Consider the following 115,343-nt stretch of genomic DNA (forward strand, 5'->3'; position numbering starts at 1 on the left):
CCTGATGAGCGTAGCCGATACGTTTGGCGACACGCTGCCCGTAACGGCCAAAGCCGACGGTTCGGAACTAGCCGACTTCATGGCGCAGGTGCTGCCCGATTATGACCGGGAGCGCGTTCGCGACGCCGATATCCGCAAACTCGTTAGCTGGTACACTATCCTGCGCCAGCACGCGCCGGAGACGTTCGAGAAAACGGACGAAGCCCCCGTTACCGACGAAGTAGCCTCCAACGAATCAACGGCAGCCGAAGAAGACAAAGCGGCCGAGTAGCCTGCTGCCCTTCAGCCGCCCCACAACCTGTTTTTTGCCTTATGAAAATTGGCGTAGTCGTTTTCCCCGGCTCCAACTGCGACCAGGATGCAGTGGATGCGTTTGAACTCCTTGACAAAGAAGTGGTTAAGCTCTGGCACAAAGACCACGACCTGCAAGGCTGCGACCTGATCATCCTGCCCGGCGGTTTCTCCTACGGCGACTACCTCCGCACGGGGGCCGTGGCGCGTTTCTCGCCAATCATGAATGAGGTGATCGCCCACGCCAACCGGGGTGGTTACCTGATGGGCATCTGCAACGGATTCCAGATTCTGGCCGAAGCGCAACTGGTGCCTGGCGTGCTGCTGCGCAACACCAGCCAGCAATACATCTGCAAAAACGTGCATCTGAAACCCGAGTCGAAAAGCGCGCTGCTGACGGCCGGTCTCGATAGCAGCAAGGCGTATAAGATTCCCATCGCCCACGGCGATGGTCGCTACTTCGCCGATGCCGACACGCTGGCCCGCGTTCAGGACAACGATCAGGTGCTGTTCCGGTACTGCGATGCGCAGGGCAACGTGACCGATGAAGCCAACTGCAACGGTAGCCTGCTGAACATCGCCGGGGTTTGCAACGCCCAACGCAATGTCTTTGGCATGATGCCCCACCCCGAGCGCGCCGCCGACCCCGCCCTCGGCAACACCGATGGCCGCCTGATTCTGGAACAGCTCGTTTCAGCCGTATTGGCGTAAAAGGAATTTTAAGGGTTGTTTTTTGTCATCCTGACGACAGGAGGGATCCTGACGCGTCCCCGCTTGAGAGTAAGGACACGTCAAGATCCCTCCTGTCGTCAGGATGACAAAAACCCTTATATCTTAACCGTTGACCCGAATTTAGCCCGGCTATCATACGCGAGGCCGAGGCCTACGCTCGACAGCTTATCCTGATCGGCTAGAGCAGCGTTGGGAAACAGGCGCTTGAACGTGTCCTGAATAGAACGGACCTCCGTGGAGCCGCCCGTCAGAATCACCAGCTCGATCGCGTCGCTGTTTACACCCGCCTCACGCAGGCACTGCCGGGCCGACTCGGCAATTTGCGCCACTTCGTCCTGAATGGCCGTTTCAAACAACCCCCGCGTGACCGGAATCACAAAGTCCGGGTCGATGAAATCGAGGACGGCGTTATGAATGACCTCATCCGTAAGGGCAATTTTGGTCGTTTCCGTGGCCGCCAGCAGCGCGTGGCCGGTTTCATCTTCCAACACCGTCAACAGCCGCCCGAAGCGCATTTTGTCGTGCGACTGATGCAGCAACTGACGTACCTGCATGAGCTGTTTCGGCGTGTACAGGAAATTGACCTTGCTCCACTCGGCCAGATCGTGGTAGGGCTTCAGTGGCACTTCCAGCCCTTTTTCGCCGTAGGTGCTCCGGTAACCCAATTCGGGCATGATCGCCGCCAGACTCAGGTCTTTGTCGAAATCATTCCCGCCAATCCGCACCCCCGTATTGGCCAGGATATCCGACGACCGATCGGGCTTGTTGATAAACCGGTTTGACAACCGAATCACCGTAAAATCGGACGTACCCCCACCCAGATCGACCACGATCGCCAATTTTTCGCCCGTCAGCCGGGCCTCGTGGGCGAAGGCGGCCGCAATGGGTTCAAACTGAAAGTCGATGTGCGTAAAGCCGATCCGCTGGGCAATGGCCTTTAGTTCGGCTTGCGCCTGCGCATCGGCGGCCGGGTTGTTATCGACAAAGTGAACGGGGCGCCCCATGACCACGCAGCTGATCTCGTGTCCAACCTGCGCTTCAGCTTTGTCTTTTAGCTGCTTCAGAAACCCGGCGATGATGGTGCTGAAATTCATGGACGCGCCGTTGACGAGCGTACCCTGCTTCATTAGCGACGTACCCAGCACGCGCTTCAGGCTGCGCATAAATCGCCCCGCCCCTTCGGGTGAGTGCCGATCCAGAAAGCGGCGCACCGCCACCCGGCCATAAACCGCCTTATTGTCGCGCTGCTGGAAAAAGATAGCACTCGGAATCGTCACCGACCCGTTTTCCACCGGAATCAGACTGATCGCGCCGTTGCTGTCGACGGCAATGCTTGAGTTTGACGTCCCAAAATCGATTCCACAAGAGCTCGTGTCCATCCCGTTTTGCTGCAAAGAGTTATCGGGCCGGGCACCTTTGCACCCGGCCGATTTCGTCGAAAAAGGGCGCAAAGGTACGGTAAAATAGGCCCCGTTCCGTCGTTACGGTTCGGATAAACGGCTGGAACCGGCTTGTTTATCGCCGGGCGCCGTACTGAATCTGCGTGTAGCCAATCAGTTGGTCGGCACGGGCACCGGGCGGGCGGTGGTACACAAACACCTCGTAGGCGTTTTCGGTCTGCGAGAAATCGCCCTCGATCAGCGTTTCGTTGCCATCGCGCACGATACCCGACCGCGTTACTGGCGGCGCAATGCCCATGACCGAGTAGTTGTAGTTGTAAACACCCTGCTTGAGCCAGATGCGGCCCCGGTAGCCCCCGAGCGTGGGGTCGTAGGCGAGCTGGTTGCGGTCGGTTAACGCCCAGAAGTTGAAGGCCCCGTTGGCGTATACGGTGGCGTTGGGCAATTCGTCCACCAGCAGCGTGAAAACGGTTTCGATGTAATCGGCACTCGTGGCCCCATCGCCCGTTTCGCGGTGGTCGATCACAAACAGGCCGTTGAAGTCGTCGAACTGCGTGTAGGCCACCGTGCTACGGGGTCGGTCGGTTTGCACATAAGCCACTGTTTTATCGGCCAGGCGGTTGATGCGCTCGACGTAATTTGCCCGCGACAACACCGTGCGCGTATCGAAATAGCGGTATTCATTGCCGCCGGGAAAGGTGTTGCGCAGGTCGATGGCGCGGTATTCGAGCGTTTGGTCGAACGCCCGCACGTTGGTTGGGCGCAGGTCGGTCACGGTGCGGTCGTCGCGGTAATTCTGCCGGACAATTACCCGAAAATCATCCTGCGGGGACGTTACCTGACTCTGGTAGGCGCTGTATTGAATCGAGAAATCGACCTGCTGATCGCTGAACTGCTGGCTCACGTCGGTGCTGAACCGAACGCCCGCTGCCACGCCCACCCGTTGGCTATAGAGCCGAAACCGGCGGGTAAACAGCACCTCGTCAGGCCGGTTTTCGTTGAACACCACCAACACGTAATTACCGGGAAGTTTCAGCCGGGGCAGTGTGTAGCGGTAATGGTAGTAAGGAACCTTCGTGCCGATGGAAATCTGGTAATCGACAATCGGGTTGTCGTTGTACTGGTAGGTAAACTCAATGTCGTTCAGCACCGAGCGTTTCCAGTCGGTGTTGCAATGCAGAATTTTCGCCCGGAAGTTGCGGTAACTGGCCGTCAGATCGTCGAACTCGAGTTGCATCGGGGCGGCTTCCTGATCGTCGAGCTTGCCGATGGGTACGTTCAGGCTTTGCGCGGGCAACCCACCCTGCGATGCACCCATTGCGCTACCCACCTGCGGGTAGAGCAGTACCGTCGCAATTTTGGGGTCGTAAATGCGGTCTTCGGTGGCAATGGGCGTCTGCGCAATGCCTTCCCCGACGAAGCCACAGAGCGACCAGCCGACGAACAGCACAGTACAAAGAACCCAACGGGTATGGCTTGATTGTCTCATAAACTTCCCGCACGGGTTGCTTTTAGAAGAAAACGAAGAAAGTCCCAGCGGCTATATCGGCTTGTATGAACGAAAGCAAGAAGACCAACCGCTGGGTTGGTCTTCTCATGACGGTAGTCTACAACAACGGCTAGCCTTTCAGCTTACCTTCCAGCTCTTCGGCTTCGAGCATCGCCTCTTCCCATTGCTGTTGCAACGTACCCAGCTCACTCGTCAGGCGCTGGTAATCGGCCTGCCGGGTTTGCAAAGCGCCGTTGGTGCCGTAGGTTTTGGGGTCGGCCAGTTCGGTTTCGAGTTGTTTCTTTCGAGTCTCCAGCTGCCCAATTTTCGCTTCGGCCTCTTCAGCCTGCTGATTGGCTTTCTTCAGGGCCTGCTGCCACTCTTTGCGCGCATCCAAACCAATAAGGTTTTCGGAAACCTTATTGGTTTTCTCTGATTTCGCCGGAGCGGCGGCCTGTAACTCTTCGGGCGAGCGGTTGGCCATCCATTCCTCGTACTCGTCATACGTACCCGGATACTCCTTGATCTGCTCGTTTTCGATGTACCAGATCTTGTTGGCAATCTGCGACACGAAGTAGCGGTCGTGGGAAACCACCACGTAGGTGCCTTCATACTGCTCCAGGGCCTGAATCAGGATGTTTACCGACTGCATGTCGAGGTGGTTGGTCGGTTCGTCGAGCAGCAGGAAGTTGGCCTGCGAGAGCAGCACCTTTGCCAGCGCCACGCGCGACTTTTCGCCCCCCGACAGCACCTTAATCTTCTTGAACACCTCGTCGTTGGAGAACAGGAAGCAGCCCAACACGCCCCGCAGCTCACCTTCGGTCTTGTTCGGGTTAGCGTGTTTCAGTTCGTCGAGCAGGGTATCGTCGACGTTCAGCGATTCCAGCTGGTGCTGGGCGTAAAAGCTGAACGACACGTTGTGACCCAGCTGCCGACGCCCTTCGTTGACGGGTTCAGAGCCCGAAATGATCCGCAGCAGCGTCGATTTACCCCGACCGTTCGCTCCGATCAGCGCCACCTTATCACCCCGTTCAAGGCGGATGTCGGCCCGGGTCAGGATGCGTTTGTGGCCGTAGGCCTTCGTGATGTCGTCGAGGTGGAGAATATGCCGCCCCGGCTGGGTCGAGAACTGGAATTTGAAGTTCACCCGAGCCGATTCGTCGATCACGTCGTCAATGCGCTCCATACGGGCGAGTTGTTTCACCCGGCTTTGAGCCTGCTTGGCTTTGGTGGCCTGCGCCTTGAACCGCTCGATGAAGCGTTCGGTCTGGCGGATTTTAGCCTGCTGGTTCTCGAAAGCGCCTTTCTGAATCTCGTTGCGCAGGGCTTTCTCTTCCAGGTAGAACGAGTAGTTACCGGCGTAGTAGTTCAGCTTGGCGTTGGCGACTTCCACCGTCACGTCGATCACGTTGTCTAGGAATTCCCGGTCGTGCGATACCACCATAACAGCCCCCTCATAGGTCTGAATATACTTTTCGACCCATTTGATCGAAGGTAAGTCAAGGTGGTTGGTTGGTTCATCGAGCATCAGCAGCGACGGCCGTTGCAAGAGCAGTTTGGCCAGCATGACGCGCATCCGCCAGCCCCCCGAAAACGTGCGGAGCGGCCGTTGCAAGTCGTCGGTGCTGAAGCCCAGCCCTTCCAGAATTTCCTCGGCTTTCGACTGTACCGAATAGCCATCGAGTCCTTCGAATTCTTCCTGCGCCCGGCCCAGCTTATCCACCAGATCGTCGGTGTAGTTGGTCTCCATCTGATGGAGAATCTCGTCGATCTGTTTCTGAAGCGCCAGCTGCCGGGCAAAGGCCTGCATCGCCACCGACAGAATCGAGTCGTCGGTCTGGTAGGAGAGCAGATCCTGGTTCAGAAAGCCGATGGTCACGTCGCCTGCTTTGGAGATGGTGCCGCCATCGGGCTGGTACTCGCCGTCGATGATGCGCAGCAGCGTCGATTTGCCCGTACCGTTCAGCCCGATAAGGCCGATTTTCTGGTTCGGTTTGATGTGCAGCGACGCATTCTCGTAGAGGGCACGACTGCCGAGGTAGTACGATAAGTTCGTAATGGAAATCATAGTGCAAATTTACCGAATTCGCGGCAGGATGCTTGCGCATAACGTTACGAAAACACTATATTTGCAGCCGCTTAGCGTAAAAGCCTCCTTAGCTCAGCTGGTAGAGCGACGCATTCGTAATGCGTAGGTCGCAGGTTCGAATCCCGTAGGAGGCTCATCTTTTGCATCAAGGCTAATTCGCAACAGTCAAGTTTGACTGAAAAACAGCGAGTTAGCCTTTTTGCTTTATTGTACTTGATCGAAATAGATACGGGGAAATAAAGTAAAACCGTCAACCAATCCGTCAACCGCGTCAACTAGGTCTGTATATTTGGCTAAGAGCAAACCAGCCTTAGACCGTGAAAACGCCCCAATTGGCAGACGTCAAATGTCTGCTGAAGGACCCTCGCGCCACGGCGCCGACCCTGATCAGTCTTGTTTACCGCTTCAATAATGGGCGCTTTGTTTATTCGACGGGGCAGTTCGTAGAGCCCTTTCAATGGGACGCTGGGCGCCAGCGCGCTCATACCAATCAGAAGAACCGGTCCGAACGGGCTCAGTACGAAACTGTCAACGCGCATCTGGACCGCCACCGCGCCGCGCTGATCCGGATCGTCACGCGGCTGCAGCTGGCCGGTATTCCTTTCGACAACGCCATACTCAAGCTGCACCTCGACGCCGAGTTGGATAAAGCGGTCAAGTCTACGCCCGTGGTTGAAGCGCCGCCCCTGGCCGAATCGTTCAACGACTACATCGTGCGGTTCGTGGGTGAAGCTGAACGGGGCCGACGACTCAATCACAAAAGCGTACAGTATGCCCGCTACACGCTGGCCGGCTACATGAAGTTGAGCCGCATTCTGACTAAGTACGCCGAGGAGACCGGCCGGGGTATCGACTACGACGATATTACCCTCGACTGGTATCATCACTTTAAGCTCTGGCTCACTGGCCGGGGGCTGACGCTGAACTACGTCGGAACGCTGCTGAAAGACCTCAAAGTCATGCTCAAGCAGGCGCACGCCGACGGCATGCATACGAATACGGCGTATCAGCACAAGCACTTCAAAAAGCTGGTCGAGGAGGTCGACAACGTATATCTCAATGATGCCGAATTAAATACGCTTTATCACTACGATCTGTCGGCCAATCCCCGCCTCGACCGAGTGCGCGATCTGTTTCTGATCGGCTGCTATACGGGTTTACGGTTCTCAGACTTCTCCCAGTTGCGGCCAGAGAACATTACCCACGAAGGCCGCATTTTCACGCGCAAGACGCTCAAAACGTTCGAGAAAGTATCCATTCCCCTAAACCCGAACGTTCTGGCTATTCTTGCCAAATATGAGGGCGTACCGCCGCGAACGATTAGCAACCAGAAGCTCAACGATTACCTCAAAGACCTGTGTGAACTGGTGGGCTTCACCGAGGGCGTAGAGGTCGGCCGCACAAAGGGAGGTAAACGGGAAGTCAGGTATGTACCCAAATACGAGTTAGTGACCTCCCACACAGCCCGGCGCTCGTTCGCTACCAACGCGTACCTGGCTGGTGTCAATCCGGTTATGATCATGAAGGTGACCGGCCACCGCTCGGAATCGGTATTTCTTCGCTACATCAAAGTTTCGTCGGAGCAGAACGCCCTGCTGTTACTTCAGCACCCATACTTTGCCGGTCCAACCAAATGATACAAATTTTAATGGTACAATATTTATTAACCATTAAACTATACAAAGAATCGATAAGGTTAGAGCAAATTATTTATGGCAAGAGGTTTTCAGATATTTACCGTTGAGTCCCGCCTATTCCCGTAAATTTTTGCAATCTTATTTTTATACAATTTGGTCTTTCATCTACTTCCCGTCAATTCCCAACTATTCACGTATTTGTACTATTCCAAGTAGGTATTTTATTAGAAAAATTGTATATTCCTTTGTGCTGGACTTAATCAAAAGCCCTTATGTTCAGCACAATCACCCAGATACAAATTACTCCCGATCAGTTAAAGGAACTGGTACGGGACGCTGTCCGGTCTGAACTGGCAGACTACACGCCCCCCATGCCGGTAGGGGCTGATCTTCCCGAATACCTCACCCGCAAACAGACGGCGCGGGCATTGCAAGTATCACTCAACACGCTAAATGAGTGGAGTAAGGATACTCCTGACCGTAAAGCTATCATCATTCCGCAGAAGGTAGCGACCCGAGTGCGCTACCGACGTGAGGACGTTATTAAGGCGCTCAAGGAAAGCCGTCGCTTTAAAAAGGCCGAACAACCAGAGCAAAAGCCTGCTCTACCGTCAACTCGTCGTGTACGTCCCACCTCAACCGCCAAAGCAGCATGATCGGGATGACTAAAACCGCCTTCTTCAATGATGAGGAGGTTATTCAACTGGGCAAGCTGCTTATAGCCGTTGAGAAAAATGAGCCCATCACAGAGAAACAGAGGCGCTTTGCGGCCATGCTGTTTGTCAAGCTCGATGCGGCTGTGATGGGTCGTCCAAGCCAGGGCATCCGCCCCTCCCTCTCCCCTCTACGACATACAAAAAAGCGCCGGTAGTCCCCACAACCACCAGCGCTCTAAACCTGCGTACCTATGAATACACAAAGCAAAGGTATTGCGTCTTCTGATATTGCCCTACAGATAAACGCTGATGCTGAACGGCTTAAAGAGTCTGCGTATGTCGGCCCCGCTCACGACAAAATAATGAGCGACCTACTTCAGCAGATCGGGCCAGTAAACTTCCGCGAAAAAGCTGGCGTCGGCGATGACGAGGACGCCAAACTGAGCAAGGCACACTACCTAGTCATCATTGTACAGGTAATTCTAGAACTGGCTCGTGTCAATCACTGGAATTTATGTCAGGCCAACGGCGCCTTCTACATCTTCAACGGAGCATTCTATAAAGAAATCAGCCCCAAAGACCTACGCCGCTTTTTGCAGGATGCCGCCGTAAAGATGGGTGCTGACCGCTTCAAGTGCGAGCACTACGAATTCGCCGAGCAGATCTTTAGACAGTTCGAAGTGACGGCCCATTTGCCCGTTCCTCTCTCTAATCGGGAAATCATTAAGATCAACTTACAAAACGGCACTTACACCATCGACCGACACGGCCGGGGCCAGCTCAAAAAGCCCGATCCAGCCGACTTTTTGACCCACCAGTTGCCCTTTGCCTTCGATCCCAACGCTCAGTGTCCACTTTGGCAAAAGCACCTCGATAAGGTGCTGCCCGATGCCAGTATGCAACAGATCCTGGCCGAATACATCGGCTACGTGTTTACCTCTACTAAGCGTATGAAGCTGGAGAAAACGCTGGTTTTATTAGGCGAAGGGGGCAACGGCAAGAGCGTAGTATACGACGTCATTACGGGACTACTGGGCAGCGAAAACATTAGCAGTCATCCGCTCGATGAACTCACCAAAAAGGAAACGTACCGCGCTGAAATCGCCGACAAGCTACTCAACTACTGTTCAGAGATAGCCTCGGACATCAACGTATCTGTATTTAAAGCCATGACCTCGGGTGAGGCGTTAAACGCCCGACGCTTGTACGGCAAGCCCTTCCAGATCGAGGATTACGCCAAGCTGCTAACCAACGCCAACCGGTTACCGATCGTTACCGAGCACTCGCATGCCTGGTTCCGGCGGTTTTTGATTCTGCCTTTCGAGGTGCAGATCAAAGCCCATGAGAAAGATATTCACCTGGCGCGAAAGATCATCACCACCGAACTAGCTGGCGTTTTCAATTGGGCACTGGCAGGCCTAGCCCGGCTCTTAGCCCAGAATGACTTTACCGATTCGGAACAGGTGCGCCAGCAAAACGAACGCTACCGCAACGAAAGCGATACGGTTGGGCTGTTTCTGGCCGAGTACCGCTATGAGCCCTACTCCGAGACCTACGAAGCTTTGCAGCAATTGTATAACCAGTATACCTCATTCTGCCGGGAGGATGGGCACCGCAATTTCGTCACCAAACTCAACTTCCGGCGACGGCTGGAAACGAGAGGGTTCCTGGTGGGGGAGCGCAACATTGGCCGGGTCGTCTTTACCCGCATCCGGGCCCTCGACTAAAAAAATATCTTTTTTTCTGAGCACGTCACTTTTACCACTTTCACCACGATTGCCCAACCTGACAAAGTGGTGAAAGTGGTAAAAGTGAAGCGTCAAACAACAAAAGTTTTTTTGCCATGACAGCCTCCGCCTACCGTTACCGACTGCCCAGGAAAGCCATCAAAGGCACTTGCCCACAGTGCGGCCGACAACGCGCCCTGTCGAGGTACGTTGACAATCAGACGGGCGAAGCCTTACCCGATGAGTTTGGGCGCTGTGATCGGGAAGATCACTGTGGTTATCACCTCTCTCCCTATCACAAAATAGCTGATGGATTGAGTTACGCTGACAGCCAGAACCCGCTCAATCGACTGCCGAAAGAATGGTTTCGGATGGTTGGCAAGTGGAAGCGTTCAGGGATGTTGGCTCAAGGTTGCCAGGATACGCTCGTCCAAATGGAAGGGGCAACGGATGAACAGGCTCAGCAGGTTGTAAAATATGTTTTTTCTCGACCCTCACTTTTACCACTTTCACCACTGCCCTCGATTCATGCGTTGCCCAATGACGTGTTTTGCTCATCAGTCGCAACAAGGCGTTACGGGCAAAATCAATTCTATCTGCTGCTGAGTCGTCAGTTCGGCATGAGCAAGGCTCACGAGCTGATGCAGCGCTTTCAGATAGGTACGTCCTCACGATGGCCCGGGGCCTGCGTCTTCTGGGTGGTCGATCTTGAAAAACGAGCCCGAGGTGGCCAGGTCGTCTTATTCGCAGACGATTGGCACAAAGCCCGTTACACGGACGTGGAAGGTAATGCCCAGCCCTGTATCAGTTCCGTGGGTTATTGCCTGCTTCGTTACTATCAGCAACAGGGACAACCTGTACCCGACTGGCTCACCGATTACCAGAATAATGCGGATCGTTGGCCCGTACCATTTGGCCTATCCCAATTACGAGAAGCATCAGCCGATGCACCAATTGCCATTGTCGAGGCGCCTAAAACGGCCGTTGTGTGCAGTGCCCACTTTCCGGACTTTGTCTGGCTGGCCATCGGCGGCAAGTCTTACTTGAAGCCTGAACGCTTGGAGCCGTTGCGGGGTCGTAAGCTGATCCTATACCCTGACCTCAACGCCTTCTATGATACTGTAGGCCGTGACGGACGAACGATCAAAGGTTGGTCGACGACCGCCGACGAATTACGCGGGCAAGGTTTCCGGGTCGAGGTATCCAGTCTTCTCGAAGAACAGGCTACCGATCAACAGCGCGCTAACGGCTTGGATCTGGCTGATTTCCTGTTAGAGCAGCCGCCAACCTCATCAGGCATATGGCCACCACCGGGCAGCCAACCACAGTACCCGCCCAATCCCTGAAGCAGCCTGTAGAGCAGGGTTCGTCTTGGGAACCCCCAGAAGAGTAGGCAAAAAAATGGTGTTTTATGGGGTTTTTCCCTTTTACCTCTCAATCCGACACCAACTCATTTTTACTTAATCGCTCACAATCAACCTATTAACCACAAACCGCATATACCCATGCAACAACCCCCGAAAGCAACTCAGGAAGAGATTGCCGCTGTCCTGAAGCTGATTATGCCCCAGGCTCCAAAACCTGCCGCCTCCATTCCAGCCGCTGGCAGCGACAGCGACACAGAATTACAAAAGCAAATCAATCACCTTCTAACTCAGATACGGATACGGTAATCCTATGGAACCCATCTTATTGCATTTCAATCAGGCCGACTACGACGCCAAAAAACGTGCACTTAGCAACGTTAGATCAGACGCACAAAAGCTCATCGATCAGATCAATGCCATCAACTCGTACCGGGTCGATGCTGCCGGCCTGCAGGATCTGTTGTACGGCCGCGGGGAACAGGTCGCGGATCGGATCGAGCAGGCCATCAAAGGTGAACTTAGTCGGGCAGGTATTCAGTCCGAAAGCCTCATCAAAGGAGCTATCAAAGGCGATCTCGAGAAGTTCTACGGCATCTTCAAGGCCTACCGCCAACCAGTCGACGAGTCAGGTAGATACCTGCGAATCAATGATGAGGGTACGGTTGTCATTTCTGCCGATGCGGACAGCATCATTCGAGAGGAGTTTTCCCACTATATCCGAACCGAGGCGGGCAGTTCGCTTCGTGAAGCTCACCAAGCGGCCCTCGACGCGCTCAACAAAGTACTGACGTTAAGCCCGCAACTGACGCTGAATGACCTGTTCTTCAAAGGATACCAGGAAACCAGTTTCGGTCTTACCCGGCTGGATTACGACCGATTGAGCAGCAAATAAAAAACGAGATTTCCAGTACAGAATAATAGGCATGTTCCTAGTGTAACTGCCTATTATTCTGTAACTTATAAAGAAAAACTCAGCCTCATCGATGACGAGTTACCAGGTTGTCCGAAATACCTTTTTCGTGAATGCCAATCCCGGTCTGATTACCTACATCCGGTTTGGTATTGCCTGGAATGACCTGACGACCGACCAGGGGCTGACACTGATCAACCAGGTCAAAGGCAGTCCGTTGACTCTGCGCATTCCGGTGATGACGCTGGCTTTAATGCTGTATCAAAACCAACAACCGAACTAGCACTATGACTGCTCAGCAAATCGACACGTTAGCCAGCGATGAGGCCGCAACAGAACAGCGGCAACTTGCTACTTTGCTACAAAATGGCCTCACCATTTCGACTCCGAAACGCTCACTATTGCGATACTTCGGAGCCAAAGAACGTACCTGGCACCTCAAACAACCGTACTTGGGTACGTTGGAATACCTGATCCGGGAAATGAGCCAGCTCGAGGATCTGACTGATCAAGCTGGGGTCATTGATCGTCAGCGTTTGGCCCAGACACCGAAGAACTTTCAACGTTGCGCCCGAATCGTGGCCATAGCGATACTGGATAACTGGTGGGGACTAACCTTTTTAACTCCCTTCATGAGTCGATATCTGGCGAATCGCATAACGCCTGACGAGTTAATTGCACTGGTTGGCATCATCAATCACATGGCTAATTATCCCGCCTTCATTGGGGCCATTGAGTTGATGAAGGTCGCGCCGCGAATCACTCAACCGTCGGTCGCCTAGCTCGCCCTAAAGGAGAGCGAACCTTGATCTATAGGGTCTTCAAATAGAAGCCCATTGTCTCGAAACCCTTACCCTCATCAAAACAACCTACAGGAATGGAAACAGGTGAACCGCTTCACTTTAGCGCACTCATTAATGATACCCAGTGGACTAATACGCTGACTCGCATGGAGCGCCGTATGCTGGGATTTACCAATACCGTTCAGCGGGAAAGTAGTCAGATTGATCAACTATTTTCCCGATTAGGGCAAGCCGCGGCCGGCGCGTTCGCAGTGGCAGGATTGGCCGGGCTACCTCAACAACTCGTCAAAGTGCGGGGCGAATTTCAGCAGTTGGAAATCGCCTTTACAACGATGCTTCGCTCGAAAGAGAAGAGCGATACACTCATCCGTGAGCTATCGAACGAAGCCCTTAAATCCCCCTTCCAGTTATCCGAATTAAGCCAGGGGGCAAAGCAGCTTTTGGCTTACGGCTCGTCGGCGGAAGGTGTCGTGAGTGAGTTGCGAATGATCGGCGATGTGGCATCAGGTGTATCAGCGCCAGTTGGTGACCTGATATACCTCTATGGTACTCTTCGTTCGCAGGGGCGAGCGTACGCCGTCGACCTGAGACAATTTGCGGGACGTGGCATCCCGATCTACGCCGAATTGTCAAAAGTGCTCGGAGTTTCGGTTGAGCAGGTCAATGATCTGGTAAGTGCCGGGAAAGTAGGTTTTCCGCAGGTTGAGCAGGCCTTCAAAAACATGACATCAACCGGCGGCATGTTCGAAGGGCTGATGGCAAAACAGGTTCAGTCGCTTACGGGCCTTGCCTCCAATTTCAAAGATGCATGGGCGCAAATGCTCAACGAAATTGGCAAAGAGACCGAAGGTCCGATAGGGGCCGCCATCCAAGGGGCAACCGAACTCACCACCCATTACAAAGACATTGCCAAGTATCTGGCCGCGTTAGCTGCGGGTTACGGTGCATACAAAGCAGCTGTAGTGATTACTACGACCGTCGAGCGGACCCGTTTGTTTTTGCTTGAGTCGCTCAAATTGGAGCAGGCTTTGGCCGCCGCATCAGGGGAAGTATTGACCGAGCAACAGGGACGGCAGATCGTTGTTAGCAAGTTTCTTGCGCGGGCGCAGGCCCAGCTTAACGCCACCATGCTGGCAAATCCCTACGTCGCTGTAGCAACCGTACTGGCTACGCTGGTAGCGGCCTACTTTGCGTTTCGGGAAGAGGTCATCGAGGTAAAAACAGCCCAGCAACTGTTGGGCGAAGCAACTGCCGACATCAACAAACGAGTTGGGGAGCAGGCCGGGGAGGTAAAGTCACTGACGGGTATACTGAAGAATCAGAACATTGCCGAATCGGAACGACTGAAAGCCTATAACCGATTGCGCGAAATCTCACCTGATATTGTTCGGGGGCTGGACTTTCAGCGGGCCAAAACGGCAGACCTGACCAACGAGGTAAATAATTACATTTCTGCCCTTCGTCAGCAAATCTCCCTCGAGGTGTACAGTGCCAAATACAAAGAGGCATTCACCAAGCAGATCGAGGCGCAGGATAATGTAGATAAAAAGCGGCAAGAGTTTCTTGATAAACAGAAAGCATCCCAAGCGTCCAAGTCCACCGGCCCGATCAATGCCAGTGGCTCAGCAATGGGGTATGATGCCGGGGCGGCCTCTTCTGCTGGGCAGTTACTATTGGCCAGACAGGCGTTTGAATCCGCTGTAGAGGCAAAACAGCAAGCCGATCGGGCGATAGGTGAACTGGATAAGGTGATGGGCTCTGTTTACCAACAGGGAACAAAGCAGGGTTTGGAGGCTCAAAAAAAGAAGCTGGAAATCCAGTTGAGTCAGTTGGGCCAACTCAACAAGCTCAGCAAGGCGTACAAATACACCGAAGATCAGCTAGCAGCCGTCAATAAGCAGCTGGATACGCTCAACAGCAACCCGAAAGCCGATCAGTCGTTTGCCGACCGCTTAGCGAAGGCCAACGACGCCGGTACGTTGCGCCTGGTTGCTTCGTACGCCAAGACCGACAAGCTACGGGACGATCTGATTAAGAAGGTCAAGGAGAAGCGAACAGATGCGGTAGATGGTAGCAAAGAGAAAGCAGCCCTCGAAAAGCTCGAAAGTGACCTCGAAAAACTGACGGCCAAAGGCCGGGCGAAAGCGGGTAAAGCCGCCGCTAAGGAGGCTGAAAAAGAGGGCATATTTGGTAGTGAGCAGTACTACGCCAACATTATTCAGAAGGCCGATGAGCTGATTCGCAAAACGACCGACCCCAAGATTCAGCAGCAACAACAGGCCATCAAGGACAATGCTCAGCGGCAGATCGAACTCATCAAACGGTCGGTCGAGGCTCCTCTAAACAGTATCCCGTTTTTTGAGGCACAAATTGCCGATGCCCAGAAAGCATTAGAGAAATTACCTGTGGGTGCCGATCCGGCCCTTATCAAGTCATACCAGTCCGTTGTTACCGAATCCCAAAAGCAGCTTGACGAGTTGCGGAAGCGCAATGCCGTTAAAACGTTCGGGGAAGAACTGGAAGAAAAGCAGCGCCAGTACGTGCTGTACGAAAGCTGGGTAGCCGCCTATGGACAAGAGGCGGCCGATAAGCAGTTTGCTAATCTCAAAGTGTCAGGTACGTCGTATCTGGACTACCTCGACAAACAAATTGCCGCCCTGGAGTCGAAGCGGGGCGGAGGTGTTTTGTCGGAACAGGACGCTCAGAATTTGACCGAGCTCATCGGCCAGAAAAAAGGGTTGACGGGCGGAAAGTCGGCCATTGAAGCGTTTACCGACCAGTTGCAGCGGGCAAAGGCAGAAGCCGGTAGTCTGACCCAGTACCTGAAGTACCTCGAAGCCCAGCAAGCCAAACTCGACCCGAAGGATACCTCAGCGCTTACGACAGACAAACGGGTCGTTATTCAAAAAGAGAAGGTCGAAACGACGAGCCAGCGGTTTGGCAACTTGCAGGAGTTTCTAAAGAGCGTCGTCGATAGCGAAGAACAGCGGCAGGCTATTGAGAACCATTATGCCGACCTCCGCGCGCAGGCCGACGAGTTCTACATCTACAAAGAGAGCAAAGCCTACAAGGACTTTATTGCCAACCTGGAGAAAGCCCGCAAAGAAGAATTGAAAGGCGTCAAAGATGCTACCGTTGAGGGATCCGATGAGTTCAAGGCATTCACCAAAACGATCACGTCTGAAGGGCGCAAAGCGTTGAAAGAACGGCTTAAACAGGCCGACGATGAATTAAACTACAAAAAGAAACTATACGGAGAGGATTCGGAAGAGTATCGCAAAGCGGTCTTATCGAAACGGCAGGCCGAACGCGACTTAGCCACTGATCGGCTGCAATACTATCAGGAATTTGCGCAGTTTTTCGGGGAACTAGGCGGTATGCTTAGCGGCCTAACGGGTGAGCTTGGCGAAATGGGCCGGTTGTTGTCAGGGGTATCGGCCGGGGCAGGCAAGCTGGTCAGTTCCTTCAAACCAGGCATCACTGGGCAGGAGCGGCTCAACATTGGCCTATCGGCAGGGCTCGATCTGATCAATATCATTACCTCGTCATCAGCGCAGCGGCAGCAGGCGGAATCCGATTTTATGCGCAACCAGATTGCCTTGCAGCAGCAATATAATCTGGCACTGAATGAGCAGATCGGCATTCAATCGAGCACGGACAGTAACGTGTTCATCAAGGATAAGGAGAAGGCACTACGGGGTGGTATTGAGCAACTGGGCAAGGCTAATACCGACTACCTGAAGTCAATAGCCTTGCTGAGTCAGGGTAGGGCCAAAAACGGTCAGTCCGATAAAACCGACTGGGGGGCGGTTGGTAGTGGCGCTGTTGCCGGAGCGACTATTGGTTCCGTGATCCCCGGCGTCGGTACAGTTATCGGGGCGGTCGGCGGGGCCATTGTGGGCGGGCTGATTGGCTTGTTCGGCGGCGAAAAGCGGACGGATGACTACATCGGGCTGCTGGAGAAATATCCGGGTCTCATCAAGCAGGGCGCTAACGGCCAGGCAGAAATCAACAAAGAACTTGCTCAGAGCCTGCTGGCGAGCAACCAGCTTGATGAGGCGACCCAGCAACTTGTACAAAACACGCTCGATTGGCAGGGTCAAATTGAAAAAGCTAAAGAGCAGATCAACGGCGCCGTAGCTGATCTAGCCGGGGGGCTGGGTGACTCGTTACGGGATGCTTTGGTAAGTGCATTTAGCGACGGCACGGATGCCGCTGAGCGTTTTGGTGAATCGGTATCAGACACGCTTGAAAACGTCTTGAGCCAAATCATTTTCAACTCGGTCTTCAAAAGCCAGTTCGATGAACTACAGAAACAACTGGTTGCCTCGTTTGATGTAGGGGGCGATAACAATGTGATTGACGACCTGGGAAACTTTTACCAGAAGTACAATTATCTGGTAACCGACTTCTCCAAGGCCCTATCTGATGCCCAGCTTGAAGCTGATAAGTTCGGGTTGGATATTTTCAGTAGTAAAGACAAAAAAAGCCAAAAGGCGGGCGTGGACAAAGGCTTATCCGGTGCGATCAAGGGCGTGACCGAGGAGACAGCATCGGTGCTGGCTGGGCAGCTCAACGCCATTCGGATCACCCAGGCTGATAACGCCGTCACGATGCGTAGTCAACTGGTGATGCTCACCAACATTTCCAATAACTCCAACTACCTGAGTTACCTGCGCACCATCGACCGGACGCTGGAGGAAATGAAGGCTAATGCCAAAGCCGATCCGCTGCGGGCGAAAGGAGGTTGATTTAGTCATACAATATTGACTTTGTGTATATTGCCCGCACGAACTAAATCAACTGTTTTATGCGTCTATTTCTACTTGCAGCGCTACTGCTTGCAACGTGTCAAATCCATGCACAAGATGCCAAAAAAGAAGCCCAAGAGGTGAAAACCAAAATGGATATTTTCACCTCGAAGACAGGGATCATCACAAAGTTTGTTGACTATAAATTGCCTCCAATCAAAACCTCTTTTGGAGCTTCATCTGAAACGAGAATAAGAAAGGTAAGCAGCGGTACCATTCCGCCTGTCTATTTTTATCAGATCGAAAAAGAGAGCAAGTATACCACGTCCGTTGCGTCGATTGAATACGCAGACTTACTTGAAGTCATAAAGGCTATAGCCTCCTTGAAAAGCGAAGTTGACAAAGACGTGGCAAGTAAATCTGACTACCTAGAGAATAAATTTACCACGGTCGATGGCTTCCAAGTTGGGTACTACGTAGGTGCTGATGGTGCTCCTAAATGGTACCTTAAGTTATCTAGATATGGTAGCGACCAAACACTTTTCGTAGACGGGCTCAGTACGATTGAAACAGCTTTCGATGGCGCTAAGGCGAAAATTGACAGTGTCAAGGGTAAGTAGCGGCGTTTTACGACCTCGATCATAAACGTCGAGGTCGTTTTTTAGTGGTGAAAGTGGTAAAAGTGACGTGCTCAGAAAAAAAGATATTTTTCAGTAGGTAAGATCAGTGGTTTGAATTGCCCTTTGATTTGCACGACAACGTATTATATTTGTCTTACAACGAAGTAAAACAGCATCATGGCAAAGGAGGCAAAGCTGAGCAAAACGTATAGGCTCCCCAAAGATACAATTAGCCAAATTGAAGACCTTGAAACGGTTTTTAATGAGAGCGGGGCTGAGGTGGTGGCCAGGGCTATTCAATTTCTCAGCGATGAACGTAATTTGGCTATAGAGCACGAACGCGAGAAGCTGAACGCCAAGAAAGCCAGTTAATATATAAGGCGTAGCCTGACAAGCAGCCCAACAAACGCAAGACGATTAATTACAACTGTCTTGCATTTGTTGGGCTGCTTGTTTATATTCGTTTGTTGGTTCTGGCGAAAGATGCCATATAGTCCCCTAATCGGGGTGCCTGGTTGACACGGTGGAATGGGGCCAACAATAAGAAAACCCCGCACTGGGATAGCTTGGCGGCGATCAGTGCGGGGTCTTTGAAACCTTTAAAGCCATATTATCTATGACTCCGGGACAAAAATACGGTGGTAAGGCATCGTATGCAAAAAAACAGGGTAAACGGTCAAAAAGAAGCCCCAAAAGACCAAATCAGTCCGTTTTGTACTCTGTCAGTCAGGCGCCAAAGGCTGAGGCTGACACTACCGCTGCAATAAATCAGACCGGGCAAGTGCCGTTTGAGGCTGGACTAGAAAACACTGCCAAGAATCAAGAGACATACAACTACCCTCCACCGGCAGAAGGTAATGTAGCTTTCTGCTACCGGTTGGATTCGATGAGCCCAATAATGGAAGGGCCAGCATCTGTTTTTCAGGTCCTCGACGAGTCGATGAGTCCGCGCTACCCGAAGGGGTGCTACCTCTTCTGTAGCCCCGTCTTTGAGTACAGCCGGTTACGTGCTGGAACTGCGTTTCTATTCATGATCACCGAGAACCGATTTCGTGAGGTGGTAGCCGTAGATGACAAGGCGCTAACGCTTCGCGTCCGGCAGCCAGCCGAAGCAGAGTCTGAACGCATCTTTAAAGTGGACGTTCAGGCTATCTACGCTGTAGAATGGGTTTCTACCGCTGAGCCCAATGAATAGGCCGATCAAACTACGGGCGTGGGATGCTGCCAACAGGACGCTCACGCCCGTTACCAGCATAGAGCAGCTGGTAAACCCTCAGCTAGTTATTTCCCAATTCACCGGCATTTACGATGCCCGGGGCGTGGAGGTTTGGGAAGGTGACATTATTCGCTGGATGCATGTCGACAAGGTAGAGCAGTGGGCTGGGGTATATCACTACCTCGTCTGTTATCGATCAGGCTGCTTTGGCACCACCGATCATGAGGGGGTCGAGTTTACCCCCTTTTCTACCCGTGAGGGGCCGTTAGCTGATCTGGTGGTTGGCAACGTATACCTGACTCCCAATCAACTGACTCAAAATGCCGAATGGGAAGGAGTAGCCCTACCGCTGGACTACCTGATTAACGCCAACTAGCGGATGATTCAATAAGCATCTTTTCGTCAACCAATCCGTCAACTGACTAATAACCCCTCCATAACTATCTGATTATTAATACTAGTTCAAGTCCCGTAGGAGGCTCACAGCCCGGTCGACATGGCCGGGCTTTTTTTGTGCGTTTCAGATAAGGCTGGGTACGTTGCTGGCATCGGCGGGAACGTACCCAGCCTCTACCGGTTGTCATTCTGTCTTTCGGAAACACCAACAGACCCTGTTGAATGAGGAGATGCCATAGCCTGTAGGACTGAGCCTTGTAGCGGGCATGAACTACGCCCCCAAAGTAGAAAGCTAGGGGTAAGGACGTACTGACCTCATCCGAGCTGTATGCCAAGGCTAATCTACCTCGTCTGCTGACCGAGCTTACAAGAATATGATCGTTGTTCTCCTTGTGCTTATTCGTCTGCTCGAAGAGGTCGCAGTATGAGTATTTCAAAAGGAGGGTTTAAGAGAAAAACAGAGTTTACAGCTATTTATTAGGGCGCTGTTCGTTCTCTCAAAACCGTTAATTAGCGCCTAATTACATGATACTTTCCTGTACGGCCTGATAGACTGTCCGAACAGTAGGTTGGAAGCCGAGACGACGAGCCAACGTACTATCGCTAAGCAAGTACCAAGGATTTACTAACGGCTCAGAGGAGGAGTCTACTGGCTCATTAACCAGCTGGGCTAATTCATAAATCGACGTGGGGGCTTCATCGGCAATATTAACGATGCGCTTGTCCATCGAACCCAATAAGGCCAGCTTCATTGCCGTTGCGATGTCGCGGTGGTGGATGGTACTCATCCGCATGGCCGGGTGCCAGTTGCCGGCTTTCGCATACTTCGGTAACGCTTCCAGATGCCCATCCCCGTCGCCATACACAAAGGGAAACCGCAGCACTACCCAATTCAGACCACTTGCCCGCAGTTCCTGCTCAGCCGCCACTTTGCTAGCTGGGTAGGCCTGGTGGGGAGCTACCGGGTCATCTTCGCGACCAGGGTGTGGATTATCTGCGTTGTAAACGTTGGTCGTACTGGCCAGAATGAATCGGGCGCCAGGCGAATGCGCTTTTACTGTATTGATCAGGTTGCGCGTCCCTTCCAGATTGCTCTTCCAAATCAGATCCGTGTCTTGCGTGCGAAATACCGCTGCCAGGTGGATAACGACTGACACATCCTTAACGGCTTCGGTGAGCGATGTAGCATTGAATAGGTCACCCTCTACAGCCGACACACCGGTTGGAACACGCTTTCCAGGGCGCACCAGCGCGCGGCAGTCCATACCCGCATCGACAAGACGCCGGAGCAGGCGCTCCCCGACAAGGCCGGTTACTCCAGTTACCAATAGTTTACCTACTTCTCTGTTCATGTCCTGTATAATTTATACGATGAACAAAGTTCGGAAGCGGGCTATTAACAAAGCCGGACGAAAGCCGACATGGTCAGGACAAATCTTGGAAAAACCCGGCGACCGTTTTGCCGGTTACTTTTTTAAACAAGCGGGAAAAGTAGTCCGGGTCATTGAACCCCAGCTCAAAAGCTAATTCCTTGACCGAAGAGGGTTCTCCGCAATACAGGCGACGTCTGGCTTCTAGGATAAGTCGGTCGGTAATAAATTCTTTTGGTGAGCGTCCCGAGTACTGTTTCACTAACTGATATAAGCTGTCAGTGCTTAGGGCCAGTTCCTGGGCTATGTCCTTAATGGTCGGGTGATCGGTCAGGTTGTTTTCGACAAACACTTTGAAGCCGATATATTTGGTCAGCCGGCTATCGGCTGGCTTGCAGTCCCCTGCAAAATAAGCACTATTAATTTCCGTCAGTAGGCTGTTCAAATGAGCCAGTATAAGGTCAGGGTCCGTATCTGAAACGGTTAGTAACCCCTGAAGTAGGTCAAAAATTGCTTGAAGCCTACGAGCGGCAGCGGGTAAAAAACGTATTTTTTGCTGATTGAGCGGATTAAGTAGGAATGGGTATTGCTTGGGCAATCGGGAAAGGCATTCTTCATCAAAGCCCAGTTTATAATAATCATTTCCGTGTAGGTTACCCGTCAATTGGTGAATTTGGTGAGGCAAGAGGAAAAGTAGTTCATGCCTGCCTATCTCGAACGTCTCCCCATCAGCGTTCTGCTGAGTAGAGCCATCCTGAATAAACAGGAAGAAGTAGTAGGGTAAACGGTGAATAGAGCCATAGGTATCTATGGCTTGTGGAGACAAGTGGCCAAAATTTGGGGAAACGATCCGAATGGGCAATTGGTTATGTTGGCTGTAGTGCTCAGGGAACGAATGGATATAGCGCATATCTATTGAGTAGTTAACAGTACTAGAGCAACAGTATACTTCTTGCCTTGGAAAGGTAAATATGGGCAGACTAACTAGGCTAGTGCCCTGTTAACCGCTGTCTATACATGTAAGTGCTCGTGTAACGCCCCCTTTAAAGTGCGTATGATGAGACACCGGTTTTAATCATGGCCCAACTCTGTACGTAGCACACGATCAGGCCATTATGAGTTCGGGTAGTGAGAATTTAAGGCTGGATCAGCGCTCATAAAACGATTCAATCTCCTAACTAACAAGGATAAAATTTAGTTGGACGGTTCAGCTACCCACGGCCAGGTAAGCCACTTTTTACGATGTGACTGACAATAAATTCTGCGTCTTCCTTAATCCCCAATATGATTGCCGATTGCCGTTTTCTCAACCAAGGGAGTCCAATAAAATAAAGTCCCTCGACGGCGCCAATCCCATTTCGATGCTTGGGGAACCGCTCCTCATTGAGCACAGGCAGGGGCAGGTAGCTGAAATCACCCCTAAACCCGGTCGTCCAAATGATGGAGGTGATCGTCTCCTGGACAAGATTCAGTTGCGTCAAATCAGACGCGCAGGCGGCTTCTTCGTCCGGCACATCATCCAGATCAATGTCGGCAAGCGGAGCCAACACCTTATTTTTTTGAATGTACTCGTCGATGCGCTGTTTCACCTGCTGAGAAAATTCGTCAGCGTACCTGACGTTAGCGGACGAATTGGGCTGAAAAAAAATTGTGTCGGCGTCGGCTCTGTCCGCCCGACCCAGTATAATGGCTCCACTTCTGGCCAGAGACTGTAAGCTAGAGGTTTTCCCCCGCTGCCCGGCTCCCGACACCTGCGGGTTTTTGACCGTTAACAAAGACGGGTCAGTGACCTCCTCAGTAAGCGTATTGTAAAACCCAATCGTAACAAGCCAGTCAAAAATATCTTTACCCCGGTAGCGTCTTGGTATCCGACCAACCCGGGCCGTCGACAGAAAAACGTGTCGCCCCGAACGCAGCAAATCCTGGGCGATCTGAGTTCCGGATTGGCCACTCCCTACCACCAACACATTTCCAGCGGGGAGTTGATGGGCATTTTTGTATTGACTGGCGTGTAGTTGCACCACCGGCTGGGCTAAGTGATTGGCCCAGTCAGGGACCCAAATCCTATTTTGACTACCCGAGGCGATCACTAGCCGTCGGCTGAGATAGGCTGTGTCTTTGCCCTGCTCCGAGACGGTAACCCGAAAGACACCTCGTTGCTGGTCGGTATGTACGGACACGACCGGACAGTATTCTTTAACTGGCAGATTTTCTTGGTGGGCGTAGGATTCCAGCGCCAGCGCAAATTCAGTTGCCCCAGCAAAGGCATCGGGGTCGTCAAAATAGGTGGCCTGTTGGGGAAGCAGATTTAATCTGTTAGCCGAGTTCATCTTAAAGGAATCCCACCGCTGGGAACGCCAGGTTTCCCCGATTTGTCCCTTCTCAAAGACCAGATGGGAAACACCCTGTTTGGCTAAATAATAGCTGACGCTAATGCCAGCATGCCCCGCGCCAACCACAATGACGTCCAGTATCGGCTTACTCATAGGTAAATCGAGTCAACGTTAACAGGTCTGTCTACTAGACAGTTATCTGGGTGTAGCAAATAGCTAAGATCATTCTTTCTTTTGGATTAACAACGTGAGCGTCCAATTATCCCTCAATATATAAGCCACTACAAACTTGCCCCTTCATCTCAAGTACGAGGGTATTTTGAGAAAGCCATCGAGAGAAATCTCCAGGGTAGCAACTTGCTTTGCCTCATAAAGAAGATGTATAGGCAAAGACAAGCCTTTATTTACTTCGAACGGCTTACAAGTGATGCAATCATCTGCTAAATAGCCTAACAGCCCCCTTAGCTTGTCGCATTCAGCCCGGGTCCCTTTCCTGTAGCACCGTAGCTTTGCAACAAGATGAGAAAGTTAGTTTTATTCGCCCACATATCCCTGGATGGCTTTGCCGCCGACACTGATGGCAGCCTGGGTTTTTTGTCCTACACTCACGAGCTCCAACAATTCGCTGATGAACTGGTAAAGACGGTTGGCGCGCCGATTTACGGCAAGCATACCTATCAGTTAATGGCCGGCTACTGGCCCACCGTTTTGATTGATCCAACGGCCAGCCAACACCAACTTGACCATGCGCGATGGGTAGAGCAGATTCCCAAAATCGTTTTTTCCACTACCTTGGCCCGTGCAGATTGGTCTAACACGAGGCTCATCAAAGACAATGTCGTCGAGGAGATAACCCAACTCAAACAGCAAGCGGGCAAAGACCTAGTGATTTTCGGCAGCCCTGGCCTAGCCAAAAGTTTCATGCAACTAGGCTTGATTGATGAATACCAATTAACGCTGCATCCGGTCATCCTTGGGAAAGGTATCCCCCTGTTTGACAGTCACACATCAATGACTAAGTTGACCTTACTGACTTCAAAAGCGCTCGGTTCGGGGGTAGTGACGTTACATTATACTGCTCAGCAATAAGTTGGAAAAGTATATAAAGAAACACCTGTGGCATCCCTAGTCAGGTACTCAGTAGTCGCCTTTTATGCTATTCATTGAACACTCATGAGCGCTCTGGCCAATAAACAACTAACGGAAACAATTTTCGCCCAACTAGCTCTAGGCAATGATCAACCCTTTTTGGAAGCGATGGCCGACGACATGCAGTGGCGCTGGATGGGCAGTGGGCCATGGGCCAAGACCTTTGAGGGGAAACAGTCGGTGGTCAACGATCTATGGGGAGCGATAAAGACGACCTTACGGCCTCCCTACAAAGCGAAGGCTAAACGTATCATTGGGGATGGGGATTATGTAGTGGTTGAAGCCGTTGGGGAGAACACGACGCCTGAGGGCAAGCCGTATAATAATCACTATTGTTGGGTATGCTACCTAAAAGAGGGAAAGCTACGGGCGATCAATGAGTACATGGACACTGAACTAGTGACCAAAACATTTCAATAGTAGCCTGTCGTATGTCACGGATAGTAGTTGGCAGTTATTAAAACAAGCTGTCTACTTAAAAGCCCATTTATTGAGAGGATGGCCTACAAGGTTATATAACTGAAAGCTGAGCTTCACCTTGTCGCAGATAGCCATCTCACGAATCAACGTCTCAGCTTGAGCGAGTTGCCTGAGTACGTGAGGCTAAGCATAGCCCTTTTTACGACGTAGTTAGCTCGAAAGCATACTCTTGTGCAATGCAATGGCTGGCCCTGTCGGGTTCGGCCATCAACCAGGCTATTCGTGCTAGCCTGATGCTTCACATACGTGTTTCTTCATTTCATAATCACCGTTTCGTCGTTGGTGACCAAGACGTTGTGCAACAGGGCTTTATTCCCGTAGTTGGCTGCCAGGTCACCCTTACGTAAACCGTGCTTTCACCTCACCCGATGTGGGAAATACCCCCTTGTACAATCCTGAGACCGGGTCAATATTGGCAACGCCCGAAGTGGTACCGTAATACCCTATCTATTCCATTTTATTCATTCGCTGTCATGCCATGAAACACCTCTTTACACTCCTGATCTTTCTGCACTCGATCACCCCAGAACTCAAGGGGCAGTCAATTGCCTACTACCGACACCGTGATGCAGCCAATTCGGTTACGAGCCTAACCGCCTGGCCCCTGGACTCATCCGCAGCCCAATTACTGGCGCTGAACACACCTGCTACCAGTACGCGCTCCGCTAACGTCTTTCGCTCAACGACAACTCCGATCATGCCCGCCGGTATGGGTTCCATTAGTCGCTTGACCCGTTCGCCCAAACGCGCTTACCAACTCGAAGACGCTGTCGAGCCGGATTCGATCAAAGAGAAATACTTTTTCTTTGGCAACATTGGGGGCAACATCGATTTCATCAATCGGCGGCTTGGCATTGGATCCGTGTATACTGACGTTCAGTTCAGGCCGGCCATCCGCATCACCGACGCCCTTGACGTTCGGTTTCCGATACGGATCTACTACAACAACGGCGTAGGCCCGCAGCAGGTCGACACCAGCCGGGCAACACCCCAGAATTTTATTACCGTCGATACGCTCACCCTAGCCCAATCCAATAAAATTCGTTACTGGAACCAGCGCCCCTTGCTCACTTACAAAACCGAGAACCGAAACATTGGCCTCAATATACCCGTCAACATAGCCTACACGATACCCAGCGATCCCCGATGGCGGTTACTCTTCGGGCTGAATTTCGACTTCGCCTGGGTAACCAACCGGCGGTTTGACTTTAGCTACATTGCGAATCCCCTTGACAGCACAGCCTTTGTTGTCAATACGGTTCGGGATGTGCCGGCACCACCATCAGTGACTTTAGCTGGCGGGGTGGTGCGTTCAACGCCGCTGTTCTACGGCACGACACCCCAACGACCAGCCGTGCCATTTGGTCGGGAGACGACCTATTCCCAGATCTATACCGGGGTACAGATTGGAGCCGAATACAGCAGCCGAAAATATGAGTTCATCTTGAAATACAGTTACGGGGGTACGACCGTCTACATTGAACGGGGCTCTACGTCTCCGGGGGGCGCTAACCACATCATCCAGATGGGCTTTCTTGAAAAGACGGTGGGCATTCAGTTTTTTGGGGAAGTCCGGATTGCCAACGTCCAGACTGATGAACGAACGCTGCTCAAAACGGTATCGATGCCTCCTTACATTTACCTGAGTCTATCGAAAACGGTGCTTTTGTCGAAGTTGAAAGAGCTATTCTTCCCGTGACGAAAACCCCGCCCACCCGGGGTTCCTACGCTCACTGGCTGCCTATCGCTTAAAAGCTGGAATTCTTGTTCCTCTCCGATTTGGAAAAGAGATGTATTATGTCAATCACGGCTTGATGGATTTAATCACGACGTCATAGTTGGGTACATTATACTGGCAATCCGTCCCCTATTCCGTCCCCCACCTAAATAATCCACCACAACCAACTGATTATCAACAGTAGTTCAAGTCCCGTAGAGCTCACCGCCCGGTCGACATGGCCGGGCTTTTTTTGTGCGTTTCAGATAAGGCTGGGTACGTTGCCAATCAGGATGTATGTGATCGGTATACGAGTCAACAAACATATACTCTAGAAATACACTAAGCGGATTACAAGATCGGCTTCCTATTGTGTAACCATCTGTTTTTCAGCAATATATTCCTACAAAGGTGCTTTGAATTTGTGCATGGCCGTAACTCAGCCCTTAGGCAGCCTACAATAGTTTTATATCAAACTTATCACATAATAGGGTGTTTTATATTTTATTTGTGTCATAGCGTGCGCTGTACGCCGACAACCGGCAAGCCCGTATGCTTCCGAGACCATGTTCGCAGGCGGCTTCATGCTGTGCCGCGTACATGGCTGAGTATGATCCGGCTGGTGGCATCCGCGATAAGGCCAGTCGGCTCGATCGGCTATCTGCGGGAAGAACAGGCTGCGCGTAGACTAACAACAACTACTATATCCTATTAGGATCAACCTTATGGAACGACTATCATTTATCTCGTGGCAGGATGGCCCCTTCGCGCTGGAACTATTCGCCGTCGATGCGATTGACTACCTGCAAGGCAAACGGCTTGAATACCCCGAGCGGGCCGAGTTCTACGGTGCCGCGATCGTGAAACTACGAACGACCATTCGTAAGGAGATTGAGTTTGCCGCCGATGCGCAGGCGGTTGCCAACAAGGGCAAAACCAAACGCAAGGACGCTGAGCGCTACCAGACAAGCTTTCAGGCAGCGGTAAAACGACTCAAAGAGGATCTGATGCTATTGAGTCAAGCCGAGAAAGAAGAGTTGTTGTAAGTCTACAGGCAGCGAACAGGCTGGATTACTGCCTGTTGCCTTGGCGATAGCATTATAAGCAACAACCATCCTAAGCCGTAACGGTACGAATCTCACACCTCTCGTCAATGTCTTTTTGTTGACGCTTTCTTAGCCGGATGGATGGACTCACAGAGGCCGAGAAAACCGGTCAGCAGGTTAACCACGGTCTTTCTGGCGCCAATGTCCAACGCATCGATATCGGTTATGGCATCGGGCTTGACCCTAACCGATTTACAACGACGTTCCCGCCAGCCGACGTACCTGGAAGCGGTACCAACGGAGTCCTACCGGCTTCATGTAAGTGGACTGCCCGGCGGGCTGTAGGTACTCCAGGTTAATCCGGCTACCCAGCCCTCACGGGTTTTGCGCCTCTCATACAGCACTAACTAGACGGAAGGGCTGGTGCATCCTAAAAATAAATTCGTGTGCTGTACAAAAAGCCCGGTCAGGTTGGCCGGGCTTTTTGTCAGCTCTGGGCCAGGCTGGGTACGTTGCTTATGGCGAGTGTAGGGTCAATTAATCTACAACCGGCTGACTATCAATACGCATCCGGGGCCCGTGGGGGGGCGCTTTAAAAAGTCCTGTATAAAGCATGAATTGCTTTAGGGCGATTAGTTATTTGGCTATACTTGCTTAGTAACTCAACCTATTGAGTTAAAGCCACTAGTTACATTGATTAAGTACCCATGCAGGAGTTGATTGATTTCTTAAGTCGCCTAACGGACACCCGCGATTGGCCGCCGCGCTGGCTGTGTGGTCACTGGACGGATTTTCACGGTTGGTTATACATTGGCTCAGACCTGACAATCTGGTTGGCTTACATGGGCATCCCGCTGATTTTACTGCGGTTTATTTTTATCAAAAAGGGCATCCCGCTGCCAGGGGTTTTTGCCCTGTTCGGGGCCTTCATTCTGTTGTGTGGCACATCCCATTTGGTAGATGCCACCATGTTTTGGTGGCCTGCCTATCGCTTCAACGCCCTGGTGCGTTTCCTAACGGCTATTGTGTCGGTAGCTACCGTCTTTGCCCTGATCCGTTACTTCAACGAAGCAGTTGGCCTGCGTACTTCCAGCGAGTATGAGCGAGAACTGGCTATACGGCAGCAGATCTTACAGGAGTTGAGTCGCTCTAATCAAGAGTTAGAACAGTTTGCCTACGTGGCCTCGCACGACTTGCAATCGCCGCTGAGAACGATCAGCAGTTACCTGACTTTGCTGGAAACAAACTATGGCGGCCACCTGGATGACCAGGGACGACACCTTATCCAGACGTCAACCGCGGCTGCCAGCCGAATGCGGGTGCTGATCAATGACCTGCTCACCTTTTCACACGTGGGGTCTGCGCTGGAATTCACCGAGGTGAACCTTCAGGACCTTGTAGCCGAGATTCTTGAAGAGCAACAGCACGAAATGAATGCCGTTCAGGCGACTATTGAGGTGGGGCCACTGCCCACCTTGCAAGCCGGTCGTACTGAGCTTAAGCAACTGTTCCAAAACCTGATCACGAACGGTCTTAAGTACCACCGTGCCGGCGTGCCTGTTCAGCTACAAGTGCAAGCCAAGGAGTTAGGCAACAGCTACCAGTTTTCCGTTACCGATAATGGGATTGGCATCGATCCGAAACACTATCAACGGGTGTTTCAGCTTTTTCAACGGTTGCATGGCCGGGCAAGGTACCCCGGCACGGGTATCGGGCTGGCCACCTGCAAGAAGATCATCGACATCTACGGTGGAAAAATCTGGATCGATAGCGTCCCCGGCAATGGCTCTACCTTTTATTTCACCATCCCGAAACACATTCAGGCCATCCGGCAGTATACCGAGTTAACGTCTTTGCAGGCGAGCAATTAAAGAACACCTGGTGACACCCAACAACAAGTCCGTCCGAATTGGCCAATACTTATACCTTATCGCCCGGACCGGTGAGGGAAACCTTTACCTGATTCCCTTTGCCACCGAGTTGGCTCAATGATGTGTCGGGATGGCGCTGTGACTGTAGTTGCTCTCTCGGGAAGCTGACTTTTTTGGTGCGCCTACTTCGCCTAAGTGCGTAAACGTGAAGCCCCTGAGGTATTTCAGTCCGTAGCCGAACATCCGATCCATAGACGCGTGGCCAAACAGCAGTACGCCCGCCAGTAGCCAATAATTGTTAGCCAGAAAGAGGCCAACAACACCTACAATAATAGCCAATGCCTTATGATGTACCACATTGTAGGTGAAGGCGCCTACTTTGGCATTAATCATATAACCGATCATACTTACGTCGGGCAGTAACAACAGAACGGGATACACCCACCAAACGAAGGGTAGTTTGGTGAAGACAATAATCGAGAGGGCGAACTGAGCGGCTTCTTCAACTTTGATGAGCGTTTTCATACGTGTACGTAGTGTGTTTTGATTACCTGACAAAGGTATTTCGGCGCTCAGACCCAACTCCTTAACAAAAGATAAGGAAATCATCTCGGCTGGATTCATTTCGACTTGGTGGAGACCGCAACCGGATACCAAAACCCCTGTGAGGAGGGCGCTGACCGCAGCTGAATTTGCCTTGTTGACCAACAAGCGCCCCCAGAGCGGCAAGCCGCACATCAACTAATGGCTGTCCCTGCTTTTCCCTTCATCAGAGCCTACCTGCTGGCGCTTACGTTGTTGAGCCTAGCCAACAGCATTCTTGACAATGCCCGGCAGCGGTATTTTATGGGTATTCGTGCCGCTCAACTAGGCGCCTTGCTGGAGATGTAGAACAATAAGTCACCTACTTCTCTTTGGAAAGAGAAACCAAGAGTAGCTGACTCGTTCCGGATCGATTCTTTATGCGGCAGCGGCCCCTATCGCCTCGGCTGCTGATCGCAGTGGGCAACCGGCCCTCGGTGCAGGCATGAATCGCTGCTCATCAGTTTGACCAGATAGCCTTTCGCTTACCAACAAAAGCACCAACTAGACCATGGAAAAGCTAGCAAACTGGATTACTCCCCTGACGCTGGGGGCATTAGTAGGGCTGTACGAGATCCTGCACGGTTTGTTTTATGTCCTTTACGGGACGCCCGATCAAAAGCGGGACTATCCGCTCGAGATTGTGCTTGGGCTGCCCATATTGGCCTTGTGCCTGGTGGTACACTGGGTGATTCGACGGCTTACCCAGTCTGCTACAGGCACCATCTGGATCATCGAATCGATACTGGTAGGGCTTATTATCTATGGTTTTTATCGATCGTAGACGGAAAGCCATTGCCACGAAAGAGTAGCCGATACCTATGTGTGCTAGCTCATTCAGAACGCCCATGAGCCGGTCAACTTGGCAAAGCTGGGTACGTTGCCGGGGCTGGTGCTAACGTACTTGGCGCTCAACTCACTGTAGTTAAACAGGCACACGCTTTCGTCATAGTTAGCGCCAGCCCGATTCAACCTAGAAAAGCCCCATACCTTTAGCGTGGGGCTTTTCTGGGTTGAATCGGGTGCATGACGAATCGTTTCGTGAACAGACCATCTCGACGCTTTTGAACGCGACCCTGCCTCACTCGTTTTTCAGGTAAGCAATCGGATTGGAGTGGGCGGCCTTCATCGCCTGCCGAGCGATGGTCAACGCCGTTATCAGGCTGGTCAGCAAGAGCGTGGACAGCAATAGCCAGCCGTTCAATGTTATTTTGTAAGCATATGCCTGCAGCCAACCCGAGAGCAACCAGGCACCGACCGGAGCCGCCACCGCAAAGCCCAGCACTAACAATTTACCGAACTCACGGCCCAACAGCCACAGCAATTGCCCTGTTCGGGCTCCCAACACGCGACGAACGCCAATTTCTTTGGCTTTAGACTCGCTCAGGTACGTGACCAGTCCATACAAGCCCAGGCAGCTCAGCCCGATGGCCACCACTGCGAAAGCCTGGACAAACCCGGCTAACAGCCGCTCGAGGTCGGTGAAGCTTGCCAGCAAATCGGCCGTTGTTTTGGCCTGATAGACCTGATCGGGCAACACCTTATCCCAGACCCGTTGAATAGCCTGCTGCGTCTGCTCCGGGTGGGCCGAACTCAGCCGCAGCATAGCCACCCGGCTATGGAGGCGGTCCTGAATCAGCGTCATGGGCAGGATGGGTTGGTGCAGATCGCCGCTGCGGAAGTCGCGTACCACGCCGACGATAACGCGGTCGGCGTCTTTGACCCGCATTGATTTACCCACGATGGCGGCAGACGACGAAACGCCCAGTTGCCTAACCATGGTTTCATTGACCAGCACCTCGCGGCCGCTCGTGTCGGTGGCGCCAACGTTTCGCCCCGCCACCAGCGATAAACCAAACACCGACAGGTAGTGCTCATCGACCGCCCGAACCCGGGTATCGAACGCTTCCGGTTCGGTGGCAGCCTGGTAGCTGAACGAACTAGGCCGGTTGTAGGGAGAGGCGGGAGGATCGCTGCCGAAGGTGACGGCTTCGACACCCGGAAGTTGGCCCCAACCCTGGCGCAATGCAGCCAGTGGGGCGGCGCTGTGCTGGGGTAAAAAAACGGCCATTGTTGATTCGTACCTGAACCCCCAATCAGCTCGTTGCATGTGCCGAAGTTGCGCATTGATCACAAGCACGGCCAGGATAAATAGCTGCATTAGCACAAACTGCCCCCAAATGAGTCCCTGTCGAAGGGTCAGTTTTCCCCTGAGCCGCCTTGTCGGTTGGGCAGCAAAGGCTTTCGCTGGATCGAAACGGGCCAGTACCAGGGCAGGGTAGAGTCCTGAGACCCCTATCACCCCGATGAGTAGCCCTAGAAACCAGCTTAGGGCGCGGGGCTGGGCGACATCCAGCACGGAAAGGGTTGGCCGGAGCATATCGACCGTCGTGGCGAGGGTACGATTAACGAGCGGTAAACTCAGTTCAGTCAACAGGAGCGCGACTCCCATTGCGCCAGTCACCAGCAGGGCTGTCTCCACCATGAACTGGCCAATCAATTGCCAGCGCGTGCTGCCCATAACTTTGCGTACGCCTACTTCCCGTGCTCGTCTTAGCGCCCGGGCGGTGGCCAGGTTGACAAAGTTGATGCAACCCGCCATGACCAGCAGTACCCCCACCCCGATCAGGGCGTAGAGCACTGGGCGGGGTGCCATACCACTGCGTTGGTGATTGAGTTCGGCCAGGGGTAGCACCTGGTAGTCAAACTGGTCGACGGCCCGGGCAGGTAAGTTCTTACGTCGAATAGCTACCAACTGCTGCCGGAGCAAGGCCGGATCGGCGCCTTCCCGAAGCCGGACAAAACACATGGCCTGCAGCCCCTGCCAGTCGGATAAGGCCGCCGGACCCTCCAGGACCGGAATGGTGGCGTAGGAGACGAACGCGTCGTACCGAAGCTGGGTATTCGACGGCGGATCTTTGACAATTCCCGTCACGGTTAAGTCCGTGCGGTTGTCTAATCGTAAGGTGCGCCCCAAAGCCGGAGCCACGTCGAAGAATTTGCGGGCGTAACGTTCACTGAGCACTACCGTATTGGGCGCAGCCAGCGCCGTTTTGGGATTCCCACTGACCCACTCGACGCCGAACAGCTCGAAGTAGTGGGGCTCCGCAAAGCAGACGTTACGGGCTTCGGCGAATTTTTTGATCCAGCCCCCCTTGCCGTTCGGGACACTCAGGGTACGTCCAAAGAACGTCTCCAGCCGGGTTGCGCTTTCCACAAAGGCGTAATCGCGCCTCAGGACCTGGGCCAGCGGACGAGGAGCCGCATCGGTGGGCATACTTTTTTCCCCTTTGACATCAGTCACCACCCAATAGGAGCGATCCAGATGCGGATGGTAGCGATCAAAGCTGAACATGTAATTGACCACCAGGAAAATGATCAGGCCACTGGTCAGGCCAACTGCCAACCCCAGTAGGCTGATCAGATTGACATGCCAATGCTGCCACAGGTGGCGCTTGGCCACGATTAAATAATGACGAATCATCGGAAACAGGTTTAGGTTGGAAGGACCGGCAGAAGCCGGGAATTAGCGGGTTGTCAACGACCGCTTTGTGGTCCGGACTTTACCGGTCGACCACCACCAGAGAAACAGGATTGCCAGCAACGCCCCCGTTCCCCAAACAAGTCGAAAGGCGCTCAGGGGCACAGCCAGGGGGCGGCTGACAACGATCAGGAAACCCATGAGCAGTACGAACGTGAACACGTTGGAGATCAGCATATACCGAAATGGCTTGGTCGCCGGACGCCGTTTTAGGCGCCCCCTGGCCTTCAACGCGGCAGATACTGCTGGGGAACGCCAGGCGGAAACTTCCTGAATATAGTGCTGGGTCAATTCCACCATGGCTTGCGGACTGGCCTGTTGAATCACCTGCTGGGCAGCCACGTCGAAGGGTTGCCCGCGATCCATTTCGTGTTCGATCAGTGAAGCGAGGTGATCCAGCAACTCAGGTTCCAGTGCCTGGTGCGGATTGGTTTGCCGAAGCTGCCGGGCGAGTTGAGCAAGTTGGGTGCGAGACAGTTTGTTCATACATCGGAAAAGGTTATGACTAAACAGATATGAGCTTACTGGCCCAGGGATGCCGTTGGCGCAGGGTTGAGAATCAGCCGCATCAACTGAACGAAACGATCAAATTCGCCTAGCTTCTCAATGGCCGTTTCGCTTCCCACGGGGGTAAGCTGATAGTATTTGCGTAGTCGGCCGTCTACCTCCTGGGTGTGTGTAATGAGTAAGCCCTCCTCTACCAGTTTGTGTAGCACGGGATAAAGCGCCCCAAACGTAAGCGTCAACTCACCCGCCGTTCGTTCTTCAACGGCCTGCGTAATCTCATAGCCATACATCCGCCCTTGCTGAGCCAGCAGTTGAAGGACGATGGTCTTCAGTGTCCCTCGTATAAATTCCTGATTACCCGATTTCATGGGATTCTGTGCGTTAATCGTATGTGTCTGTCGAGACTATATATAAGAAACCTATATATACAGGTAACAACAACCAGTGGATGCTCCTGGACAGATTATTCCACAACCGAAGGCGCCATTAAAATAGCTTTGTCACGGAGTCAACAAGGGCAAGACGGATTATTAGCCTACACACAGCGCCGTTTTCGCTTTCCAGTCGTGCTTTACCGCGTAGCGCCAGATAGCGGAATACACGAATGAAACGGAACGGTTGCCGCCTCCAGTCGGCGGTTTTGGGCTTGGGGGAGCCGTCAGCCGAGAGCAACGTACTTGGCCTGACAAACCCGGGAAGCGAATGAGCTTCATTTGTTTCTATCTTGTCAGAACGCAGGCAGATCTGGCTGAAAGCGTTACGACGGCTTAATCGAATAGCGGTATCGGTATACGTCGATCTGCTTTGGGCGCGTTGCCTTACGTAAACCAGTTGCCTGTACGCTAACCAACTTCGCCTCATGACACAACCAGCCGATAAACGCTCGCCCATACAGCACATTTTACTAATAGTCAGCCTATTAGGCTTGATTCTGACCAGTATCTTTTTGAGTCGTCGCAGCGTACATGACGTTCAGGAAGCTTCCGCGTCCATCTATAAAGATCGCCTGGTGCCAACCGGCATGCTGGTCAATCTGACGTCCACGATCTACCGAAAACGGTCGCTATTGGAAACCTACGTGCTGGCGGTTGATAAACCCACGATGAACCAGCTTGTCTCTTCGCTCGATCAGCTGACCAGACGGACCGACTCCCTGCTGGTTGAATTTAGCCAGACCAGGTTGACGGCCAACGAAGCCGCCCAACTCGACTTACTAAAAAAGCGATTGGCGGTTTACAACCAGCTAGAGGGTGAACTCACGGCCAACCCGGTCAATTCATCAACCGCCCAGCAGACGCTCTTTACCGGTCGTAGTAACCAGGCGTTTAGTCAGGTTGCTCAAACGCTCGATGACCTGGCTTCCCTGCAACTTACGGTAGGCGAAGAACTCCTGGGCGAGTCGAGAGGAGAAACCAACTACATCTACGTGCTGACGGCGTTGCAGATCGGGTTGGTCTTGCTGATTGGGCTAAGCGTTTTCTGGCATCGGTTCTAATACCGCCAGCGCCCTACCAGGCAGGCAATTCAGCTTGGAGTAAGTCGCCTGCCGATACGGCACTGGCTGAAAAGCAAAATGCGCTGTTTGATCAGGCGGCAGACGAAGGAGGCCGATGAAAGTCATCAATCAGCCTTGTCCATTCAGGTAATCGTACGTCAGGAAACAGTGCTCAACAACCTGACCAGCTTCATTCAGCACAACCAGTATGCTCTGTCCTTTGCCCGCTCCTTGTATCAGGTGAATGCGTACGTACTGTTTATCGCCAATCGTGAGATGGTAAGATAGCGTCAACCGACGCGCGTTCCGTTTGACAAAAGGCCATTGCATACTCGTTCGAAGCGGCCGACGTACCTGCACGTACAAGCGATGTTGCAGGTTCTGGCGGTAGAATCGGGCATCTGCACCCTGCTCTGCTTCAATGCGCGCCTGCAACCTGGGTACGGCACCGTAGACAGCCTGTAGCGACGCGCACTTGTCAGCAAAAGGAGCCAGCAGGGTAGCATCTTCCTCGACCAGACCCGTCGAGTAGGGTGTCACTCGGCCGTAAGTCTGCTTCGTCAGTAAACTATCCGCGTAAAAGTCGAGGGCTAGCTGCTCGTAACAGATCGTCTCCGTTTTCAACTCCGTTGCCTGCTCATCGAGATAGCTCAGCGCTTTTTGGATGCCTATGTCCAAACTCCGCTCGGTGTCTTCCCGACGGTGCTCCACTGGCAAATCCACCGGAACGCCGCGGCCTTCGTAGCTGACGCGCCGGGGGTCAACGCTCTGCCCATTGGACAGCGCTAGTTCCCAGCCGTTTGGCAATGTAGCCCCCCACATAGGCGAGAAAATACCGTTGGTGTTCTCACCAACTAACCGAACATAAGGCAGTTGCTTTAAATAGAGTGCGCAGTGATCTCCCGCGCTGATGGTTGCCCCGCTGGTCAGCAGCAGCGTCGGCTTGATCAGCTTCGGCCCTGGTGCAGGATGCAGGTAATACGCACTCCAGGGCGAATACTCGGCATGGGGCTTGTGCCAGCGGGTACGTCCATAACCCACGAGCCGCCGGACTTGGGTCAGGCGGCTTGTCAGGGCATCCAGGTAAGCGGGAGCGCCGCCACCGTTAACGCGGATGTCCAGCAGTACGCCCTCCACGTCGGCAAAGGCCACGACCATTTCGTCTAGTTGACGAGCAAACTCGTTCAGCGGCATACCCCCAAAGCCGTTAACCTGTAGATAGCCATAGCGATCAGATCGACAGTACCCGCCCAGTTGATAGGGCTCGCTACGGAACCTGGTGAAGGCACCAAAGCCCTGCTTTTGCAGGTAAGCCAGCGTGACTTGCTGAAACTGCCGTTGCTGCTCTTTGGTAGGGTATTCCTTCAGAAAACGAGAATATTTGGCACTGGCGGGCAAATCGCCCGTTGGCGAGATTACAACGTGACCATCCCGGAGGGGAGCCACCACCTGCTTCATAATGTCGAGCAAGGTGGAGTCGTCGGTGCGCGCATCGACCTGGGGGCGGTAGCGTTGGTATTGTTGGTGCCAGTCTACGCCTCTGGTTTCGAAATGAGCATAGTGCTGATTGAACAGCCCCCAGAACGCTTCAAAGTTGCGCTCCGGGCTCTTGCGGTTGGCAGACTGGGTCCATCCTATGAGCGGACTGGCAAGTAGTATAAGAAGAGGTAAGGTTACTTTCATCCGATCCGCAGCTAGGCCAAACCACCCGTTGGTTCTTGACTGGATGCAGGCAACAGCCCAATGTCATAAAAAAGAGACACCCGCTTCCGTACACATAACGGTTTATGCCGATCAGTAACTTACAACTGTACGGTTTTTAGCATCGCGTTTAACTTTAGACATAACCGCGATTTTATGAAAACTCTGACCGTTGCGCTCATACTCATAGCCAGCTTTTGCAGCTATACGGCCGCCGAGGCCCAAATAGATACGACAAGCTACCCTACTGAGCGACAGCAGATCAGGGCCTTGATGCGTCAGCGAAGACCGAGCGAGCCCATCGACTGTAGTGATTTCATCGCCGTTGGGCCCAAAGGTGATATCTCTTTTTCGCACAAGGAATGGCTGGCCGTTCAAGCGAAAGAAAAACTGGTTTTTAAGTCCGTACGTGCGCTGCCAGGGCATGAGTTTATCCGCATCTACGACGGCACAATGGCTGTGGTTAATTTTCTGGCCGAGGTTCAACTTGTGGTAGATGACCGGGATTTGGCCATTAAGGTGAGGCGGCTGGAAGTCTATCATAAGGAGCCCACCGGCTGGTGTCGTGTAGCTGGTCAGGGCACCGAGGTGGATGAGAAGCTCTTTCCCGTGAAAAGCAATTAGGCCTTCAGTCCGCCTCGGCATCCATAACGTGGTAGCGGTACACGGCCCCACTTGTCCTCCTGCTAATCGCTTCCCCGAAAGCCATCAGGTAACCCTGAAGCGGGCGATGGCGCACTCATTATTCGTACGGTTACAGGATTAGCAGTAACAGGTCATCAGTTCAGGAGGTAAATGGCGCAGTTCAGTATCGGCAAGTGGCAGCCGGTACAGGGTCACCTTGAAGACACTGCCTTGCGGGCGCAGTTTTGATCCATCAATTCTGGACAAAACACCCCCATGCGCCTCTTTCGCCTCCTTCCAATCCTTTTAGCGAGTCTGCTGGCCTGCACCAAACCGGCAGACATTACCCCCACTCAACCCGCAACCGGCACGCCCACCGAAGTGGGTAAGCCAATCGGGGCCGCCACGACAAAAACAATTGGCGCTGCGGGTGGCAGCCTCACCACCTCCGACGGTAAACTGACGCTCACCTTCCCGGCGGGGGCGCTGGCCAACGAAACCCTCATCAGCGTACAACCGGTTGAAAATAAGGCCATCAATGGGGTTGGGATCGCTTACGAATTTGGGCCCGACGGATCCCGTTTTGCCAAGCCCGTTACGTTTACCTACCACTATGCGCCAACCGAACTGCTAGGCACCACACCACAGGCAATGGCGCTGGCCTCGCAAAACGCCGAACACGTCTGGCTACTCGAGCGCTTCGTGAAGGTAGACCCGGTTAGCCGTACCATTCAGGGGAAAATCGATCACTTTAGTTGGTGGAGTATTATCACACTGTTTTACATGACGCCCGAAGCCGCTACGTTGGGACCAACCAACTGGGTAGACCTGAAAATTCAACAGGCCGCTGATCTACCGACCATTCCCACGAGCGCCGACGCCGATCAACTGCCCCTGTTGGCCCCGCTGACGCTGACTGGCACCGACCCCTTCTTGATTAAAGACATCAGTCTCAACGGCAACAACAACTGGTCGGCCCTGCAAAACTCCGCGAATCCGGATGGGTATTTGGGTTACGATATGCGAGCTAAAGCGGCGGTCATCCGCTACTATGCCCCCGCCCGGGTACCCCAAAATAATCCTGTCATGATTGGCGTCACGCTGGCGGTGTCCGACAAGGCGCAACTGATCCTGGTTGGTAACCTGACGATCGAAAACGAAAATAGCTTTAGTGTGGAGGGGCGCCGTTTCGACAATGTACAGGTCGCGGCGGGTTTTGTGGGCGGAACATTTACGCTGACCATGCGCGACTTGGACGACCCCACTGCCATGGGCACGCTCTATGCGCAGGCCAATCTGAGCGGCGAGGGGTCGGCCTCGTTCGACCTCAACGGAAACGGGGCGGCGGCGGCGACCAATCGGGGCGAAACCCAGGGCGATTCGCGCTACCGGACATGCGCCGATGCGTACACCGAGAGTGGCACCATTACCATCACCAAGCTGGTTCAGAAAAACGGGCAGCGGTATGTGCAGGGGACCGTACGAGGCACGCTTGTCAAAATACACGATGTTGACCGGAAGACGTGCACCGTACTGGAGCACAAGACGTTCCAGGTCAGCGCGAATTTCACGGCTCCGTTGCTCTAGTTGCCCACCCAAATGAACTCACGAAGCGCAGCCTCATTGCCTTCACTCCTCCCTGACCGCCAGCCTATCCACACCAACTTAAATTCTGGAGGCGACTACCAGCCCGGCCGGTTGGCCGGGCTTTTTGTACTATCATCCGCCGAGCTGGGTACGTCGCTCTAGCTGCCCAGCTTCCTACGCGTCGGCGGCTGGTGCACAACACCGTAGACAGCTTACAAGGCGGTGCACCTTCCGGCGAAAGGAGCCGCCGAATAGGCTACTTTCTGTTCGAACCAGTCCGACGAACTTGATAGATACCTGCTTAGTCGTTGCCTATCCTACAGGAAAATCCGTATTTTACCTGTGTGGGACAGCCAGTTGCTTACATACGGTGTTTGCTGAGCTGGTCAAGCGGTTTGATAGCCGCCTGGCTGTGTCTGCTATATATAGCTCAGCCCGCCGATGTCGATGTCCTGGCAGAGCGGCAAACGTACCTATACTGCCGTGCGTCACAGCGGCCTGCCCGTAAACCGGATGTCACCTCGGCGCTTCATTGCCACGGCTCAATAGCCCTGGTCAACAGCCGGGTCGACTTCTCGTTCGGGCCATCACCCAGCTTCCTGCCCGGTCTGCTGGCTCCCTTCGCTTATAAGCCGGGCGTGACCGTCCGTCGGCACCCACACTATTCTTATTACTCCTTCCGCTTTCTGCAACTCATCTTCGAGCATCAGATTGCGATCAATGCGCCCTAAGGCTTTTCTTCAGGCGCTGTGCGCCCAGCGAACGTACCTGGGTATACGCCTCTTTCTTCCGCCCCTGCGTAACGCCCGGTACCTGATTGGCCGTGCTAGCTGACTCCTTCGGCTACGGGTGCGCTCTTCTCATAGTCGTCTTGGCGCTTACGTCTTCGTGACCGCTGGTAGCCGCGTTCTTGGGCCACGCTATGTACGCCGCTCAGGGCCGCCCGGTGTGCTTACTGATCGGGGCCGATGGGGGCGTTCTTTTCCGCAATCGAACATGGTAGCCTTCACCGGTGAAGTGAGCGCTATCTCCTCTAAACATATAACCACTCAACACCATGATTTCGCAACCAACGACGGTGCCTGCTGCTTCCCAGACACACCTGCTTCGTCGTCTGAAAGACGGCATCTTTCTCTTGACTGGCGTACTCTGCGCCGGCATGGGCCTGAAGGGCTTCCTGCTACCAAATAACTTTATCGACGGAGGCGCCATGGGCATCTCCTTACTACTGGAAATCACGACTGGCCTCGAACTGGCCCTGCTGATTATTTTGGTTAACCTGCCGTTTATCTGGCTGGGTTATCGCCAGATATCAACGGGTTTCGCTATCCGTACCACACTGGCCATTAGCTTGCTGGCGGTTTGTCTGGTCGTTGTACCATACCCGGTCGTAACAACCGACAAACTGTTAATTTCTGTCTTTGGCGGTTTCTTCCTAGGGGCCGGTATCGGGCTGGCGATCCGGGGTGGCGGCGTATTGGATGGTACCGAGGTGCTGGCCGTTTGGGTCAGCCGCCGGTCGGCGCTGACGGTCGGCGACGTGATTATGGTCATCAACATCTTGGTATTCGGTGCCGCGGCCATTCTGCTGAACGTCGAAACAGCCTTATACGCGATGCTCACCTACCTGGCCGCCTCTAAAACTGTCGACTTCCTCATCCACGGTATCGAAGAATATACGGCGGTCATCATCGTGTCTGACCGCCATGAAGCGTTGCGTACGATGATTACCGAAGAGCTTGGCCGCGGGGTTACCGTCTTCAAAGGTGAAAAGGGCTATGGCAAGCGGGGCTATCAGCAACACGACATCAACATCCTGTATACCGTCGTTACCCGTTTGGAGCTCACCCGCCTGAAAGACAACATCACCCGAATTGATGAACAAGCCTTTGTGATCAACCACGGTATCGATGATGCCAAGGGCGGGATGGTCAAAGGGCGGCCCCTACATTAACGATCTTCGTCGGCGGCGCTTCACCTGCCATGTCCGTAGTATTCACAGCCCGGTCAGATTGGCCGGGCTTTTTTTGCTTACCAGTACAGCTGGGTACGTCGCTAGTGGCCTTACTAGCCCCCATTACTTATCCGGCTTTGCTGTCGGGAATGGAGGAGTTGCCCAGCGAGGTCACCATCTCCATAAAGGCCTCTGTATGCCGTTGAATTGGGGGCATCATCAGCACGGATATATCGCCCGGCCCCGCCTGAGGGTAATACCAGGTGGCCTGCGCCGCCGTCAGGTAGGCCGCCAGATCGACATAGCACAGGCAGGCCTCTCTGCCACAGCGTCCATCGGCCAGCTGCGAGGGCCGCAACAAGTGTGGAAACAAATGAAACTCATCGACGGACAACCCAAAAGCATGTTCCAGTTCATTGATCGTCTCAACCTCGGCCTGGTTCGGTAAGTAGATCGTGTCACACATCGCTGAATCAGCGGCTGGTAAGGATAACCGCTGTAAAAACGAGTGCAATTTGTATGCCTAACCCAAGCGGAATAAATCAGGACAAAAAAGCGCGTTTAAGACCTTGGATTCCAGCCACCTACCGTCTACACTACATTCAAATAAACATTACCTCCATCCAATAAATATCGGATTGTAGTGCCCATCGTATCCGCTTACCTTAACATATATTAATTCGTACGTGAATGCTTTCTAGGCCATAGTTATGAAGCCTCCGTCAGTTGGCCCTGAAGACAATACCAATCGCCCGCTGAGCAATGTCCGACATACCGACCCCCTACTTCTGTCCTTTATAACGTAGCCCTCCCCCACTGCTTTTGCGCCTTGTTCACGCACAATCGCCCGGCCGATTACCAATTCGCACCGGCTAAGTGATCGTAAGTGGTCCTGGTCAACCACCCTCCATAAACGGAGGGCCATACCCTCTTTGTCTTTACCAAAATTGTAACCTTTTATCACATAATATATCTTAAACCAATGACTCACCAACTTCATTTCGACCTCAGTCACGTCGATACATCGGGCGGTACCGCCCTGCATCTCCTCATCCGGGGTGAAAAGTACCCGCTTTCACTACATACAGAAGCGACGCTTCAGCAAGCCGCCGCGACCAACCGGGCCGCCGCTGTACTGCTGGCACAACGCCCCGCCGCGCTCAGCCATTACGTGGAGGCGCCCCACCTCCATTTTATTAAAAACCGGCTGACGCGCATCCAGGTGGTGGGCGACTGCGAACCCTCGGCCCCGGCCTACCACCTCCCGCCCCTCTACCATGTGGCCTACATGCCGCATCAGGAGGATTACGAGACGTATTTCGCCAGACTAAAACGCAAAACCGGGCTAGTGAAACCGGCTTTGTTTCAGTCGTTTGGCCTGGCAGAAACAGACGACGATCCGTGGCAGATTCTGATGCAGGAGTACCACCTGCAGGGGCCGGTCGACGTAGCGAAGTTTCTGGCGGGGCAGCACCCGCTGCTGGCCAGTAGCCAGCCGCAAACGCACCTCGCGCTTCAGAACGAGCACATTTACCCGACGACAAAAACCGACCCGGACAGCATACAGCAACTGAACAACATCCAGTTTCTGGCGCAGTCGATCAAGAGCCAGGGGCAACCTGGTCCCAACAGTGGCTTTGCCATTGTAAAGCAGTCGGTGGATGGTAATGGCAATCCGCTGACCTACCAGTTCCCCATCGGCGACCCAAGCAATCCGACGATCCCGGCCGGTACGCCGGTCATGATTTATTCGCTGACCGATACCACCAACGGCGCCATGGCCCCCGCCATTGGGTTGCCGCTGCAAACGTCGCGCAATGACTCGCAATTCAAGAATCAGACGTGGGGCGTCAACCAGGGAACGGCATCGTATGACGTTGCCAACCAGACCACAACGGCTCAAAGCCGCCGCCTGATCGCCAACGCCGCACCCGCCGCCAGCGCACCGGGGCAGTGGTCGGTGTCGCCCAATACGTCGTCGCACGGGATTACCGTCGATCAGAACTCGATCCAGTTTACCGGCTCCAACTTTTCCGTCGACGCCTACAACAATTTCCTGCGGATCGTGGGGGCTTACGTCGAGTTTTTTGCCGATTCGGACATGACTCAGGCGATCAACAACCCGATGAGTCCGCACATGCTTCAGGCGTTCCAGACGGATACCAAAACGTACCTGGACATGATCAGCAGCGTGAATACCATTCTGGGTATTCCGTTCCCGACCGACCCCACGCAGCTTCAGATGGCCTGGCCCGATCAGGCGCAGGCCGCCAAGCTCATGTTTGGCGGGGTGGGAACGTGGAACTACGACGCGCACGTGGTGTGGCCGGGCTTCATCGAAACGGGTATCTTCTGTTTCGGTATTCCGATCTTCATGATGGCTGCCCAGGCGGCGGTTACCGATACGCAGTGGTACAAGGAGTTTGTTAAAGACACCGACAACATCATGGCGGCGGTTGGTGTGGGCTTCTCGGTGGGTGGCGCCGCCTTCGGGGTCGACGCCGGGTTCATTCAGGGGTTAAAAAGCTCCCTCTACACCTTCGGGGATATCATCGTTGGGATACTGGCGGCGCAAGGCATGGAGAAGCTGTCGGCCTACCTGCTCGCCAAGATTGCCGCCTCTGAATTTGCCGAAGCGGCGCCGTTTGTGGGCTGGGCCCTGCGCGCCGTAAGCGTAGCCATCGACGTAGCCGAGCTGGCCGTGTCGTTTGGGGAAGTAATGTCATCACCCGCGGTGATCGAAATCGACGTGAAACGGCAGATGGCCTTCACGTTCACCCTGCACCCCGACCCCGCCCATGGTGAAGCCGGAAACCCCAAAACGGCCATCTGGCCCGCCGTTGCCGACCACTACCGCATTCTGGTCAACTACAAAACCGGGAGCGGATTTGAAAGCAAAGGGCAGGTGCCATTAACACCTTCGGGAGGCTCTTCTAACCAGCCAATTCAGACCAATTTTACGGTACCCTGGGGCGGGCAGATGCAGGTCATCGCCGCCGTGTACTCGGCCAACGGCTGGCTGTGTGGCAAATACCAGAGCGACTGGCTACCGGCCATTCCCGATTCCGGTACGCCGGGTGCGAAAGCCGTGGATGGTAATATCACCGAGATCCTGGTGCCCCTTACGCAGGATACGCAATACACGTTCAAGCAGAAACTGTCTTACAACAGCACCACAGGGCACACGTGGCAGGGCGTTTCGGGAGGCGCTACCGTACCGACCGACACCGTGAGCAGCCTCAACAGCGACAATACCGGCAACAACATCGGGCAGCTGGCGGGCATCACTATCAATGAAACGGCCTCGGTAATTGGCTACACCTGGCAGGCTTCGGGCGAGAACATTCCGCTCGAAAACGGCACGCAGCCCGATTCGGGACAGATGTTTGTGTTCCAGAACGTATCGGTCCTGAGCGATGCCGAAAGCCGACTGAAATTCCCGGCGTTTGGCTTCAAAACCAAGCCCGGTCTGGCCTACGACGTGTATGGTGGTAGCCCAACCCAGGTGGGGCCGCTCAATTTCGTGATCGACACCCGCAACGCCTCGACCGGCTACCTGCGCCTTGTCGACCTGATGGACGGTAACCCGCAGTTTGACCTCAACAGCGGCATGAGCTACGGCACGTTCTCGCTGGGCGACATCGACGCGCTAGCCGTGCACCCCAACGGGTACGTGGTAGCCGTAAACTGGGCGAGCCATAAGATGCAACTGCTGAAACTGGCCGATCAGGCCGTGCCTGATGCCAACGCGCCGCTGGCAACGGTAGTGTCGGGCAAGGGTATTTTGCAGGGACTCATGCAGGGGCCGATTGCTCTCGCCATTTCACCCGACGGCAAAATCTACGTGCTGGAGTCGCTCAATAACCGGGTGCAGGCGTTCGACATCAACGGCAATCCGGCCCCAAGTTTCACGGGGCAGTCGTTGTTCAGCCTCCCGAACGCGGGGGCGATCGCCCAGCAGCTCGACCAACGCACGGCGAGCAGCGACCTTGTGACGGCCTTTCTGGCCAATGGGGCCTCTGACCTGTTCAGCATCGACGCGTCGCTCGCCCCAACCCTCGACAGCGGCACCATGACGATGGACGTGATCAGTGCCTTCGCCGCTAATATGGTGTACCTGGCTTACGTGACCGACGACAAGGGGAACATTCAGCCCGACCCGACGCAAACGTCCTTTATCACGGTTATCAAGGCCGGGCAGTCGTGGACGATTACCGACCCCAGCCGAAACTATGTCTATACGCTGACGGCCACCAGCGGCGCCATTCTGGTTCAGGACCAATTCAGTGAACTCGAAGTCATCATCCTGCAACAGGGCGTGAGCTGGCAGCTGAAGGACCTGGCCGGGGGCGACTCATTCCTGCTGACACTAAGCGGCACGACGCTCAATGTAGCCCAGTACCTGTCGTACTTCTCGGTCAACCCGAAAAACGAGTCGCTGACCTACTGCGACCTCGCTATCGAAAGCAAGGGGTACGTGTATGTGCTTGCCTACGAGACCAACGTACCTGGCACGGCGGTGCTAAACACGGCTTACGTACTCGATGTGTATACGCCGCAGGGCGAACACCTCTTCCGCACACCCGACTCCAGCCTGACTCCAGCCGCCCAGATGCAGTACGTCGCTGCCGGGAAGATGGCCATTGACCTGTGGCGCGACGTGTTTACGCTCAACTACGAAAAGATGGCCGGGCCGCAGGGCCGCACCGAACCGACGATAAGTCAGTGGATACCCACGCCGCCGCTGTTTAACATCGACCTGACAGACGCCAACGTCGCCATGTTCGATCAGGCGCAGATGGCCAACATCACAGCTGCGTTTGCCACGGCCGGCATCACCCTGTCGTCAGCAGCAACCTGCACGGTCGTACAGGCGGGTCAGCAATGGAAAGTCGACGACGCGGCTCAGAAGTTCAACGTCGTGACAACCATTGGTCAGATCGACGTATACCAAGCATTTGTATAACCCGGCTTCGTCTGCGCCGGGTTACGCCCGGCGCAGACGAGCCACTTTTCTCCCTTACTATGGAAACCAACACCTATCAGGATGCCGCCCCGGCGACGGCATTCCAGCAGGTACTCGCCCTGCTCAACCTTACGCCACCGCCCACCAATCAGCTCCAAACGAGCGCGGCCAGTCAGTTCCTGTCTACCGACCCGGCCCAGTCGCTCATCGCGCCTACCGTGGTGACACTGACCGATACCGACGAGCAGACCGCCCTGCTAGCCTTCTTCGGGCGAACTGAGCCGTTGGAGGAAACCGGCCCCGTCGAGCTGACCACGTTTACGGCCAACGATGTAACCGTGAAGGCCGGTGCACCCTTGCAGATCATGCCGGCCGACCACTCGCCGGTGCTGGTCAACATCGATACTCTCACGCTGGAGCAGGGGGCGCAGATTCAGTGCTTCACGTCGGTGATTCTCACCGTAGGGACTCTCATCAAGCAATAACCCAATCACATCCTAACCAACGCATCCATTTCTAACCGATTAACCAGCAAAACTCCATGCAAAACGTAACCACTTTCGACCAGTACATGTCCATGCTCGTCAACATGGGCGTACCCAGTGCCGCCACCCGAACCGCCACTTACAACACCGGTGATTATGAAGGGGGGCTCATCCTCTCAACCGATCCGGCCCAATCGCATGTGCCGCCCTCGTTCATCTCGGTGCCGGATGTAGACACCCTGAAAACCTTGTGTGGGCTTCAGGACAGCTTTTTTGAGGCTAATCAGGCCGCCAATACCTTACCTATACCAACAGCAACTGAGGCGCTGACCGCCATTAACAATCCACTGGACAACAATGTCTGCATGGCGCTATCGGCCTATATCTTCGGCAACAGCCAGTTGGTAGCCCCCTGGAAAGACACACTGAACCGGCTTCGCTTCCCGATGCAGGTAGCCGTTTTTACAGCCAACGTTATCAATGTGCAGGCCGGTAACCCCCTGATCCTGAAAGGTACCGACAGCAACCCGATCGGGCTTGGCTGCGATACGCTCAACATCGAAGCGGGCGGCCAGGTGATCACCCAGGGGCCAGGTACCGTAACCGCCGATGTCATGAACAGCGCACAGGCGGCCTACGGCGCAGGCGATGCTCCAACCACCAACCTGCTGTCAGTCGGTGGGGACGGTGGGTCGGGCGGGGACGGTAGTTCTACCGCCAACGCCCCGGCGGGCCCCAAGGGCCCCGATGCCACCACGAGTGGAAAAAGTGGCTGCAACGCCGCGGGCAAAGGCGGACAGGGGCCCGATGCGGGTGATGCAACCGACGGCGGGCCGGGTGGTACTGGCGGCAATGCCAGTGAGATCAACTATTCGGTGACCACCATGAATGGCAACTACCTCGCGGGCAGCATAGGTGGCAATGGTGGCAACGGCGGCAATGGTGGCAGCGGCGGCAATGGCGGGCCGGGCGGCGCCGGTGGCAATGGCTGCCGCGATTGCGGCCAGGGACCGCAGGGACCGGGTGGCAAGGGCGGCAACGCGGGTAAAGGGGGTATCGGTGGCAATGGTGGTAATGGCTCCACGGTCTACATCAACTACCAGAATGGATCACCAACCATCAGTACATCGACTCAGAAGGCGTCTGGCGGCAATGCGGGCAATGCGGGCAATGCGGGCTCTCCCGGCGTGGGCAACCCAAATGGTGCCGGGGGAACAACAGCACCCGGCGTCAATGGCGGCACTGGTGGGCAACCGGGCAAGATTATCATCAACGGGTCGGCCAGCAACTAACCTTTTTCCACCACAATCACAGACAGTCATGGCAACAACAGCCGATATTATCGTTTATGGCACACCGGGCGCCGATGGCCTTATCGTTCCCAATGCTCCCAATGCCCAACCGTCCGTCAGTGCCAACGGGGTCGACGGCGGCTACTCCTGGTTTCACTACGTACCGGCCACCAACGGCGTAGCCGGGGTTAATGCCCCCCAACCGGGTCAGGACGGCAACTCCGGTGGTAACGGTGGCGATGCCGGGAGCTTTCAGCTTCAGGTCACCAACCTGCAACTCAGCAGCCTGCTCACGGTCGTCAGCACGGGCGGGGCGGGTGGCAGTGGTTCGGCGGGTGGCAACGGCGGGGCCGGCGGCAGCGGCGGCAATGCGGGCAACAACAACAGCAGCCACAGCAGTATGACCGCCAATGGCGGACCGGGCGGCAACGGCACCGATGGCGGTAAGGGTGGCAACGCGGGAACTGGTGGCAACGGCGGTTCGATTCACGTGCGCTACCATACCGCCAATCTGCCAAACCCGGCCGTTACGGTGCAATCTGTGGGCGGCAATGGCGGTAACGCGGGCACCGGCGGCGTGGGCGGTATCGGTGGCAACGGCGGCCGAAACTTCCCCGCTAGCAATGGTTTCGCCAACAACGGCCAGAGTGGACACACCAGCCCCGGTGGCTCTACCGGCAGCGGGGGGCAGGGAAGCAACGACACAAGCGTAGGTCAATACTAATCCATCCACTCCGATGCAAACTGCGGCCCCTGCCACAACCGATTTTGCTGGCAAGTACGCCATTGCGTTCCCCAATAACCAACTGCTCTGCCTGCCCGCCTCGGGCGGCAGTGCTACGTTGGGGGTAGCAGCGGGCGACCTCCACAACCCGACCGCCAACCAGCTGGTCAACCTATATGGCAACACCCAGAGCGGGTTTACGTTGCAAGCGCCCAACTGGCTGTATGTCTGGTACAACAATGGGTACGTTGCCGAAAAACAGCGCGGCGATACAGCCTGCTCGGTGTTCTCGCTTCAGACGGTCCAGAGTAGTACGTACCTGGTCGAAACGGCCCCCGACAGCACCGTGTATTACGTGGGTGCCAACTCCGACGGCACCCTGTCGCGGGTCCCAAACTCGGAGACGCCACCCGCCAACGCGCAGGTGGCGACAAACCAGATCACCGACAGCCTGGCTTCGATTCGGCAGCAACGGTCTACGATGGCGAACCCGCTGACGGGCGTGTACCTCGCCGGGCAGGACCTCCGTAACATCGCGTTTATGTCGACCGACCTGTCGTTTGCCGACTTCTCGAACACGACGATGGACAGCACTTCCGACGCCAACGGCGCCACGGCCAATGGCACCCGGTTTGACAATGCCAACCTCACAAACTGGGTCGCCAATGGCCTTGTTTGCGCCAAAGGCTCGTTTGTCAACGCGGTGCTGACCAATGCCAAACTGTCGAACGGGACGTTTACAGGGAGTACCTTCAACAAAGCCGACCTCAGTGGGGCCAATCTGCAGGTGTCTGATTTCACCGGTGCCGCTCTGATTGGCTGTCCGTTTGCAGGTACGTTGGTGAACCAGGCCATTTTCAGGTCAGCCAACCTCACCAACGCCGATTTGTCGCTGGCGAAGGGCGTCGAGGCGATTATTAGCATTGAAGGTGCCCTGCTGATCGCAACGAACCTGAAAGGCCACGACCTCACCAACGTAGCCATCGACGCCCAAACCAACTTTATGAGTGCGGTGCTCGACGGCTGCAACCTGACGGGCAAAAACCTCACTAACAATGTGTTTGTGCGGGCGTCGATGCAGGGCGTCAAGCTTGACAATACCACCCTCAACGGCGTACAGTTCGCCTTTGCCAACCTCACCAACGCGAGTATTACGGGTGGCATTACGATGGTCGGAGCCAACCTTGCCAACGCCAACCTTCAGAATGTGAACCTCACCGGCGCGCAATTGGGGGCCAAGACTACGCTGTTGAAAGCGCCCCTCAGCGACAGCAGCCAACTCGACAGCGGACAGATTCCGGCTGACATCAGCACGGGTCTGAAGCTGAGCGGCGGGGCTACCGTTCAGGTGATTCAGTCGGGCCTGATCTGGCAAATCACCGATGGCGCGACCGTTTATCAGGTCAACAACAACAGCTATGTGTTGCTGGTGCAGCAGGTCAATACGTCGAATGCGGCGGTGCTGTCCAACGCGTATATGTTCGAGACCAACCTGCAGCAGGCCAACCTGTTTGCCGTCGAGATGTCGGGGGTACACTGGTATGGCAGTGGGGCAAGCGCGCTCAGCGCCGATTTGGGGCAGGCGAATCTTTCCAACGCGTTTTTGTCGGGCATGGGCTTCAAACAGAGCCTGATGCAGGGCGCTTCCCTCGACTACGCCACGCTCATCGGAACGGTGTTCGACGGAGCCAACCTCAGTCCGTCGTCGTCGTTGAAACCCACGTCGTTTGCGTTTGCCGCCATGCAGAGCACCTCCTTTGCGAGTACGTCGACGCTCTACAATGCCAACCTGACCAACGCGGCCCTGGCCCTGGCCAACGGCGTGCCGCTGTTTACCCTCGACGTCAGTTTTGTCTCGTCGCTCAACACCGGCACCATCTCGACCGCCCTCCGCACCGCATTCGCCAACGTGGCTTACACGCTCGTCGGCGTGGCGGGCCTGACGGTAGTTCAGGCGGGTAGCGCGTGGCAAATCGCCAACATCGACTCGCAGAATGCGGCGCAAACGGGCTACGGGAACTTCTATCTGGCATTGGAAAGCCAGAAAAACGGCTTGTCGTTCATTCAGGTGTACGGAGCCGCACCGCTGTTGCTGCTCAACGCCGACGGTAAGGGCGGTCAGGTGCAGCTCCAACTGGCGTTTGGGCCTACTGGCCTCACCGAGCAGCAACTGAACGGCAATACCACCTGCCCGTCGGGGATGCGATACAGCTACCTGTCGGACTATATGACCTATGCCATGCTGATGACCCCGGCGCTCCCCCCGTTGCCACCAACCTGCCTGAACTGCTGGAATTAGTCCGCCCGATAATGAATACTCAAGCTGCTTATTCACCTATTGCCGTCGTCGGGATGGGGTGCCGGTTTCCGGGGCATGTGCAAACGCCCGCCCAGTTCTGGCAACTCCTTCTCGACGGCGAAGACGTGCTGGAAGACGTACCTGCCGACCGTTGGAACCAACGCTATTTCCACGCTGCCGACCGGGCGCAGCCGGGGTCGCTCATCTCGCCGCGCGGGGGCTTCCTCGACGACGTCGCCGGCTTTGACTATAGCTTTTTTGGCTTTTCGCGGCTGGAGGCCGCCAACATCGATCCGCAACAACGGCTGCTGCTACAGGTGGCCTGGGAGGCGCTCGAACAGGGGCGTATTCCGGCCGATCAGTGGAAGAAGAAGGCCGTCGGGGTCTTCATGGGCTGTTTCACAGTCGACTATCACCTGATGCAGTTCCTCGATCCGCTCGATATCGGCGCGTTTGCCACGACCGGTATGATGAACACCATGCTGTCGAATCGGCTGTCGTATGTCTTTGATTTCAACGGTCCCTCAATGTCGATCGACACCGCCTGTTCAGCTTCCCTGACGGCGGTGCATCAGGCCTGCCAGAGCCTACAAAGCGGTGAATCGGAGCTGGCGCTGGCGGGCGGGTCTATGCTGATGCTCGTGCCCGATTACCACATTGCCGAAACCAAAACGGGCATGCTCTCGAAAGACGGGCGGTGCAAATCGTTTGCGGCGGGGGCGAATGGGTACGTTCGTAGCGAAGGCGTGGGCGTGGTGGCCTTGAAACGCCTCGACCGGGCCATTGCCGACGGTGATTTCATCCAGGCCGTGCTGATCGGCAGCGCTATCAATCAGGATGGGCGCACCCCCACTATTGCCACGCCCGCCGCCGAGGCGCAGATGGCCGTGATGCGCCGGGCCTGTGAGCGGGCCGGCATTAGCCCGGCGCAGGTGACGTATGTAGAGGCGCACGGCACCGGTACGTCAGCAGGCGATCCGGTCGAAGCGGCGGCCATCGGGGCGGTCTACGGACGCAGTTCAGGACGTACCCAACCCGTTTGGGTAGGCTCGTGCAAAGCCAACATCGGGCATACAGAGGCGGCATCGGGTATTGCTGGCCTCATCAAAAGCGTGCTGTGTGTGCAGCACCGACAGTTGCCGCCGCACCTGTATGCCGATACGCCCAACCCACGGATTCCGTTCGAGTCGATGGGGTTACAGCTACCCGTACAGCGGCAGGACTTGCCCCCCGCCGCCGAGCCCTACATCGTGGGGGTCAACTCATTTGGCTTCGGCGGTGCCAACGCCCACGTGCTGGTGCAGGAATACCCGGTTGCTCAACCCGCACCGGCCAATCCGGCGGCCAACCCGTTGCGGCTACCGCTGTGGGCGCATACCGACAAGGCCCTGCGCGAACTGGCCCTACGCTACGCCGATGCGCTCGACCACCTTGCCCCGGAACGGGTGGGCGATTTTTGCGCCAATGCCGCCACGCGTCGGTCGACGTTAGCCCGGCACCGGCTCTTTGTCGGCGACGATGCAGCAGACCTGATTCGGCAACTCAGGCAGTTTGCGCAGCAGCCCGAGCCAGTAGTCAACGGAAAGGCGTCGGTTGCCTCGCTGGAAGACGTGCTGGGAACCACCCGATCGACTGAACAGGCTGGTACCGAAATGAACTCATCGCCCGTGCCGTGGATGCCCCTGCCGACATACCCCTGGCAGAACGAGCCCCTCTGGCAGGAGTCGGCCCGAAGCCGGAATCGGAGGCTCCGCCCGTCTGTTTTTGCCTGGCTGGGTTCGGTCGTCGATGAGCAGACCAATCAGTGGGAAGTGCTCGTTTCGGCAGAAAAAACGCCCTGGCTGACCCAGCACTCCATCAGGGGACAATGTTTGCTTCCCGGAGCGGTGTACATCGAAATGGCCATGGCGGCCCTACGGTACGTGGCGCCAACGACCCAATTTGCCATTGAGCATCTTTCGTTTGAGCGGGCGGTTGTGATCAAACCGGGCGTGGCTTTCCTGCTGCGTATCCAGCTAGACAGGCCTGCCCAGCGTTTCAGTATTTCCGCCACGGCATCGCTATCCGACCGGACGCATCAACCGGTTGCGTCGGGGCAGTTTCGCACCCTGCCTCCCGGCAGCATCAGTCAGGCTCGCTGGCCTGCCGACCGGCCCGCTACCGAACCGGCTATCGACGGCGAAACGCTTTACCGTTTTTTCGAGAAAGGCCAGTTCAACTATGGGCCGCTATTCAGAGGGCTTAAGGAGGTATTTCTCACTGAAGACGAAAGCATCGGCCTTGTCACGCTGCCAGCGGAACTAGCCAGTCAACTGGATGACCCGGCGTATGTGTTTCACCCAGTTGCCCTGGATAGCCTGTTTCATACGCTGCTGGCGCTCAACTACCCGAACCCTACGGCGTTTGGCCTGCCCGTCGGCGTTGATCGGATTCGCTTGTTTGGACGACCAACCCCATACATGCAGGTCAGAGCGAAGCGGACGCACGAAACCGATTCGCTCGTCAAGCTGGACCTGTTTTTCTACGATCTGGCGGGGGCTCCGCTGGGTTACATAGAAGGCTTTTGCGCGCAGAAAATCACGGCACCCCGCCGCGACCGGCTGTCGGTCAATGCCATTTATCAGTCCCTGCTCCTTCCCGAATGGGAGCCCTGTTCGATAGCATCCTCAACGGGCGTAACCGACCGACATTTCGTGCTGTTAGCGGATCAGCAGGGAGTTGGCTTACGCCTGAAAAGCCGGTTGGAACAGGCTGGCTTTTCGGTAACCGTGGCCCAGCCCGGCCATACGCTGAACAACGGCGACACGGTGGATCAACTCATCTGTCTTCTGGACCAACAGACGGCCGACACGCTGATCATTAATTGCCTGCCGCTGGATGCTATTGATTTCTCAGGTAGTCTTCAGTCAGTCGTTCAGCCGCTACAGGCGTTGGCCAAGGCCATCCGGCAAACCAACTTTACTGGACAGGTATGGTCGATTAGCCAGCTGACTCAGCTCGTCGATGGAAACGAGGCCGACATTCAGGTGTTTCAGGCGGGCCTTTGGGGGATCGCCAACGTTTTTTGCCATCAGGAAAACCGGCACAATGGCGGCGGTATCATCGACATAAGCACCCATTCCGACACCGAACAGCTCGCGCAACTCCTAACGGCTGATGCCCTGCCAGAAACCATGCTGGCTATCCGGCATCAACAGGTCTTCTGCAAGCGGCTCAACCGATACCCCAACAAAGGGACATCGGCCGACACCGTACAGTTCGATCCGGCGGCAACCTACGTCATAACGGGTGCTTTTGGCGCGCTGGGCAAGGCGGTTACGCAGTGGGCTATCGAGGCCGGGGCCCGTCAGTTGTTGCTGACGACGAGCCGGGTCGTGAGCCGTACACAGAACCCGGATGACGATACCTGGATTCAGTCGCTCCGTAAACAGGGCGCCGCTATCGACGTGGCCTGCGTTGATTTGACCGACACCGATTCGCTGACGGCGTTTACCGCCAGCTGTGTCAACCGTTCTGTACGCGGAGTGCTGTATTGTGCCGGCATTAGTCACGATCAGCTATTGACTGAGGCTAACGATGCCGTGACGCAGCAAGTGATGGCTACCAAGGTGCTGGGGGCATACCGACTCCACGAAGCCCTCCTACCGGTTCCGCTGGAGCATTTTGTCCTGTTTTCGTCGATTGGCAGTTTTTTGCCAAACCGGGGGTTGGGCGTTTACGCCGCCGCCAATGCCAGCCTGGACGCGCTGGCCCACAAACGGCGGCTCATGGGTCTGCCGGCCCTTAGTATCAACTGGGGGCCCTGGTCGTCGGGGATGACGCAAAAAGGAAACCTGGAGGCTTTTTTCGCGAAAATGGGCATGCACTCGCTCTCCGTAGCCGAAGGGCTGGCTACGCTCTCGCAGGTGTTTCATAGCCCGGACGCCCAACTCGCCGTGCTTCCCGTCGATTGGCCGGTGTTCCTGAACACCTCCTTGACAGATCACCCACTTTTTGCCAACCACAGACGGTCAGATAGTCTGGCTTTATCGGGCTCAAACCCATTCCGGCAGGCCGAAACGATCGCCAGCGAGGTGGTTAGCCAACTTGCGCTACTGGCCGATCTCGACGTTGCGCAGGTAGACATGACCTGTTCACTGCCGGATTGTGGCATAGACTCACTGACGGCGATGGTGTTTAAAGACTGGCTTAAACGCCACCTCAGCATAGATCTCTCTATAGACGATCTCCTGGCAGCTCATGACGTTCGTACACTCATTGACTCCCTCACCGTCCGCTACCAGGATATGCAGCTGGCCTAGGTACGAAATCGTAGTGGAAAAGGTACGCTCACGATAAAGTCCAACGCCCCACCGAGTGCCGGTGGGGCGTTGGACTTTATACCGAAGCAGGCTGGGTACGTTATCGGGTGCAACGTACCCAGCCCTGACCAGCCTTAGTTATTCGTCTGGATAATGGTCGAGGTGTTGTTGTTACCCATTTGTGATACATTAGCCTCGTTGCCCACCGTTGTGGCTACTTGCGTGACGGTCAGGGCATTGTTGTTACCCATCTGTACCGAGAAGGAATCTTCAACACCATTGGCCGCCCGCAGCCGGTTGGTTATCGCCGATGATGAACCACCAGTCTGCGAAATCGTCGCCAGGTTATTGCTGCCGCTCTGCAATAGGCGGGCTTCGTTGAAGCTACCGTCCTGCGTCATGCTGGCGGTGTTGTCGTTGGATGGCAACGGCGTGCCCACTTCACCCTGCCGGATAAAGGCAATGTTGCTCGAACCTGATAGCTGATTGATCATGGCGTCGTTGCCGGTACCACTTCCATCGACGTCACTGCCACCAACCTGATAAATCGTGGCCGTGTTACCGATACCTGTGCCGCCCTGCATAATGCTCGCCTCGGCATTAGCCGACCCATCCGTCTGGACAATCAGCGCCTGTTTGTCAGAACCGCCGTTCTGCGTTACGGTAGCGTCGTTCTCCACGCCACTCTGGAAAATGTTGGCGTATTGATTGGTACCCGACACTTGGCTGATCGTTGCCGTACCACCCGTAGCCGACGTACCCAGCGTGACGCCAAACTCGAGCGTGACCGCATTCCCATCGGCATCGAAGGCATCGGGGCGTGCCTGACTAATGCGCGCATTGTGCCCCGAACCACCCAGTTGGCTGATCGTTGCCTCGTTGTCATTGGCCGTTACGTTTACACCGCCTGCCCCACCACGGCCCTGATCGATCACGGCATCGGAGCCACTGATCCCGTCGGCCTGCGTGATCGTACCCGTGTTGCCACTACCGATTGCACCGCCATCACCCGCGTTTACGCCCAGGATCTGCGACAATTGGGCGTAGTTGCCGCTACCGCCCTGCGTAATGCTGCCCGTGTTATTCGACGACGTTGAGTTGCCCCCAAATCCTTGGTAGATTCGGGCTTCGCTCCCCGATGCGTTCGCCGTTTGCTCGATCGTGGCCTCATCAAGTGCTGAGGAGGCGATCCACCCTTGAATGATCATCGCCGTACCATTCACCCCTGCCTGATTGATGGTCGCCTCGCTATTGCTGGCTGAGGAGGCGATCCCAATCACCCCCTGATCGATCCGCGCCGTGTTACCCGTGTTCGACTGCGTTATGCTCGCCATACTCCCTGTGGCCGTGCCAAATTCAGACCCTTGCGTCACGGTCGCGGTGTTACCAGCCGCCGACTGGGTTACGTTGGCCATATTTCCGTCGGCATTACCAGCCTGAGCATTGGCACCATCGGCATCCGAATCCACATCAGAACCCTGATCGATGCGAGCCGTATTATTATTGGCCGTTTGACTGATGAAGGCTTCGTTACCAATCGATGACCCGCCCGGAACAGCCGTTGTCGGCTTACCCTGATTGATCGTAGCAGTATTACCGCTCACAGGCCCACTGGCAACACCTGACTCTGCAAATCCCTGGTAAATGTCAGCCGTGTTGCTTGACGAGTTATTTGACTGGTTAACCGTACCGGTGTTAGCCGTACCACCCGCATTGTTCTGGTAGATTTCGCCGTTGTTACCCTGGCTGCCGTTACTCTGATTTACCGTTGTAGTGCCTAGCGTGCCCAGTTGTAAGGTTCCGGCAAAATTGCCTGTCCCTGCTGCATTGTTGACTGCTGCTGCCGTATTGGCCACGCCACTAACGCCGTCTAAGCCTGCATTTTGATTAATAGTACTCGTAAGATTCCCTCCCAGCTGAGCAGAGAAGGCCCGGTTTCCCTGAGATGCGTTGGTCCCGCTTCCGTTTTGCCGAATCGTGGCCGAGTTGGTAACCGTGTTTGGCGAGCCAGACTGTCCCTGGATGGTGATGGCGTAATTACCATAGTTGGCCGCGCCGCCAGCCCCCTGGTTTTGTTGAATCGTTGAGTTTTGGAGGTTACCAACCTGTTGGGACTGAGCTGTCTGGGCAGTACCCGCCTGGTTAATGGTCGAACTATTCTGGGCAAAGGATGCCGTAGCAAAGGCTACCAGCGCTGCGCCGGTAAGGATAATTTTTTTCATTGGGTTTACTCGTTCTACAATGGATCATGGATAATCGTCGATATGTGTACGCACGGGAAGCCCAAAGGCCGGGTCGTAGGTCAGGGTCTGGATAGGAAGAAAGAGCAGTGCCCTCAGGCCCGCTCCGCAGCAAAGGCGTTTCTGTGGTTTTGTGTGAAGTTTATGATTACTGCTTCTTCTGAGGGTCTTTAGGCGACTCCGGTCGCTCTTTGCGCATATCCGGCGCAGCAGCCTGATCAACTACCACGGTCGTATGCCCATCATGATGAATCGTTACGACATTACTACCGCTGGTACGCTGCATGGTTTCTGTGGTCGTACCGCTAGCCGACTGATGTACTACAGCCCGATTGCCACTACCCGACTGCCGAATCAATACCGACGATCCTTTCTGAGTATCTCGTTGAACTGGCTCAGCCAACGTATCTTTTTCCGGTGACGGCTTCGTTTGCCCCAAAGCCGTCGTTGTAGTCATGGCCAAGCCGCTTAGGGAAGCAAGCAGGGCAGTTAGTCTGTTCATCGTTTATCCATTTTGACGGAATATCAGGATGAGCAGCATACAACCGCACACCCGTAAGCTACCCAACTCAGGCAGTTAAAATAGGCTATATAGAGCAAATAGGCTGAACGGTACATAAGTGGTTCATGTACTCGTTTCGTACGCCAAACCAGCATGCTTGAACCACCTAAAAAATGAGGATCTGCTGCGTAAACATTCTGTACACGCAATCGTGACAGTGCTGTGTTTAAGACGAGCCCGATGGGAGCGGAAAGGGCGACCGAGCGGCCGCAGAAAAGATGTTCATAAACGAATTACAACTAGCTGATGTGGTGATCACTAACACAGGCATATGGCTATGTGTCAGTGTTTTTACAAATGTATAAGCACTTTTTTAATCAAATCAACAGCCGCCTGATTGCTTAAATTAACCTCTGTGCATACTTGCCTTGGTCAACAAGTTTGCTGAATATAATATTTCTTATTCACGAAATCATATAGTTAAATACTCGAGTATACACAAATAATTCTTCTTATTATACTGATTTACAAGCACTAAACACAATAAGTATACTCAACATATTGAATAGTTTAACTTAGTTCATTCTTGTATTACTCGAATACGATCTCTTGAACGATCCATAAAATAATAGCTGCTAGAAGCATAATTTTATTTATAAATAATTTAAATTTTAATGTAAGAACAAACTAGCGCTGATTAGTTCAGCTATAACGTATTACCATTTTATCAGCAAGATTATTAGCTCATTATATCATATGTATAAGCTAATTTATGGACACACTTACATTAAAACTACGAAGCACTTTTCGTCAAAAATTCACGTTTCTGGCTACACAAAATCGACAATGCATATCGTTATTTTTCATTGACTTGCCAGAATAGTCAATTAGTATCATCCATTCATACGTCGTAACCATTTTTTCGACGAAGGAACTGGTTTCGTAGGCTCTATATAGGGACAATCGCCACCCAGTTAACTGATCGTTATTCGTGATGGTCAAGGCTTCCAGACAGCCCATTCAGTCCATTCATTTCATTGACCAGTGCGGTCAAACGTACCTAGCCGCGGCGCTACGGCAATGTGTAGTTTTTAACGAAGGCCCAGAGCAGATCGTTGGCGTTCACGACCATCGAGGGTGGATCGCCGAGGCGGCGAACACGTTTCTGACCACCCGGCCACGAATGCCCACCGTCGTCGGTTAGGTAAAAGTGCAGTTCAGTACCCTGCTCGCAGGTTGTCCACTTATACACGGTATAGCCATTTGCCGGATGCACGGTCGGTTTGGTGGTTAGGCAACGAGCTAGTTTGGCAAACACCGTTAGGCTGCTATCGACCGACGGGTTCCATTGGCCGTTCAGGCTTCGGCTGCCAACGCCCCCATTGTAAGGCACATTGTGGTCCTGCGCCGAGTGGATGTGCAATATCGGCATCAGGCGGGCGGGTCGGCAAGCCGATTTGACCTGCATGGTACCCGCGTTTGGGGCAATAGCAGCGATTTTGTCGGGCAGTTCGCAGGCAAGCCGGTAGCAGAGCATGGCACCGTTGGAGTGGCCCGTGGCATAGACCCGCTTTGGGTCGAGGCGGTAGGTCTGGGTGAGCTTGTCGATCAGCTGCCGCACAAATCCCACATCGTCGGTGCGTTGCGTAGCCGCGCGTTGCCCGCAGCACCAGCCCGCGTTCCAGGTACGTAGACCCAGCACGCCGGGGTTCGCCTGCCCATCCGGGTACACCACCGCAAAACCTTCCCGATCGGCTTTGTCGCTCAGTCCCGACTGCGTTTCGAACTGTTGTCCGCTTCCGCCGCCACCGTGCAGGGCAATCAAGAGCGGTATTGGCCCGGTATGTTGGGCATAGCTGGGGGGCAAATGCAGCCGGTAGGTACGTACCTGCCCATCGTGCCGTAACGTGTCCTGATCAATGGGGGTTACCACCCGATGCCCTGCTGGCGACTGCACCAGCCCAACCGACAGGGCAGCCCCAAGGGCCAGCATACTTACCCAAACCGTGTTCATGCCGTTAGTATCCGATCAGCCCTAAAAGTAAGCAGCTTTTCCGCTTTGTGAGTAGCCAATTGGGCGCTCAATAGAGCTTCACTTTGTAGCGGTACCGGCCCCGGAAATATTCCTTCATCTTTATCACCTCGCGCGGCTGATCACTGATCCAGAACGTGGCGCAGGAACCGGGGGCGTAGTCGATCCGAACAAGCCAGCAGTCGACCGTGACTTTTCCGACGATCGGTAGCGGCTCGCGCCCGATAACGCTCAGCTTGTAATAGGCCGCGGCGGGGCTACCCGGCTCATAGAACGGCACGGCAAACGTTTGGCCCACTTTCCGTAGCGGTAGCAGGGGCAGGATTTCCAGATCCATCGGAAAGGCAAACGCCGGTGGCTGCATCGTTACCCGAAAGGCGCTGTCTTTGGCCGTGTGGCGGGCCGAATCGGGCATGGTAACCACATCCTTCTGAAAAACGAAGCTTCGGCTGCCGCGCTTTGCATACACGGCCTCATGCGTCAGCGGGGCCAGGGATGGCCATTGGCCGGTAGTAGTTACGTGTGCCAGCAGCGAGTCGCGGCGATACCAGTCCCAGACAAACGTATACTGCCGCTGCCCGTTTTGCGTGGTTTGGCGGAGCGTGCGGTCCCAGATGTCGGCCGATGATAACCGCCGACTGGTCGAGTCTTCGAAGTAGACGGCGTACGAGCGCTTGCCATCGCGCCAGGCGGCCGTATTGAGCGATCGGGCGTTCACGCGAATGGTATCAGTTTGGGCACGGGCCACGGTCGATACCAGTAGCAGGGCAATCAGGAGAAATCGGTTCATGGGGTTGACGGTGTTTGTCGGTAAAGGAACAGCGTGTAGGGCAGCGCGCCCCCAGCACTTTGATCAGCGGCTGTAACCGCGTTGGATTGGGCTGTAGCGAACCGTTACGACACAAAACAGCCCCTATCCAGTTGGATAGAGGCTGTTTGACTCAGGATAACCCAATGCGCCTTATGGGAAAGTTGTTGATCAGCGTTGACCCAGCAGTAGCCGACTGGCGGTATTGAAGCGGAGTCGTCGGCCCGGATCGTAACGTACCTGCCTGGCCTGCGCCTCGTAATTGGCAGGTACGTCTACAAGGTGTTTGATCGCCACCGAATCGGCACTGGTCGGCACCCGGTTGAGCGACCAGATCGAGGCATCATTCCAGGCACCATCTTTTAGCGTGTACAGATCCGTACCCGTCGTTGGTATGACTTGCAGCGTGAACGTATTCGAATACACGCTGTTTGCCAGCCCACTGACGAGCACTTTGTACGTCCCGGCATTGGCGGTTGTCAGGCTGGGCAGCGTTAGGGTTGCTGAGGTAGCGCCCGCCAGCGCCGTTTCGTTCTTATACCATTGATAGCCCGTCACGTCGCCCGTGGCCGAAATACTGACGGTCAGTGTAGCGCCAACGGGTAAGGTATAGCTCGGGTTAGGCTGCCGAACGATGGCCACGGGTGCCGAACAGCCTCCCGTCCTCGTGGCACAGAAAGCACCAAAATCGCCACTACCGGGCAGGTCTGGGTTCTGCGTCAGGTTTACCGATTTTCCGCACAAGGCCGAGTAGCTGTTCGGAATACAGCCGCTCAGGCGATTATTGCTCAGGATGAGCGTGGTCAGGCTGGGCAGCGTGGCCAGACTTTCCGGCAGGCTACCCGTCAGCTGGTTCCTACTCAGGTTCAGGTAGGAGAGCTTACGCAACGTACCCAGGTTCGCTGGCATCGATCCCGTCAGCTGGTTTCTTTCCAGGTTGAGCGATTCCAGGTTGCTCAGCGCCGTCAGGCTAACGGGTATAGTGCCCGAGAACTGATTGCCGCCCAATGACAGCGACGTCAGGCCGGTCAGAGCACGTAGCCCATCGGGGAGACTGCCGGTCAGCTGATTGTTATCCAGGGCGAGCGTGGTTAAGCTGGTCAGGGTACTCAGGCTGGCGGGCAGGCTGCCACTCAATTGATTATTTCCCAATACCAACGACGTTACCCGGCCATTGCCATCGCAGCCCACCCCATACCAGCCGCAGGGGTTACAGCCAGCCAGCCAGTTGGTGCGCGTGGCCCAGCCAGTGCCATTTGTGGCCGCGTACAAATCGGCCAGTGCGGTGTAGTCTGGGCTGGGCGCGTTGACGGTCAGGTTGACCGACGCCGTGACGATGCAGTTGGCGCCGCTGCTGACGGTAACGGAATAGATGCCGCTCTGGTTGGTACTGGAGAGGCTGAGGGGTGGGTTCTGCTGCGTCGACGAAAAGCCCGCGGGTCCCTGCCAGCGGTAGCTGCTGGCAGCCTGCACGCCCAGCGTCAGGCGCTGACTCACGCAGGCCGGGTTACTGCTGACCGTTGCTGTATACCCCGGACAGGCGGTGATGGTAAAGGCCGTACTGGCCGACAGGCTTCCCGGATCAGTCGCCCGCACCGTTACGGTGGAAGAACCGCTCGCGGTGGGTATTCCCGAAATCACCCGCGTCGTGGGGTTGAACGTTAAGCCATTAGCCGGACTGATACTGGCTGAATACGTCAGCGAGTTGGGCGTATGCGCGTCGGTGAAGGCATTGACGGTGTACGAAAAGGCGCTCCCTACCGTGGCCGACTGGTTGGCGTTGGCTACGGCAACGGGGGCGGTGTTACAGCTACCCAGCCGAACGACCACACGGCCTTCATAACTGGCGGTAAGTATATCGAGGCGACCATCCTTGTTTACGTCGCCGAGCGCCGTTGCGGCTGAACGGGTCGCGGCTACCGACAGGGAGGTTGGGGTGAATGAGCCCGTTCCCGTCCCCAACAGCAACTGAGGCAGGGAATCGCTACAGGCAATGGCGTCCAGACTGCCATCATTCATAAAGTCGCCCAGGTCCACATCGGTGGCATCTTTGCCTACACTAATAGTATTGGCATGGACAAACGTGTTGCCAAAAACCCCCACCTGCACATGCATAACCGACTGGTCGTAATCAGCCGCCACAAAATCAAGGATGTTATCATTGTTGAGCGTACCTACGGCAAGCCGATATTGCCTGCCACTGCCAACTACCACGTCGGGAATGGCCGTAAAGCCGCCAACGCCATTTCCCAGCCGAACCAACACCCGGTTATAGGTTGTGCTGGAAGCCAGAAAATCGCTGTTGCCATCCTTGTTGATATCCAACACGACCACATGGCTAGCGCCCGGATACTGGTGGGCTGGGCCGGGAATGGAGGCATTTGAATACGCAATGAATTCGCCGAAACCACTTCCCATCCGCACAGATAAAAACGGCGGACTAAACACGTTGCCCGTATTGGCCGTGACAAAATCAAGCGCACCATCGTTATTAAAATCTGCCAACGCGATGGACTGAGGGGCAACACCAACGCTTACTTCCTGGGTTAGGCGAAACTGGCCGGTTCCATCGCCCAGCCGAACCGAAACAGAGTTACCGAAACTGTTGACAGCCAGAAAATCCAGCTTCCCGTCGTTGTTGATATCACCCACTTGGACATCACTGGGGCCCGCCCCTACAGCGATGTCGGTGGTGCCAGTAAAGCGGCCAGTTCCATCGCCCAAGCGGACCGTTACCGTGTTTGCCAAAATATTGGCGGTCAGCAAGTCCAGGTTACCGTCATTATTTACGTCGCCAAGGGCTATCGCCGATGCCAACTCGCCAACCCCTACGTCTTCAGCCGTCACAACCATGGGCGCCTCTGAGCAGACAGGCCCACGCCCCACCGTTAGCGTAAAGACCCGTTTAGCGGTGCCCGCCCCCAACCCGGTAACGGTTACCGAATAAACGCCCGTCGGCTGCGCGTTCATGACCTGCACGACACCCGTGGCGGGGTCGCCCACTAGCGTCCCTCTGAAATTGGCCGTCGTTGACACATTGAGCCTGCTGGTACGGGTTGGCGCCCCGTTAGGAGTAATCACAGCCCCTCCCCCATTGATCATCGTAGCATCTAGATACGTACCCAATGTCGGCGCCTGGGCGTAGAGGTAGCTGGGTAGCACAATCAGATTCAACAAAAACAGACTGAACGAATGCGTAACGGTTTTTAGCATAACGTAGCGAATTGGGGGTAGCAGGCGTGGCACACTACCACGATACCGTTGCCTCATCAGATGACTTCGTGGGCGACGGTTCAAACAACAGCCGGCTCCGTTGCTCCAGCTGCCGCACCTTGTAGGCATAGTACAGGCAGATGCCGTTGGCCAGCAGGGCAGCGGTCAGTAGCAAGCCGACCAGTTTGAGCAGCCAACGGCGGTAGTCGGCATCGAGCGAAGACGAGAGGAACGGCATGGGTTGGTCTGTAAGCCTGATACAAAGCAGACGATCATCCCCCGAAAGGCCTACGTAACACCGTGGACAAGGCGTGGACAAGCGCCGGGACAAGGCGTAGACAACAGGCTGGGTATGTTCGTAGACACGTTCGTACTCAGCAGTTTACAAGCCAGTCTTATTTGGGAGCTACAGCGAATCGATCAGGCCCTCCAGCGTAGTATCGGGGCGGAGGTACTCGAGCTTTTTACGCAGGCGATAGCGCGATTTGCGAATGCTCTCCTGACTTACGCCCAGCACAAAGGCCATGTCTTTCGACGGAATGGCCAGCTTCGACAGGGCCAACAGCCGGATTTCAGCGGGGGTAAGCGCGGGGAAACGGGCGTGCAGCGTCTCGAAAAAGCCGGGGTGCACCTGCTCGAATAACCGTTTGAACTGCTGCCAGTCGGCCTCGGTCAGGATAACCTGCTGCATCAGGTGCTCGACCATTACAGGCCCCGCCGCCGCACTGACCACCGGCTCGTAGGGCTGCTCCAGGCCAGCGGCCAGTTTTTCGATCAGTTCATTCTTTTCTTTCAGGTGGCGGGTATACTGGTTCAGTTGGGCCGTGGCATGCGCCAGCAATTCGTCGGCCCGTTTCTGCTGCTCGGCCTGTACCTGCTTCTCGCGCTGCCGTTTGAGTCGGTTTTGGTTGAGTGCATACACGCCCGCCGCCGTCAGGCACAGCAATGCCATAATGATGATGTTCCGTACATGAATTGCGTTGGCTTTTTCGGCTTCAATCTGCGCCAGCTCGGACAGATACCGCTCGGCGTTGACTTTTATGGCTGAGTTAGCCAGTACCTGGCTGCTGAACACAGCCCGCAGTGAGTCTTTGAGCGCGAGTGTCGAATCCTGATACAACGTGGCGCGGGCATAGTTGCCCGTTTTCTTAAAGTAAGCGGTCTGCACCTGATAATAGGTCAGCGGGTAATTGGCCCAGCCTTTGTTGGGTGTCACAATCCCGACCGACCGGTCGATGTAGTTCTTGGCCTTGGCCGTGCTATCCAGCGTCAGTAAGGCCTCTGCCAGATAAAGGGCTGTCACGGCCGACCGCTCCGCCGCCTCGTTCATCGACAGCCGGTAGCCGATGTACAGATACGGTAAGGCGCGCCGTGCCTGCCCCCGCAACAGCAGTGTCTGCCCCAGCCCGCTCGAGGCGATGCCTACGTACGTCGAATCGTGGTAGCTTTTTGCTTGGTTTATGACACGTTGGAAAAGAGCTTCGGCTTTTGTATAGCTCTTCAGCCGCTGGTACACCATCGCCGTGTTGTTGTAATTGGCCAGTTCTTCCCGTTTCGACAAAAATGGGTAGCGAAACGCCTCTTCCATGTAGCGCAGGAAGGTGTCGTATTCGTCGAACGCGTAGTACCGGCTGCCCAGCCCCGTCAGGTATTTGTTGATTTCGGGGATGTGCTGGTAGCCGATTTGTTTAAAGGCCTGCTGCGCCCGCAACAGCCAGCGAAAACCCTTATCGAATTGCTGCTCGCCGAAGTAATACATACCCCGCATGTGCCAGTACGACGCTTTCACCACCGGCACCGGGCACTGATCCATGTGCGGTTCGGCCTCATCCAGCACCGTCGATAACCGACCGGTATAATCGACCAGGTTGTGCCGTACCAGCAGTTTGTGCAGGTCGGCGGTCCAGTAGAGCCGCTCGTCCTGTTGTTGCCGGGCAACGTCGCGCAGGCGATCCAGTTCCGCAAAGACCCGTATGGTGTCGTTGGGCGTCAGGCGTTTTCTTTCCCAGACATCTTTCCAGATGGCGCGTTGCCAGAGCTTGAACAGGCGCTGATCGGGTGGATACCGGAAGAGGGTGTCGATCTGCGCCTGCCCGGAACCGGCCAACAGCAATCCGCCCAAGCAAAGGAATACGTTTCTGAGAAGCCTTACGCTCTTCATGTACTGAATTAAGTTGGCAGCGTGTTAATGGTCTACTAAGTAGAGTATAAAAATAGGATAATCGAACCAAAAACCGTGCCCTCACAGCTAAGCCGACGGCTCATCGACTGCACGTACCTGCTTCCTATTCAGTGGGCGAGCCGCGATTTATATAGTGAATCAGCAAACCGTGATCGGTCGTGGGGTATCGCCATCTGAGCGTTTTAGTCGGTATCGATTGTCAATTAAAAAGCCCGCGACGAATCGTCGCGGGCTTTCGCACTCCTCCTCTAGTCAGCATATTGCAGAGCATGAAGCATTGCCACTTTTAGCCTAATTCTGAATGAATAGTCGGCAGGCGACAAGGCGATCGTAACAGCGTTGGATAAACGTAGAAAGTCAAGGGGCTACATCGATTCGACCGGGTAGGGCTGCCTGATCCAGTTCAGCAGGCGGTCGACGTCGGCCCGGTGAAACAGTTCGGTACCGGGGTTCATCGTCGCGGCAGTACCGCAGGCAACACCCAGTTGAATGGCATCGGCATAGGAGCGTTGCTGCGCCAGCGCATAGACCATGCCCCCTACCAGACTGTCACCCGCACCGACCGTACTCTGTTTCCTGACGGGTGGTGCCTGCACGTACAGCGTCTCGGCGGCATCCACCAGCATGGCCCCACGCGGCCCCAGCGACACCACCACCACCTGGCAGCTACCCTGCCGAATCAGCTGCGTAGCGGCTTCGGTGATCTGATCCATTTCGAGCCGGTCGGCGTTGACCAGCCGGGCCAGTTCACCCAGATTGGGCTTGATCATAAAAACGCCTTCCTCCAGCGCCGCCCGTAGCGGGTCGCCCGCCGTGTCGAGCACAAACCGGCTGTTGTGCGCTTTCGCCTTGCGGGCCAGTTGGGCATAGAAGTCGGTGGGCAAACCGGGTGGCAGGCTTCCACTTGCCACTACGTACTCAACGGGTATGTAGTCGATCGGGGGGTCGAGCCGGTTGATGTGCGCCAGGCAATCGGCGGCTTCGTCGGGCGTCAGCGTTGGGCCGGGCGTGCCGAACCGGTATTGCTGATTGGTCGTCGTTTCGGTCACGACAAAGCATTCGCGGGTGAGGCCACTCAGGCGAATGGGCTGATGATGAATCCCTTCGGCTTCGACGAGTGCCTCCAGCGTGTGGCCCGACGCGCCGCCCACCGTGAACAGCGCGAGCGACTGCCCACCCAGCCGACGGATGGCTTTAGAGACGTTGATGCCGCCGCCGCCCGCGTCGTACTGCGGTTGGGAGCAGTGCAGCTTATGTTCGGGCACCAGCCGATCAATCGTCATGCTGATGTCGACAGCCGGGTTGAGCGTGAGCGTAACAATCATGGAAACAACCGTTTAGTTGACCAAAGATGCCGACAACGTACCTAGCCCACCATGACCGCCGTTACCCACCCGGCTAACAGGCATCAGGTTGATGATTGCATTCAGAACTACAGCAAAATGTATCTCTAACAAAACTCGCCCTTAGCGATCCGTCGCCCCATCCCAGGTACGTTGCCAACGTACCTGGGATGGGGCGACGGATCGCTGTTAAGTGGTAATCTGGTCTGTCACGGCGTACACAACGTCATGGGCCTCCCAAATCGCAGGTACGTCCAGCTTCGACAGCATCCGGCTCACTACCGGTTCGGGGACAGAGTACTGCCGGTTGGTATTCTGAGCCATACGTTGTGTCTCAGGCGCCTCCACATATGCGATCGTCACGCGCGCCCGGTACGTCACGAAGAGATCAATCAGTTGTGACCGCATCGTGTAAGTAATGTTGGTCGCGTTCCACACGAACGGCTGCCGTTTTCGCAGATAGCTGCGCGCCAGTTCTTTGGCTTCCTGCACTACACGCCCGGTGGCCCGCCGGTCGGTTGGATCGACGCCCAGCCGACGCCGGATACCATCCAGGCTGACGACCGGCCAGTCGGGATAATGCGTCAGGATATAAAAATCCTTGCCTGCGCCCGGCAAGCCGCTCAGCAGTAAAACCTCGGTTTCGGTGTCATCATACAGCACGTAATCAGGGGCTACGTCGTCTCGTCTGAAATACTGAAACCGGGTGATCTCCGACGCAAAGGCGTAAGGGTTACCATAACACCGCTGCTCCTGGCAGAAGGCCTCAAACAGATCAATCCGGTAAAGCATCTCCGCCTGATCATTGCAAACTCGCCCCAGCACGTCGGCACGAGCTAGTAGCGCCAACCACCTTGTGTTAACCTCCAAACTGGCTTTGAGCAGTGCCTGATAGGGGTTCTCTTTGTCAAACAACCACAGTGGCAATCCATGATAGCGCACCAGCTTGGCAATGGCTTCGCGGATAACAAAGGGGGCTGGTAACGCGTCGTAGAGTATCAACCGGGCGGTATATTCTCCTTTTCGAGCGTGCCCTCTCGACGTAATTCGACCGTCGGGTTCGAACACCGTCGTTGAGCGCTTCTCTACATCGTGAAGCAACGCCGCCGCCCAAAGTATGGCCTGTTCGTCAGCAGCGAGCACCTGATAGCCTGGCAAGGCAGCGAGCGCTTCCAGCACCATGCGTGTGTGGGTTGCTACATCGCCTTCGGCATGGTGAATCGAATCCTGGGGCACGCCCTGCATATGGCGTACCCAGTCAAACTGGCGCAGCAGATCGGGCCAGTCGGTATGTGTAGTCAATTGCCAGTGTGTCATACATTTGCTTCACTAATGAGTGGTGCCCGCTGCCAGGTACGTGTCCAGTGCTCGCTTGTCTGAACGTGGCCTTTGCGGACGTATTTAAACACACGGTGGGGAAACGCGGCAGTCGTGTACGCATGGGCACAACGCGAAACGACGCCCTCACGCGTGCAGGGCGCACCGGTGCTTGCCTCGACCGACCCAAACACGCTGGGCTGGGCAGCCAATGCCAGCACTTCTGCTTCAATCACTGCCGGCTGCAGTACACTATCCGAATGGGACAGTACCGGCACCGTTGGAAAGTCGAGCAATCTGGCGTAAAACTCTGTTTCTTCCCACGATAGCCAAATTCCTTGTTCCCGGATACCAAACACGAAGAAGTGTTCAGGCAGCCTCGGGTAAGCAATGGAGTGAATCGCATAGAGGTTTTCGCCAAAAACCTCCAGATCCCCCAAATCGTGACGAATAAGTTGCCACCGCTGCCGGATGGTGTTTGTCCATGGCGAAACCGTAGGGGACGCGTGCGACCGGGCAAACACCCCGTAGCGATTCAGGCAATTGTTTTCGCCATCAAGCTTTTCGGTATGAATAAGTTGCGTGATCGACCGCAGATCATCAGCAAACTGGTGGTTGATCCGGTCGTCGCTGGTCGTGCCGGGCGAAAAGGGATAATGGTACGTTCGCCCGTATTTTTCTGATAAAGCCATTTTTCTAAAAAATTAGGTAATACAATCCTGACACGGCCTCTTGGGAAAAGAGGCTCACTAGCAATTCAGCATGTCGGACGGCATTACATGGCTTTTCAAGTACTATGTGAACGCATTAGGTGTGTTCTGCCTAGCAAAGGTAAAAAAAGAGTTGATCGTTGGTCATCAGCCTTGGGAGGCTACTGTGCCATCAAAGCCGTAAATCCGCTTGCATACTGGCATTGCTCCGCTTCTCGAACGATCTTTGGTGTTTGCCTCTTCGTCTCGGCACGGCGAGGCTTGACCCGACCTGCCTTTGCTCGATTTTCATAAGATAGCGACCCAATGTCAACACGCGCTGGTGGAGCAGTTGGTGCCGTTTTGGCTCCAATATGCCTGCGACAGTCCGTGTGGGGGCTATTTTGATTACCTTACGCCCACCGGTACCCCGCTCGACGCCGACAAGCGCACGGCCCGGCAGGCCGAACAGGTGTGGGCCTTTGCCTATCTCTACACGGCCATCGACGCCCAGTCCGACTGGCTCGATCATGCGCTGCACGGGGCCGATTTTCTGGCGCAGTATGCCCATACGGCCCGCATGGCCTGTTACACACAACTTAGCCGAACGGGGCAGCCCGTCGCGCCGCAGCAGGGCCCGCTGCTGAACGACCCCATTACGAGCAGCCGCGTAGCGTCGGCGTATGCGCTGGTGCATGTGGCCACCGCCGACGACCAATGGGCGATGCTGGCCAAGCAAACGCTTCAGATGGCGCTGCGCTACTACCAGACCGAACGCGAAGCCGCCGCCCTGGCCCCCGCCGACGAACCGCAGCCGCTGCGGTATCTGGCCCAGCCAGTGGCGCTGCTCCGCGCCCTGCTCGACGCCCGGCCGCTGTTCGACGTAGCCGACTGGAAAGAAGCGACCGAACCGCTGCTCGACGAAATCCTGAACGAGTTTCTCGATAAACGCCACGACCTGTTGCGCGATCATGTGGGCGTGGGTGGCGCGTTCAACAACACGCCCGCTGGCCGGCGCGTCAGCCCAGGCCTGACGATGGAAACGGCCGCCCTCCTGATCGACGTCAGTACATTGCTCAGTAACCGTAAACTGACCCTTCAGGCCACCAACTGGTGTCTGCGGCTCTGCCAATGGGCCTGGCCCGAGGCGGCTCCGGGCCGGGGCGAGCTGTCGGCCGAGGGCAACGTACCTGGCTTGCCCCGCTACCTCGACTGGAAAGGCCAGCCGCTGACGGCCCCCAACGCCACCAACCGCGTGGCGGGTGACCACGTGCTGGCGCTGTCGGCACTGGCCAACGGCTACTGGCATACGCGCCACCCGGAAGCCCCCCGCTGGCTGCGGCGTATTGCCGATTATACCTTCCAGCATTTTCCCGATACCAACGGCCCTGCCTGGCACTTGGCGCTGTCGGCCCACCATCAGCCTGTCACCCTGCTTAAAACAACGGCCGACGAAGGCTGTTATGCCCTGGTGCGCGGGCTGGCCGACACTTGGCAGCACCTTGATCAGTGCGCGCGGCTTCAACCCATCAGCGCACAACGGTTAACATCCAATGTATGACCCTGGTTTGTAACTTGGTTGGCCTTACTCCTACCTTGCCTTTTATGCGTCGACTCCTATATCTGCTTTTCCTCTTACCGCTCACCGGCTTTGCCCAAACCGATTCGGTTATCGTTTCCGGGCAAATCAAACACCTATCGGCACGGCTCTATCGGCAGTCACCCAACGTGGTCATAGCCCGCACGAACGCCGTTCGGGGTGGTTCTGAGCAGGCCTTCTTGGCACCGTTGCAGCCCGACGGCCGGTTTCGCGTGGCGATTCCGATTATTTACCCGCTCGAAGAAATGACGCTGCAACTTGGCGGAGGCGACCGGTCGGCGACAGTAGCGTTTCTGGCCGCAGCGGGTTCGCTCACGGTGGAGGCGGAGAATGATTCGCTCTTTGTAGCAACTGTACCGTTTCGGTTTGGGGGTGTCAATGCGCAGGTGAACCAACAACACGCGCAGTATGAAGCCGCCGTTACGGCCCGGCAAAAAGCTAACAAAGGCGAACGCGACCGGGCAATCCGGCGGGCGCAGAACGCCACCAGTCTGGCCCAGACGTATCAACAACTGGTTGCCATTTTTCTGACGCCCTATGAGCCGTTTGCAGGCGGGCGCGAGGTGTTCCCCCTGGTGCGCGACTGGGTACGTACCAACGCGCAGTACGATGCCGCCGCGTTTGTGCTTGATCAGTTGATCAACTCCGGGCAGACGCTATCGACGGATCTGTACAAAACAATGATGACGCCCAGCAACGCGATCCTGACGCCTGCCCGCGCCAATGCGTACAGTCGGTTGGGGGCCTATGCGGTCGCGCGCATGAGTCAGGAAACGGGCAATCGGGCCGTTCGGATTCAGCTGCTGGCGTCGCTGCTTAGTAAATATGGCCGCAACCTCACCGCCGATGATCAGGAGCGGCTAGCCGCCATGCGCGAAACGGGCGCCGCCAAAACCGCCGAGGTCCGCTACCTGTCCCGCCTGATGGAGCGCAACCCGGATACGCTCAACCGGCTCCTGGTGTTCGAGCAATCGATCCAGTCGGCGCGACCCAAATTTGACAGCACGACCATCGATTACCTCAAAGCCTACCTGCTGACCTCGGCGATTCCCCAGGCGACGCTGCAACTCGTTCATTTTCTGGGCGATTACATCCGCCCCCAGATTGGCAGTCCGTTGCTACGGCAGTCGTTCACCGAGGTGGTCAATCAGGCGTTGGCCGACACTGCGCGGGTACGTCAGGCACGTACCCAGTACCGGGTCATCGAGAAACGCACGGGCGTTAACTACGGGCCTATTACCGATGGTATCTATGTAACCACCGGTACGTTCCGGGGGGGCGATGAACTGTTTAAAAACGCCGTCGACCGCAACCGGGGCAAGGCTATTTACGTGGTGATGTGGTCGCCCACGCAGGAAAACGGCCGGCTTCTGGCCCGCGATGCCCAACGGCTTCTCGATGTGTTTGATAGCCGCGACGTAACGCTGCTGTATCTGGCAATGGGTGATATTGACGAAGACATCTGGCTGGAATCCATCGTGCGCAACCGCCTGCGTGGCGATCACCTGCGCCTCAGCGATGCCCAGAGCAACGCGCTCGTGGGTACGCTGACGCTCTATGATCAGAACCCCGTTCGCCTCGTTACCCCGCAGGGAAAAGTTTACAAACGAGCGGCGCTGTTGCCCACACCCGACGATTTCCCCAAGCTGATCGATCAAATCAATGACGTGTTGAAATAATTGGCCATAGGAGCCACCGGCTGTAATTTGCTAAACCTGATAAAAATTAGTTGGCAGCAACAAAAAAGGGAGGCCGACAACGACCTCCCTTTTTGCTGTATAAAACCCGTTTACTTCTGGAATGAACCAAAGATGTAATCCCACATGGGCGTCGATACGCCGTAGTTGCTTTCGGGATTTTTGTAGTGGTGTACGCTGTGGTTGATCCAGAGTTGCTTGAAGAAGTTCTTCGGCGGTGCGTAGGCGTGTACAATAAAGTGCACGGCCAGATAGCCCGAATAACCTACCAGGAAACCAGGGAAGAAAGCGTAGGCCGCTTCGCCCATCAGCAGGAAAAACAGGGCGAAAAAGGCACCCGCCACAAAGATGGCCAACGCCGGCGGCATAGCTAGCCGGGTTTTGTCTTTGGGGTATTCGTGGTGAACGCCATGGAAGGTATACTGGATTTTGGCCCGGCGCGGGGTCGTTGGCTCCAGGTGATACAGATACCGGTGCAATACGTACTCAAAGATGGTGAACACGAAAAGTCCCATCCCAAACAGGGCAACAATGTAGCCCGAACTCATGTCGGTATACGTAAACGCATACCACCCTAAGAAAACCGACAAAACCAGCCACATGCCGATAGGGACAAGAATGTGGGTTCTTGACAAAGCCTCCAAGATCGGATTGTCAAAAAGCTGCTTTGTTCCGTTGTTTTTGGGCCTTGAGTGTGCTTTTTTATAATCGTCAACTTGCATAGTTTTTAGACGTTGGGTTGTATTAAATGCGACTCAAACTTTCGGACGGTGCGGGCTGTGTTCCCAGCCACGTACGCGATCACATGACAAAAATAACGCAAAAGGGGTTTCTGTATCGAACAAAAAGTCAACCAAATTGACTAAACAGTCTTCACAGCCGCCACTTCCACCGAATCGTTTAATCGTTCCTTGGGAACGTCCAATGGAGCCTTCGGCAGTTTAGGCTTGATAATCAACCGCAATGATTGATTATAAGTGAGGTAATTCCACATCCAGTTGATAAAAATCAGTAATCTGTTTTTCACGCCCAGAATGGCCATCAGGTGAACGAACAACCAGGTAAGCCAGGCAAAGAATCCCTGAAACTTGATAAATGACAGATCGACAACGGCCAGCCCGCGGCCAATGGTAGCCATGGAGCCCAGATCGTTGTACGTAAACTCGACCATCTGCCCACCCCGGACCAGCCGCGTCAGGTTTTGGGCGAGCAGCTTACCCTGCTGAATGGCCGGTTGGGCTACCTGCGGATGCCCGTTGGGCCAGGTTTCGCCTTCGGCCATCGCAGCCAGGTCACCAATGGCAAAGATATCAGTGAAGCCCTGCACCTGATTGAACCGGTTCACGATCAGCCGACCGCCGCGGCCCACGGCCTCCGCCGGGATGCCGTTGGGTGTGTTGGCTTTTACGCCCGCCGCCCAGATCAGGTTGTTGGTGCGCAGGCTCGTGCCGTCGTTCATGTAGACATACTTCCCGTCGAAATCTTTCACGCGTGTGTTCAGCCGGACATCTACCCCCAGCTCCCGCAGGTAAGCGAGCGAATGATCCTGCGATTCCTTGGACATCGGCCCCAGCAGTTCCCCACCCGACTCGATCAGGTGGATGTCCATGCCTTTAAAGTCAAGCTCGGGGTAATCGCGGGGCAGTACGGTCTTGCGCATTTCGGCCAGCGTACCACACAGCTCAACGCCGGTTGGACCGCCACCCACCACCACCACGTCCATCAGGCCGTCTAGTTCCTCGGCCGTTTCGACGCTCAGCGCTTCTTCGAAATTCTGCAGGAACCGATTGCGCAACGCAATGGCTTCCTGCACCGATTTCATGGGCAGGGCGCGGTCGATGATGTTCTGCTGACCGAAGAAATTGGTATCGGCCCCCATCGCCAGCACCAGAAAGTCGTAAGGGATGGGCCCGATGTCGGTGTCGATGATTTTTTCCTCGGCCCGGATATTGGTCATGCACGTGACCCGGATGTGCACGTTGGGGTTGTTGCCCAGCGCCGCCCGCAACGGGAACAGAATCGAACTTGCCTCGAGCCCCGCCGTGGCTACCTGGTAATACAGCGGCTGAAACTCGTGGTAGTTGTGCTTGTTGATCAGTACGACCTGAAACTCCGGCCGATTGGCCAGACCACGGGCCAGGTTGATCCCGCCAAAACCAGCGCCGATAATAACGACGCGCTTCCGATCCGTGTTGGGTATGTTTGGATTCATTGCTTTTACGCTACATGAACAAGGTACACTTCCTGCGCGAGGCTTCGAGCATTATACCGTATATATCGCTCATTGTTCATTCAATACGGCTGATTCCTGCAAAACCTGTTCGTAATAGGCTTCGTATTTCGGCAGGATGTTCGACAACTCAAACTCCTTGGCCCGAGCCAGCGCATTGGCCTTGAACGTGGGCAGGTTGGCGTCGTCGAGGACAAACAGGGCGTTTTTCACCATGTCAGGTACGTCGCCAACGTTACTCAGGAAGCCCGATACGCCCTGTACGTTCAGTTCGGGCAGGCCACCGGCGTTGGATGAGATAACGGGCACCTCGCAGGCCATCGCTTCGAGCGCCGCCAGTCCGAAGCTTTCATTTTCGGAGGGCATCAGAAACAGGTCGGCTACCGACAGCACCTCTTCTACGGCGTCGAGCTTACCCAGAAACCGCACGTCGTCCATAATGCCCAGTTCGCGGCAAAGGCCCTGGATACGTACCCGCTCGGGGCCGTCGCCCACCAGCAACAGTTTCACCGGCATCTGTTCGCGCAGGTGGTAGAACGTCATCACGGCGTCGTCGATGCGTTTGACCCGGCGGAAGTTGGAGGTGTGGACCACCAGTTTTTCGCCGTTGGGGCAGATTGCCAGTTTGAAGTGCTCTTTCTGCTGCCGCTGAAACCGCGAGAGGTCGATGAAGTTCGGAATCACCTCGATCGGCCGCCGAATCTCGAAATGCGCGAAGGTTTCCTGCTTCAGGTTTTCCGATACCGCCGTGACGCCGTCCGACTCGTTAATACTGAACGTAACCACGGGCTCGTAGGAGGCATCCTTCCCGACCAGCGTCACGTCAGTGCCGTGGAGGGTCGTGACGACGGGTGTGGTACGGCCGCGCGCTTTCAGCACCATTTTGGCCATATAGGCAGCCGAGGCGTGCGGAATCGCGTAATGGACGTGGAGCAGATCGACGTTTTCGTTGAGCACCACGTTGACCATCGCGCTCGTCAGTGCCGACTCGTAGGGGGCATACTGAAACAGCGGATACGACGGAATGTTGACTTCGTGGTAAAAAACGTTTTCGTTAAAAAAATCGAGGCGGGGCGGCTGCTGATAGGTAATGAAGTGCACCTGATGGCCATTTTTGGCTAGTGCTTTGCCCAACTCCGTGGCTACCACGCCACTACCGCCAAAGGTGGGATAACAAACGATACCGATTTTCATTCGTGCGGGCCGCGTTTGGGGCGGTCTATGCCACAACACCTAAACCCGCCTAAAAGGTTGTGCGATGGCGGGCATTCGTCCGGGAAGTAGCCTTTTCCAGACCCGGCAGGGGCAATCGGGGCGGCTGACAACCTGATTTCCTGGCAGCCAGCGGTTAGCTAACACTGTAAGGTTGACGACAAAAATTTATGCGCCCCCTTCCATGCCCAACGTACCCAACCAATGCAGAACTTGCAGCCCGATTGATCGGCGTTGGTCACCCTCGCGCCTTCACCTTTATCGCTACCTATTTTGACACTTACTATCGACATCGGCAACTCCGACGTAGTGTTTGGTATTCACAGCAATAACGTCTGGCGGCACATCTGGCGAACGCCCAGCCATCCGGCCCAACCCATCAGCTTTTACCGGACGATCTTGCAGGTATGGCTTCAGGAAGCCAAAATCCCGATCGATCAGGTGCAGAACCCTACGATCAGCAGCGTGGTGCCCGCCTTGACGTCGACGCTCTGCGAGGCGATGGAAGAACTGCTTGCGAAAGAGCCAGTGGTGGTGGGGCCGCCCGTGTATCCTAAGCTACCCGTAAAGGTGTTGCGGCCCCAGGAGATCGGCTCCGACTTGGTTGCTAATGCCGTTGCCTCGCACATGCGCTACCGGCAAACCTGCGTGGTGGTTGATTTTGGTACCGCGCTGACCTTCACGACCGTTAAAGCCGACGGTACCATTGCCGGTATCGCCATTGCACCCGGCCTGCGAACGGCCATCAAGTCGCTGTTTGCCAACACGGCGCAACTGCCCGAAGTACCCATCGAAGAACCCAAATCAGTATTGGGCCAGAACACGATGCAGTCCATTCAGGCGGGGATCGTGATCGGGTATGAAGGGCTGGTCCTGGGCATGATCGACCATATCCGGCGGGAACTCGACACCGACTGCATCGTGGTAGCAACGGGTGGTTTGTCGAAAGCCATTCCGAGTCTGCACCCCCACTTTGTCGATGTTATTCCATCCTTGACCCTCGATGGCATCCGGCTCATCGGCGAATATGCCCGCAGCTAATCGAGCGGCCTTACCTCAGTTAGTAGCTATCCACAGTGCTACGAGTTAACTGCGTAGCGCTGTGGATTTTTTTACCCTTTTTGTGGTCATCAACAGGCTGACAACGAATAGCTTATGGGCAGATTAGCTCTGCAAACGCCCAAATGTGAGGCCGGGTAATCGGATCGGCGTCAGAAGATATAATAATTCACGGTCACCATTGTACAGAACTATGTTCAGAGCCCGACGCAATAATCTCTGGCATAGAATTCCTATCGGTTGTTGATACAGGATGAAACAGCGTTGGCCGGGTGGCCGCCTGCTGTATAGCGTTCATCCACTCAACGCCCATGAAAACGTTTATATGGATTAGCCTCATCGCGGCCGGCCTGTGCCTCGATGCGCGCGCCAGCCAACCCGTCTGGAACAACGGTCACGTCGTCTTATCGACTGGTCAGGTGATAAATGGTCAGCTTAGCTACAATTGGAAAGCCGAAGTGCTTCAGGTACGTGCCGCCGATGGCACCACGAAGGCCTATTCAGCCTATAAAGTCGACTCGTTTGCCTATTTCGATGTCTCTCTGAATACGTTACGTAAGTTCGATGCCATCGAGATCCCTACGGCGTCGGAACTGACGCGCCCTGTTTTTCTGGAAGAGTGCACCCTCGGCCATTACACCGTTTACCGTCGGTTGCGCCACACCAAAGAGCTTATCAAAATCACCCGGCCGTCGTTGTACCAGGATGACGTTGAGCTCATAAAAGACCTGGATAACTTCGTATACTTCGTCATTGATACCAACGGTGCGATTTCCGACCTGCAAGCGTTTGAGTTGTCGATTTGGCCACAGATGCTCAACGAGTACCGCCCGCAGCTAACCGAATACATCACCCTTCGCCAGCTTGACCCCTCCCTGACGGTAGCCCGACTGATGCTGATCAACCACTACAATTATCTGCGTGAGTACAACCCGGCGCAGGCCAATAAGCCCACCACCAGCCTGGGGGCCTATTGATCGGTTGTCGGGTCGGTTGGGGGTGGCTCGCTTCCTTTTTTGCCGCGCCGCTGCTTTTTGAGGGCTTCGTTGAGCAGGTATTCAATCTGTCCGTTTACACTCCTGAATTCATCCTGCGCCCATCGTTCCAGCTCGGCCAGCATCTCCGGGTTCAGCCGCAACAGGAATCCTTTTTTTTCTGCCATAAAAGGGGGCGGGGGCTAAGGGCTTGGGGCGGGGGTGTTTGCTCAGATAGAAGTATCTGTCAGCAAACATTCCCCGCCCCAAACCCTCTGCCCCCTGCTTTTAGTAAAGCGATCCGGCGTTGACGACCGGGCTGACGTTTTTCTCGCCGCAGAGCACCACGAGCAGGTTACTGACCATCGCGGCTTTTCGTTCTTCGTCGAGCGTCACCACGTTGTTTTCGGCCAGGCGGGCCAGGGCCATCTCGACCATCCCAACGGCGCCGTCCACAATCTGTTTGCGGGCCGCCACTACCGCCGATGCCTGCTGCCGCTGCAACATAGCGCCGGCAATTTCGGGCGCATAAGCCAGGTGGCTGATCCGCGCTTCGATGATCGTTACACCGGCCCGCTGCAAGCGTTCGTTTAGCTCCGTTTCGAGCACGTCGTTGATCCGGCCCGTATTGTCGCGCAGGGTTACGTCGGCGTCTTCGTCTTCTGAATTGTCGTAGGCGTGTGAGTTGGCCAGATGCCGCACGGCGGCTTCCGACTGAATCTGCACGAACAGGGTATAGTCGTCGACCGAAAACAGCGCTTTGGCCGTGTCGGCCACCTGCCACACCACCACCGCCGCGATATCGATGGGGTTACCCATCTTGTCGTTCACCTTCAGGGTTTGGCCGTTCAGGTTGCGGGCACGCAGGCTGATCTTCTTTTTCGAGTAAAACGGGTTTACCCACCGCAGCCCATTCTGTTTCATGGTCCCGGTATAATCGCCGAAAAATGTGGTTACTACCGCCTCGTTGGGATTGATGACCGACAGGCCGGTGAGCGTGATAAGGCCAGCAATAAACAGGAGGCCACCAAAGATGCCCAAGCCAACGTTGGCCGTAACCACACCGGATATAACCAGAATGGGGCCAGCAATAAAGGCCAGCAAGCCAATCAACAGGGCCAGATAGCCCGAAATAGAGGTAAGATTTTTCTCGTTCATGGTTCAGAAATTGTTATCATTTTGATAGCACAATACTAGCACATAAAACCAGAAAGCCCGCTGCTTTCTAGACCAGCGGGCTGTTTATTGGTTGAGTGGTCGCCGGGAACGTTCAGGCCTGTTCCAGGTACGTTCGGAGAGCGTGGGTACGTTGTGTTTGATCGGCGATGGCCGTTTCGTGCTGCTTAGTAACCGCATCCAGCGCCTGACCGAGTTGCGCCTGTAGCTGCTGGGCGTTGGTTTGTGCTTTCTCGATGCGCCGTTGGACCGAAAAGTCGGTGAACACATTGTCGAAGAAGATATCCACGAACCGCGTCAGTCCATCGTCAAACGTCCACTCGCCGTGCAGCTGCTGATGTACATCGGCCAGTTCTGACCGGAACCGGTTTACACCGTACGCCACCCGCTGAGACTGATCGCGGACGTCGTCTAGCTTGCCGTACTTCATCGCCGACAGCAATGACGAACTGGTGAACATGTCCCAGTTACCCAGCCTGTGCGCATCCCCGATCAATCGGATGAGTGCCTCCACTTCATGAGCGGCCTGCCGACCCGCCTGCCGCGCTTCGGTCAGTTCGGTTACCTGCTGTTCAGCTGTGGTAAGCGCATCAGCCAGCCGCTGATAGGCCGTATCCTGCTGTTCCTGAACGGCCTGCTTTTTGTCCTGCATCAGCTGCGTGTACGCCGATTCAACATCCGCGTAGGTCGCTAACCGCGTCTGTAGCGCCGCTAGCTGCTGCGTTAGGGCCTCAACCTCAGCGTTGATCGCATCGTAGTCGAGGCGGGCGCGCTGGGCTTCAGCCTGTTCTTTGGTCAGTTGCTCGTCGTGGCGGTTAAGCAGGTTATAATAGATCGAGGCCCAGCTTAGTCGTTCCAGCCGGTCGACGTCGGCTTGTTCATGGCTCCACCGTTCGTATAGAGCGGCCTGCTGGGTACGTTGTTTCTCGATCGTCTTGGTGAGCGTGGCGAGTTGTTGCGCTAACGCGATGCGCTCACCCCGGCGGCGGATGAGCGTAAGGAGGTTTTCCTGTTGCGTGGATGTCCAGGTCATAGAAATAGGTCAGTCTGTAAGCGCAAAGCAAAGGAGGCACCGCGTTTGTAACCAGCCAATCTGGACAAGTGGCGTTGGGAGCGGCTCAACAATCCGCCGACCCTTACAGAAGGCGCATAGCTAATTCTGACGTACTTTTGCACCTCTATTTTTACGGCCGTAGCCATTTCCCGTAAAAACCTCAGTCTCCGATGCTTAGTGAACAAGAAGTAAATAGACGACAGAAACGCGAAGAACTCATGCGGCTGGGCATCGACCCCTACCCCGCCGAACTCTTCGACGTTACCCACACCATCGCTCAACTCCGCGACGCCTTCGCCGACAAGGCCGGCCAGGACACGCAGGGCGGGTATGAAGCCCACCTCGATCTGGCGGGCGACCCTGCCTGGGGTCAGGTACGTCTGGCGGGCCGCCTGATGGGCTTCCGCATCATGGGTAGCGCGTCGTTTGCCGAAATGCAGGATAGCAGCGGCCGGATGCAGCTGTATTTCCGCCGCGACGACCTGTGCCCCGGCGACGATAAGACGCTCTACAACACCGTTTTCAAAAAACTGCTCGATATCGGCGATATCGTCGGGGTGGAAGGCAACATCTTCACCACGCAGACCGGCGAACTGTCGCTCTACGTACGGTCGTTCAAGGTACTGACCAAATCGCTGCGGCCGCTGCCGGTGGTGAAAGAGGTGGTGAACGAACAGACCGGCGAAAAAGAAACCTACGACGCTTTTACCGATCCCGAACTGCGCTACCGGCAGCGGTACGTTGACCTGATCGTGAATCCGCAGGTACGTGAGGTGTTCATCAAGCGGAGCAAGCTGGTCAACTCAATCCGTCACTACCTGACGGGTAAGGGCTACCTGGAAGTGGAAACACCTATTTTGCAGCCAATCCACGGGGGTGCCACGGCGCGGCCGTTTAAAACGCACCACAACACGCTCGACATGACGCTCTACCTGCGTATTGCCAACGAGCTGTACCTGAAGCGGTTGATCGTGGGCGGGTATGACGGCGTGTTCGAATTTGCCAAAGACTTCCGCAACGAAGGCATGGACCGGACGCACAACCCCGAGTTCACGCAGGTTGAGTTCTACGTCGCCTACAAAGACTATAACTGGATGATGGACACCATCGAAGAAATGGTGGAAAAAGTAGCGCTCGACGTGGCCGGTACCACCAAAGTGACCGTCGGCGACAATGTGATCGACTTCAAACGCCCCTGGAAACGCCTTACCATGTTTGAGGCTATTCAGGAATACACCGGCGTCGACGTGTCGAACATGGGCGAAGACGAACTGCGGCAAACGGCCGAAAGCCGGGGCATCAAAACGGATTCGTCGATGGGCAAATCGAAGCTGATCGACGAACTGTTTGGCGAAGCCTGCGAGCCGAACCTGATTCAGCCGACGTTCATCACCGATTACCCCGTCGAGATGTCGCCGCTGACTAAAAAGCACCGTAGCAAGCCGGGTTTAGTGGAGCGTTTCGAAGCGATCTGCAACGGCAAAGAGATTGCCAACGCTTATTCGGAGCTAAACGACCCGCTCGACCAACGGGCACGTTTCGAAGAGCAGCTTGAGCTGGCCAAACGCGGCGACGACGAAGCGATGGCGATGGACGAAGACTTTTTGCGGGCGCTCGAATACGGCATGCCACCCACGGCCGGCGTAGGCCTCGGCATCGACCGGCTCACGATGATCATGACTAATCAGCCGAGCATTCAGGAAGTGCTGTTCTTTCCGCAGATGCGCCCGGAGAAAAAGGAAGAAGGCGCCACCGAAGCCGACTTTGTGGCAGCGGGCGTACCCGAAGCGTGGGTGCCGGCGCTACAAAAACTGGGTTACCTGACCATCGCGCAGCTACACGCCGCCAGTCCCAACAAACTTTTCAACGACCTCGGCGGCGTGCGGAAGAAACTAAAAATGACCGACGTACCCATGCCAAGCATCGCCGACGTACACGGCTGGACGGGGCATAAATGAGTTTAAGGTGTCAAGTTTGGTATTTGACGTTGGCTGACGTGCCAGCGTAATCGGACGTCAGCTAACGTCAAATACCAAACTCAAAACTTAGTTGGCTTTCCGTACGTTGGTCGCGTTGAGGCCTTTTTTACCTTCAACGATTTCGTATTCGACCCGGTCTTTTTCTTTGATGGCAATCCCGTTCAGGCCGGTAATATGGACGAAAATGTCTTTGCCCGTTGCGTCGTCTACAATGAACCCAAATCCTTTACTTTCATTAAAGAATTTCACTACACCTGTTTGCATAGCACTGGTACGAATTGATAGTCAGTTAATAAAATTTAGCGCAGTCATGACGAATGACCTTGCGCAAATAAAAAAATAAGTTTAAAATGTGGAGAAGTAGCGGCCCGAAAAAACAACGGGTCAGCTAAGTTTTTTGAGTTACTGGTAGAAATAGACGAACAAACTGCAACCGCAAACGTTATGTTTGCCAGCAATATCAACAAACGTATGGATCAGGTACTTAACAGGCTTCGGTTCTTTGTCGAGCAACAGGCATTCGGTGTCTGTGCCCACTTAGGCCAGCGGATGAACATTCCGGCCAATAGTATTCGGCTATACTTTATCTACACGTCGTGCCTCACGCTGGGCTCGCCCGTTATTCTCTATCTGATTGCCGCCTTCTGGCTCGAACTCCGCACGCACCTCCGCCGCCGAGCTAACCCAACTATCTGGGACCTTTAATGTATAGTGTATAATGCACGATGTATAATGGGGCTGGCGCGCAGGCATACTACCGCGCCAGCCCCATTATACATCGTGCATTATACACTATACATTAACTACTCTTTCGCTTAAAGAGGGGAACCGTGCTGCAGGGCTCACCAAATAACAGACTCTGCACGACGGGAGCTAACCGGCGCGTGAGTTCGACGTAGGCCGCCGTTGGAACGGGAACTTTGCTACAGCCTTTTACGACTACCTTTTTGTCCTGATAATCGGCCGGGTCGATGTGGGCGATGGCGTCGAAGTACAGTTTCTCGTCCAGATCCTGTAGGGAGCCATAAACGACCGTGTTGGCGTAGGGCTGAAGCTGTAACGTCAGCAGCATATAGGCCCAGGTCGGGATAATGGCGTCTTCGGTGCAGGTAATGGCCACGTTCTTACCGGCATATTGGCTCCAGTCGTGTTCTTTCAGAAACGCCCGGAAGTCTTTTTCCTTTAAGATCATGCCCATAAACAGATTGTCTTTCAAGTCATAGACAAGCCGTTCGCCGGGATGATAGTACTCTTCCAGATCGAGGGTAATCAGGCCGCTATTGGCCACGCGGTTAACAATGGGTGCCGTTTCCATACCTCAGCAACGCTACAGCGCTACTTTGAGTTTGGTTAATCACCCCGCTGTTACCACCCCTTAGGCAGCACTGCGAATAGTGTCTAGCAGGCCCCGGATTTCGTCTTCTGTATTGAAGCTGTGCAGACAAAGCCGTAGCCGCTCCTGCCCCGGCGGCACAGTGGGGCTTACGATGGGGCGTACATCATAGCCTGCCGCCTGCGCCCGCCCGGCCACCGCCCGCACGGCTTCGTTACCGGGTACGATAAGCCCCTGAATCGGTGAGGTACTTTCGAGCCATGGCAAGCTCGGCGCTAACTGCGCTGCCGTTTTCTGGAAACAAGCAATCAGTTCGTGCAGCCGATGAATGGGGCTAGTGTCCTGAGCCAGCACTTCGTGAGCGCAACGGATGGCCAATAGCGCATGGGGCGGTAACGCGGTTGTATAAATAAAGGAACGCGCCGTATTGATGAGGTAGTCGCGCAGGAGCGTTGGCCCGACCACAACGGCCCCGTGCACACCCAGCGCTTTCCCAAACGTATGGATGCGCGCAAAGACCCGATCCTGCAACCCATAAGCAACCACCAATCCCGGCGCCGTTCCGTCGGCTTCGTTCAGCCCATACACGCCCGACGCATGCGCTTCATCCACCAGCAACGCCGCTCCGTATTGGTCGCACAGATCGGCTAATGCCCGCAGCGGGGCTTCGTCGCCATCCATCGAGTACACCGACTCGACCACGACAAATACCCGGCCGCTCGCCTGTTGCAGCTTTTGTTCCAGATCGGCCAAGTCGTTGTGGGCGAAGCGTTGGCGGGTGGCGTAGCTGAGGCGCGCGCCGTCGATCAGGCTAGCGTGAATTAATTCATCCGTCAGCAGGGTATCGCCGCGCTGTGGCAGGCAGGCCAGCAGCCCCACGTTGGCGTTGTAGCCAGAGTTGAACACCAGCGCCGACTCGGCCCGATAAACATGCGCCAGATAGTGCTCTACCGATTCGGCCAGTTCGCTGTTACCAGCCAGGAGCCGCGAGCCAGTAGCACCGTTGCGCTCTGCCCCGATGGTTTGCTGCTGAATATGTTGTGCCAAAGCCGGCGACCGGGCCAGGCCAAGGTAGTCGTTCGACGTAAAATCAATGGTATTGGCTAGGGCGAGTCGGCGAAGCAAGCCGCTCTGCTGCCGACGCGTAAGCTCCTGCTCCAGCCGCGCCGCCAGCCACTCGGTGGTTGATGTCCCCACATTCATAGCCACAAAAATAACAGATACAGCTTCGGTGGCATTTTGTATCAGTGAATTACCCCAAACACAGTTATCCACAGACAAAATGTGGATAAGTAGCCTTAATGTGCATATATACAGGCCTTTATCCCCTATTTACTTAGCCTATAGCCAAAACAATTTAGCCAATACTTTATAGTGCCCTTCAGCGTGGCTTACCGACCCGATCATATATCATACTAAATCTATAGGCTGACATTAAAATTTCACTCATTTATACGAAATCCCCTAACAACCGCGTGGGACTGAGGGTTATAACGATGTCAAACGACAAAGACTATAGACAAAACAACTTAACGTTATGAAAAAGGGAATGATTTTGGTTGCTATGCTGCTTGCCGGTGTAGTTGCCAACGCACAGACGACGCCAACGACAACACCTACGAGCCCTACCACCCCTAATACGCCAGTAGGCACCACGGGTACAGGCCAAACAGGTACGTATAGCAACGGGCAGCCTACCCAGTCGACGGGTACGTACAACAACCCGACGAACACAGGCACCACTACAGGTACGTATCAGACTCAACCCGGTACCACAACTGGTAACGGCGTAGGCACGTACCCGCAGAATCAGAGCACAAACACGGGTAATTACAATACCCAGCAGTCGACCAGCCAAAACCCGGTAGGTGGCAGCAGCACAGGTACGTCGCAGAGCGGCACAACGGGTTCTTATTCGACCCAATCAGGCCGGACCATGCAGAGTGGCAACACGAACACTACCGGCACCCGCTCAACAGATCGCACAACGATGGACCAGATGGATTCGAACAGCAACAACGGCTCAACGAATCGGTCGAATACACGGACGCGTAATTCGCGCACGAACAGCACCACGACAACGACTCGTCCGAACTCGACGACGTACTAGTCTGCCCAGTGCTTCATAGAAAAGGCTCAGGGGTTTATAAGCCTCTGAGCCTTTTTGTTTTCGTATCGAGATGGTCATTCCGCGCCAGCCGCCATTTCGAAGCTAGTAGCACAGGACGTATAGGCGCCCGCGTGCACAGACCCGAGCACTCAGGCTGTCGGGTGAATGGGGAAACGTACCCGAATCAGGGTTCCAGCCCCCAGGCGGGTTTCGACGTCCAGACTCGCGTTGAGCAGTTCGCAAAGCCGTTTTACGATATACAGACCAATTCCTTCGCCTCCCGACCGGATACCCTCCGTAACCACTTCATCGGCCGAAGGGGCGGGGGTTGGCTGTGTTTTTTCCGGCGTATTTTCGTTGAAAAGCGCAACCGAATCGACCGTAGGCCGCAGTTGGTCAGACAGCCACATGGTAGCTCCCGACGACAACCCGGGCCCTGTATCCTGCACACTCAGCATCCAGCGAAACTGGTTTTCGTTTGACCAAGATACCGATACCTGCCCTTCCTGCGTGTTCTTAAGCGCGTTGGTCAGCAGATTCTGGGCAATACGATACACTTTTGTGGCATCACCCATAACAGGCAAGTGTGCCGGGCCGTCGCCTTTCAGAAACAGATTGCGTTCCTGCGCCAGCGGCTGAGCCGACTCAATCAAGCCGCGCATGGTTTCGGCCACGTCGAACGGTTTGACGTTGATATTTTCCCGGCCTGCTTCCAGCCGGGCCAGATCCATCAGTTCGGTCAGCATAGAGGCCAACCTCGGGAAGTTGCGGTTCAGAATCTGCAACATCTCCGAGCGCTCCTGTTCCGTATTGTCAGGCATATCGAGCAACGAAGCCGCCCCCTGAATCACGCTGAAGCTACTACGAAGATCGTGTGAGGCAATGCGCAACATGGCACTGCGTTTCCGACCCAGCTCATTTACGTTATCGAGGGCCCGTTGCAGATTCAGCGCCCGTTCGGTAGCCTCCGCTTTCTGAAACTCATCGTATTGGGCAATGCTGCCCCCAATGGCTTCGTGGATTAGCGCGCCAATGCGCTGATGCGCGATGAGCAATACGTCGTGGTCGATATTGGGCTGATGGTGCCAGAACGTACCCAACTCGCTAAGCAGGCTTTGGTGCAGGTGCGCCAGTTCGTTAAGCAATTCGTGCAGCGCATAGCCTTTGTGCCATCGGTGCAGCCCATGCTCGCGGGCAACCTGGTAGGGTAACACGCTATCCTGTTCGTTTCGTAAGCGCTTATCAAGCACCGTCAGCATGACCGGAATTTGATCCGTAAACTCTTCACGAGTAAGGCCCGCAACTACTTTCAGATTGGAATCGCTGGCGCAGGTCGTATGCCAGTTCGTTAGGATTGCTTCGCGGCGGCTGAACAGAAACGTAGCCAACTGACTTAACTGAGCGTCTGTTGAAATCGGTCTTTGTATCATCGTGTAGCGAAAGTTTGTATCGACAAAGCTATGGTGGTTTACTAAATGTTGCTGCAATCCCTTTCTAGGTTAGTAGCAAGCGAAAATACTTAACGGTCTCAATCATTAAAAGTATTTCATGTGTAAAGGGAGCATTTACCAAGTTGTTACTGCACGGAACTGGAGGTAGAGTAGCCGGGCACTCTTACCTGATTTCATCGTTATATTTGCCATAACAGGTATTTGTTTCGTTAGTCTGACCGACGCACCTGTACCTTCTTAACAAACCGCGTTTTGTACCGTGACCAAATCATCCCGCAATCAAACGTTATTAGTTGTTGAAGATAACCCTGATCATCAGGTACTTCTCCGCTATGTGATACAGCGCAGTCTCGCCAACACCACCCCTGTATTTACCGATTCAGCCGATCAGGCGATGGCTTACCTTACTCAGTGCGTTCAAAATGATTTGGCCACCCCTCGACTTGTACTGCTTGATTTGTACCTACCCCAGGCCGAGAATGGCTGGCAATTTTTGCGGGAAGTAAAACAGATTCCGGCCTCGATGCGGCCACCCGTGGTGGTTCTGAGCGTATCGCATGAGGAAGACGACATTGCGCAGGCGTATCAGTTGGGGGCAACGTCCTTTATCTCCAAACCCATTGGCGACGCCGAATGGCTGGGTTACTTCGAGATCATTCGTCGGTACTGGTGGGAAACCGTTACGTTACCCAATCAATAAGCAACCGGTTTGGCAGCCATGCGCTGTCTCCCCATCTACCGAACCCGTTGTTCACGCTTATGAAGAAGCTTTTTCTAGTTGCCTCCCTCCTGCTGAGCGCCTGCCAGACGGCCTACCACGTGGCGGGGCAGCAAAGCAACCGGCTGACGGTCGACGCCGCCGTTCGGGCCGACAGCAGCACCACAAGCTGGCTGGCGCCCTACAAACAGGGACTCGACCGTAGCATGAACGAGCCCCTGCTCACGCTGACCGAACGCCTGGAGAAACGGGCGCCCGAGTCGGCGCTGGATGATCTGCTCGCCGACGCGCTCCTGGTGCAGGCCGCGCAACGGTACGGCAAACCCATCGACGTGTCGCACCTCAATTACGGCGGCATCCGGAGTGGACTCCCCAGCGGAGCCGTGACGACCGGTAACATCTTCGAGGTAATGCCGTTTGACAACCAGTTGGTGGTGTTAACGCTCAGCGGCACCGATCTGATGCGTTTTCTGAATCACTTCGCGTCGCACGACGATGCACTGGTCATTGGTGGCGCCCGGGTGAGTATCCAGAACAAAGCCATCCGTACGGCTACGCTGACCAACGGCCGCTCCATCGTTCCCGATCAGACCTACACCGTCGCCATGAGCGATTACATCGCCAATGGCGGGGGCGATGCCGATTTCCTGAAAACTATTACCCAGCGCGACAACGTCAATTACCTCATCCGCGATGCCCTGATCGACTACTTCCGGCAGCAGGGCAAAGCAGGCAACCCATTAACTCCCCAAATCGATGGACGCATTACGCTCGACTAGACGCCAGTTTCTGAAGCACGTTGGTGTGGCAGCGGTTGTTGGCACGGCCATGCCCTCGGCGTTACTGGCGGCCCCCAAACCCACCGTGTTGACTATTTTGCACACCAATGATCAGCACAGCCGCCTCGATCCGTTTCCGATGGATGGCAGCCGCAACGCCGGCCGGGGTGGTATTGCCCGCCGGATGACCCTGATTCAGCAGATCAGGGCCGAACAGGCGGCGGGGTCGTCGCGCCATGTGCTGCTCTTCGACGCAGGCGACATCTTTCAGGGAACGCCCTATTTCAACCTCTACAAAGGCGAGCCGGAGATCCTGGCAATGAACCGACTCGGATACGACGCGGGCACCATCGGCAACCACGATTTCGACGCGGGTATCGACAACATGCGGGATCAGTTTGCCAAAGCCACCTTCCCGATCCTGATCGCCAATTACGATTTCAGGAATACGGTGATGGCCGAACGTACCCAGCCCTACAAGATCTTCAAAAGAGACGGGGTGCGTGTGGGCGTATTTGGGCTGGGCATTCAACCCAAAGGCCTCATCCCGGAAACGCTGTACAAAGAAACGGTTTACCTCGACCCCATCGAGACCAGCACCGACGTAGCCCGGAAACTACGCACCGACGAGCACTGCGATTACGTAATCTGCCTGTCGCACCTGGGCTATAAATACAACGACTCGACCGTTTCGGATCAGGTGCTCGCGGCTAAAAGCCGGGATATCGATCTCATCATCGGCGGGCACACCCACACCTTCCTGGATGCGCCCGTAACGGTACCCAACGCCAACGGCAAACCCATTCTGGTGAATCAGGTTGGGTTTGGGGGTATCAATCTCGGCCGAATCGACCTGACGTTTGAGCGTGGCAAAGCCCCCTCGGCCAACGGCAAAGCCGTTTCCGTGTAAAACGACTATACAGTACGCTGATGACGACTAAACGCTCAGGATTTTCACCATCCTGAGCAGGTCTTCATTGATCGGTTTGGGCAACCGGATGGTGTCGCGGAACGGCGTGTAGACTAGTTCGTTGTTGATTACACCCGCCATTACGTTCTTCTCGCCATTGAGTAGGCCTTCCAGCGCACCCAGCCCCAACCGGCTTGCCAGAATGCGGTCGTAGGCCGTTGGAATACCGCCGCGCTGAATGTGGCCCAGGGTGGTCACGCGCATGTCCAGTTCGCCTTCAATCAGCTTGCTGATTTTCTCGGCTACTTCGGCGGCACTTCCCTCCTCTTCGCCTTCAGCCACAACTACAATCGACGACGATTTACTGCGGTTAAAACCCGCCTGAAGCGTTTTCACGACTTCGGAGATGGGCGTCAGCACTTCGGGCACCATCACCAGCTCAGCACCACCCGCAATCCCCGATTGGATAGCGATATAGCCCGAGTCGCGGCCCATCACCTCGATCAGGAAGATCCGGTCGTGGGAGTCGGCAGTATCACGAATTTTATCGATGGCTTCCAGGGCCGTGTTCACCGCCGTGTCGAAGCCAATGGTATAGTCAGTACCGTAGAGGTCGTTATCAATGGTGCCGGGTGCACCAACCGTCGGGATACCGAACTCGTCGAAGAAGAGCGTAGCACCGGTGAACGTACCATTACCGCCAATAGCGACAAGACCTTCAATGCCGAACTTCTGCAATTGTTCGTGGGCGCGCTGCCGCCCTTCGGGGGTCATGAACTCCTTGCTGCGGGCCGATTTCAGGATGGTACCACCCCGCTGCACGATGTTGCTCACCGAGTGAGAGGTCATCTGAAAGATGTCGCCATTGATCATCCCGTTATACCCCCGGCGGATACCGAACACTTCAATATCGTGGTAAACGGCTCCGCGCACAACTGCCCGAATGCAGGCGTTCATGCCCGGTGCGTCTCCCCCAGAGGTAAACACAGCAATACGTTTCATTAGGTCTCAAGGTTTCGTCACTACAACAACTATCCGCTGCTCAGGTGGACGAGCAGCGTTTTCAAAAACCACGCAAAATTACCCTCATTTTCAGATTTGCCGCCACTACGCTTTTAATTAACGAGCATTTCCGCTGTTTTTCTGTGAAATAGGCAAATCGTGGCTTTTGGGCCTTAGCTATGAAAAAGCCGCACCAGGTCGATGCGGCTTTCTACCAAAAAAGACTGAATTTACGGCTTATCGGGCTGGTACACTTTTACCGTGCCATCGCCTTCACTGCTGACTATCAACAAGCTACGTTTGGTAGGGCTTTGGCTTGCCGGCACAAACAGCACGCCTTCGGGTGCATCGCCGGTGGGTAATACTTGCAGAAACTGCGGGTTCGTGGGGTCGGCAAGGCTGTAGATGGCAACCGCGTCGGCTCGTTCCAGCCCGACAAAAGCTACGGGTTGCCCGTTGATCATGCCCACTGTTACGCCCTCAGCCTCAACGCCTTTGTCGTCGGAGCGCGTGTCGTCGTAGAGATTGGCCGCTACAACACGCTCTTCGAGGCTTTTCCCGGAGAAATAAACACGCTGACCCGTAGCCGTATTAAAAATGCTGAAGCCACGGCCTCCAATGGCATACAGCGCGTCATAATCGCCGTCGTTATCGGTGTCGCCCAGGCTCTTCGTTACGATCAGCCGACCCAGATTGGTGAGTTGTTTCAACACGCTGCCCGTCGGGAAGGCCGTGGGGTCGAGGGTCAACGTGCTGATGCGGGCCTCTTCGCTATAACCGGCGTAGTCGCGGGTGTCACCTTCGTCGGCGGTGATCACGTAATTGGTACCGTTTACCGTGAAGGGCGCAATGGCGTCGGGCAGGTAAAACGATCGGATCGGCCAGTTAGAGAACGCGATTTTGCTGTCGCGGTCGCTGGGGTCGATGGCGTTGCTGGGTACGTTGATGTCTTTGGTACCCAACGGCCAGATTTTCAGGATACTGCCGCCAACCAGATCCACCTCAGCGATGGCATTATTTTCCTGAAGCGTTACCCACGCCCGGCGCGAATCGGGCGAAATCGCCACGTATTCAGGCTCCACATCCTGCGCCAGACTGGCCTTTGGGCCAAACAACCGGAAACCGCCCGCCAGCAGCGTGGCGCGTTGCGACTCGAAGCCCTCGAACGTCAATGTCTGCACGCTATAATCGGCCTGCGTATCGATGATCGAAATCGAGCCTACCGGGTCGACGGTGTAAGCGGCATTGGGCTCACCCTCGTCGGCCGTGACAATGTAGCGGCCATCGGGGCTAAACGTGACCATGTCGGGCATAGCGCCAACCGGAATGGTCCGCAGAATCGCCAGTGTGCGCGTGTCAACGATTACGACGCTGCCGTTGGCCTGTTTGTCAGCGGCTTCCAGCGCGATAGCTAACCGGCCGCGGCTGACGGCGACGCTGTTGGCCACACCTCCCAGCGCCGAGACGTTGATGGGCGTGAGTTTGTTGATCGTGTAGGCGGCGGTCAGTTCGAGCACTTCCACCTTCGGCGTGGCGGCGGTTTCGTTGTTGACCGTGAAAATGCGGCGGGTCAGGGTATCGTAGGCCGATATTTCGGAAGCCGCCGTTCCGCCCAGATCGACCGAGGCGATTTCGCGGAACGTACCTGCGTTTTCAATCGGGTCCAGATCGGTGCGGTGGTCGCAGGCAACGAGAAGGCCTACGGCCAGGGTAAAGCCAAGTAGGTAACGGAGTTGAGTCATGGAAGCGAACGCTGTTAAGTGAATCCGCAAAGATTAAAACCCCGTTAACAGCGTCCGACCCCTTCATTATTTCATAACACTACACCCCTTTAACACACTGTCCATCAATTAGTTACAGACAATGTTAACAGAAATATAACAATGGCCGACTCTGTGTTACGAGCAGATCAATGACCGGCTTTTCATTCGCGCATAAAGCGCAGGGCTTTCACCCGATCGCCATCGGTGAAGCGAAGCAGGTACTGTCCTTTCATCAGGTCGTAAATGGGCAGGTCGAGCCAGAAAAGGCCCTGCCGATGACGCATCTCCTGCGAGGAACTCACTTGACGCCCCCATAGATCGACGATCCCGACGGTAACCTGCGAGGCGCCCGGCCGGACGTATCGGATATAGAGCGTCTGAACGGCCGGGTTCGGGTACGCCACCAGCACGCTGTCGGCCTGATCGAACGACAGCAGCGAATCGGGCAGGGACGTGACGCCCGCCCACGACGACCACCGCACGGGCTTCTCGTCGGACCAGCCGCTGCACTGCTGCTGCGACACTTTCAGCCGATACGTACCTGGCTCATCGACCAACAGCCACTGCCTGTTTGCATTGGACAGAGGTTGGCTGCCTTTGTACCAGGCATACCGAAACTGATCGCCCGTGGGTCCCTGCAAGCGAACGGTGGCGCCACCGGGTATCAGAATGGTATTGTCGGCGGGCAGGATACGTACCTGATCCAGCGTAGCCGGGCGGGCCGTCACTTCCTGCGAAAAGGTGCGGCACCCCTGTTGCGTGAGTTGAGCCCGGTACTGCCCCGCCTGACTAACCGTCAGCGTCTGACTCGTGGCGTTGGCAATCAGTTGCCCATTTCGTAGCCAGTTGACGGTTATGCCTTTACCCGTTTCGACAGTGGCCACTAGTTGGGCCGGTGCCTGTTCGGGGCAGAGGTAGACCGTTTGGGCGGGCGTAAGCTGCACGGTTGGAGCCGCCACCGACACCCTGACGGGTGCACTCAGGCCTACGCAGCCATTCCGGTCGGTAAAGCGCACGTTGTACAGCCCGGCTGTTGACACGGCACAGACGGACGTCGTAGCTTGAGCGATGGGCTGGTTATCGCGCAGCCATTCATAGCGCAAGCCGGGCAGATCGTCGGCTTGCAGGCTGAAGGTAGCTCCCGCGCAGATAAGCGTGTCGGCCGGGGTGAGCAGGGGCCGTTGTGGCAACGTGCACGGGCTGTGCTTGCGCCCACTCACAAGCAGCGAAAAGGGCTGTACGCCGTTCTGCAACGTGTTTTTGTGACTAACCCGAATCGTGTAGGTTTGCCCAGCAACGGGGTTGGGGATATAGACCTGCTCGACGTTGTCGCGGACGTTATCGCCACGGGTGGCCACATCGGCGGGGCGGTCTGGGTTCAGCACGAAGGGCAGCACCGTTTGGTTGCCCAGGGTTACGCGCACGTCGAGGTCATTGATGAGCTTGGGCGTACGGCGGTTGAGGGCCTGCGGGGTTAGCGTCGTCACGCTGCCTTCGGGGTCGGTCCAGCAGAGGGTGATCGTAAGCGGCTCGCCCCCCTGCGCTACCGCCGTTGTGGTCCAGCTTTGCCCCTGCACCAGGCGCTGCTCGGTGATCTGGTGCGCCTGATTGGCATTCTGAATAACGGCCGCTGCAGCTTCGGTATTCAGTAGGCCCCACCCCTGCCGGTAGTCGGGACCATTGGCAGGCGCCAGGCGGTCGGCGGTATGGATGGCCAACCCTCGCACTGTCGCTGCCAGCAAAAAGCGCCCGTTAGTCTGGCGGGCAACGAGTTCTTGCAACAACAGCAATGAACCCGTCACGTTGGCCGCCGCCATCGACGTACCTGTGCTCAGGCCATAGGCCGATGTATTGGTCGATACCGTTGAATACACATCCGTTCCGATGCCCAACAGGTCGGGTTTGATTCGTCCGTCGTCGGTGGGGCCCCAGCCACTGTAGGGCGACGACGCCAAGTGAATCAACCGGTTGTCATCGTCGAGCGTTACGTCGGCGGCACCGATGGTCAGCACGTTTTTGGCCGTTGCTTCCCCCGGAATTACGTCGTAGGCATCATTGCGATTGCGGGGCAGGCGACTCTGCTGATTGGTGTTATTGAGGTAATAGGGCGTGTTGGCGGGTGGCCCCGTCTCCGACCGCTTGTTATCGGCCGACCGCACCATCAGGTATGTCGGGTTCTGGTAAGCGATGTGGTCAATTCGTTGGGCGGTGGTATTGTAGTAGCCAAAGAGGTAATCTTCGCTGTTACTGACGGCGTCATTTCCCCACCACTCCCATTTCTGGTTTGGGTCGGTGCCGGGCCGGTCCAGGTTCAGCACCCAGCCCGACAGCGGGCCGTAGGCATGTACAGAAAGTAACAGATTTGGCGCGGCGGTGGTCAGTTCGGTTAGGTCGTTGGTGTAATCCCACACCTGAAGGTTGGCGTTATAGGCCATACCCCGCGCTTTGGGGTCGATACCGGACGCCACCAACGTACCGGCAAGGTGCGTCGCGTGGTCGTTCAACTGGCTGGCGGTGTTGCGCATCTGCACCCGTCCGGTCAGCTCACGGTGAGTCGTCAGCACGCCGCCGCCATCCCACAAGCCTAGTTTTCCCGACACAAAAGCGCTCTGACCGCTCAGCGACAGCCCCGTGGCGTTTCGGCCATACAGCGGCTGGGTACGTGTGCCGGTGGCCGCTTCGACATTGTGAAGCCTGATTGGACGCGGTAAAGCCGGTTGAGCCCAGGCCGATGTGCCCATGACGCCGCTAAACACCAACAGGCGCCGGACAAGAGCCATTGACCAGTGAGCCGTTTTGGCCCAACACCCAATGGCCCCGCTCCGACGCCCGGTTATCTCCATTCAACTGTGTTTTATTGTTTCAGCACTGCTTTGACCGCCAGCGGCTTCGTGGGATCATGCAGTATCTGAACAAAAAACATACCAGCGGGTAGGTTAGCCAGCTCCAGAATGACCTGGTATTTCGAGCCCTGTTGAGCCATTAGCTGTTGTTGCTGCAGAGCCCCCCGTACATCGAGCAGCCGCACGGTTGGTGTCGTGGCTGAGGCCGCTGCGTCGATTTCAACCGTCAGCCGGTTAGCCGTTGGGTTAGGGAACACCCGCAGACTCGCACTCAGCGCGGGTTCGACGGCCAGGATGGTCACGAAGGTTTCGGCCGACGTAGCCTCGCCGCAACCACCCACGTTGGCCCGTACCGAGTAGCGCCCCGTTTGCGTCGCTACGTAGGTCTGGCTCGTTGCCCCGGCAATCGGCACGCCGGCCAGTAACCACTGGTTCCCCGTCAGGGCATTGGACGACAGCACGTTTCCGCTTTGCGCAACCGTGGGCTGCTGGGCAGGACGGACAGTTACGGCGATGGCCGACGATGAAATGGGCGAACAACTACTGATGAGTTGTAACGAGTAGCTGCCCGCTTCGGAGGCCGCGTAGGTCAAACTCGTGGCGCCAGCAATAGGCTGCCCGTCGCGTAGCCATTGATAACCAAACGTTTCGCCGGCTACGGCCGTCGTGGCAGTGCCCAGCAACGTCACGGCCCCACCCTGGCAAACCGAGGTGCTGCCGATAGCCGAGGCTCTGACCGTTGGCGCTGGCCGCACCGACGGCGTCACGGCTACGCGTTGGGCCGAGGGACAATCGAGCGGGCGCAGTTGCATGTCATAGAAGTAATACCAGGCGGTTCGCAGGGTATCCATTACACCCGTGGCCTGCTGAAAGAGCGAACCTTTTGAACTGGCAATCACATCGCCCGACTGGCTACGTAGCTGATAAGGAAACGAAAAGCCCGCCGTAGCCGAGTTGCTGCGGAAGATAGTGACGCCCTCTTCGTATTCGATCGCGATTTTGTAATCGCCCGGCTCGGGAATCGACAGGTTGAGCGGATAAACCGCGCCCTGATCGTTGGGGTCGTTGGCCTGTTGCCCACCCGCTATCGTGGCCGAAGCGGGCAACGTACGGGTCGCCTGCACGTCGAGCGTAACGCTGGAGATCACGGTTTCGTCGAAGCGGCGTACCGAGAACGTCAATCGCCCCGCCGCACCGGTGTAGATCCGTGCCCGATCGATCCGCAGCGGCACGTTGGTCGAGATAAGCGGCTGCGGGCCGAAGTTACCCGCGTAGCTGCCTCCCTGGAAATCGGTTTTGCTCACCGGCCCCAACCGCCCGGCAAAGTCGTTCAGGCTGGCGTAAACCGTGGGGCGGCTGGCAATGCTGGTTCGGTTACCGGCGGCCAGCAACGTACCGCCAACAGCAGCATCGTACCAGAACGCCGTGCCCTGACCCGTGTTCTGCAATTGCAGGGCCGGGTCGCCCGTGCAGGTCACCGCGGCGAAATTGCCGACCAACGAACTGGCCCCTACGGTGCGGGTTTCGGTGAAGCTGTTGTTCGTCGTATCCTGATCACTCGGTAGCTGGATACGCGTGGTGAACCGATACGTCTGTCCCGGCAACAGCGTCACCGACGTGGGTAGCGTAAACGCCAGTTGAGTGTCGCGGTAGGCGCGCAGTTGCGTGATGGTGGAGTTGAAGGTCGCGACGGGCTGATTATCGCGTGTTACGGTCACCGTCACGGGCAGGTTGGCTTGGTCATTTCCGCCCAGGTTGCGCACCCGTACCGATACCGTTTCGGTGCCAGCGCAAAGCGGACTGGCCGAGGGCAGCGTCGTGACGGCCACATCATTCTGCGACCGGATGATGCGCAGCAGGTAGTCCTGCGTTTCGCCCGCGCCATAATTACCGCAGGGTTGCACGGCGTTGGCATCGGCCGTTTCGACCACCACAATGCGCAGCCGCACAATCGAGCCCGCCGTTACGCTGGCCGGCGCCGTAAGGCTCCCGACGAACGTACCCGGCCCGGTCAGGACTGTCGACGTACCCAGCAGCTCACCCGCGTCGGTAAACGATCCGTTGGCGTTCCAGTCGGCAAACGTTTTTACCACCACCGACCGCGCCGCGCCGCAGGTGCCGGTCGTGACGGTGATGGGCACTGGCTGACTCGGCTGCACCTCGGCTACGGTTGTTGCGCTCGTAAAATCGGTGTAGGTGGTGCAGCCCGTCGCCCCCGCCTGATCGACATTGGCAAACTGAACGCGGGCAATCTTGCTATCACCCGACGACGAGGCCGCCGACGCGCAATAGGCCACGCCACCCGCGCCACTTATTACCAGCCCATAATCCTGGGCGTTATTGCGGAGCGTGCCTTTATGGCTGATCGTGAGCACGTAGGTACGTCCCGGCACCGGGTTAGCGACGTATACCTGCTCGACGTTGTCGCGGATGTTGTCGCCACGGGTAGCGGCGCTTGCCGGATTTTCGGGGTCAAGTACCCAGGGCGAAGTGGTCGTTGTGCCATCCGCCAGGCGAAGATCCAGGTCGTTGACCAGCTTGGGGGTGCGGTCGTTGATCCGGGCAGCACCCGTCTGAGCGGTGCCTTCGGGATCGGTCCAGGCGATGGTCGCTACGAGTGGCCCCCGCCCCGACGCCACCACCGACAGCGAGTAGGTTGCCCCCTGCGCCAGTGTCCGTTCATCGAGCACATGGGTGCGTTCGGCGTTGCGAATCACCTGCGCCGCTTTTTCTACGTTCAGCAGCCCCCAGCCAAAGCGGTAATCGGGACCGGGCGCGTCACCCGCCTCATCGGCCGTGTGCAACACCAATGCTTTCAGGGTGCTGGCCCGCATCACTTTGCTGGCGTTCAGCGACGCGAAATATTCCTGTAACAGCAACAGCGACCCCGACACATTGGGCGACGACATCGACGTGCCGCTCTCGGTCCCATACGCAAACGATGCCGACGACACGGTCGAGGTTACGTTGACGCCCATCCCCACAATGTCGGGCTTGATACGGCCATCGTCGGTGGGCCCCCAACTGCTAAACGAAGCAATGCTAACGTCGCCCGGCCGATTGTAGCCGTTGCTCAGCCGCGACACCGCCCCGACGGTCAGAATGTTCTTGGCGTTGCCGTAGGTCGGAATGTTGTCGTAACCAACCTGCGTTTCGCGGGGCGTCGTACTCCGGCGGCTGCTGTGTTGTACCAGAAAATACGCCTCCCCCGCCGGGGGGCCGCCCTCAGCGTGGTTGTTACCAGCCGATTTGGTGATCAGGTAATAAGGGGCGGCTGCCGCCACGACATCCCAGGCGCGAGCCGTGTTGTCGTATTGTCCGAATTTGAAATCCTGGGTGGCGCTCAGGGTTGTATCGCCCCACCACTCCCATTTGTTGGTTGTCGTGCGCGACGAATTGTAGCGCCAGCCCGCAATGCTGCCGTACGAGTGGTTGGACAGGAGCAGATTCTGGCCCGCGCCGGTCATTTCCGATACATCACTGCTGGCATCCCAGGCTTTGAGGTTCGCGCCGCTCGCCATGCCCCGCACCAGCGGATTCAGCCCGGCGGCCACCAGTGTGCCGCCCACGTGGGTGGCGTGGTTAACGTCGTCGGCTTCCCGGTCGATACTGCTGGTAATATCCTGCTGCACTACCCGGCCCTGAAACTCGGGATGCCCCGTGTAGGTCGCCGCAATTTCCCACATGCCCAGCCGGTCTTTCACCGAGGCCGAACCACCCCGCAGATTCACGCCGAGGCTGCCCCCACTGTAGAGGCTGGTGGTGCGGGTGGTTTCGGCCGCGCGTACGTTGGTAAAGGAGATATCGTAGAGCAGATTGCCCGTGATTTCGTCAATCCCGCGCAGGATCTGCACGTGACCGTTACCAGCCGGCTCTATGGCCTGGCGACCACGTTGGGTAGCCACGGTAAGGGCTCTCTGGTAATTACTGGTTTGTTCCTGTGATAGCGTCTGTTGAAGAGCTTGAAGGCGACTGCGTTGTGCCGCGCTGTATTGGGGCAGCGGTTGTGCCAGCACCGAACTGCTCAGGAAAGCCAGCAGCCCGGCAAGCCGGTAAAATTGAGTCATACAAGAAGTTGATAGTTAACGAATCACCTATATAAACAAAGCTACTTTGCATACGTCAAACCACCGCGAACCGTTGTCGGCACGCCACAACTTTATTATCAGGTTTAGCAAAGGCAGCCACAAGATAATCGACTGCTTATGTTGATTGAATCTAAATAAACTATAAATTTGATGTACTTTATCGACTATCATGCAACACGACACCGACAACGACGCTTTTCCGACCACGCTGATTGCGCTACCTTTAATCACCCGCAACGTACCTGACTGCGTATTTAAGACCTGTTGCAAAAAGTACAAGAAGGGGAAACGCTGCAAAAGCTGCCCTAAAAAATAGGCCAAACCGCCGATGCAACTAACTGCCAGTAGCCGGTCGTTAGCTTCGTATGCATCTGTATTTGCACATTCCCTTTTGCCGGCAGGCCTGCCATTACTGCGACTTCCATTTCAGCACCAATCAGCAACAGCGCCGGGCGGTGGTGGAGGCGATGGCGCGCGAAATCGACCTGCGGCATACGTACCTACCTGCCCAAACACCTCTCCAGACGGTCTATTTTGGCGGGGGTACCCCTTCCCTACTCACCGAAGCCGAGCTGACGTACCTGCTCGACGCCATTCACCGTCACTTCACCGTCGAGCCTGACGCCGAAATTACTCTTGAAGCCAACCCCGACGACCTGGCAGACGCGGCTCACCTGGCGATGCTCCGCCGCTACGTCAATCGATTAAGCATTGGTATTCAGACATTTGACGAAGCTACGTTGCGCTGGATGAACCGCGCTCACAACGCCGCCGAAGCCGAAGCCTGCGTGCCCCGCGCCCGCGACGCTGGTTTCGAGAACCTCAGCATTGACCTCATTTACGGTATTTCGGAGACGATCTGGCCCCGCGATCTGGATAAAGCGCTGGCGCTAGACGTACCTCACCTCTCGGCCTACAACCTCACCATTGAACCCGACACGGCCTTTGGACGCTGGATGGCTAAGGGTCGGCTGACGTCTGTCGATGAAGCGTTATCGGCCAACCAGTTTGCCGAACTGGTGACCGCCCTCAAGGCCGCTGGGTACGTGCATTACGAGATTTCCAACTTTGCCCGGCAGATCGGCTCCACCGTCCAATACGCCCGCCACAACACGGCCTACTGGCAACGCCGCCCCTACCTGGGCATCGGCCCCTCGGCCCACTCCTACGACATTCAAAGCCGTCAATACAATGTTGCTAACAATGCGCTGTACGTAAAGGCGCTGCATGAGGGCGCCGAGCTGACCGACGTACCCAGCGAACGCGAAGCGCTAACTCCCGCCGATCAGGTCAACGATTATTTGCTGACGGGCCTACGTACCCAGTGGGGTTGCCAGTTGAGCGAACTCGACGCGCTGCTCGGTGCGTCCTTCTCAGCCGAGCAGGCTACGACGTTGGCTCAGTTGACACAGACGGGCTGGCTCGTTCAAACAGAAAACAGCCTTACGCTCACCGAATCGGGCAAACTCTTCGCCGATCGCGTGGCGAGTGAGTTATTCGTAGGTTAAGTTTGTAACAATCCGGTTCGATTTTCTGGCTGCGGTATTCTGTTGTCGGCTATGGCCGAGAGGAGCCGGGCCCAAAGACCGTAGACGGAAAACAGTGAACAGCACCATACCATGCCGCCCGAAAAGCGCGTTAATCGCCTACGAACGCCTGCCCCCGACCCTCGGTTAACTCCGCCGCCTATGCCGCCCAGCAACCAGCCTGGCAACCGCCCCTATTCCGGCTCGTCACCATCGGGTCAGTCGCGCCGCGAATCGCCCCGAACGAAACCGTCGGGTACGTCGTCGGGGCTGTATAAGAGCGCGCTGGGTAAGGCGGTTCGGCAGCGGTGGCAGCAGACAAAGACCTACGTTCGGCGGCATCCCATGCTGGTGGTCGTTTACTGGTTTTTGGTTAAAACCATGCTGGTGCTATTCCTGGGTTCGGTGGCCTGGGTGGTTGTGCTGAAGTACGTTCCGGTTTGGTTTACACCCTTAACCATCAGCCGCAAGTGGGACGCGATGGGCACCGATCAGCCCAGTGAGATTCACAAAACCTGGCGGTCGTTCGATGAGATCAATAAGGAAGCCGCCCTGGCCGTCGTAGCCTCCGAAGATCAGCAGTTTCCGTACCACTGGGGGTTCGACTTCGACGAAATTCAGGATGCGATCCGCGAAAACCAGTACCGCAAACGGCCGCGTGGGGCCAGCACCATCTCGCAGCAGGTGGCCAAGAATGTGTTTCTCTGGACGGGCCGCAGCTACATCCGAAAGGGGCTCGAAGTGTACTTCACGGTGCTCATCGAACTGATCTGGGGCAAAAAACGCATTCTGGAAGTGTACCTGAACGTTGCCGAAACCGGCCCGATGACCTTCGGAGTCGAAGCCGCCTCTGAACGGTTCTATGGGCACTCGGCCAGCAGCCTAAGTCGCAGCGAAGCCGCCCGGATTGCCGCCGTGCTGCCCAATCCGAACAAGTTTTCGGTCAAGAATCCGTCGGCCTACATTCAGCGCCGCACCCGCCAGATCTCCCGGCAGATGCGCGCGCTGGGCGGCCAGAAATACATTCGAAACCTGTGATCGCGGCGGAGCCCGGCATGCGTCTCTACGGAACGTGCATCGTACCTTCGCAGCATGAAGTCACGCCATTCCGTCAATCGCGCTGGAAAACGTTCGGGTCCGGTTAGTAGCCACGCCAATTACGTTACACCTAAAAAAGCCTTGGGTCAGCATTTTCTGACCGATATGAGCGTTTCGCAGCGGATTGCCGACCTGCTCAGTGGCCACGCCGGTATCGACGGAGTGCCCTACAAACATGTGCTCGAAATTGGCCCTGGCACGGGCGTGCTGACTCAGTTTTTGCTCAAAGACAGTCGGTTTCAACTCGATGTGGTGGAGATCGACACCGAATCGGTCACGTACCTGAAGCGCAACGTACCTGAGTTGAACGGGCACATTATCGAAGGCGACTTTCTGCAAATGGACCCTACGCAGCTATACGGCGATTCGGCGGCTCCATTCGCGGTCATCGGTAATTTTCCGTACAACATTTCAAGCCAGATTTTCTTTAAAGTACTCGAGATGCGCGAGCAGGTGCCCGAGGTGGTGGGCATGTTGCAGCGTGAGGTGGCCCAACGGCTCGCCTCGGGACCAGGTAGCCGCGACTATGGTATTTTGAGCGTGTTCCTACAAGCCTGGTACGACGTCAAATACGAATTTACGGTGGGGCCGGAAGTGTTTAACCCGCCCCCCAAAGTGCATTCGGGCGTGATCAGTTGCCGCCGTAATAGCCGTACCGACCTGGGCTGCGATGAGCGTAAATTTACCAACGTGGTGAAACATGGGTTCAATCAGCGACGCAAAACGCTCCGCAATGCACTCAAACCCCTCGGTATTACGGAAGCAGCCGCCGCCAGCCCATTCATGGATAAACGCGCCGAACAACTCAGCGTGGCCGATTTCGTCGAATTGACGTTGCTGATGGAACGCGGATGAAGCGGACTTTGATGGATCGATACCACTTTTAGGCGCTTAGGCAACCTAGAAGCAACCTGCTGTGAAGCTGCTTTTCTGACTACCCGCATACGCCTTTCCATTCGCTTCATCCGCGTTCCCATTCTTTTCCATGACCTTCGAACTTACCAAAGAATACCTCGACCGGATTCAGACGGCAATCGACGCAGGCGACGAAACGACCCTTCGCGCCGACATGGACGAGCTGTATCCGGCCGATATTTCGGGGATTCTGTATGAACTGGACACGACTTCGGCCCGCTACCTGCTGAGTTTACTCGACAAAAACGTGGGTGCCGAGATTCTGGTGAACCTCGACGAGTCAATTCGGGATGGATTCATCGCGTCGTTTACATCGGAAGAGCTAGCCCCGTTTGTCGAGGAAATGGATTCCGATGATGCCGTTGACTTGCTCAACGAGCAGCCGGTGCAACTGCGCGAAGAGGTGATTGGCCTGCTCAACGACCGCGAACAGGCCCGGTTTATCATCGACCTGCTCCACTACGACGAAGACGTGGCCGGGGGCCTCATGCAGAAGGAGTTGGTTAAGATTCAAGTCGACACCAACGTCAATCAGTGCATCGAGGAGATCCGGCAGCAGGCCGAAAACGTGGAGAAAGTCTACGCCGTCTACGTGGTCGATGAAGCGGGCAAGTTGCTTGGCTTTGTGTCGCTGAAAAAGATCGTGCTGGCCCGGAAATACGCCAAAATTGCGGACATCTACGAGCAGGACGTAGTCGCTGTAGAAACCTACCGGCCCGTGACCGAGGTCGCTGAGATCATGCAGAAATATGACCTCGACGCGGTGCCCGTCGTGAACGTACAGGGCCGCCTTTTGGGCCGGATCACCATCGATGATATCGTCGACGTGATTACCGAACAGGCTGAAGACGACATTCAGGCGATTTCGGGTCTGTCGGGTGAAGTAGAGGAAGACGATACGCTCTGGGTACGTGCTAAAGCGCAGCTCCCTTGGCTGCTGGCCGGGGCCGTGGGTAGCTTGATGGCCGCCACGGTGATCAACGGTTTTCAGAGCGAACTGGGCAAGATTGCGGCTTTGGCGGCATTTATCCCCATTATCGGTTCGACGGGTGGCAACGTAGGCATTCAGACGGCCTCGCTCATCGTGCAGAGCCTTTCCGATTCATCGGGACTGACCTATTCCTTGGGGCAGCGGTTGCTCCGAACGCTCGTGCTGGCGCTGGTCAACGGTGCCGTAGTGGGCTTATTGGCGGGTTCCTACACGCTCCTGATCGGCGAACCTCGGCTGTTTTCTGTCGTGGGTCTTTCGCTGTTGAGCGTGGTGCTGCTGGCGTCGTTCATGGGTACCATTACGCCCTTGCTCCTCAACCGAATTGGCATCAACCCGGCGGTGGCGTCGGGGCCATTTATTACCACCGCCAATGACCTGATCGGCATCGGCGTGTACTTCCTGATTGCCGAATACCTGCTGGCTGAATTGTAACGTACCCTCCAGTCTCGTGCTCGTTTATCAAACACATACCACGCTACCACCCGAACCGCTGCTGAGTACGTTGCTCGACCTGCTCACGGCGGTATTCGCGAATCAGTCACGTGCAGAATGGCTCGACGACCTGACGCGCAAGGCTACGCACCCGGCTTTTCAGCTGCTACTGGCCCTTGATGGCCAACGGGTGGTAGGCTGCAAGATTGGGTATGAGTGGCAGTCGGGTACGTTTTATAGCTGGCTGGGAGGCGTCGATCCGGCCTGGCGCGGACGGGGTATCGCTGCCGAACTGATGTGCCGACAACATGACGCCTGCCGCCTCGCTGGGTACGTTACCATCCGCACGCACACCTACAACCAATGGCGGTCTATGCTGATCCTGAACATCCGGCATGGTTTCGACGTGGTTGGCACCCAACCCGGCAAACACGGGCTGACGATTATGCTGGAGAAGCCGCTACGCGGATAGAGCTGTCAGCGGATTTACAGCGCCTGCCGTAGGCCTTTCAGCTCACGAATCGACACTTTGAATGCGAGTGTGAGCGCCCCGTAAATACCGCCCCCGATGGCGATTTCAGCCAACGCATTCGCAATGCCTTCATGCCCGAAGAAGGCTTTGTAAACCGCAACCCCGCCAACCATCAGGATGCAGAACAGCAGTGGTCGTACGATGTTCCGCAGGAACGTACCCATAAACGACCCAACGAGGTAGTGAACGATGGCGAAGTTGACCAGCAGATTGAAGGCGGTTGCCAGCAGAAACGCGGTCGCGGCGCCCTTTACGCCGTATTCGCGCCCCAGCCAGTATACCAGCGGAATCTTGATTAGCAGGGTAGCGAGATTCAGGTAGAAGAGCAGGTTGGGCTTGCCTTTCGTAAACGCCAGCGTAAAGAGGGGGTGGCTCAGGCACATCAACGTACCCACGAACACGAAGATGTGAATCAGGTCGACGGTAGACTCCCAACCCGGCCCGTAAAGGAGCGGCACCACCGTATCAGCCGTAATGAACAGACCGGCCAACAGGGGCATGTTGCAGTAACTCAGGATGTCGAGGATTTTCAGATACGACCGTTTCAATTCGGCATTATTGTCCTGCATTTTAGCCAGCACCGGGTACGCCACCTGCAGGATAATCGGGTTGAGCTTGGTGATGGGGTACACGGCCAGTTGGTAGGCCAGTGTGTAGAAACCCAGCATCTCGTTGCCCAGAATAAACCCGATAAACAGGTTGTCGTAGTTAGACTGCACGAAGCCCAGAATGCCATCACCGAGCGTATACAGGCCAAACCGCAGGTGTTCGCGCACTTCGCGCAGGACCATCTGAAACCGGGGCACAAACAGCGGGTAACCCAGCAACACTTGTAGCGTTGTGCGCAGCGCCTGCCCAACCAGCTGCCCTATCACCAGCGACAGTTCGTGCATGCCCCGGAACGCCAGCACAAGCGTGGTGCCTGTACCGACTACCGTGCCGACAATGTCAATGATCGCGATGGTTCGGAACCGCAGTTCCTTTTCCATCAGAAATAAGTAAAGTTGCCCAATGTAGACGATCAAAAAATAGAACGACGACAGGTGCAATACCCGCTCCAGACGGGGCTCGTGGTTGTAGCTGGCAATAGTGGGGGCCGAAAACTGGAGTACGGTGAAGATCAACACGCCAAGACTGATGTTGAGCCAGTATAGGGTTGACAGCACCGTGCGATCGCTCTCCTGTTTGTAGATGATCGATCCCGAAAAACCAAGGTTAGTGAATAGCTGAAAGAAGGTGAGAATCAAGTTACTGAGGGCCACTAACCCAAATTCGGTAGGCGAGAGCAGCCGGGCCAGTACCGTCACCTGACCAAACTGAAAGACCGTTGAGATTACCGTCGCGATGGTAATCCACTTACCTCCATTCAGGGCTGCACTTTTTGTACTCATTTAAGAAAGGGGAATTGACCACTGTAGGCCTTATGACCACTGCTAACCGTTGACGACGTCATGAATGGCTTATTGGCCGATGACAAAGATAGGTGTCTCACTTACCGGTATAACTACATCACCATTTAGACTTATCATTCGCTGTTTTGTCATATGGTCGCGGCCAATTTGAGGTAAAAAAAGTTCGACGGCCCGTCCCTTGGGTACGTTCAGCCGGTAGGTGGCCGTTCGTCCCCGCTCGTCGGGCACCAGCAGCACGTAGGCTAGCTGGCGCGACCCGTCAGGCAGTGTTCGTTCATACTGGTCAACGATAGGGTCGCGGCTAATCGTCTTCTGGTACGTAAAGTTGCCAATCAGCTGGGTGGCCTGATACAGGTAGTCGGCGGCGGGTTTGCGGGTTTTGTCGCCGTTGATAAGCCCCATCGAACTAAACTGCGTTGGGTTGGCGGGGTTTTCGTCGTACATCTGGTAAAAGAAGACCCGGTCGATGCCTTCCCGAAGGTAGAGCAAAGCCGTCCGCAGAATCCAGTCGGCCTGCGTTTCCAATACCGACTTCCGCCCGATGGGTATAGCGCGGAATGGACTGCCCTGATTTGTGTCGTAGCCGGCTTCGGTTATCCAGACGGGCATATCGCCGCAGAGCTCGTGTGAGAGCTGCACAAAGGCCCGCGCCTGCTCGCCAACACCAGCCCGCTCGGGGGCGGCTCCACGTGAAGCGTTTGCCTGTTGTCCCATCAGGCCATTCTGCGACGACTGCTCATCGTTGGCGTATAAATGCTGGTTCATAACGTCCCAGCATAGATTCACACGGCCATCGGGGTGGTAACCGCGAAACTCGCGACACCAGTCGACCATGGCCCGCACATAATCGGTGGTGTGCGCCGCCAGCCCCCCAATGACCACCGTGATGGTCGGATCGGCGTTTTTCACGCCCGCGCCGGGGCCAAGCGTATGCTTATGGCCATCATAAAAAGCCGACAGGTTCGCGGCGTATTCGCGGGCGGTCTGGTAGCCCTGCCGTCCCTTCCAGGTTTTGTCGCGCTCGTTTTCGCATTCGATGTACCGAATCAGCCCCAGCCCGATTTTCTTCTGGTTGGCGGGGGCCCAGTGCGGGTGTTCAGTCGTTATCTTCACCAGCGCCGGGTCGATCCGTTTGTTGGACCCATAACGGGCCGCGTACTGGAAAGCCACCCGCGCCTGTTCGAGGTAGGAGCGGGGCTGGCTCAGGTCGGCCCCGTAGCGAACGGGATTGTTGCCATAGTCGCGCTGATCGGGCGGATACAGGTTTTCCAGCCATTTCGGAATGGTTTTGAGGCAAGCCAACACGTCGATATGCTCGGCTTTGAGTCGCTCATACATAGCGTCGTAATTCCAGCCGCCACTCAGCGTCATGTTGTACGAATATTCGCCCGGTTTGGCTTCCAGCTTTTCCCAGTCCATATAATGCCGAACGGCCGCGAAACTGCGCATGGCGGGCATCCGGCTTTCGTCGACCTCCCACGATCGATCGGCTTCTTCCATGTTCCATTCAAACATGTTGACGCCCACCGCCTGCCGAAACGGCGTGTGCCGAACCGGCGGGGCCGTGTGTATGGCTTTTCCAGGTACGTATTGGCCATATAATTCCAGCTCCGACGGGTAGGCGCCCCAGGTGTTGATAACCAGAAACCGGGCGCCCGCAATGGGTTGTTTCAACCGGAATTCGCCGGGGCTCTTCGGGTCGGGGCCAACCCATTCGTTGTATTTATCGCCCACGAAGCGCGCAATGGGTATTCGTTTCCAGTCGGCGGTGATGATCGAGAGCGTGAACGGCTTGTCGAGGTTCTGGTCGTTGAAATCGTACAGCCGGATGCGGTCGATGGTCATCTGTTCACCATCATGCAGCGGGTAATACGCATCGTAGTTGGGGATGAGCTTGTTCCAGCCCGTCTGTACGCTTTCCTCCAGCTTGCCATCAAACAATCCCTCCAGGCCATTGCTGGCATTCACGACCTGATACCAGCGGCGGGCGTCAATAGGGATTCGGCCGGTAGCGGTAAAAACAGGCGTTTTGGGCAGGCCCGCCACCTGCGCCGGGTGGACACTTACGTCGTTGGGCCGATTTAGCACAAGCAAGCCAATGCCAAGAATGGCCACGCCAAAAAGGTACATTTGTTTCATTGCGTGTTTGATGGCTAACCAAGCGCCAGGCTCGCTTTACGACTCGTTGCGTAATTCCATTTTGACCATATGTCGTCCGCTTCGTCACCCCGGGGCTGCGTGTAAGCTGACGCTATTCAACTTCATCGCCATGTCTTTTGCCACACTGATCTGCCAACCTGCACCCAGCCTTACTTGGCAGCCCTGGACCGGCGCAGCCAGCCCGCCGAACGTACCTGGCCCGGATGGATCGCTGATCGTACGGTATCAACTCGACTCATCGGGCTCTTTTCAGAATAGCCTGCTTGCCTTGTTAACTCCCGCCGAACAGCTCAGGGCCAGTCGGTTTCGGCAGGAGATCGACCGACAGCGCTTCATCGTGGGTAGGGGAGGGCTCCGCTGGCTGGCCGGTCAACTGCTGGGGCAACCGGCCGCGACGGTCGAGTTGACGATGGGAAAGCATGACAAACCCGACCTGGTCAATAATCTGGGTTGGCAAAGCAACGTGTCGCACGCGGGCGAGTGGGTGGTGTGGGCGTTTGGAAAGCAGCCGGTCGGAGTTGATGTGGAACGGCTTAAAGCTGGGTTCGCCTACGACGAACTGATTTCGTTCTGCTTCGGCCCCACCGAACAACAGGCATTGCAACAGGCAGGGCAACCGGGCGATGAAGCCCATCAACGGCTGTTCTACACTCTCTGGACGCGCAAAGAAGCCATTTTGAAAGCCACCGGCCTTGGCCTGACCGACCAGTTGACCGCCATTTCGGTCCTCGACGGGGAGCAGGCCGTGCTGTCGTCGACCATCGGTGCGGCAGGTACGTGGCATATCGTTAGCTTTCCTGTTTCCGAGACACATCTGGCTGCCTTAGCCTGCCAGCAACCGGGGCCCGTATCGGCGTTTACACTGACGACCTGACTAGCAGCGGGTGCGGGAAGCCCACTCATCAGCAACTGACCGCCAGCTTGTTTTCTGACCCATTCAAAAGGTTATTATGAGCTTGTCGTCTGTTCAGTCCGCTACTCCTTGCTACTGTTCCAGCACTCATAAACAGCCGCTTCCGGGCCATTTTTCAGTCTTCAGGGTATAGGGCAGCGACATTCCTTGTGGTTGACATATGAAAAAACGCCGTGACGTAACCGGGAGGAGCGCGGTCTAAACGGGTCAGGGAAAAGCAGTAGTTAAAAACAGCGTGTCTTAACGCCTGCACACGCAATAGGAAGCCTCTAAGAGGTCGATCGGATGAGAATTGGGATAGAGGCGCAGCGGTTGTTACGCCCACATAAACATGGTATGGACATAGTAGCCAAAGAGACCATCTGGGCTTTGGCCGACCACCATGAACACGAGTTTGTTGTCTTTGTTAAGCCAGATAGCGATCGGGCCTGCCTGCCCAGCGCCCCCAACGTGCAGGTAGTGGAGCTAAACGGCGGTCCCTATCCGGTTTGGGAACAGTCGGCTTTACCTAAAGCCGTTCGGTCAGCGGGCGTATCGGTACTCAACTGCACGGCCAATACGGCTCCGCTTAATTGCCCCGCCCCGCTGGTGCTTACCCTCCACGACATTATTTTTCTCGAAAAAGCCATCGTGGGTGGCAACGCCTATCAGCGCTTTGGCAATCTCTACCGCCGCTGGAACGTACCCCGCGTGGTCAAACGCAGCCACCGCGTGGTGACGGTTTCCGACTACGAACGGCAACGCATCATCGACCACCTTGGCGTGGCACCCGACAAAGTCGTGACGGTGCATAATGCCGTTAGCCGCCAGTTTCGGGTTATCGACGATACCGCGTTGCTGGCTCAGGTACGTTCCCAGTTCAACTTACCGGCCGAATTTATTTTTTTCCTCGGCAACACCGACCCGAAAAAGAACGTACCCAATGTGCTGAAGGCGCTGGCTATCCTGAAACAGCGCGGGCAGCTGACGCTCCCGCTGGTGATGGCCAACGTTTCGGCCGATTACGTCACCGGCGTGCTCACCCAGATCGGCCATCCTGACCTGATGGCCAACATTGTGTTGTGTGGCTACATTCCGAACGCACTGTTGCCGGTGGTGTACAATGCAGCGTCGGTATTTCTGTGTCCGTCGTTGCGCGAAAGCTTCGGCTTACCCATTCTGGAGGCGATGGCCTGCGGTACGCCCGTGCTGACGGCCAACACCTCGGCCATGCCCGAAGTGGCCGGCGACGCCGCCCTGCTGGCCGATCCGTCATCGCCCGAAGCCATGGCTGAGCCAATCAACCGGTTACTGACCGATACGGATTTACGGAAGAATCTCCGGCACTACGGCCTCGAACGAGCCGACCGCTTTTCGTGGGCCAATACGGCCAACAAACTGGTCGCCGTTTACGAAAACCTGTAGGAAGCGCCCGCGTTGATCCACTCGTTGTGGTGCTTTCATGTGATGTTGATAGCTCGTCTTCTGAAGCGATTCTAACCCTCCACTATGCTTCAAAAATTAGTTTTAAAATCGCTCTATGTGCTGGCGGCGGTGCGTTACCCCCGCTACCGGCCCGACCTGCGGTATTTTGTGCGCGACAACTACTTTGCCCGGCTTAGCCAGGTACGTTACTGGTGGGCCGACCGGATGGCGAAGCGGCCGTACAAGGTGATTGAGTTTTACGGGGAGTTTGATCAGGAAGTGCGCTATGCGATGCCGTTTGCTTACTGGCACTACCTCAACGGCACGCTGAAACAGACCATTGGGGCCAAAAGCACGCGCCCATTCTACTTTTTTAGCCCTGATCACGTCGAGAAACACGACAAACGGGTTTGGGAAGCGGGGTACGGCAACTACACCATTCCGAACATGACGCACGCGCCGACCTACGACTTCTCGAAGTGGGCGCGGGTGCCGTTCAAGGCCCATTACCGCAACGACCTGTTCGTTTACGACAAACCATTGCTGGTCATTGCCAATAAGTACAACATCGAGTGGGACAAGCCGCCCATCAATTACCTCGACATCGCCACCCTCGACCGGCTGATCACGTACCTGAAACCTCGTTACCAGATCGTTTACAACCGGCCGCTGGGCAGTCAGATCGTGCTGGATAACAGCGAGATTATGGACCTCGGCGAGCACGACTGGCTCCGCGAACACCACCCCGATGTTGTGCAGTTAAACGATCTGTTTGAGCAGCACCACGATCGGGTCGAAAACTTCAACCACTTGCAACTCATGGTTTACGCCAACGCCGACCGCTTTATTTCGATGCACGGAGGCACCGCCGCGCTGGCCAGTTGCTTTGGTGGTATCAACGCGCTGCTATCGCATCCCGGCGGCGGTTTTGAACATGATTTCGACGAATACAAAAACCTGTTTCCTAACCTCTCCGGGGCCACTATCTTCCACGCCCGCAACCGCGAGGAACTGGTCGAGTACGTTGAGGCCCACTATTAATTGATCTGCCATTCGTCTTTTGTTGTCGGCTTCATACGCCTGGTGACCTAACAAATGACGGCAAACAGAGTACTCGTAAACAGTCCTATGGTTATCGCCAAAATCACGTCTGGGTTAGGAAATCAGCTGTTTCAGTATGCGCTGGGGCGGCATCTGGCGTTGCAGGGCAACACGTCGCTCTGGTTCGACCTGCGTTATTTCCATCAGGAATACGCGACCGATACCCCCCGGAAATTCAAGCTCGACCGGTTCAACGTTCGCTACAACCTGCTCGATTCATCGCCCTGGCTCTACGCCTCAAAAGCAACGCGCCTGCTGCCGGGCCGCTCGCTACGGCCGCTGATCGACACGCGCTTCGAAGCTGATTTTCACTTCGACCCGACGGTGATCCGGCCCGCCGCGCCGCTGACCATCCTGTGGGGTTTCTGGCAGTCGGAAAAGTATTTTGCCCAAAGCACACCTCAGATTCGGCAAGAACTGACGTTCAACCGACCACTGAGCGATACGTTTGTGGGGTACCAACAGCAAATTGAGCAGGCCGAGGTACCCATCTCGGTACATGTTCGGCGGGGCGACTACGTCACGCATCCGGAGTTCAGCCAGTCGTTTGGCTTTGTTGGGCTGGCCTATTACCAAAAAGCACTGGCTCATTTACAAGACCTTTTCCCCAACGCCACACTCTTCTTTTTCAGCGACGACCCCGACTGGGTACGTGCCAATATCGTGACGGAACAGCCCCACGTCTTTGTGCAGAATAGCGGTCCCGACGCCGATGTCGATGATCTTCAGTTGATGAGCCTGTGCCATCATCACGTGATTGCCAACAGCTCGTTTAGCTGGTGGGGGGCCTGGCTCAATCCGCGCCCCGACAAGGTCGTGATTGGGCCGCAGCGCTGGTTTGCCAACAAACCCTGGGATACCAAAGATCTGCTACCCTCGGGCTGGCTCCGGCTTTAAGTGAGCATAAACTCCTTATTCCTACCTATGAATCTGAAACGCTTCACCAACCGGCTAATCCCATCGCGGGAAGACCGGACCAGGCGCTGGGTACGTTAATTCATCAACCCATTTGTGCACCGTTGGCAAGACGACTGACATGATTGAGACCGCACTTCCCGTATTGGGCGTTTCGGCTTAATCGGACCATCGAGACGCCGGAACGACCGTTTAACCAATTTACAGCTGGTAAGGCTGATTCGTCTGCTAGGTTTAGGTAGACAAATCAACTGCCCATGAAACGTATTCTGGCTACGGCCGCGCTGCTGATTGGCGCTTATGCCGCCAACGCCCAAACGAAGGCAACTACTCCCGAGACAGCCAAACTCGACTCGCTGATGAAGCTGTCGCAGCGGTATGTAAACGCTCAACAGCCCGACTCGCTGTATGCGCTGATGGGCAACGATTTCAAGAAGCAGATTTCGCTGGAACAGGCCAAACAGATTACCACCCAAATCCACGATCAGCTGGGTAGCTGGAACTCGCATGAACTGAAGAGCGTCACCGACGGAGTTGCCAAATACAGAGCCATTTTCGCCAATGCGCCGCTCGATGTGTACATCAGCCGCGATGCCGAGGGCAAGATATACACCTTCCTGTTTCAGCCCGCTAAAGACTAGCGGTTGGATCAAGCCATTCAAAACAGCTCATAATCCATTGATTGTGGGCTGTTTGGTTTTGTAGCAGTCGCTTGATTGTTCACTTCGTCGGCCAACTCACCCAAAAACGTCACTAGTGGCCTTCTGCCTATGCATGCCTTTACCTACTTTTTTAGTTTCCTGCTGATGCTGCCGGTGGCTCTGTCGGCGCAACCAGTTACCGCATCGGTACAGATGCAGCGTACGCTGTTCAATGAGCGCAACAGCAAGGCACTCTACGCCCGGCTTACCGGTGAGCTACAACGGAAAATGCCGCGCGACTCTTTTTCCAGGCTTATTACCCATTACGCTAAGCTGGGTACGTGGCGTTCGGCCGAGCCTGGGCCAACCCTACAGGGCACGTACCATTATAAAGTCCAGTTTGACCGCGAAACGATGGATCTTGCTTTCGGCCTTGACCAGAAAGCGCGGCTAACGTCTTTTTCACTCACGCCCTGGAAGCCGCTCACGCCCGATCCGCCCCATGCACCGCTACCTTCCAGCAATGCCCTCGCAACGAACTTCGACCGCCGCCTGGATAGCCTGGTGCGGCAAGTAATCGATCAAAAGCGGCCGACTAGCCTGTCAATTGGTATCATCGACGGCTTGACTCGCCGGACGTATGGGTATGGCGAAACGTTTGCTGGCAGTGGGCAAATCCCTGATACAACGACCGTCTATGAAATAGGGTCGATCACCAAAACAATGACCGCCACACTACTGGCGTTGGCGATTCAGGCTAAAAAGCTTACGTTGAAAACGCCGGTCAATACATTTTTGCCTGACTCCATACCGCTGCTACAGCGTGACAGCGTGGTGGTTACGGTCGAGACGCTCGCCAACCATACCTCCGGCCTGCCCCGCTTGCCTACA

The 115,343-nt window shown here is 55.6% G+C and carries 94 protein-coding genes and 1 tRNA gene (2 of these 95 only partly in view); 57 read left to right on the forward strand and 38 right to left on the reverse strand.

The annotated features are described in order from the left end of the window. Positions 1-271, forward strand: partial view of a DUF5606 family protein gene (locus tag FAES_RS01755; RefSeq protein WP_015329464.1) — the 3' portion only. The gene continues 221 nt to the left of window position 1, outside the view; 271 of the gene's 492 nt are visible here — the last part of the coding sequence; its start codon lies off the left edge, out of view; it ends in the stop codon at positions 269-271. Between the two features lie 41 nt (positions 272-312). Beyond that, positions 313-1,002, forward strand: a complete 690-nt coding sequence (gene purQ / locus FAES_RS01760; protein WP_015329465.1) for a phosphoribosylformylglycinamidine synthase subunit PurQ — start codon at positions 313-315, stop codon at positions 1,000-1,002. A 116-nt stretch (positions 1,003-1,118) separates the two neighbouring features. Here purQ and FAES_RS01765 read toward each other — a convergent pair whose 3' ends face one another. The 3 genes from FAES_RS01765 to FAES_RS01775 all read right to left on the reverse strand — a co-directional run bounded on the left by FAES_RS01765 (position 1,119) and on the right by FAES_RS01775 (position 5,980). Continuing rightward, complete coding sequence (locus FAES_RS01765; protein WP_015329466.1) at positions 1,119-2,402, reverse strand: Hsp70 family protein; 1,284 nt, start codon at positions 2,400-2,402, stop codon at positions 1,119-1,121. A 136-nt stretch (positions 2,403-2,538) separates the two neighbouring features. After that, a complete protein-coding gene (locus FAES_RS01770; RefSeq protein ID WP_015329467.1) occupies positions 2,539-3,912 on the reverse strand; it encodes a type IX secretion system plug protein in 1,374 nt (457 codons plus the stop codon). Positions 3,913-4,042: 130 nt separating this feature from the next. Further along, a complete protein-coding gene (locus FAES_RS01775) occupies positions 4,043-5,980 on the reverse strand; it encodes an ABC-F family ATP-binding cassette domain-containing protein (protein ID WP_015329468.1) in 1,938 nt (645 codons plus the stop codon). Positions 5,981-6,062: 82 nt separating this feature from the next. Between FAES_RS01775 and FAES_RS01780 the strand changes: the two genes are divergently transcribed. The 15 genes from FAES_RS01780 (at position 6,063) to FAES_RS01845 (ending at position 20,064) form a co-directional block, all read left to right on the forward strand. After that, a tRNA-Thr gene (locus FAES_RS01780) sits at positions 6,063-6,135 on the forward strand. Between the two features lie 183 nt (positions 6,136-6,318). Next, positions 6,319-7,638 carry a site-specific integrase gene (locus tag FAES_RS01785; protein WP_041257370.1) on the forward strand — a complete coding sequence of 440 codons (1,320 nt, stop codon included), beginning with the start codon at positions 6,319-6,321 and terminating at the stop codon, positions 7,636-7,638. Between the two features lie 272 nt (positions 7,639-7,910). Next, a complete protein-coding gene (locus tag FAES_RS28810; RefSeq protein ID WP_015329470.1) occupies positions 7,911-8,294 on the forward strand; it encodes a helix-turn-helix domain-containing protein in 384 nt (127 codons plus the stop codon). Beyond that, positions 8,291-8,509 carry a hypothetical protein gene (locus FAES_RS01795; protein ID WP_015329471.1) on the forward strand — a complete coding sequence of 73 codons (219 nt, stop codon included), beginning with the start codon at positions 8,291-8,293 and terminating at the stop codon, positions 8,507-8,509. Before FAES_RS28810 ends, FAES_RS01795 begins: the two co-directional genes overlap by 4 nt. Before the next feature lie 147 nt (positions 8,510-8,656). Further along, positions 8,657-10,021, forward strand: coding sequence for a DNA primase family protein (locus FAES_RS01800; protein ID WP_051054009.1), 1,365 nt, complete (start codon positions 8,657-8,659; stop codon positions 10,019-10,021). A gap of 116 nt (positions 10,022-10,137) precedes the next feature. Continuing rightward, on the forward strand, positions 10,138-11,367 hold the full coding sequence (locus FAES_RS01805) for a DUF6371 domain-containing protein (RefSeq protein WP_015329473.1): 1,230 nt from the start codon (positions 10,138-10,140) through the stop codon (positions 11,365-11,367). Positions 11,368-11,526: 159 nt separating this feature from the next. Continuing rightward, positions 11,527-11,694 (forward strand): hypothetical protein, encoded by a 168-nt coding sequence (locus tag FAES_RS30270; RefSeq protein ID WP_158408743.1) that lies wholly within the window; start codon positions 11,527-11,529, stop codon positions 11,692-11,694. Positions 11,695-11,698: 4 nt separating this feature from the next. After that, positions 11,699-12,280, forward strand: coding sequence for a hypothetical protein (locus tag FAES_RS01810; RefSeq protein ID WP_015329474.1), 582 nt, complete (start codon positions 11,699-11,701; stop codon positions 12,278-12,280). Positions 12,281-12,371: 91 nt separating this feature from the next. Next, complete coding sequence (locus FAES_RS01815) at positions 12,372-12,581, forward strand: hypothetical protein (protein WP_015329475.1); 210 nt, start codon at positions 12,372-12,374, stop codon at positions 12,579-12,581. A gap of 4 nt (positions 12,582-12,585) precedes the next feature. Continuing rightward, positions 12,586-13,080, forward strand: coding sequence for a hypothetical protein (locus tag FAES_RS01820; RefSeq protein ID WP_015329476.1), 495 nt, complete (start codon positions 12,586-12,588; stop codon positions 13,078-13,080). Positions 13,081-13,175: 95 nt separating this feature from the next. Next, a complete protein-coding gene (locus tag FAES_RS01825) occupies positions 13,176-17,852 on the forward strand; it encodes a tape measure protein (RefSeq protein WP_041257372.1) in 4,677 nt (1,558 codons plus the stop codon). Positions 17,853-17,911: 59 nt separating this feature from the next. Continuing rightward, positions 17,912-18,472 (forward strand): hypothetical protein, encoded by a 561-nt coding sequence (locus FAES_RS01830; RefSeq protein WP_041257374.1) that lies wholly within the window; start codon positions 17,912-17,914, stop codon positions 18,470-18,472. A 177-nt stretch (positions 18,473-18,649) separates the two neighbouring features. Continuing rightward, positions 18,650-18,844, forward strand: a complete 195-nt coding sequence (locus FAES_RS01835; RefSeq protein WP_041257375.1) for a hypothetical protein — start codon at positions 18,650-18,652, stop codon at positions 18,842-18,844. 244 nt (positions 18,845-19,088) lie between these two features. After that, positions 19,089-19,667, forward strand: a complete 579-nt coding sequence (locus tag FAES_RS01840) for a hypothetical protein (RefSeq protein ID WP_041257376.1) — start codon at positions 19,089-19,091, stop codon at positions 19,665-19,667. Next, positions 19,660-20,064 (forward strand): YopX family protein, encoded by a 405-nt coding sequence (locus FAES_RS01845; protein ID WP_015329478.1) that lies wholly within the window; start codon positions 19,660-19,662, stop codon positions 20,062-20,064. The genes FAES_RS01840 and FAES_RS01845 overlap by 8 nt, the downstream gene beginning before the upstream one ends. Before the next feature lie 541 nt (positions 20,065-20,605). Here FAES_RS01845 and FAES_RS01850 read toward each other — a convergent pair. From FAES_RS01850 to FAES_RS01860, 3 genes are all read right to left on the reverse strand, one after another. Then, the gene (locus FAES_RS01850; RefSeq protein ID WP_229364405.1) at positions 20,606-21,412 is read right to left on the reverse strand and encodes an NAD-dependent epimerase/dehydratase family protein; all 807 of its coding nucleotides are present in this window, start codon (positions 21,410-21,412) and stop codon (positions 20,606-20,608) included. A 97-nt stretch (positions 21,413-21,509) separates the two neighbouring features. Beyond that, complete coding sequence (locus FAES_RS01855; RefSeq protein ID WP_015329481.1) at positions 21,510-22,364, reverse strand: AraC family transcriptional regulator; 855 nt, start codon at positions 22,362-22,364, stop codon at positions 21,510-21,512. A gap of 301 nt (positions 22,365-22,665) precedes the next feature. Then, positions 22,666-23,940, reverse strand: coding sequence for a flavin-containing monooxygenase (locus FAES_RS01860; protein ID WP_015329482.1), 1,275 nt, complete (start codon positions 23,938-23,940; stop codon positions 22,666-22,668). 366 nt (positions 23,941-24,306) lie between these two features. Between FAES_RS01860 and FAES_RS01865 the strand changes: the two genes are divergently transcribed. The 5 genes from FAES_RS01865 (at position 24,307) to FAES_RS01885 (ending at position 30,050) form a co-directional block, all read left to right on the forward strand. Beyond that, entirely contained in the window at positions 24,307-24,876 is a 570-nt protein-coding gene (locus FAES_RS01865; protein WP_015329483.1) for a dihydrofolate reductase family protein, read from the forward strand. Between the two features lie 84 nt (positions 24,877-24,960). Continuing rightward, the gene (locus tag FAES_RS01870) at positions 24,961-25,356 is read left to right on the forward strand and encodes a nuclear transport factor 2 family protein (RefSeq protein WP_015329484.1); all 396 of its coding nucleotides are present in this window, start codon (positions 24,961-24,963) and stop codon (positions 25,354-25,356) included. 538 nt (positions 25,357-25,894) lie between these two features. After that, positions 25,895-27,115, forward strand: coding sequence for a hypothetical protein (locus FAES_RS01875; RefSeq protein ID WP_015329485.1), 1,221 nt, complete (start codon positions 25,895-25,897; stop codon positions 27,113-27,115). 743 nt (positions 27,116-27,858) lie between these two features. Next, the gene (locus FAES_RS01880; protein ID WP_015329487.1) at positions 27,859-28,179 is read left to right on the forward strand and encodes a hypothetical protein; all 321 of its coding nucleotides are present in this window, start codon (positions 27,859-27,861) and stop codon (positions 28,177-28,179) included. A gap of 707 nt (positions 28,180-28,886) precedes the next feature. Beyond that, on the forward strand, positions 28,887-30,050 hold the full coding sequence (locus FAES_RS01885) for a sensor histidine kinase (protein ID WP_015329489.1): 1,164 nt from the start codon (positions 28,887-28,889) through the stop codon (positions 30,048-30,050). Positions 30,051-30,164: 114 nt separating this feature from the next. Here FAES_RS01885 and FAES_RS01890 read toward each other — a convergent pair whose 3' ends face one another. Further along, on the reverse strand, positions 30,165-30,575 hold the full coding sequence (locus FAES_RS01890; protein ID WP_083891517.1) for a DUF4260 domain-containing protein: 411 nt from the start codon (positions 30,573-30,575) through the stop codon (positions 30,165-30,167). A 219-nt stretch (positions 30,576-30,794) separates the two neighbouring features. Here FAES_RS01890 and FAES_RS30275 point away from each other — a divergent pair, with 219 nt between their 5' ends. Further along, on the forward strand, positions 30,795-30,941 hold the full coding sequence (locus tag FAES_RS30275; RefSeq protein ID WP_015329491.1) for a hypothetical protein: 147 nt from the start codon (positions 30,795-30,797) through the stop codon (positions 30,939-30,941). Positions 30,942-31,143: 202 nt separating this feature from the next. Then, entirely contained in the window at positions 31,144-31,416 is a 273-nt protein-coding gene (locus tag FAES_RS01895) for a hypothetical protein (RefSeq protein ID WP_015329492.1), read from the forward strand. Positions 31,417-31,713: 297 nt separating this feature from the next. Here the strand turns inward: FAES_RS01895 and FAES_RS01900 are convergent, their stop codons facing one another. The 3 genes from FAES_RS01900 to FAES_RS01910 are packed head-to-tail and all read right to left on the reverse strand — an operon-like array spanning position 31,714 to position 35,048. Then, a complete protein-coding gene (locus FAES_RS01900) occupies positions 31,714-34,116 on the reverse strand; it encodes an ABC transporter permease (RefSeq protein ID WP_015329494.1) in 2,403 nt (800 codons plus the stop codon). 42 nt (positions 34,117-34,158) lie between these two features. After that, positions 34,159-34,659 (reverse strand): hypothetical protein, encoded by a 501-nt coding sequence (locus tag FAES_RS01905; protein ID WP_015329495.1) that lies wholly within the window; start codon positions 34,657-34,659, stop codon positions 34,159-34,161. 35 nt (positions 34,660-34,694) lie between these two features. After that, positions 34,695-35,048: a PadR family transcriptional regulator gene (locus FAES_RS01910; RefSeq protein ID WP_015329496.1), complete on the reverse strand. Its 354-nt coding sequence runs from the start codon at positions 35,046-35,048 to the stop codon at positions 34,695-34,697. 491 nt (positions 35,049-35,539) lie between these two features. Here FAES_RS01910 and FAES_RS01915 point away from each other — a divergent pair, with 491 nt between their 5' ends. Beyond that, positions 35,540-36,175 (forward strand): MCP four helix bundle domain-containing protein, encoded by a 636-nt coding sequence (locus tag FAES_RS01915; RefSeq protein ID WP_015329497.1) that lies wholly within the window; start codon positions 35,540-35,542, stop codon positions 36,173-36,175. Between the two features lie 129 nt (positions 36,176-36,304). On the opposite strand, the gene FAES_RS01920 is transcribed toward FAES_RS01915, so the two are convergent. Further along, on the reverse strand, positions 36,305-37,858 hold the full coding sequence (locus FAES_RS01920; protein ID WP_015329498.1) for a S41 family peptidase: 1,554 nt from the start codon (positions 37,856-37,858) through the stop codon (positions 36,305-36,307). A gap of 174 nt (positions 37,859-38,032) precedes the next feature. On the opposite strand from FAES_RS01920, the gene FAES_RS01925 reads away from it, so the two are divergent. From FAES_RS01925 to FAES_RS01935, 4 genes are all read left to right on the forward strand, one after another. Further along, on the forward strand, positions 38,033-38,500 hold the full coding sequence (locus FAES_RS01925) for a hypothetical protein (protein ID WP_015329499.1): 468 nt from the start codon (positions 38,033-38,035) through the stop codon (positions 38,498-38,500). 276 nt (positions 38,501-38,776) lie between these two features. Next, a complete protein-coding gene (locus tag FAES_RS01930; protein ID WP_015329500.1) occupies positions 38,777-40,087 on the forward strand; it encodes a hypothetical protein in 1,311 nt (436 codons plus the stop codon). A gap of 395 nt (positions 40,088-40,482) precedes the next feature. Then, a complete protein-coding gene (locus FAES_RS29920; RefSeq protein WP_148289274.1) occupies positions 40,483-40,818 on the forward strand; it encodes a hypothetical protein in 336 nt (111 codons plus the stop codon). A 326-nt stretch (positions 40,819-41,144) separates the two neighbouring features. Beyond that, entirely contained in the window at positions 41,145-42,041 is an 897-nt protein-coding gene (locus FAES_RS01935) for a YitT family protein (protein WP_015329502.1), read from the forward strand. A 127-nt stretch (positions 42,042-42,168) separates the two neighbouring features. Here FAES_RS01935 and FAES_RS01940 read toward each other — a convergent pair whose 3' ends face one another. After that, the gene (locus FAES_RS01940; RefSeq protein ID WP_015329503.1) at positions 42,169-42,507 is read right to left on the reverse strand and encodes a hypothetical protein; all 339 of its coding nucleotides are present in this window, start codon (positions 42,505-42,507) and stop codon (positions 42,169-42,171) included. A gap of 516 nt (positions 42,508-43,023) precedes the next feature. Between FAES_RS01940 and FAES_RS01945 the strand changes: the two genes are divergently transcribed. The 6 genes from FAES_RS01945 to FAES_RS28820 are packed head-to-tail and all read left to right on the forward strand — an operon-like array spanning position 43,024 to position 56,108. Then, positions 43,024-47,007, forward strand: a complete 3,984-nt coding sequence (locus FAES_RS01945) for an NHL repeat-containing protein (RefSeq protein WP_015329504.1) — start codon at positions 43,024-43,026, stop codon at positions 47,005-47,007. A gap of 59 nt (positions 47,008-47,066) precedes the next feature. Next, complete coding sequence (locus tag FAES_RS01950; protein ID WP_041257379.1) at positions 47,067-47,492, forward strand: hypothetical protein; 426 nt, start codon at positions 47,067-47,069, stop codon at positions 47,490-47,492. A 56-nt stretch (positions 47,493-47,548) separates the two neighbouring features. Then, the gene (locus tag FAES_RS30280; protein WP_015329506.1) at positions 47,549-48,784 is read left to right on the forward strand and encodes a hypothetical protein; all 1,236 of its coding nucleotides are present in this window, start codon (positions 47,549-47,551) and stop codon (positions 48,782-48,784) included. Positions 48,785-48,812: 28 nt separating this feature from the next. Next, positions 48,813-49,508, forward strand: a complete 696-nt coding sequence (locus FAES_RS30575) for a hypothetical protein (protein ID WP_051054010.1) — start codon at positions 48,813-48,815, stop codon at positions 49,506-49,508. Positions 49,509-49,521: 13 nt separating this feature from the next. Then, positions 49,522-51,807, forward strand: a complete 2,286-nt coding sequence (locus tag FAES_RS01965) for a pentapeptide repeat-containing protein (RefSeq protein WP_015329508.1) — start codon at positions 49,522-49,524, stop codon at positions 51,805-51,807. Positions 51,808-51,818: 11 nt separating this feature from the next. After that, positions 51,819-56,108, forward strand: a complete 4,290-nt coding sequence (locus FAES_RS28820; protein ID WP_015329509.1) for an SDR family NAD(P)-dependent oxidoreductase — start codon at positions 51,819-51,821, stop codon at positions 56,106-56,108. A 134-nt stretch (positions 56,109-56,242) separates the two neighbouring features. On the opposite strand, the gene FAES_RS01975 is transcribed toward FAES_RS28820, so the two are convergent. From FAES_RS01975 to FAES_RS02005, 7 genes are all read right to left on the reverse strand, one after another. Next, complete coding sequence (locus tag FAES_RS01975; RefSeq protein ID WP_015329511.1) at positions 56,243-58,330, reverse strand: beta strand repeat-containing protein; 2,088 nt, start codon at positions 58,328-58,330, stop codon at positions 56,243-56,245. A gap of 166 nt (positions 58,331-58,496) precedes the next feature. Next, positions 58,497-58,850 (reverse strand): hypothetical protein, encoded by a 354-nt coding sequence (locus FAES_RS29930; RefSeq protein WP_148289275.1) that lies wholly within the window; start codon positions 58,848-58,850, stop codon positions 58,497-58,499. A 1,072-nt stretch (positions 58,851-59,922) separates the two neighbouring features. After that, positions 59,923-60,864, reverse strand: a complete 942-nt coding sequence (locus tag FAES_RS01985) for an extracellular catalytic domain type 1 short-chain-length polyhydroxyalkanoate depolymerase (RefSeq protein ID WP_148289276.1) — start codon at positions 60,862-60,864, stop codon at positions 59,923-59,925. Positions 60,865-60,931: 67 nt separating this feature from the next. Further along, a complete protein-coding gene (locus tag FAES_RS01990; protein WP_015329514.1) occupies positions 60,932-61,672 on the reverse strand; it encodes a DUF3108 domain-containing protein in 741 nt (246 codons plus the stop codon). Between the two features lie 189 nt (positions 61,673-61,861). Continuing rightward, positions 61,862-64,903 (reverse strand): FG-GAP-like repeat-containing protein, encoded by a 3,042-nt coding sequence (locus FAES_RS01995; RefSeq protein WP_041257381.1) that lies wholly within the window; start codon positions 64,901-64,903, stop codon positions 61,862-61,864. A gap of 34 nt (positions 64,904-64,937) precedes the next feature. After that, on the reverse strand, positions 64,938-65,141 hold the full coding sequence (locus tag FAES_RS30285; protein ID WP_041257382.1) for a hypothetical protein: 204 nt from the start codon (positions 65,139-65,141) through the stop codon (positions 64,938-64,940). A gap of 168 nt (positions 65,142-65,309) precedes the next feature. Continuing rightward, a complete protein-coding gene (locus tag FAES_RS02005; RefSeq protein ID WP_229364407.1) occupies positions 65,310-67,025 on the reverse strand; it encodes a tetratricopeptide repeat protein in 1,716 nt (571 codons plus the stop codon). A gap of 114 nt (positions 67,026-67,139) precedes the next feature. On the opposite strand from FAES_RS02005, the gene FAES_RS30700 reads away from it, so the two are divergent. Further along, the gene (locus FAES_RS30700; RefSeq protein ID WP_015329517.1) at positions 67,140-67,262 is read left to right on the forward strand and encodes a hypothetical protein; all 123 of its coding nucleotides are present in this window, start codon (positions 67,140-67,142) and stop codon (positions 67,260-67,262) included. A 188-nt stretch (positions 67,263-67,450) separates the two neighbouring features. Here FAES_RS30700 and FAES_RS02010 read toward each other — a convergent pair whose 3' ends face one another. From FAES_RS02010 to FAES_RS02020, 3 genes are all read right to left on the reverse strand, one after another. Beyond that, positions 67,451-68,410, reverse strand: coding sequence for a 1-phosphofructokinase family hexose kinase (locus tag FAES_RS02010; protein ID WP_015329518.1), 960 nt, complete (start codon positions 68,408-68,410; stop codon positions 67,451-67,453). Positions 68,411-68,617: 207 nt separating this feature from the next. Further along, entirely contained in the window at positions 68,618-69,745 is a 1,128-nt protein-coding gene (locus FAES_RS02015) for an AAA family ATPase (RefSeq protein WP_015329520.1), read from the reverse strand. Further along, positions 69,742-70,437 (reverse strand): RNA ligase family protein, encoded by a 696-nt coding sequence (locus FAES_RS02020; protein WP_015329521.1) that lies wholly within the window; start codon positions 70,435-70,437, stop codon positions 69,742-69,744. The genes FAES_RS02015 and FAES_RS02020 overlap by 4 nt, the downstream gene beginning before the upstream one ends. 295 nt (positions 70,438-70,732) lie before the next feature. On the opposite strand from FAES_RS02020, the gene FAES_RS02025 reads away from it, so the two are divergent. Together FAES_RS02025 and FAES_RS02030 are read left to right on the forward strand one after the other, a co-directional pair. After that, positions 70,733-71,995 carry an AGE family epimerase/isomerase gene (locus FAES_RS02025; protein ID WP_015329522.1) on the forward strand — a complete coding sequence of 421 codons (1,263 nt, stop codon included), beginning with the start codon at positions 70,733-70,735 and terminating at the stop codon, positions 71,993-71,995. A gap of 44 nt (positions 71,996-72,039) precedes the next feature. Next, the gene (locus tag FAES_RS02030) at positions 72,040-73,713 is read left to right on the forward strand and encodes a hypothetical protein (protein ID WP_041257383.1); all 1,674 of its coding nucleotides are present in this window, start codon (positions 72,040-72,042) and stop codon (positions 73,711-73,713) included. Between the two features lie 110 nt (positions 73,714-73,823). Here the strand turns inward: FAES_RS02030 and FAES_RS02035 are convergent, their stop codons facing one another. The 3 genes from FAES_RS02035 to bshA form a co-directional block, all read right to left on the reverse strand. Continuing rightward, the gene (locus tag FAES_RS02035; protein WP_015329524.1) at positions 73,824-74,453 is read right to left on the reverse strand and encodes a sterol desaturase family protein; all 630 of its coding nucleotides are present in this window, start codon (positions 74,451-74,453) and stop codon (positions 73,824-73,826) included. A 140-nt stretch (positions 74,454-74,593) separates the two neighbouring features. Next, positions 74,594-75,943: an NAD(P)/FAD-dependent oxidoreductase gene (locus tag FAES_RS02040; protein WP_015329525.1), complete on the reverse strand. Its 1,350-nt coding sequence runs from the start codon at positions 75,941-75,943 to the stop codon at positions 74,594-74,596. Between the two features lie 69 nt (positions 75,944-76,012). Next, positions 76,013-77,155, reverse strand: a complete 1,143-nt coding sequence (bshA, locus tag FAES_RS02045; protein WP_015329526.1) for an N-acetyl-alpha-D-glucosaminyl L-malate synthase BshA — start codon at positions 77,153-77,155, stop codon at positions 76,013-76,015. Positions 77,156-77,446: 291 nt separating this feature from the next. Here bshA and FAES_RS02050 point away from each other — a divergent pair, with 291 nt between their 5' ends. Together FAES_RS02050 and FAES_RS02055 are read left to right on the forward strand one after the other, a co-directional pair. After that, positions 77,447-78,214: a type III pantothenate kinase gene (locus FAES_RS02050; protein ID WP_041257384.1), complete on the forward strand. Its 768-nt coding sequence runs from the start codon at positions 77,447-77,449 to the stop codon at positions 78,212-78,214. A gap of 329 nt (positions 78,215-78,543) precedes the next feature. Beyond that, the gene (locus FAES_RS02055; protein WP_015329528.1) at positions 78,544-79,209 is read left to right on the forward strand and encodes a hypothetical protein; all 666 of its coding nucleotides are present in this window, start codon (positions 78,544-78,546) and stop codon (positions 79,207-79,209) included. Here FAES_RS02055 and FAES_RS02060 read toward each other — a convergent pair. The 3 genes from FAES_RS02060 to FAES_RS02070 form a co-directional block, all read right to left on the reverse strand. Continuing rightward, positions 79,203-79,394 carry a type II toxin-antitoxin system antitoxin gene (locus FAES_RS02060; RefSeq protein ID WP_015329529.1) on the reverse strand — a complete coding sequence of 64 codons (192 nt, stop codon included), beginning with the start codon at positions 79,392-79,394 and terminating at the stop codon, positions 79,203-79,205. The genes FAES_RS02055 and FAES_RS02060 overlap by 7 nt on opposite strands. A 100-nt stretch (positions 79,395-79,494) precedes the next feature. Further along, positions 79,495-80,364: an SPFH domain-containing protein gene (locus tag FAES_RS02065; RefSeq protein WP_015329530.1), complete on the reverse strand. Its 870-nt coding sequence runs from the start codon at positions 80,362-80,364 to the stop codon at positions 79,495-79,497. Between the two features lie 112 nt (positions 80,365-80,476). Then, positions 80,477-81,415 carry a hypothetical protein gene (locus FAES_RS02070; protein WP_015329531.1) on the reverse strand — a complete coding sequence of 313 codons (939 nt, stop codon included), beginning with the start codon at positions 81,413-81,415 and terminating at the stop codon, positions 80,477-80,479. Positions 81,416-81,606: 191 nt separating this feature from the next. Here FAES_RS02070 and lysS point away from each other — a divergent pair, with 191 nt between their 5' ends. Continuing rightward, positions 81,607-83,394, forward strand: a complete 1,788-nt coding sequence (gene lysS / locus FAES_RS02075) for a lysine--tRNA ligase (protein ID WP_015329532.1) — start codon at positions 81,607-81,609, stop codon at positions 83,392-83,394. A gap of 87 nt (positions 83,395-83,481) precedes the next feature. Here lysS and FAES_RS02080 read toward each other — a convergent pair whose 3' ends face one another. Continuing rightward, a complete protein-coding gene (locus tag FAES_RS02080) occupies positions 83,482-83,679 on the reverse strand; it encodes a cold-shock protein (RefSeq protein WP_015329533.1) in 198 nt (65 codons plus the stop codon). Positions 83,680-83,859: 180 nt separating this feature from the next. Here FAES_RS02080 and FAES_RS02085 point away from each other — a divergent pair, with 180 nt between their 5' ends. Beyond that, complete coding sequence (locus tag FAES_RS02085; protein ID WP_015329534.1) at positions 83,860-84,120, forward strand: PspC domain-containing protein; 261 nt, start codon at positions 83,860-83,862, stop codon at positions 84,118-84,120. Positions 84,121-84,214: 94 nt separating this feature from the next. Here the strand turns inward: FAES_RS02085 and FAES_RS02090 are convergent, their stop codons facing one another. Next, positions 84,215-84,730 carry a DUF2480 family protein gene (locus FAES_RS02090; protein ID WP_015329535.1) on the reverse strand — a complete coding sequence of 172 codons (516 nt, stop codon included), beginning with the start codon at positions 84,728-84,730 and terminating at the stop codon, positions 84,215-84,217. A gap of 60 nt (positions 84,731-84,790) precedes the next feature. Continuing rightward, positions 84,791-85,951, reverse strand: coding sequence for an aminotransferase class I/II-fold pyridoxal phosphate-dependent enzyme (locus FAES_RS02095; RefSeq protein ID WP_015329536.1), 1,161 nt, complete (start codon positions 85,949-85,951; stop codon positions 84,791-84,793). A gap of 334 nt (positions 85,952-86,285) precedes the next feature. Between FAES_RS02095 and FAES_RS28825 the strand changes: the two genes are divergently transcribed. Further along, the gene (locus FAES_RS28825) at positions 86,286-86,858 is read left to right on the forward strand and encodes a hypothetical protein (RefSeq protein WP_015329537.1); all 573 of its coding nucleotides are present in this window, start codon (positions 86,286-86,288) and stop codon (positions 86,856-86,858) included. 149 nt (positions 86,859-87,007) lie between these two features. On the opposite strand, the gene FAES_RS02105 is transcribed toward FAES_RS28825, so the two are convergent. Next, positions 87,008-88,288: a sensor histidine kinase gene (locus tag FAES_RS02105; RefSeq protein ID WP_015329538.1), complete on the reverse strand. Its 1,281-nt coding sequence runs from the start codon at positions 88,286-88,288 to the stop codon at positions 87,008-87,010. Between the two features lie 280 nt (positions 88,289-88,568). Between FAES_RS02105 and FAES_RS02110 the strand changes: the two genes are divergently transcribed. Genes FAES_RS02110 through FAES_RS02120 form a run of 3 tightly spaced genes read left to right on the forward strand, consistent with a single transcriptional unit; the run spans position 88,569 to position 90,716 of the window. After that, positions 88,569-89,009 carry a response regulator gene (locus tag FAES_RS02110; RefSeq protein ID WP_041257387.1) on the forward strand — a complete coding sequence of 147 codons (441 nt, stop codon included), beginning with the start codon at positions 88,569-88,571 and terminating at the stop codon, positions 89,007-89,009. A gap of 59 nt (positions 89,010-89,068) precedes the next feature. After that, positions 89,069-89,806 carry a 5'-nucleotidase C-terminal domain-containing protein gene (locus FAES_RS02115; protein WP_041257389.1) on the forward strand — a complete coding sequence of 246 codons (738 nt, stop codon included), beginning with the start codon at positions 89,069-89,071 and terminating at the stop codon, positions 89,804-89,806. Further along, positions 89,784-90,716: a bifunctional metallophosphatase/5'-nucleotidase gene (locus FAES_RS02120; protein ID WP_015329540.1), complete on the forward strand. Its 933-nt coding sequence runs from the start codon at positions 89,784-89,786 to the stop codon at positions 90,714-90,716. Before FAES_RS02115 ends, FAES_RS02120 begins: the two co-directional genes overlap by 23 nt. Before the next feature lie 27 nt (positions 90,717-90,743). Here FAES_RS02120 and pfkA read toward each other — a convergent pair whose 3' ends face one another. From pfkA to FAES_RS02140, 4 genes are all read right to left on the reverse strand, one after another. Continuing rightward, entirely contained in the window at positions 90,744-91,718 is a 975-nt protein-coding gene (gene pfkA / locus FAES_RS02125) for a 6-phosphofructokinase (RefSeq protein ID WP_015329541.1), read from the reverse strand. Between the two features lie 230 nt (positions 91,719-91,948). Next, entirely contained in the window at positions 91,949-93,460 is a 1,512-nt protein-coding gene (locus FAES_RS02130) for a choice-of-anchor I family protein (RefSeq protein ID WP_015329542.1), read from the reverse strand. Between the two features lie 182 nt (positions 93,461-93,642). Continuing rightward, a complete protein-coding gene (locus FAES_RS02135) occupies positions 93,643-96,261 on the reverse strand; it encodes a S8 family peptidase (protein WP_051054011.1) in 2,619 nt (872 codons plus the stop codon). Between the two features lie 74 nt (positions 96,262-96,335). Beyond that, entirely contained in the window at positions 96,336-100,391 is a 4,056-nt protein-coding gene (locus tag FAES_RS02140; RefSeq protein WP_015329544.1) for a S8 family serine peptidase, read from the reverse strand. Between the two features lie 386 nt (positions 100,392-100,777). On the opposite strand from FAES_RS02140, the gene hemW reads away from it, so the two are divergent. The 5 genes from hemW (at position 100,778) to FAES_RS02165 (ending at position 105,846) form a co-directional block, all read left to right on the forward strand. Next, entirely contained in the window at positions 100,778-101,920 is a 1,143-nt protein-coding gene (gene hemW / locus FAES_RS02145; RefSeq protein WP_015329546.1) for a radical SAM family heme chaperone HemW, read from the forward strand. Between the two features lie 111 nt (positions 101,921-102,031). Then, complete coding sequence (mtgA, locus tag FAES_RS02150) at positions 102,032-102,976, forward strand: monofunctional biosynthetic peptidoglycan transglycosylase (RefSeq protein WP_015329547.1); 945 nt, start codon at positions 102,032-102,034, stop codon at positions 102,974-102,976. 54 nt (positions 102,977-103,030) lie between these two features. Continuing rightward, entirely contained in the window at positions 103,031-103,891 is an 861-nt protein-coding gene (rsmA, locus tag FAES_RS02155; RefSeq protein WP_015329548.1) for a 16S rRNA (adenine(1518)-N(6)/adenine(1519)-N(6))-dimethyltransferase RsmA, read from the forward strand. A 130-nt stretch (positions 103,892-104,021) separates the two neighbouring features. Then, positions 104,022-105,374, forward strand: coding sequence for a magnesium transporter (gene mgtE / locus FAES_RS02160; protein WP_015329549.1), 1,353 nt, complete (start codon positions 104,022-104,024; stop codon positions 105,372-105,374). Between the two features lie 16 nt (positions 105,375-105,390). Next, positions 105,391-105,846 (forward strand): GNAT family N-acetyltransferase, encoded by a 456-nt coding sequence (locus FAES_RS02165; protein WP_041257392.1) that lies wholly within the window; start codon positions 105,391-105,393, stop codon positions 105,844-105,846. Between the two features lie 14 nt (positions 105,847-105,860). Here the strand turns inward: FAES_RS02165 and FAES_RS02170 are convergent, their stop codons facing one another. Both FAES_RS02170 and FAES_RS02175 read right to left on the reverse strand, forming a co-directional pair. Then, the gene (locus tag FAES_RS02170) at positions 105,861-107,297 is read right to left on the reverse strand and encodes an MOP flippase family protein (protein WP_015329551.1); all 1,437 of its coding nucleotides are present in this window, start codon (positions 107,295-107,297) and stop codon (positions 105,861-105,863) included. 69 nt (positions 107,298-107,366) lie between these two features. Then, entirely contained in the window at positions 107,367-109,457 is a 2,091-nt protein-coding gene (locus FAES_RS02175; RefSeq protein WP_015329552.1) for a hypothetical protein, read from the reverse strand. A gap of 130 nt (positions 109,458-109,587) precedes the next feature. On the opposite strand from FAES_RS02175, the gene FAES_RS02180 reads away from it, so the two are divergent. The 6 genes from FAES_RS02180 to FAES_RS02205 form a co-directional block, all read left to right on the forward strand. After that, positions 109,588-110,352, forward strand: a complete 765-nt coding sequence (locus FAES_RS02180; protein ID WP_051054012.1) for a 4'-phosphopantetheinyl transferase family protein — start codon at positions 109,588-109,590, stop codon at positions 110,350-110,352. Between the two features lie 375 nt (positions 110,353-110,727). Next, positions 110,728-111,795 (forward strand): glycosyltransferase family 4 protein, encoded by a 1,068-nt coding sequence (locus FAES_RS02185; RefSeq protein WP_198409034.1) that lies wholly within the window; start codon positions 110,728-110,730, stop codon positions 111,793-111,795. An 84-nt stretch (positions 111,796-111,879) separates the two neighbouring features. After that, the gene (locus FAES_RS02190) at positions 111,880-112,836 is read left to right on the forward strand and encodes a hypothetical protein (protein WP_015329555.1); all 957 of its coding nucleotides are present in this window, start codon (positions 111,880-111,882) and stop codon (positions 112,834-112,836) included. A gap of 87 nt (positions 112,837-112,923) precedes the next feature. Further along, positions 112,924-113,793, forward strand: a complete 870-nt coding sequence (locus FAES_RS02195; protein ID WP_041257394.1) for an alpha-1,2-fucosyltransferase — start codon at positions 112,924-112,926, stop codon at positions 113,791-113,793. 275 nt (positions 113,794-114,068) lie between these two features. After that, complete coding sequence (locus FAES_RS02200; protein WP_015329557.1) at positions 114,069-114,452, forward strand: DUF3887 domain-containing protein; 384 nt, start codon at positions 114,069-114,071, stop codon at positions 114,450-114,452. A gap of 129 nt (positions 114,453-114,581) precedes the next feature. Continuing rightward, positions 114,582-115,343, forward strand: the 5' portion of a protein-coding gene (locus FAES_RS02205; RefSeq protein WP_015329559.1) for a serine hydrolase domain-containing protein. The gene runs 645 nt beyond the window's last position; the window shows 762 of its 1,407 coding nt (coding positions 1-762); the start codon lies at positions 114,582-114,584; its stop codon lies beyond the right edge, outside the window.

Source organism: Fibrella aestuarina BUZ 2, from assembly GCF_000331105.1.
Classification (GTDB): Bacteria; Bacteroidota; Bacteroidia; order Cytophagales; family Spirosomataceae; genus Fibrella; species Fibrella aestuarina.

Bases quoted from the DNA above. Each gene is read 5' to 3' on its own strand.
- FAES_RS02040 (WP_015329525.1), bottom strand. From the start codon at position 75,943: ATGAATCCAAACATACCCAACACGGATCGGAAGCGCGTCGTTATTATC.
- FAES_RS30270 (WP_158408743.1), top strand. From the start codon at position 11,527: ATGCAACAACCCCCGAAAGCAACTCAGGAAGAGATTGCCGCTGTCCTG.
- FAES_RS02065 (WP_015329530.1), bottom strand. From the start codon at position 80,364: ATGAACGAGAAAAATCTTACCTCTATTTCGGGCTATCTGGCCCTGTTG.
- FAES_RS02035 (WP_015329524.1), bottom strand. From the start codon at position 74,453: ATGCAAGTTGACGATTATAAAAAAGCACACTCAAGGCCCAAAAACAAC.
- FAES_RS01990 (WP_015329514.1), bottom strand. From the start codon at position 61,672: ATGAACCGATTTCTCCTGATTGCCCTGCTACTGGTATCGACCGTGGCC.
- FAES_RS01910 (WP_015329496.1), bottom strand. From the start codon at position 35,048: ATGAAATCGGGTAATCAGGAATTTATACGAGGGACACTGAAGACCATC.
- FAES_RS02090 (WP_015329535.1), bottom strand. From the start codon at position 84,730: ATGGAAACGGCACCCATTGTTAACCGCGTGGCCAATAGCGGCCTGATT.
- bshA (WP_015329526.1), bottom strand. From the start codon at position 77,155: ATGAAAATCGGTATCGTTTGTTATCCCACCTTTGGCGGTAGTGGCGTG.
- FAES_RS01885 (WP_015329489.1), top strand. From the start codon at position 28,887: ATGCAGGAGTTGATTGATTTCTTAAGTCGCCTAACGGACACCCGCGAT.
- FAES_RS02080 (WP_015329533.1), bottom strand. From the start codon at position 83,679: ATGCAAACAGGTGTAGTGAAATTCTTTAATGAAAGTAAAGGATTTGGG.
- FAES_RS30280 (WP_015329506.1), top strand. From the start codon at position 47,549: ATGCAAAACGTAACCACTTTCGACCAGTACATGTCCATGCTCGTCAAC.
- FAES_RS01765 (WP_015329466.1), bottom strand. From the start codon at position 2,402: ATGGACACGAGCTCTTGTGGAATCGATTTTGGGACGTCAAACTCAAGC.
- FAES_RS01870 (WP_015329484.1), top strand. From the start codon at position 24,961: ATGAGCGCTCTGGCCAATAAACAACTAACGGAAACAATTTTCGCCCAA.
- FAES_RS01830 (WP_041257374.1), top strand. From the start codon at position 17,912: ATGCGTCTATTTCTACTTGCAGCGCTACTGCTTGCAACGTGTCAAATC.
- FAES_RS01865 (WP_015329483.1), top strand. From the start codon at position 24,307: ATGAGAAAGTTAGTTTTATTCGCCCACATATCCCTGGATGGCTTTGCC.
- FAES_RS02195 (WP_041257394.1), top strand. From the start codon at position 112,924: ATGGTTATCGCCAAAATCACGTCTGGGTTAGGAAATCAGCTGTTTCAG.
- FAES_RS02010 (WP_015329518.1), bottom strand. From the start codon at position 68,410: ATGATTGTTACGCTCACGCTCAACCCGGCTGTCGACATCAGCATGACG.
- FAES_RS01800 (WP_051054009.1), top strand. From the start codon at position 8,657: ATGAGCGACCTACTTCAGCAGATCGGGCCAGTAAACTTCCGCGAAAAA.
- FAES_RS28820 (WP_015329509.1), top strand. From the start codon at position 51,819: ATGAATACTCAAGCTGCTTATTCACCTATTGCCGTCGTCGGGATGGGG.
- pfkA (WP_015329541.1), bottom strand. From the start codon at position 91,718: ATGAAACGTATTGCTGTGTTTACCTCTGGGGGAGACGCACCGGGCATG.
- FAES_RS02030 (WP_041257383.1), top strand. From the start codon at position 72,040: ATGCGTCGACTCCTATATCTGCTTTTCCTCTTACCGCTCACCGGCTTT.
- FAES_RS02180 (WP_051054012.1), top strand. From the start codon at position 109,588: ATGTCTTTTGCCACACTGATCTGCCAACCTGCACCCAGCCTTACTTGG.
- FAES_RS02095 (WP_015329536.1), bottom strand. From the start codon at position 85,951: ATGAATGTGGGGACATCAACCACCGAGTGGCTGGCGGCGCGGCTGGAG.
- FAES_RS01880 (WP_015329487.1), top strand. From the start codon at position 27,859: ATGGAACGACTATCATTTATCTCGTGGCAGGATGGCCCCTTCGCGCTG.
- FAES_RS02135 (WP_051054011.1), bottom strand. From the start codon at position 96,261: ATGGCTCTTGTCCGGCGCCTGTTGGTGTTTAGCGGCGTCATGGGCACA.
- FAES_RS02070 (WP_015329531.1), bottom strand. From the start codon at position 81,415: ATGACCTGGACATCCACGCAACAGGAAAACCTCCTTACGCTCATCCGC.
- FAES_RS01855 (WP_015329481.1), bottom strand. From the start codon at position 22,364: ATGCGCTATATCCATTCGTTCCCTGAGCACTACAGCCAACATAACCAA.
- FAES_RS02015 (WP_015329520.1), bottom strand. From the start codon at position 69,745: ATGACACACTGGCAATTGACTACACATACCGACTGGCCCGATCTGCTG.
- FAES_RS01895 (WP_015329492.1), top strand. From the start codon at position 31,144: ATGGAAAAGCTAGCAAACTGGATTACTCCCCTGACGCTGGGGGCATTA.
- FAES_RS02185 (WP_198409034.1), top strand. From the start codon at position 110,728: ATGGACATAGTAGCCAAAGAGACCATCTGGGCTTTGGCCGACCACCAT.
- FAES_RS01920 (WP_015329498.1), bottom strand. From the start codon at position 37,858: ATGAAAGTAACCTTACCTCTTCTTATACTACTTGCCAGTCCGCTCATA.
- FAES_RS02020 (WP_015329521.1), bottom strand. From the start codon at position 70,437: ATGGCTTTATCAGAAAAATACGGGCGAACGTACCATTATCCCTTTTCG.
- FAES_RS01995 (WP_041257381.1), bottom strand. From the start codon at position 64,903: ATGCTAAAAACCGTTACGCATTCGTTCAGTCTGTTTTTGTTGAATCTG.
- FAES_RS02175 (WP_015329552.1), bottom strand. From the start codon at position 109,457: ATGAAACAAATGTACCTTTTTGGCGTGGCCATTCTTGGCATTGGCTTG.
- purQ (WP_015329465.1), top strand. From the start codon at position 313: ATGAAAATTGGCGTAGTCGTTTTCCCCGGCTCCAACTGCGACCAGGAT.
- FAES_RS01985 (WP_148289276.1), bottom strand. From the start codon at position 60,864: ATGAACACGGTTTGGGTAAGTATGCTGGCCCTTGGGGCTGCCCTGTCG.
- FAES_RS02140 (WP_015329544.1), bottom strand. From the start codon at position 100,391: ATGACTCAATTTTACCGGCTTGCCGGGCTGCTGGCTTTCCTGAGCAGT.
- FAES_RS01835 (WP_041257375.1), top strand. From the start codon at position 18,650: ATGGCAAAGGAGGCAAAGCTGAGCAAAACGTATAGGCTCCCCAAAGAT.
- FAES_RS01940 (WP_015329503.1), bottom strand. From the start codon at position 42,507: ATGTGTGACACGATCTACTTACCGAACCAGGCCGAGGTTGAGACGATC.
- FAES_RS28825 (WP_015329537.1), top strand. From the start codon at position 86,286: ATGAAAAAGGGAATGATTTTGGTTGCTATGCTGCTTGCCGGTGTAGTT.
- FAES_RS02085 (WP_015329534.1), top strand. From the start codon at position 83,860: ATGTTTGCCAGCAATATCAACAAACGTATGGATCAGGTACTTAACAGG.
- FAES_RS28810 (WP_015329470.1), top strand. From the start codon at position 7,911: ATGTTCAGCACAATCACCCAGATACAAATTACTCCCGATCAGTTAAAG.
- FAES_RS01925 (WP_015329499.1), top strand. From the start codon at position 38,033: ATGAAAACTCTGACCGTTGCGCTCATACTCATAGCCAGCTTTTGCAGC.
- FAES_RS02200 (WP_015329557.1), top strand. From the start codon at position 114,069: ATGAAACGTATTCTGGCTACGGCCGCGCTGCTGATTGGCGCTTATGCC.
- FAES_RS01775 (WP_015329468.1), bottom strand. From the start codon at position 5,980: ATGATTTCCATTACGAACTTATCGTACTACCTCGGCAGTCGTGCCCTC.
- FAES_RS02060 (WP_015329529.1), bottom strand. From the start codon at position 79,394: ATGGCAGAAAAAAAAGGATTCCTGTTGCGGCTGAACCCGGAGATGCTG.
- FAES_RS01845 (WP_015329478.1), top strand. From the start codon at position 19,660: ATGAATAGGCCGATCAAACTACGGGCGTGGGATGCTGCCAACAGGACG.
- FAES_RS01840 (WP_041257376.1), top strand. From the start codon at position 19,089: ATGACTCCGGGACAAAAATACGGTGGTAAGGCATCGTATGCAAAAAAA.
- FAES_RS01810 (WP_015329474.1), top strand. From the start codon at position 11,699: ATGGAACCCATCTTATTGCATTTCAATCAGGCCGACTACGACGCCAAA.
- hemW (WP_015329546.1), top strand. From the start codon at position 100,778: ATGCATCTGTATTTGCACATTCCCTTTTGCCGGCAGGCCTGCCATTAC.
- FAES_RS30285 (WP_041257382.1), bottom strand. From the start codon at position 65,141: ATGCCGTTCCTCTCGTCTTCGCTCGATGCCGACTACCGCCGTTGGCTG.
- FAES_RS30275 (WP_015329491.1), top strand. From the start codon at position 30,795: ATGGCTGTCCCTGCTTTTCCCTTCATCAGAGCCTACCTGCTGGCGCTT.
- FAES_RS02115 (WP_041257389.1), top strand. From the start codon at position 89,069: ATGAAGAAGCTTTTTCTAGTTGCCTCCCTCCTGCTGAGCGCCTGCCAG.
- FAES_RS01795 (WP_015329471.1), top strand. From the start codon at position 8,291: ATGATCGGGATGACTAAAACCGCCTTCTTCAATGATGAGGAGGTTATT.
- FAES_RS01820 (WP_015329476.1), top strand. From the start codon at position 12,586: ATGACTGCTCAGCAAATCGACACGTTAGCCAGCGATGAGGCCGCAACA.
- FAES_RS01875 (WP_015329485.1), top strand. From the start codon at position 25,895: ATGAAACACCTCTTTACACTCCTGATCTTTCTGCACTCGATCACCCCA.
- FAES_RS01900 (WP_015329494.1), bottom strand. From the start codon at position 34,116: ATGATTCGTCATTATTTAATCGTGGCCAAGCGCCACCTGTGGCAGCAT.
- lysS (WP_015329532.1), top strand. From the start codon at position 81,607: ATGCTTAGTGAACAAGAAGTAAATAGACGACAGAAACGCGAAGAACTC.
- FAES_RS02105 (WP_015329538.1), bottom strand. From the start codon at position 88,288: ATGATACAAAGACCGATTTCAACAGACGCTCAGTTAAGTCAGTTGGCT.
- FAES_RS01915 (WP_015329497.1), top strand. From the start codon at position 35,540: ATGACACAACCAGCCGATAAACGCTCGCCCATACAGCACATTTTACTA.
- FAES_RS01950 (WP_041257379.1), top strand. From the start codon at position 47,067: ATGGAAACCAACACCTATCAGGATGCCGCCCCGGCGACGGCATTCCAG.
- FAES_RS01825 (WP_041257372.1), top strand. From the start codon at position 13,176: ATGGAAACAGGTGAACCGCTTCACTTTAGCGCACTCATTAATGATACC.
- FAES_RS01860 (WP_015329482.1), bottom strand. From the start codon at position 23,940: ATGAGTAAGCCGATACTGGACGTCATTGTGGTTGGCGCGGGGCATGCT.
- FAES_RS01975 (WP_015329511.1), bottom strand. From the start codon at position 58,330: ATGAAAAAAATTATCCTTACCGGCGCAGCGCTGGTAGCCTTTGCTACG.
- FAES_RS01770 (WP_015329467.1), bottom strand. From the start codon at position 3,912: ATGAGACAATCAAGCCATACCCGTTGGGTTCTTTGTACTGTGCTGTTC.
- FAES_RS01905 (WP_015329495.1), bottom strand. From the start codon at position 34,659: ATGAACAAACTGTCTCGCACCCAACTTGCTCAACTCGCCCGGCAGCTT.
- FAES_RS02130 (WP_015329542.1), bottom strand. From the start codon at position 93,460: ATGACTCAACTCCGTTACCTACTTGGCTTTACCCTGGCCGTAGGCCTT.
- mgtE (WP_015329549.1), top strand. From the start codon at position 104,022: ATGACCTTCGAACTTACCAAAGAATACCTCGACCGGATTCAGACGGCA.
- FAES_RS02120 (WP_015329540.1), top strand. From the start codon at position 89,784: ATGGACGCATTACGCTCGACTAGACGCCAGTTTCTGAAGCACGTTGGT.
- FAES_RS01930 (WP_015329500.1), top strand. From the start codon at position 38,777: ATGCGCCTCTTTCGCCTCCTTCCAATCCTTTTAGCGAGTCTGCTGGCC.
- FAES_RS01945 (WP_015329504.1), top strand. From the start codon at position 43,024: ATGACTCACCAACTTCATTTCGACCTCAGTCACGTCGATACATCGGGC.
- FAES_RS01805 (WP_015329473.1), top strand. From the start codon at position 10,138: ATGACAGCCTCCGCCTACCGTTACCGACTGCCCAGGAAAGCCATCAAA.
- mtgA (WP_015329547.1), top strand. From the start codon at position 102,032: ATGCCGCCCGAAAAGCGCGTTAATCGCCTACGAACGCCTGCCCCCGAC.
- FAES_RS01935 (WP_015329502.1), top strand. From the start codon at position 41,145: ATGATTTCGCAACCAACGACGGTGCCTGCTGCTTCCCAGACACACCTG.
- FAES_RS02170 (WP_015329551.1), bottom strand. From the start codon at position 107,297: ATGAGTACAAAAAGTGCAGCCCTGAATGGAGGTAAGTGGATTACCATC.
- FAES_RS30575 (WP_051054010.1), top strand. From the start codon at position 48,813: ATGGCAACAACAGCCGATATTATCGTTTATGGCACACCGGGCGCCGAT.
- FAES_RS01815 (WP_015329475.1), top strand. From the start codon at position 12,372: ATGACGAGTTACCAGGTTGTCCGAAATACCTTTTTCGTGAATGCCAAT.
- FAES_RS01890 (WP_083891517.1), bottom strand. From the start codon at position 30,575: ATGAAAACGCTCATCAAAGTTGAAGAAGCCGCTCAGTTCGCCCTCTCG.
- FAES_RS29930 (WP_148289275.1), bottom strand. From the start codon at position 58,850: ATGAACAGACTAACTGCCCTGCTTGCTTCCCTAAGCGGCTTGGCCATG.
- rsmA (WP_015329548.1), top strand. From the start codon at position 103,031: ATGAAGTCACGCCATTCCGTCAATCGCGCTGGAAAACGTTCGGGTCCG.
- FAES_RS01965 (WP_015329508.1), top strand. From the start codon at position 49,522: ATGCAAACTGCGGCCCCTGCCACAACCGATTTTGCTGGCAAGTACGCC.
- FAES_RS02055 (WP_015329528.1), top strand. From the start codon at position 78,544: ATGAAAACGTTTATATGGATTAGCCTCATCGCGGCCGGCCTGTGCCTC.
- FAES_RS02190 (WP_015329555.1), top strand. From the start codon at position 111,880: ATGCTTCAAAAATTAGTTTTAAAATCGCTCTATGTGCTGGCGGCGGTG.